Source organism: Pseudomonas sp. FW306-02-D09B, assembly GCF_058782685.1.
Window position 1 is genome coordinate 57,672 of the sequence record NZ_JBYSXY010000017.1, and the last position, 86,598, is coordinate 144,269.

An 86,598-nucleotide genomic window follows, 5' to 3' on the forward strand; every position below is an offset into this window, starting at 1 on the left:
GCGCTCAGGCACCGCCGGCAAGGTGAAACCAGACACCGAACGCCGCAGCTGGCTGGCCATCTTCGCCAGGTTGCCGATGCTCTCGGCGGTGGCCGTGGAGCCCGACGAGGTCTGCGTGGTGATCTGCTGGATCACGTTCATCGTCAAGGATATCTGACCCGCCGAAGACGTCTGTTGCTGCGCCGCGTTGGAAATACTCTGGATCAACGCTGCGAGCGTTTTCGATACGCCTTCGATTTCTTCCAGGGCCACCCCCGCATCCTGCGCCAGTCGCGCGCCGCGCACCACTTCGGTGGTGGTCTGCTCCATGGAAATCACCGCTTCATTGGTGTCAGTCTGGATCGCCCGCACCAGAGTTTCAATTTGTCGGGTGGCCGCCGACGAGCGCTCCGCCAGCCGCTGGACTTCATCGGCAACCACCGCAAAACCACGCCCGGCGTCACCGGCCATGGAGGCCTGGATGGCGGCGTTCAGCGCGAGAATGTTGGTCTGGTCGGCAATGTCGTCGATCAGGCTGACGATGTCGCCGATTTCCTGGGACGACTCGCCCAGACGCTTGATCCGCTTGGCCGTGTCCTGAATCTGCTCACGGATATTGTCCATGCCGTGAATGGTGTTGTGCACCACCTCGTTGCCCTTGTTGGCGATCTCCACCGAGCGCTCGGCAACGGCGGACGACTCGGCGGCATTGGCCGAGACCTGATCGATGGACTGGGCCATTTCGTTGATCGCTGTCGAAGCTTCGGAAATCTGCTGGGCCTGATGCTCCGAGGCCTGGGCCAGGTGCATCGCGGTCGCCTGGGTTTCCTGCACTGCGGCAGCGACCTGGCCGGCGGTCAGGTTGATGGTCGCGACCAGATCGCGCAGCTGATCGACCGAGTAATTGATCGAGTCGGCGATGGTCCCGGTGAAGTCTTCGGTGACCGATGCCGTGACCGTCAGGTCGCCATCGGCGAGGTCTTCGATCTCGTCGAGCAAGCGCATGATCGCGTTCTGGTTACGTTCGTTCTTCTCGGCGGTTTCCCGCAACTGGCGATTGGTTTCACGAACCATCACCAGGCCGATCAGGATGATTGACATCAGCGCCAGCAAGCCCAGCACGTAACCGCCGATGGTGTCGGTCGAACGCCCGCCCACCATGTTTTCGAAGCCGTTGGCCAGGTGCGAGGCTTCATCGAGCAAGGTCTGCGACAAGTTGAAGATGTTGCCCGCCGACTCGCGGACCTTGAACAGTTCAGGCGAGGTTTCGAGGATCTCGTCGACCGAGCCCGAAACGAACTCGAACAGCTCGGAAATCTCGGTCAGCCGGGCACGCGCGTCATGGTCTTCGACCTCGCTGATCTTCAGGGACGGATTGCCCTGGAGCATGCCGTTGAGCACCTGACCGAAGCGCGCCGCATCACGGCCAAAGGCGTCGGCCGCCTGTTGGGCATTTTCGTCGCCGACGAGCACCGTGTTGACCGCGCCCAGGATCCGTTCGGCCAGCAACGACTGGCGCTGAGCCATGGCGACCTGAGCAGCAGGTGCGCCGCGCTGGAGCAGGATTTCGACGACTTTTTCGTACTCGACCTGCAGCTGCGGCACGGTCTCGGCCAGGGTCGCGGCGACCTGATGCAGCGACAACACAGTCTGTTCGCTGGAAAGGATCGCGTCGGTATTTTTCAGCAGGCGCTCCCAGTCCTGCTGCACCGCGCGCATTTCGGCGTGCACCGCGTGGGGTGCTGGTGGCAGACCGGTGGTCGGGTCACCTTTTTTCAAGTAACCCCAGCGTTGGGCGAAGTCGTTACGCGAATCACTCAGCAGCTTGAACGCCGCCGCTTTGCCGGCCGCCGCTTCAGTGGCGTTTTTGGCAATGCGCTGGGACAGCACGCGCAGCTCTCCGGCGTGACCGATGTACTGCTTGTCGTAGGAGGCCTGGGTATTGAGGTAAGCGAAGTTGGCGAACAGCAACACGATGAACACGATCAGCGCCATGAACAGCACAATGATCTGTGCACGACTGCGCGACCCTTCCGTAGCCTTGCCTGTATTTGCTTTTATCATCGATCCTCGCCTAAAAGATCGCGATCCGTAGCAGCTGGCGAAGCCTGCGTCCGGCCGCGAAGCGGTCGTAAATCCTGCCAACCTTTTCAACCTGACACTCTGCGGTGCCTGGTTTTGCGAGTGCTCCGCACTCGAACGCAGCCTTCGGCAGCTGCTACAGGGATAGTGCCAACCCGTCCGTCGTGTTTACAGGGCTACATCCATGAACCGTGGGGACTGCACCAGGGCAAACGGGCTGAAGACCTGCCACCGTTGCTCGCGTTCGAACTGTCCCTTTATGAAAAGTCCCGCCGCACCACCCTGAGCGTCCAGTGATGCCGGCTCGAAACTGGCCTGATTGAAGTGCTGCATGCCGAGCACCTCATCGACCATCAACCCGACGAACAGCTCTTTATACTCAACGACCAGTACGCGCCGCTGTTTGCGCAGCGCAGACAACTCAATCCCGAGGAAACCGCACAGGTCCATGACCGGCAACAGTCGTCCGCGCAGGTTACCCACGCCCCTGACCCACGACTTGACCCCCGGCAACTGAGTCAGACGCGGCTCGTGCAACACCTCGCTCACCTCGCCCATCGGCGCCACGTACCAGCGCTCGCCGAGGCGAAAGCCGATCCCGCTCCAGCCGTGATTGCGGGTTTGCTGCGAAGGCAGGTCCGCCGCCAGCAGGCGGCAGCGCTGATCGATCTGCAGCAGCAGCTCGAAGGCGGTCAGCGACTCGGCCATGGGTCGGCCGTCAGCCTGCCAGCACGTTGTTCAGGGTCTTGATCAGGGTGTCTTCTTCCACCGGCTTGGTGAGGTAGTCCCTGGCGCCCTGGCGGGTGCCCCAGACCTTGTCGGTTTCCTGATCCTTGGTGGTGATGATGATCACCGGGATGTGCCCGGTTTCCGGGTCTTTGGTCAGCTGGCGGGTGGCCTGGAAACCGTTGAGGCCGGGCATGACGATGTCCATCAGCACCGCGTCGGGTTTTTCCTGGCGGGCCAGTGCCACACCGTCTGCGCCGTTTTCGGCTTTCAACACTTCGTGACCGTGCTTTTCCAGCATGCCGGTCAGTTTGTACATTTCGGTCGGCGAATCATCGACGATCAGAATACGTGCCATGGTCTTCCCCATTCTTGTAGACGCCGGGCCCGCTGGCCGAGCGTCACTGTGCGTGTCTTACTGCGGCGAAACAACGGCAAAGCCCGGTACATGGGCCTGGATCGCACTCAGCAGTTCTTCCTTGCTGAAAGGCTTGGTCAAAAACTGGTCGGAGCCGACGATGCGCCCCTTGGCCTTGTCGAACAACCCGTCCTTGGACGACAGCATAATCACTGGCGTGGACTTGAACGCGCTGTTGTTCTTGATCAACGCGCAGGTCTGATAGCCATCCAGACGCGGCATCATGATGTCGACAAAGATGATGCCGGGATGATTGTCGGCAATCTTGGCCAGGGCATCGAAACCATCGATGGCCGTGATGACCTCACAGCCTACGTTTTTCAACAACGTTTCGGCGGTACGGCGAATCGTTTTCGAATCGTCGATCACCATGACCTTCAAGGCGCTGGAATGCTGTTCCATATCTGCTCTACCGTCGCCTTTGCGAATCAAATTGTCGTTTGCGGCTTACCGAGGGCCCGAAACCCTTGATGCTCAAGGGCCAGAACGATATGGCAGCCTTTTTAGCACAGTCTCCAAATCCAATCTATCGAGCAACCTTCGAGGTGGTTTTTCCTTGACCGGGAACACACTGGGCGCCACTCTGACGCCACTTTTTCATGTCGCTTCGACCACCCAAATTTCGAGGAAAAACCCATGAGCGTTCGCGTCGGGATTGTCATGGACCCTATCGCCAGCATTTCCTATAAAAAGGATAGCTCGCTGGCCATGCTGTTGGCCGCCCAGGCGCGCGGCTGGACGCTGTTCTATATGGAACAGCGCGATCTGTACCAGGCCGAAGGTGAAGCCCGGGCGCGGATGCGTCCTTTGAAAGTCTTCGCCAATCCGGAAAAATGGTTCGAACTGGAAGCCGAAACCGACGCGCTGCTGAGCGATCTGGACGTGATCCTGATGCGCAAGGATCCGCCGTTCGACATGGAGTTCGTTTACTCCACCTACTTGCTGGAGCAAGCCGAGCGCGCGGGCGTGCTGGTGGTCAACAAGCCGCAGAGCCTGCGCGACTGCAATGAAAAACTGTTCGCCACACTGTTCCCGCAGTGCACGCCGCCGACCGTGGTCAGCCGCCGTCCCGATGTACTGCGCGATTTCGCCGATCATCATGGTGATGTGATTCTCAAGCCGCTGGACGGCATGGGGGGTGCGTCGATCTTCCGTCACACCAAGGGCCATCCGAACCTGTCGGTGATCCTCGAAACCCTGACTCAGCACGGCAAACAGCAGATCATGGCGCAGGGTTACCTGCCGGCGATCAAGGACGGCGACAAGCGCATCCTGATGATCGATGGCGAACCGGTGGATTACTGCCTGGCGCGGATTCCGGCCGCTGGCGAAACCCGTGGCAACCTGGCCGCCGGCGGTCGTGGCGAAGCACGCCCGCTGACCGACAAGGACCGCTGGATCGCCGCACAGGTCGGCCCGACCCTGCGTGAAAAGGGCTTGCTGTTCGTCGGCCTCGACGTAATCGGCGAGCACCTGACCGAAATCAACGTCACCAGTCCGACCTGTATTCGCGAGATCGACAACGCTTTTGGCACGAACATCGGCGAAATGCTGATGGCTGCCATCGATCAGAAGCTTAAAGCGCGTTGATATAGAACACCCAAGTTACGACCAACATTGCGTTATCATGCCCGGCCTGTGAAAAACGCGATGTTGGTTTTCTTGTTATGACACTTCCGTCCGATCTGCCTCCCGAACTCGCCCACCGTGGCGTGCGCCCGGCCGATCGCCTCGGTTTTACCCTGTTTCTTGCGGCGCTGATTCACCTGGCCTTGCTGTTGGGCATCGGGTTCACCTTTGTCGAACCCAAGCAGATCAGCAGAACCCTGGAAATCACCCTCGCCACCTTCAAAAGCGAAAAGAAGCCGGCAAAAGCCGATTTCCTCGCCCAGGAAAACCAGCAAGGCAGCGGCACCCTGGATAAAAAAGCGATCCCCAAGACCACCGAGATCGCACCATTCCAGGACAACAAGGTACAAAAAATCTCGCCCCCGCCATCGGTCAAACCCCAGGTAGAGGAAGCCGCGCCGAAAGCCGCCGTGACCACTATCGCACCCGCGCCAAAGAAAGCCGTGGCCAAGAAACAAGAGGTCAAGGCCGAGCCGACGCCCAAGGCCGTGACACCGACATTCGACAGCTCACAGCTGTCCAGCGACATCGCCAGCCTGGAAGCGGAGCTGGCCAACGAACAACAGTTGTATGCCAAGCGCCCGCGCATCCACCGCCTGAGCGCCGCCTCGACCATGCGCGACAAGGGCGCCTGGTATAAGGACGAATGGCGCAAGAAGGTCGAGCGTATCGGTAATTTGAATTACCCCGAAGAAGCCCGGCGCAAGCAGATCTATGGCAACTTACGACTGATGGTCTCGATCAACCACGACGGCTCGCTGTATGAAGTGCTGGTGCTGGAATCCTCCGGCCAGCCGCTGCTGGATCAAGCCGCACAGCGCATCGTCCGCCTGGCCGCACCGTTTGCGCCGTTTACCGGCGACCTGTCGGATATCGACCGGCTGGAAATCATTCGTACGTGGAAATTTGCGCGCGGAGACAAGCTCTCCAGCAACTGACACTGGCGCTCATCTGTGGCGAGGGAGCTTGCTCCCGCTGGGCTGCAAAGCGGCCCCAAAAGCAGCAACCCCATTCAATCGGGCACAACGCGCCAGCTGGATTGCGACTGCTACGCCCGAGCTCGGACCGACCGAGCGGGAGCAAGCTCCCTCGCCACAGGGGCCTGCGGTGAATCCAATCAGCATTTCCTGCGCATCCCCAGCTTGTCAGTTTGCCCCTCCAACGCCACACTAGCGCCTATGAAGAACGTCAGCCCGAGCTACCTCAAGCATCACTTCCTGATCGCCATGCCTCACATGGCCGACCCGAACTTTGCGCACACCTTGACCTACATCGTCGAGCACACGGCCAATGGTGCCATGGGGTTGATCATCAACCGCCCACAAGACCTGAGCCTGGCGGACATTCTCGAGCAATTGCGCCCAGACATCGAACCCTCGCCACTGTGCCAGCACGTGCCGATTTTCACTGGCGGCCCGGTACAGACCGATCGCGGTTTTGTCCTGCACCCGATCGGCTCGACGTATCAGGCAACGGTCGAACTGGATGGCTTGGCGCTGTCCACTTCCCAGGACGTGCTGTTTGCCATCGCCGATGGCGTTGGCCCGAGCAAAAGCCTGATCGCCCTCGGCTACGCCGGTTGGGAACCCGGGCAACTGGAAACCGAGCTGGCCGACAATGCCTGGCTGACCTGCCCGTTCGATGCCGACATCCTGTTCAACACCAGCAGCGAATTGCGCCTGGAAGCAGCCGCCAAGCGCCTGGGCATCAACCTCAGCCTGCTGACCAGCCAGGCAGGACACGCCTGATGGCCCTGCGTCTGATTCTGGGTTTTGACTACGGCACCAAACAGATCGGCGTTGCGGTCGGCCAGGTGATTACCGGCCAGGCCCGCGAGCTCTGCACCTTGAAGGCGCAAAACGGCATTCCTGACTGGAATCAGGTCGAAGCCCTGATCAAGGAATGGAAACCCGACGCCGTGGTGGTCGGCCTCCCGCTGAACATGGACGGCACGCCCAGTGACATGTGCTTGCGCGCCGAGAAGTTCGCCCGCCGCCTGAATGGCCGCTACAACCTGCCCTTCTATACCCACGATGAACGTCTGACCACCTTTGAGGCCAAAGGTGAACGGCGGGCACAGGGCGGGCAGAAAGGCAGTTACCGCGACAACCCGGTCGACGCCATCGCTGCCGCCCTGCTGCTGCAAGGCTGGCTCGACGAAAACACTGCACTGTTCGAATCCTGAAAGCCGAATCCTGAAGAGGCGCCACAGTGCCTCTCTTCGCTACAACCCGAGCCGCACTGTGCACGCAGCGTGCTCGGGCCCATGAAGGAGCAACCATGAGCCTGCCCAATCCCGCCGAACTGATCAGCCAAATGGCGGTCCGCCTCAAGGCCCATCTTGAACACCGTGGCATCAGCGAACCGCGCTACATCGGCATTCGCACCGGTGGCGTGTGGGTCGCCCAGGCCTTGCTCGAAGAGCTGGGCAGCGACGCGCCACTGGGCACCCTGGACGTTTCCTTCTACCGCGACGACTTCAGCCAGAGCGGCTTGCACCCACAGGTGCGCCCTTCGGCACTGCCGTTCGAAATCGAAGGCCAGCACCTGGTGCTGATCGACGACGTACTGATGAGCGGTCGGACAATCCGCGCCGCCATGAACGAACTCTTCGACTACGGCCGTCCGGCCAGCATCACCCTGGTGTGCTTGCTCGACCTGGATGCCGGCGAGCTGCCAATCCGCCCGGACGTGGTGGGCGCCACCCTGTCGCTGGCGGCCCACGAACGGGTCAAGCTGACCGGCCCTGACCCGCTGCAGCTCGAACTGCAAGACCTCGCCCTTTAATTCGCCCTTTTAAAGAGTCCATTGCGATGACGCCTTTAGACACCAAGCGCCCGCTGCAGCTCAATGATCAGGGCCAGCTGCGCCACTTCCTCTCGCTCGACGGTCTGCGCCGCGAGCTGCTGACGGAAATCCTCGACACCGCCGACTCATTCCTTGAAGTCGGCGCACGGGCGGTCAAGAAAGTCCCGCTGCTGCGCGGCAAGACCGTGTGCAACGTGTTCTTCGAAAACTCCACCCGCACCCGTACCACCTTCGAACTGGCAGCCCAGCGGCTGTCGGCAGACGTAATCACCCTGAACGTGTCGACGTCGTCGGCGAGCAAGGGCGAAACCCTGCTCGACACCCTGCGCAACCTTGAAGCCATGGCCGCCGACATGTTCGTGGTGCGCCACGGCGACTCTGGCGCCGCGCACTTCATCGCCGAACATGTTTGCCCACAGGTGGCGATCATCAACGGTGGCGACGGCCGTCACGCCCACCCGACCCAGGGCATGCTCGACATGCTGACCATCCGGCGGCACAAAGGCAGCTTTGAAAACCTCTCGGTGGCCATCGTCGGCGACATCCTGCACTCGCGGGTTGCACGCTCGAACATGCTCGCGCTGAAAACCCTCGGCTGCCCGGACATCCGCGTGATCGCGCCGAAAACCCTGCTGCCGATCGGTATCGAGCAGTACGGCGTGAAGGTCTACACCGACATGACCGAAGGCCTGAAGGACGTCGACGTGGTGATCATGCTGCGCCTGCAGCGTGAACGCATGACCGGCGGCCTGCTGCCAAGCGAGGGCGAGTTCTATCGCCTGTTCGGCCTGACCACTGCACGCTTGGCCGGTGCCAAACCGGATGCCATCGTCATGCACCCGGGCCCGATCAACCGGGGCGTGGAGATCGAATCGGCGGTGGCCGACGGTCCGCACTCGGTGATCCTCAATCAGGTGACCTACGGGATTGCCATTCGTATGGCCGTGTTGTCCATGGCCATGAGCGGGCAGACTGCCCAGCGCCAATTCGAGCAGGAGAAGGCCCAGTGAAGCTCAGCATTCTCGGCGCCCGCGTCATCGATCCAAGCAGCGGCCTGGATCAAGTCACCGATATTCACATTGAAGCCTGCAAGATAGTCGCCATTGGCGCCGCTCCAGCCGGTTTCGTCGCTGTCGAGACCATTGAGGCCAAAGGCCTGGTGGTCGCCCCCGGCCTCGTCGACCTGAACGTCGCCCTGCGCGAACCGGGTTACAGCCGCAAAGGCACGATTGCCAGTGAAACCCGCGCCGCTGCGGCCGGCGGCGTCACCAGCCTGTGCTGCCCGCCACGGACCAAACCGGTGCTGGACACCTCCGCCGTGGCTGAGCTGATCCTCGACCGCGCCCGCGAAGCCGGTAATGCCAAAGTGTTCCCGATTGGCGCCCTGAGCAAAGGGCTGGACGGCGAACAGCTGGCGGAACTGATTGCCCTGCGCGATGCTGGCTGCATTGCATTCGGCAATGGCCTCGAGAGTTTCCGCAACACCCGGACCCTGTGCCGGGCACTGGAATACGCGGCGACGTTCGACCTGACGGTGATCTTCCATTCGCAGGATCATGACCTCGCCGAAGGTGGCCTGGCTCACGAAGGCCCGACCGCGAGTTTCCTCGGCTTGCCGGGGATTCCCGAAACCGCTGAAACCGTGGCCCTGGCCCGCGATCTGCTGCTGGTCGAACAAACCGGCGTACGTGCGCACTTCAGCCAGCTCACCAGCGCCCGTGGCGTGGCATTGATTGCTCAGGCTCAGGCCCGTGGCATGAAAGTGACGGCCGATGTGGCGTTGTATCAGCTGATCCTCACTGACGAGGCGCTGATCGACTTCAACAGCCTGTACCACGTCCAGCCGCCGCTACGCACCCGTGCTGACCGTGATGGCCTGCGCGCTGCCGTGAAGTCGGGGGTGGTTCAAGCCATCTCCAGCCATCACCAGCCGCACGAGCGCGACGCCAAGCTGGCACCGTTCGGCGCGACCGAGCCGGGCATCAGCAGCGTTGAACTACTACTGCCGCTGGCCCTGACGCTGGTAGAAGACGGTTTGCTCGACCTGCCGACGCTGCTGGCACGCTTGAGTGCCGGTCCGGCCGATGCCCTGCGCCTGCCGGTAGGCAAGCTGGTGGTGGGCGCTCCGGCGGATCTGGTGGTGTTCGATCCAGCCGCCTCCACCGTAGCCGGTGAGCACTGGCTGTCGAAAGGCGAAAACTGCCCGTTCCTCGGCCATAGCCTGCCAGGCGTGGTGCGCTACACCCTGGTGGACGGACGGATCAGCCACCAGGCGTAAAACGCGTCACCTGTGGTGAGGGGGGCTTGCCCCCTCACCACATATTCAGCGGCTCTGCGCGTTACGCACCGAGATCTGGTCATTCAATGTCCAGAAGTCATACAACACCCCCAGAAAGAACAACCCGCCGGTCACCAGGTACAGCAGGCCCGTCAGCCACTTGCCTTGGTACATGCGGTGCAGACCGAACACGCCCAGGAAGGTCAGCAGGATCCAGGCAACGTTGTACTCGATAGGACCAGCGGTAAAACGCAGGTCCGCTTCACGGTCCATCGCCGGGATCAGGAACAGGTCGATCAGCCAGCCAATGCCCAGCAACCCGAAGGTGAAAAACCAGATCGTACCTGTCACCGGCTTGCCGTAATAGAAACGGTGAGAGCCGGTAAAACCGAAAATCCACAGCAGGTAACCGATCACCTTGCTGTGGGTGTCCTGGTGTGAAACATCCTGACGATAGGTGTTCATGGGTTCCCTCATTTGCCTCGATAGATAAATATTCTTGAATTCTTTGTGACTTTTTTACAGGCGACCGACGTGTGGCAAATGCTACCTTGTCTCCCGTCAAAGCCTTGTAACACCTGACTTCTGTCCGACAATTGAGTCCGTTTGCCGCTTCTTTGCTGCAGTTGACCCCCGGGTTGAATCGACCAACGGCCTCGGAAAGGACAAAAAAGCTGTTATAAAGTTGCGCGCTTACCTACATAGAGCCTTGCCTAATGCGTCCATTTTTCAAGACATGGCTAACCATTTGCCTATTAATGCCACTGGCCGCCCACGCCACCAATCGTGAGCAACGTCTTCCAAACGTTAATGGTTACACCCCAAAATCTCATGTTTCTGCCGTCACCAGCAAAAACAAACACGCTGTAAAAGGTCTGACTCACCTGAGCAAGGCCGACAGCAAACCGGTCCCGCCAATGGGAGCCAAACAAAGCAGCAATGTACTGAGCCGTGCAGTAAACGTGCTTGGCACTCCTTATCGTTGGGGCGGCAGTAGCCCAAGTAAAGGCTTCGATTGCAGCGGGCTGGTGAAATACGCCTTCAATGGCGTGGGTGCGGCTGATCTGCCACGCACATCCAACGCCATGGCCGCCGGTCACGGACAGAAAGTCGATCGCAAGGACTTGAAGCCGGGCGACCTGATTTTCTTCAATATCAAGAGCCGAAAGGTCAACCACGTCGCCATTTACCTGGGCAACGACCGCTTCATCCACGCACCGCGTCGTGGCAAGTCGGTGACCATCGACACCCTGAAGAAACCGTACTGGGAAAGCCATTACGTGGTTGCCAAGCGGGTTGAAACGAAAGAATCGAAAACCCTGCGCCTCGCTCAGCGCTGATTCGAAGCAAGATCATTGTGGTGAGGGGGCAAGCCCCCTCACCACAGACCTGCAATCCCCTCTCAGAAATTATCCGGTGACCGCGCCCTCTCCCGCGCATGCTCGCGAGTGATCAGGCCTTTGTTCACCAGTTCCTTCAAGCTCATATCCAGCGTCTGCATCCCCAACGAACCCCCGGTCTGAATCGACGAGTACATCTGCGCAATCTTGTCTTCGCGGATCAGGTTACGAATTGCCGAGGTGCCCAGCATGATTTCGTGGGCCGCTACCCGGCCACCGCCGATTTTCTTGATGAGGCTCTGGGATATCACTGCCTGCAGTGACTCCGAGAGCATCGAACGCACCATCGACTTCTCGTCACCCGGAAAGACGTCCACCACCCGATCAATGGTTTTCGCCGCCGAGTTGGTGTGCAGGGTGCCAAAGACCAGATGCCCGGTCTCGGCCGCCGTCAGCGCCAGGCGGATAGTCTCCAGATCACGCATTTCCCCTACCAGAATCACATCCGGGTCCTCGCGCAATGCCGAACGCAACGCCGTAGCGAAACTGCGCGTATCGCGGTGCACTTCACGCTGATTGATCAGGCATTTGCGTGATTCATGGAGGAACTCGATAGGGTCTTCGATGGTGAGGATATGGTGATGCCGGTGGTTATTCAGGTAATCGATCATTGCCGCCTGGGTGGTCGACTTACCGGAACCTGTCGGCCCGGTGACCAGCACCAGCCCGCGCGAGACCTCGGCAATACGGCGAAACACATTCCCCATGCCCAGATCTTCCATGCTCTGGATTTTCGAGGGGATGGTCCGGAACACCGCGCCCGGGCCGCGGTACTGATTGAACGCATTGACCCGAAAGCGCGCCACACCCGGCGCCTCGAAGGAAAAGTCGGTCTCCAGCGCCTGCTCGAACTCCACCCGCTGCTTGTCGTTCATGATCGCGTAGATCAGTTCGCGCACCTGCTTGTCATCCAGCGCCGGCAGGTTGATCCGCCGCACATCGCCATCCACCCGGATCATCGGCGGCAGCCCCGCCGACAGGTGCAAGTCGGAAGCCCCTTGTTTGGCGCTGAACGCCAGCAGTTCAGTGATATCCATAGCACTCCCCAATTCCAGTAGAATGCCGCGAACCTCAGACTGCCGGCGTCCCTTGAATGTCCACGATAGCAGACAACATAGCGCAGGTAGCTGCGCGTATCCGCGCAGCGGAGCAAGCCGCGCAACGTGCCGAGCACAGCGTCCGCCTGCTGGCCGTGAGCAAGACCAAGCCCAGCGATGCCGTGCGTGAAGCCTATGCCGCCGGCGTGCACGACTTTGGCGAGAACTATCTGCAGGAGGCCCTGGGCAAACAGCTCGAGTTGGCCGACCTGCCCTTGATCTGGCACTTCATCGGCCCCATTCAATCGAACAAGACGCGTGCTATCGCCGAGAACTTCGCCTGGGTGCATTCCGTGGATCGCTTGAAAATCGCACAACGCCTGTCCGAACAGCGTCCGGCCGAGCTGCCACCCTTGAACATCTGCATTCAGGTCAATGTCAGCGGTGAAGCCAGTAAATCCGGTTGCACCCCGGCCGATCTGCCGGCACTGGCCAGCGCTATCAGCGCGCTGCCGCGGTTGAAACTGCGCGGTTTGATGGCAATTCCCGAGCCGACTGAAGATCGCGCAGCTCAGGACGCAGCCTTTGCAGCCGTACGTGACTTGAACAAAAGCCTGCAAGCCAGCCTGAATCTGCCACTCGACACACTTTCCATGGGCATGAGCCACGACCTGGAGTCGGCCATTGCCATGGGCGCCACCTGGGTTCGTATCGGTACGGCCCTGTTTGGTGCCCGCGACTACGGTCAGCCGTAACGTGGCTGACTTACCTCTCTAATAAGGACCTGACATGAGCAAGACACGAATTGCCTTTATCGGTGCCGGAAACATGGCCGCCAGCCTGATCGGCGGCCTGCGTGCCAAAGGCCTGGACGCTGCACAGATCCGCGCCAGCGACCCGGGCGCTGAAACTCGCGCACGGGTAACCGCCGAACACGGCATCGAAACGTTCGCCAACAACGCCGACGCCATTCAAGGCGCAGACGTGGTCGTGCTGGCGGTCAAACCCCAGGCCATGAAAGCCGTGTGTGAAGCACTGCGCCCAAGCCTGGCGCCGAATCAACTGGTGGTGTCGATTGCCGCCGGGATCACCTGCGCCAGCATGAACAACTGGCTCGGTGCTCAGCCAATCGTGCGTTGCATGCCCAACACCCCGGCGCTGCTGCGTCAGGGCGTGAGCGGTTTGTACGCCACAGCCCAAGTGACTGCCGAACAGCGTCAGCAGGCCCAGGAGCTGCTGTCTGCCGTTGGCATCGCCCTGTGGCTGAACGAAGAGCAACAACTTGATGCGGTCACCGCCGTTTCCGGTTCGGGCCCTGCGTACTTCTTCCTGCTGATCGAAGCCATGACCGCTGCGGGCGAGAAACTTGGCCTGCCACGGGACATCGCCGCCCAGCTGACCCTGCAAACCGCGTTGGGCGCTGCGCACATGGCCGTCGCCAGTGACGTCGACGCCGCTGAACTACGCCGTCGCGTGACCTCGCCAGCAGGCACCACCGAAGCCGCGATCAAGACCTTCCAGGCCGGTGGCTTTGAAACCCTGGTCGAAAAAGCACTCGGCGCCGCAGCCCACCGTTCAGCCGAGATGGCCGAGCAACTGGGTCGCTAATCAGCTCTTACAAAGGAATCCATAATGCTCGGACTCAATGACGCTGCCATTTTCATCATCAAAACCTTGGGCAGCCTGTACCTGCTGATCGTGCTGCTGCGTTTTATCCTGCAACTGGTTCGGGCGAATTTTTACAACCCGCTCTGCCAGTTCATCGTGAAAGCCACTCAACCGCTGCTCAAGCCTCTGCGCCGGGTAATCCCAAGCATGTTCGGGCTCGACATGTCGTCTCTTGTACTGGCGCTGATCGTGCAGATGCTGCTGATAGCCGTCATCCTGGCGCTCAAAGGCTTCCTGGTCGACTTCCTGCTTTTGGTGCCTTGGGCACTGATCGCGATCTTCTCGCTGTTTTTGAATATTCTGTTCTACGCGATGATCATCAGCGTGATTCTGTCCTGGGTCGCCCCCGGGAGCCACAATCCGGGCGCAGAGCTGGTCGCTCAGATTACTGAACCGGTACTCGCCCCATTCCGCCGTATAGTGCCGAACCTGGGTGGCCTCGATATCTCGCCGATCTTTGCGTTTATCGTGATCCAGTTGCTGCAAAGCTGGCTGATCCCACGCCTTGCGTACTTTGCCCTCATGCCGCAGGGGCTGCTCGGGCTCATCTGATGAGCTACTTTCGCTGGGACGGGGATGACCTGATCCTCGACTGTCACCTGCAACCGGCGGCCCGCAGCGATGATTTCTGCGGGCTGCACGGCGATCGGCTGAAGATCCGCCTGACCGCCCCGCCGGTCGAAGGCAAGGCCAATGCCTACCTGATGGCGTTTCTGGCCAAGGCGTTTGGCGTGTCCAAGAGCCAGGTAAGCCTGATCAGCGGCGAGCTGAACCGGCAGAAGCGGGTTCGGATCAGCTCGCCGAAGAAACTGCCGGAGTTGCCGGGGTTGGTGCGCCCGGCAGGCTGACCGCGTTATCGTTCATCGCGAGCAAGCTTTGCTCCTACGGGTCACGGGTTGTGCGCAAATCCGCGACCGACACAAACGCTGTAGGAGCAAGGCTTGCCCGCGATGGCAGCACCTCGGTAGAACTGAATGAAATCAGGCCCGGCCTTTGCTTGCCGCTGGGGGCCCTGCTCATTAGACTTACGCCTCATTTCAACGAGAGCAGGGTCGATGCCAACTGCCTTTCCCGCCGATTCTGTTGGTCTGGTGACGCCGCAAGTGGCGCACTTCAGCGAGCCCCTGGCCCTTGCCTGCGGCCGCTCCTTGCCAGCCTATGACCTGATTTATGAAACCTACGGCACGCTGAACGCCACGGCGAGCAACGCCGTGCTGATTTGCCATGCCTTGTCGGGTCACCATCACGCTGCCGGTTATCACAGTACCGAAGACCGTAAACCCGGTTGGTGGGACAGTTGTATCGGCCCGGGCAAACCGATCGACACCAACAAGTTCTTCGTGGTCAGCCTGAACAACCTCGGCGGCTGCAACGGCTCAACCGGCCCGAGCAGCACCAACCCGGACACCGGCAAACCGTTCGGTGCCGACTTCCCGGTGCTGACCGTGGAAGACTGGGTTCACAGTCAGGCGCGTCTGGCGGACCGGATCGGCATCAACCAGTGGGCCGCGGTGATCGGCGGCAGTCTGGGCGGCATGCAGGCGATGCAGTGGAGCATCACTTACCCTGATCGCATCCGTCACTGCCTGGCCATTGCCTCGGCGCCGAAACTCTCGGCGCAGAACATCGCCTTCAACGAAGTGGCGCGCCAGGCGATCCTCACCGACCCGGATTTCCATGGCGGTTCGTTCCAGGAAGCGGGCGTGATCCCCAAGCGCGGGCTGATGCTGGCGCGGATGGTCGGGCACATCACCTACCTGTCGGACGATTCCATGGGCGAGAAATTCGGCCGTGGCCTGAAGAGCGAAAAGCTCAACTACGACTTCCACAGCGTCGAGTTCCAGGTCGAAAGCTACCTGCGTTATCAGGGCGAGGAGTTCTCGGGGCGTTTTGATGCCAACACCTACCTGCTGATGACCAAGGCGCTGGACTACTTCGATCCGGCAGCGAACTTCGACGATAACCTGGCGAAAACCTTCGAGGCAGCCCAGGCCAAGTTCTGCGTGATGTCCTTCACCACCGACTGGCGCTTCTCCCCGGCCCGCTCGCGGGAACTGGTGGACGCGCTGATGGCGGCCAAGAAAGACGTTTGCTACCTGGAGATCGATGCTCCGCAAGGCCACGACGCCTTCCTGATTCCGATCCCGCGCTACTTGCAGGCGTTTCGCAATTACATGAACCGAATTTCGCTTTGAGGAAGACATGAGAGCCGATCTGGAAATCATCCAGGAATGGATCCCCGCCGGCAGCCGCGTGCTCGACCTCGGTTGCGGCGACGGCGAGCTGCTGACCTGGCTGCGCGATAACAAGCAAGTGACCGGCTATGGGCTGGAAAACGACGCGGACAACATCGCCGAATGCGTGGCCAAGGGCATCAACGTCATCGAGCAGGACCTGGACAAGGGCCTGGGCAACTTTGCCAGCAACAGTTTCGACATCGTGGTGATGACCCAGGCCCTGCAAGCCGTGCATTACCCCGACAAGATCCTCGACGAAATGCTGCGGGTCGGTCGCCAGTGCATCATCACCTTCCCCAACTTCGGTCACTGGCGCTGCCGCTGGTACCTGGCGAGCAAGGGCCGGATGCCGGTTTCGGAGTTTTTGCCGTACACCTGGTACAACACGCCAAACATCCACTTCTGCACCTTTGCAGACTTTGAGGCGCTGTGCCGCGAACGTGAAGCCAAGGTCATCGACCGACTTGCTGTCGATCAACAACACCGACACGGGTGGGCCAGTAAGCTATGGCCTAATCTATTAGGTGAGATTGGCATCTACCGCGTCAGCAGTCCTGGCCTGCAGGATCACCAGGTAGCGGTTTAACGAGGTTTTTCGAGGAGAGCGATCATGGGTCGTCTAGCCCTGTTTCTGTTAACAGCCTGCCTGAGCGCCAGCGCCATGGCCGCCGAACCGATCAAAGGCGAACGTCAGGAAACTTTCGGTGACGTGACGGTGCACTACAACACCTTCAATTCCACCTACCTGACGCCGGATATCGCCAAAAACGCCGAACTGGTCCGCAGCAAGAATCAGGGTGTGATCAATGTGTCGGTGATCAAGGCCAACAAACCGGTCATCGCCCAGGTCAGTGGTACGGTGAAAGACCTGACCAGCAAAAGCATCCCGCTGAAGTTCAAACAGATCACCGAAACCGGGGCCGTCTACTACATCGCCCAGTTCCCGGTAGATCAGCAGGAAGTGCGCACCTTCGAAATCAACGTGCAAACCGGCGACAAGATCAACACCATCAATTTCAACCAAGAGCTCTTCCCCGGCGAATGATCAATTTCACGCAACTCGTATTGGCCAGCCATAACGCCGGCAAACTCAAAGAACTCCAGGCCATGCTCGGCGAATCGGTGCGCCTGCGCTCAATTGGCGAATTCAGCAGCGTCGAGCCTGAAGAAACCGGCCTGTCGTTCGTCGAAAACGCCATCCTCAAGGCCCGCAATGCCTCGCGCATTTCCGGTTTGCCGGCACTGGCCGATGATTCGGGGCTGGCGGTGGACTTCCTCGGCGGTGCGCCGGGCATCTACTCGGCGCGCTATGCCGACGGCCAGGGCGACGCGGCGAACAACGCCAAGCTGCTCGACGTCCTGAAAGACGTCCCCGAAGCCGAACGCAGTGCGCAGTTTGTCTGCGTGCTGGCGCTGGTGCGCCATGCCGATGATCCGCTGCCGATTCTCTGCGAAGGCCTGTGGCACGGGCGCATCCTGACCGAAGCCAGCGGCGAACACGGTTTTGGCTACGATCCGCTGTTCTGGGTACCGGAGCGTGATTGCTCCAGTGCAGAATTGAGCCCGGCCGAGAAAAACCAGCTCAGCCACCGCGCCCGTGCAATGGATTTGCTGCGCCAACGCCTGAGCCTGAAATGACCCACGACTCGTCCGCGTCGCCGCTGATTTACGGCGGCGCGCAATCGCCTCGGGCGGCCCTGCCAGTGCTGCCGCCCCTGGCGCTGTACATCCACATTCCGTGGTGTGTCCGCAAATGCCCTTATTGCGACTTCAACTCCCACACCGCAAGCCCGGTGCTGCCGGAAGAAGAGTACGTGGACGCCCTGCTGGCCGACCTCGATCAAGACTTGCATGCGGTTTATGGGCGCGAGCTGAGCTCGATCTTCTTCGGCGGCGGCACACCGAGCCTGTTCAGCGCGCAAGCGTTGGGCCGCTTGCTCAAAGGTGTGGAACAGCGAATCCCGTTTGCCAGCGATATCGAAATCACCCTGGAAGCCAACCCCGGGACCTTCGAACAGGAAAAGTTCGTCGCTTACCGCGCCTTGGGTATCAATCGCCTGTCGATCGGTATCCAGAGCTTCCAGCAAGAGAAACTCAAGGCCCTGGGCCGGATCCACAACGGCGATGAAGCGATTCGCGCGGCGGGCATGGCCCGACAGGCCGGGTTCGACAACTTCAACCTGGACCTGATGCACGGCTTGCCCGATCAGTCCCTGGACGACGCGCTGGACGATCTGCGTCAGGCCATCGCGCTGAAGCCGACTCATCTGTCCTGGTATCAGCTGACGCTGGAGCCGAACACGGTGTTCTGGAACCAGCCGCCAACCCTGCCGGAAGATGACACCCTGTGGGACATTCAAGAGGCCGGTCAGGCGCTGTTGGCCGAACACGGTTACGCCCAATACGAAGTGTCGGCGTATGCCCAACCCGGTCGTCCGGCGCGGCATAACCTCAATTACTGGAGTTTTGGCGACTTCATCGGCATCGGCGCCGGGGCTCACGGCAAGCTCAGCCATCCGGACGGACGCATTGTCCGCACCTGGAAGACTCGCCTGCCGAAGGACTACCTCAACCCGGCAAAAAGCTTTCAAGCGGGTGAGAAGGCCCTGACCAACGAAGAACTGCCGTTCGAGTTCCTGATGAATGCCCTGCGTCTGACCGAAGGTGTCGAGGCGCGCCTATATCCGGAGCGCACCGGCCTGACGCTGGAAAGCCTTGCGCAAGGCCGACGCGAGGCCGAACAAAGTGGCTTGTTGCAGGTCGAACCGTCACGTCTGGCGGCGACGATGCGCGGACAGCTGTTCCTCAATGACTTGCTGCAGAATTTTCTGACTTAAGGAAATCGAATGGATTTGGTACTCGATCTGCTTGCCACCGTGTCCCGCTGGAGCCGTAGCAACCTGTCGGAAATCGCTCTGGCGCTGGTGGGCTGCCTGCTGGTGCTGTTTGGCGCCGATATCAAAGGCTGGATCGATCAACGCCTGGGCAGCATTGCCGGCGCCTTGCGTGTCCCGCTGATGGCCCTGGTGTGCATGATCGGCAGCGGCGCCGCCCTGATCTACGCCACGCCGTGGATTGTTCGCGGCCTGAGCCAGTTCAACAACTACAGCCTCGCGCCGGTGTTGTTGGTGGTGCTGGTGTTGATCGGCGTCGTCGCCGACCGCCGCTGAGCCCGAACCCGCCACAAAACAACTGTGGGAGCAAGCTCGCTCCCACATTGGATTGAGATCGATGCTTTTTTTGCCGGTAGTCAGGGAAGATCATGAGTAAGAAACTGCTGGACGATACAAGCAAATTTCTCAGCTACGTGTTGCGTCACGAGCCGCAGACCATTGGCCTGGTACTGGATACCGACGGCTGGGCGGCCATCGACGCGCTGATAAGCGGCGCGGCACGCGACGGTAGAACCCTGGATCGGCAATTGATCCAGCAGGTTGTCGAGAGCAACGATAAGAAACGCTTTTCGATCTCCGCAGACGGCCAACGCATCCGCGCCGTGCAGGGTCATTCGACAAAGACCGTCGACCTGCAATTCGAAGAAAAGCGCCCCCCCGCGACGCTGTACCACGGCACCGCGACCCGGTTCATGGCGTCAATCAACGAACAGGGACTGATTCCGGGCTCACGGCGTCACGTGCACCTGTCCCAGGAGGTAGAAACCGCCAGCGCCGTGGGCCAACGCTATGGGACAGTGGTGATTCTGGAGGTTGCTGCCCAACAAATGCAGGATCAAGGCTTCAAGTTCTACCAAGCCGAGAATGGAGTCTGGCTGACAGAGCTTGTGCCTGTGAAATTCATCTCCCACCTATAGTCACCGACCGCCGCCAACTCATCTGCCAGCTATTTATTGTCGGACACCTTGCCTGCATTTCGAATCATCGTGTTGAGCCCGTTGTAGTCATTGCAGCCCAACGCTTCAGCCTTATCCAGATAGGCAATATTCTGACTGTCAGGTCGGTCATTCTCGCTTACACGCGTCAGTGCCAGAATGTAGTTGGCCTCGGCCCGATATTGGTCTTCTGTCAGGGTTAGCGCGACGGCGCGGGCCCGTATGGCCGCCAGTACACCGTGCTGCGGCAACGGTGCCCCTTCATCCAAAAAACATAGGGAATGCTTGGCCGGTAACGGATAGGCGTCACCATAGGCGTCGGACTTCTGCAGCAACTGCTCCAGCGACTGCAAGTACTTCAGGTGATCTGCGTTGTGCAGATCAAACCGTTCGTATGCCTTATCGCACAAGTGGTAATAGCCAACCGCAGCCGCCAACAAGCCTTGGTCCATAGCTTTTTGGTAAAGGCTACAAGTCTCTTTGCGCGACCGCTCAGAGAACTTCGGATTGTCCTGCAGGTTAGCCAGAAAGTACGTTGCAACTGTGTGTCCGCCATCAGACGCCCGTTTCAGACTGTCTACGAGCGCTTCAAAATCACCCTCTGCATTGCGCAGCTGCTCTGGGCTGTACTTGATATCAGGCTCCCCGGCGTCTTCCCGCCTGACCCTTTCATCGGCCTCACGCCTGATCTTATCGGCCACTCTCTGAGCGCGTTGAAAGTATTGATCGGGGGTTACAACAGGTTCGCATGCTACAGAGCACAGCAGACTTAAAAACAGCATGCAGGCGAAGATGAGTTTCAAAACTTGTCTTCCTTTACAAGTGGGGACGTAGAGCTTTCGGCGGATAAATGCAGATCTTGAACACCACACAAAACAACTGTGGGAGCGAGCTTGCTCGCGATGGCGGCCTGACAGTCAACTTGGATGTTGAATGTTATGGCCTCATCGCGAGCAAGCTCGCTCCCACATTGTGTATTGCGTAGGGCTTAGGACTGTTTCTCGAACTTCAAATCCCACACGCCGTGTCCAAGACGTTCGCCGCGGCGTTCGAATTTGGTGATCGGGCGCTCGGCCGGGCGCGGTACGCACTTGCCGTCTTCGGCAAGGTTGCGGTAGCCCGGCGCGACGTTCATCACTTCCAGCATGTATTCGGCATACGGTTCCCAGTCGGTGGCCATGTGCAGCACACCGCCGACTTTCAACTTGCTGCGTACCAGCTCCGCGAACGACGCCTGAACTATACGACGCTTGTGGTGACGGCTCTTGTGCCACGGGTCCGGGAAAAACAGCATCAGGCGATCGAGGCTGTTATCGGCCACGCAACGGTTGAGCACTTCGATCGCATCGCAATCGTAGACCCGCAGGTTGGTCAGGCCTTGAGTCAACACGCCATTGAGCAACGCGCCGACACCTGGGCGGTGTACTTCAACGCCAATGAAGTCCTGATCAGGCGAAGCCGCGGCCATTTCCAGCAGCGAATGGCCCATGCCGAAACCGATTTCCAGCGAGCGCGGTGCCGAGCGACCGAACACCTGGTCAAAATCCACCGGCGCGTCGGCCAACGGCAGGACGAACAGCGGCGTGCCTTGGTCCAGGCCGCGCTGCTGGCCTTCAGTCATGCGCCCGGCGCGCATCACGAAACTCTTGATGCGGCGGTGTTGGCGCTCTTCGCCCTGTTCCGTCTGGATAGGCGTGTCGTTCGATTCAGTCATCAATGGCTCTTACTTGATCAGACCATCCAGCGGCGAGGAAGCGCTGGCATAGAGTTTTTTTGGCATGCGCCCGGCGAGGTACGCCAGACGACCTGCAACAATGGCGTGTTTCATCGCTTCAGCCATCATGATCGGCTGCTGGGCGTGGGCGATGGCCGAGTTCATCAGCACCGCTTCGCAACCCAGTTCCATGGCAATGGTCGCGTCGGATGCCGTACCGACACCAGCATCCACCAACACCGGGATCTTGGCTTCTTCGAGGATGATCTGCAGGTTGTACGGGTTGCAGATCCCCAGGCCCGTGCCGATCAGACCGGCCAGAGGCATGACGGCAATGCAGCCGATTTCCGCCAGTTGACGGGCAATGATCGGGTCATCGCTGGTGTAGACCATCACGTCGAAACCTTCCTTGACCAGCACTTCGGCGGCCTTGAGGGTTTCGATCACGTTAGGGAACAGGGTTTTCTGGTCCGCCAGCACTTCCAGCTTCACCAGGTTGTGGCCGCCGAGCAGCTCACGGGCCAGGCGGCAGGTGCGCACAGCCTCGGTAGCGTCGAAGCACCCAGCGGTGTTCGGCAGGAAGGTGTAGCGATCCGGCGACAGGACTTCGAGCAGGTTCGGTTCGCCGGGGTTCTGGCCGAGGTTGGTGCGGCGCACGGCGAAGGTGACGATCTCGGCACCCGAGGCTTCGATGGCCAAGCGGGTTTCTTCCATGTCACGGTACTTGCCGGTACCTACCAGCAAACGCGACTGGTAAGTACGACCGGCCAGGACGAAAGGCTTGTCGCTGCGTACGTTGCTCATCGGAAATCCTCTGTTGGGGTGAGGTTCTTGCAGAATGCTGTGGATGCTCGGAAATCCGAAAGGTCTAGCCGCCGCCGATGGCGTGTACGACCTCTACGGAATCGCCTTCCTTGAGAGCAGTTTCCGTGTGCTGGCTGCGCGGAACGATATCCAGGTTGAGTTCGACCGCCACCCGGCGTCCGGTCAGTTCCAGACGGGTCAGCAGGGCCGCAACGGTTTCGCCGTCGGGCAGTTCAAGGGATTCGCCGTTCAACTGAATGCGCATGCCGGATGCCGCCATCATTTTTAGGGGCCAGCATTCTAGCCCGATCAGTCAGGTCGACCCAAGCCATTCGTCTTGAAACGGACTCTTAAGTCAGCTCAAGCGCCAGGCGGCAATCCCCAGGCACAGCCAGCCCACAAGGAACGCCAGACCGCCGAACGGCGTCACGATGCCCAGCTTGCTGACACCGGTCAGGGTCAGCAAGTACAGGCTGCCGGAAAACAATAGGATGCCGATGGCAAATGATACGCCGGCCCAGGTGATCAAGCGCCCGGGAATCTGCACGGCCAGCAGTGCTACGCCCAACAGCGCCAGGGTGTGCACCAGTTGGTAGGTGACGCCGGTGTGGAAAATCGCCAGGTATTCGGCACTCAGGCGGGCTTTCAGGCCATGGGCGGCAAATGCGCCCAGGCCCACGCCGGTGAAACCGAAAAAAGCGGCCAGCATCAGAAAGCCACGCAGCATGAGGAACTCCAGTCAGAATCATCGGGCAGGGTCTGTATAATGGCCCGCTCGACGGGTTCGGCCAAGCCATCTCTATGCTGCGTTTATTGTTCCGCCGTTTCACAAAAGCCCTGCTCTGGTTCGCCGGTGGCAGCGTGTTGCTGGTGCTGTTATTTCGCGTCGTTCCGCCTCCAGGGACGGCGCTGATGGTCGAGCGCAAGATCGAATCCTGGGTCGATGGCGAGCCTATCGACGTGCAGCGCAACTGGCAGCCGTGGGAAAACATTTCCGATGACCTGAAGGTCGCGGTGATGGCTGGCGAAGACCAGAAATTCCCCGAGCACTGGGGTTTTGACTTCGGCGCGATCCAGGCCGCGCTGGCCCACAACGAACTCGGCGGCTCAATCCGCGGCGCCAGCACCTTGAGCCAGCAAGTCTCGAAGAACCTGTTCCTGTGGTCCGGCCGCAGCTGGCTGCGCAAAGGGCTGGAAGCTTGGTTTACCGGGCTGATCGAAGTGTTCTGGCCCAAGCAGCGGATTCTTGAGGTATACCTCAACAGCGTGGAATGGGATGACGGCGTGTTTGGCGCCGAAGCAGCTGCAAGGCATCACTTTGGCGCGAGCGCCCGGTCGCTGAGCCGTCAACAAGCCAGTTTGCTGGCCGCGGTACTGCCAAACCCGCGAGCCTGGAGCGCCGGCCATCCGAGCCCTTATGTATTGCGACGCGCGAGCTGGATTCGGCAGCAGATGAGCCAGTTGGGCGGGGATAGCTACCTGACCGGACTCAACGATTCGCGCCGGGCGCCTTGGAACCAGTAGTAGATCACAACTCCAGCAGCATTGAAGATCTACTGTGGGAGCGGGCTTGCTCGCGAAAGCGATTGATCATTCAACATAGATGTCGACAGACCCAACGCTTTCGCGAGCAAGCCCGCTCCCACATTGGTTTTGTGTTGTTCCGGGATTATTGGGCACAAACAAAAACGCCCCGATCATTGATCGGGGCGTTTTTTATTGCGTTACCGCTTAAGCAGCAATCGACAGCTTGAGCTTGTTCATCGCGCTCTTCTCGAGCTGACGAATACGCTCGGCCGACACGTTGTACTTCTGCGCCAGGTCGTGCAGCGTGGCTTTTTCTTCTGCCAGCCAGCGCTGATAGAGGATGTCGCGGCTGCGGTCGTCCAGCACTTCCAGCGCTTCGTGCAGGTTGTGGGTGGAGTTGTCGGTCCAGTCGGCATCTTCCAGTTGACGGGCCGGGTCGTACCGGTGGTCTTCCAGATAGTTGGCCGGCGACTGGAAAGCGCTGTCGTCGTCCGCTTCGGCGGCCGGGTCGAAGGCCATGTCATGGCCGGTCAGGCGGCTTTCCATCTCGCGAACTTCCCGCGGCTCTACGCCGAGGCTTTCAGCTACGCGATGGACTTCCTCGTTGTTCAGCCATGCCAGACGCTTCTTCTGGCTGCGCAGGTTGAAGAACAGTTTGCGCTGGGCCTTGGTCGTGGCGACCTTGACGATGCGCCAGTTGCGCAGGATGAATTCGTGGATTTCAGCCTTGATCCAGTGCACCGCAAAGGACACCAGACGCACGCCCATTTCCGGGTTGAAACGCTTGACCGCTTTCATCAGGCCAACGTTGCCTTCCTGAATCAGGTCAGCCTGGGCCAGGCCGTAGCCGGAATAGCTACGGGCAATATGTACAACAAAGCGCAGGTGGGCGAGCACCATCTGCCGAGCCGCCCCCAAATCCTGCTCATAGTAGAGACTCTCGGCCAGTTCACGCTCCTGCTCCGGTGTCAGCAATGGAATGCTGTTCACCGTATGCACATAAGCCTCCAGGTTCGCGCCTGGGACCAGAGCATAAGCAGGTTGCAAAGAAGTGGTCATACGAAAAAACCTCCGACTCACATAACTCGTGCAGTTCAGCACTGCGAAAAGTTGACCGGGAACCGAAGGACAAGTTCCCCTATACGCTGAAAGGTCATACAAGCAATAAGACTCTACTTCGGTGCGAGCTCTCTCAAATGGCGCGCTACCGCAATCCATGCACCGATATACCCCAACAGCACTGCGCCTAGCAAGAGTGAAAGACCATCGGCAACCGGCACCCCGGCCAACGCGAAATTACTGCCATACAAGCCGGCCAGCCCAACCACTGCGTCGTTCAGCCAATTCAGGCCAAACGCCAGAACACCCCAGGAAAGAATCCCCGCACCGAAGCCATATAGCGCACCCATGTACAGAAAGGGCCTACGCACATAGCTGTCAGTGCCGCCGACGAGTTTAATCACTTCTATCTCTGTGCGGCGGTTTTCAATATGAAGACGAATGGTATTGCCTATCACCAAAAGTAATGCAGAAACCAGCAACACGGTCAGGCCGAAGACAAACCGCTCGCCCAGCTTGAGGATGGCCGCCAAACGCTCGACCCAGACTAGATCAAGTTGCGCCTGTTGTACCTTCGGCAACTCGGAAAGTTTTTGTCTTAATGCTTCAAGAGTCGTCTTGTCGACTTCATTCGGAGTAACCAGCACCACGCCAGGCAACGGGTTCTGCGGCAGCTCCTTGAGTGCCTCGCCCAGACCGGACTGCTGCTGGAACTCTTCCAGCGCCTGCTCGCGACTGATGTATTCGGCATCGGCTACGCCCGGCATGCCCTTGATCTGCTCGCGCAGTTGCTCGCCTTCGTTGGCGCTGGCATCGATCTGCAGGTAAAGCGAGATCTGCGCCGCACGCTGCCAGGAGCCTCCCAGACGTTCGACATTGTTCAGCAGCAACGACAAGCCCATCGGCAAACTCAGGGCAACCGCCATCACCAGACAGGTGAAGAAGCTGCCGATGGGCTGCTTGCCCAGACGCCGCAAGCTGTCCAGCAAACTGGCGCGGTGACTTTCGATCCAGGCGCGCAACAAGGTGCTGAAGTCCGGACCATCGTCTTCATCGCGCTTTTTCTTCTGTGGTTGCGGATCGGCGGCCTTCGGGGCCACGCGCTCGGAAACCTTCGGACTGCGTGTTGCACTCATACCCCGGCCTCCCCGTCGCCGATCAATCGGCCACGCTGCAAGGTCAACATGCGATGACGCATGCGGGCGATCAGCGCCAGATCGTGACTGGCGATCAGCACGCTGGTACCCAGACGGTTGATGTCTTCGAAGACGCCCATGATTTCTGCCGCCAGACGCGGATCGAGGTTGCCAGTCGGTTCGTCCGCCAGCAGCAAGGCCGGGCGATGGACGATGGCGCGGGCAATGCCGACACGCTGTTGCTGACCGGTGGACAGATCACCCGGATAGAGGTCGGTCTTGTCCGAGAGTGCAACGCGCTCCAGGGCCGAATCCACGCGCTTGGCGATTTCAGCCTTGGACAAGCCAAGAATCTGCAACGGCAAGGCGACGTTGTTGAACACCGTACGGTCGAACAACAACTGGTGGTTCTGGAACACCACGCCGATCTGCCGGCGCAGGTACGGGATCTGCGCGTTGCTGATGGTCGCCAGGTCCTGCCCGGCCAGCAGCAGTTTGCCAGTGGTCGGACGCTCCATCGCGAGCAACAGCCGCAGCAGGGTACTTTTACCGGCGCCGGAGTGGCCGGTGACAAACAAGAACTCGCCCCGACGGACTCGAAAGCTCAGCTCATGCAAGCCGACGTGACCGTTCGGATAGCGCTTACCGACCTGTTCGAAACGAATCATGAACGCTCCCGCTCGGCAAATAGTGCCTGGACAAAGGGTTCTGCTTCAAAGGTACGCAAGTCATCGATGCCTTCGCCGACACCGATGTAGCGAATCGGCAGGCCAAACTGCTTGGCCAGGGCGAAAATCACCCCGCCCTTGGCCGTGCCATCGAGTTTGGTCAAGGCCAGGCCGGTCAGTTCGACTGTCTGGTTGAATTGTTTGGCCTGGCTAATGGCGTTCTGGCCAGTACCAGCGTCGAGCACCAGCAGCACCTCATGCGGCGCATCGGCGTCGAGTTTACTGATCACCCGGCGAACCTTTTTCAGTTCCTCCATCAGGTTGTCTTTGGTGTGCAGGCGACCGGCGGTATCGGCGATCAGCACATCAATGCCACGGGCCTTGGCGGCCTGTACCGCATCGAAGATAACCGAAGCCGAGTCGGCGCCGGTGTGCTGGGCGATCACCGGGATCTTGTTGCGTTCGCCCCAAACCTGCAATTGCTCGACCGCCGCGGCACGGAAGGTATCACCGGCTGCGAGCATGACTTTCTTGCCTTCAAGCTGCAGCTTCTTCGCCAACTTACCGATGGTGGTGGTTTTGCCGGCACCGTTGACGCCGACCACCAGAATCACGAACGGCTTGTTCTGCGAGGTAATTTTCAGCGGCTGCTCGACCGGCTTGAGCATGTTGGCAAGCTCGGCCTGCAAGGATTTGTACAGTGCATCGGCATCGGCCAGCTGCTTGCGCGCGACCTTCTGGGTCAGGCTCTGAATGATCACCGATGTCGCTTCGACACCCACGTCAGCGGTCAGCAGGCGGGTTTCGATGTCTTCGAGCAGTTCGTCATCGATGATCTTCTTGCCGAGGAACAGGCTGGCCATGCCCTCGCCAATGCTGGCGCTGGTTTTCGACAGGCCTTGCTTGAGGCGGGCAAAGAAGCCGGCTTTGGTTTCTTCGGTGCGAACCGGTTCGGCTGCAACCGGAGCCGTAACCGGAACGACCGGCGCTGGCGCTGTTACCGGAGCCGCAACGACGGGCGCTGGTGCAGGCACAGGTTCTGGAGCCACAAATGCCGCAATCACTGGCTGAGGCAGATCAGGTTCATCAACCATCAACTGTTCAGCCGCCGGATCAATGACCGGGACCGGTTCGACCACCAGCAGCTCTACCGCTTGCTGAACCACTGTCGGCGCAGGAATCGGTGGCGTGACATGCGGCGCCAGCTCGTTTTCGACCAGGGCGACCGGTTCTTCAGCCACCGGCAGCGTCAACCACGGTTTGTGTATGACTTCTGGTGCGCGCGGCACTTCAGCCAGGGGCACAGGCGCTGGCTCGACAACCGGCTGCACTACCGGCTCGGCTATCGGCAATACGGCAGCAGCCGGTGCTTGCGCAACGGGCGCTGCTTCTATTACCGGCTCAGGCGCAACCTCTGGAAGTGGCTGTGGCTGTTCGACGGCGGGTGCCTGCGGCTTTTTGCGCAGCCATCCGAACAGGCTTTTCTTCTCGCCAGCCGCAGCTGGGGTCTTCTTGTCGTCGTTGGAACCAAACATGGAGGACGGCTATCTCACGGTAGCGACGCGCCAATGGCGCCTCGGCAAATAAATATTCGATGCAGAACAGACTGCGTTTCACCCAGCTTGTTCACGCGCAACATTTTGTCGAAGTGCTCAACAGCACCTCAAGGATCGATTTTACGAAGGACTGAACTGGCAAAATCGGCGAAAAAGCGGAGTTTAGCTGATAAACAGAGGCTTTCCGCCGTGAACCCATACAGCCTGATCAAGCACAAAAGCCTGATAGGCGTGGCCGCCAGTAAAACGGATCAGTATCCTAGCACCCTCTAGCCCGCTGACGCTAAGACCTAGCGGGCAGCCCAACAGGTTTAAAAACGAATGAATGCTCTAGCCCGCCGCGCTGCAGGCCTGCTGCTCAGCACAGTTTGTCTGCCCCTTTCAGCTTTGGCTGCCGCCCCCCAACCGACCCACGAATTCACCCTCGACAACGGCCTCAAGGTCGTCGTGCGCGAGGATCATCGTGCCCCCGTCGTCGTTTCCCAGATCTGGTACAAGGTTGGCTCCAGCTACGAAACCCCGGGCCAGACCGGTTTGTCCCACGCCCTGGAACACATGATGTTCAAGGGCAGCGAGAAAGTCGGCCCTGGCGAAGCGTCGTTGATCCTGCGCGACCTCGGTGCCGAAGAGAACGCCTTCACCAGCGACGACTACACCGCGTATTACCAGGTGCTGGCGCGTGATCGCCTGGGCGTGGCCTTTGAACTGGAAGCCGACCGCATGGCCAACCTGCGCCTGCCGGCCGACGAGTTCAGCCGCGAGATCGAAGTGATCAAGGAAGAGCGCCGCATGCGCACCGACGACAAGCCGATGGCCAAGGCTTACGAGCGCTTCAAGGCCATGGCCTACCCGGCCAGCGGCTACCACACGCCGACCATCGGCTGGATGGCTGACCTGGATCGCATGAAGGTCGAAGAACTGCGCCACTGGTATAAATCCTGGTACGTGCCGAACAACGCCACGCTGGTGGTGGTCGGTGACGTAACCCCGGACGAAGTCAAAGCCCTGGCCCAGCGCTACTTCGGACCGATCCCGAAGCGCGACGTGCCGCCAGCGAAGATTCCGCTGGAACTGGCCGAGCCCGGCGAGCGCCAGATCACCCTGCACGTACAGACACAATTGCCGAGCCTGATGCTGGCCTTCAACGTGCCGAGCATCGCCACTGCGCAAGACAAGCGCTCGGTCAATGCCCTGCGGTTGATCGCGGCATTGCTTGATGGCGGCTACAGCGCGCGCATCTCGGCGCAACTGGAGCGCGGCGAAGAACTGGTCTCCGGTGGTTCATCGAGCTACGACGCCTACACCCGCGGTGACAGCCTGTTTACTTTGTCAGCCACGCCGAACACCCAGAAACACAAAACCATGGCCCAAGTCGAAGCCGGCCTGTGGAAACTGCTCGAACAGCTGAAAACCACCGCGCCTTCAGTTGATGAAGTTGAACGTGTACGCGCACAAGTGATCGCCGGCCTGGTCTACGAGCGTGACTCGATCACCAGCCAGGCCACTGCCATTGGTCAGCTGGAAACCGTCGGTCTGTCGTGGAAGTTGATGGACACCGAACTCGCCGAGCTGCAAAGCGTGACACCGGAAGACATCCAGAAAGCCGCCCGCACCTATTTCACTCGCGAACGTCTCAGCGTTGCGCATGTACTGCCACTGCCCGAGGAAACCGCTCATGAGTGAGAGTAAAAAGCCACGTCTGGCCCTGATCGGCCTGTTACTCGTCGCACTGGTCGCCGCGTTCGGTTTCTACCTCAGCCGTTCGACCGAGACCAACGCCAGCGAAGCCCTCGACCAGGCCAAGGCCAGCAAAAAGCTGCAATCACTGGCCGAACTCGACAGTAAAGCGCCGAGCCACCGCACGCTGGACGTGCAAACCTGGAAAACCGCTGAAGGCTCCAAGGTGCTGTTCGTTGCAGCCCCGGAACTGCCGATGTTCGACATGCGCCTGATCTTCGCCGCCGGCAGCAGTCAGGACGGTGATAAACCGGGTCTGGCGGTGCTGACCAATGCCATGCTCAACGAAGGTATCGCCGGTAAAGATGTCGGCAAGATCGCTGAAGGCTTCGAAGGCCTTGGCGCAAACTTCGGCAACGGCGCCTACAAAGACATGGCCGTCGCCACATTACGCAGCCTGAGCGCTGTGGATAAACGCGAACCGGCGCTGAAGCTGTTCGCTGAAGTGGTCGGCAAACCGACGTTCCCGACCGACTCATTGGCGCGCATCAAGAACCAGTTGCTCGCCGGCTTCGAATACCAGAAGCAGAGCCCCGGCAAACTGGCGAGCCTTGAGCTGATGAAGCGCTTGTATGGCAACCACCCATACGCGCACTCAAGCGACGGCAATGCGCAAAGTGTGCCGCCGATTACCGTGGCGCAATTGCGGGCCTTCCACGAGAAAGCCTATGCCGCAGGCAACGTGGTGATTGCACTGGTGGGCGACTTGTCGCGCAGCGAAGCCGAAGCGATTGCCGAACAGATTTCCGTCGCACTGCCAAAAGGCCCGGCGCTGGCGAAAATCGAACAACCGGCTGAACCAAAAGCCAGCATCGGGCACATCGAGTTTCCGTCCAAGCAAACCAACCTGATGCTCGCGCAACTGGGCATCGACCGTGACGATCCGGACTACGCGGCCGTCTCCTTGGGCAACCAGATTCTCGGCGGCGGTGGCTTCGGCACCCGACTGATGAGCGAAGTACGTGAAAAACGCGGCCTGACCTACGGCGTTTATTCCGGTTTCACCCCGATGCAGGTCCGAGGCCCGTTCATGATCAACCTGCAAACCCGCGCCGAAATGAGCGAAGGCACACTCAAACTGGTGCAGGACGTGCTCGCCGACTACTTGAAAACCGGCCCGACCCAGAAAGAACTCGACGACGCCAAACGTGAACTGGCCGGCAGCTTCCCGCTGTCCAACGCCAGCAACGCCGATATCGTCGGCCAACTGGGCGCCATGGGCTTTTATAACTTGCCGCTGAGTTACCTTGAAGACTTCATGCGGCAGTCGCAAAGCCTGACGGTCGAGCAGGTCACCGCGGCAATGAACAAACACCTGAGCACGGACAAAATGGTCATCGTTTCTGCTGGTCCGACCGTGCCGCAAAAGCCGTTACCGGCCCCAACTGACAAACCATCCGAGCAGCCGCTCGGGGTTCCGGAGCATTAATGGCCAGTCCATCGCGTCCTAAAAAACCTGTTCATAACGTGCATAACGGCGTGAACCAATTGCGCATCATCGGCGGCGAGTGGCGCAGCCGTCGCCTGAGTTTCCCGGACGCTCCGGGCCTGCGTCCGACGCCCGACCGCGTGCGTGAAACCCTGTTCAACTGGCTCGCACCGTACGTTGCCGGGGCCAAGGTTCTCGATCCGTTTGCCGGCAGCGGCGCGCTGTTTCTCGAAGCGCTGTCCCGTGGCGCCGCCATGGGCCAGGCGCTGGACGCCAGCAGCCTGGCGGTTTCCAGCCTGAAAGAACATTTGGGAACGCTGCGTTGCACCGTCGGCCAGGTGCAAACCGCCGATGCCTTGCGTTACCTGGAAACCCAGCCAGCGATCGCCTACGACCTGGTGTTCCTCGACCCACCGTTCAACCAGAACCTGTTGCCCGCCGTTTGCACATTACTTGAAGAACGCCAATGGCTCGCCGACGACGCGTGGATCTACACTGAAAGTGAGACCGCGCCATCGACCCTCGGTCTGCCAGGGGGCTGGCGTCTGCACCGGGAGCAAAAGTCCGGGCGGGTCTACTACGCGTTGTGGCACCGTATGGCAGAGATCGCCGGTTAATCCACCGGCCTGAACAAGGCGCGTGCCTGGGGTTAACAATCTCTGGCACGCGCCGCTGCATCGAGAACAACCGTGCCTACACCGCCTGATCGTTTCATCCCGGCCTTCGGCCTCGGCAACCCGCATCTGCAAACCTTGTGGGGACCGCTGTGGCGCAAAACCACTCATCTGGATCGACAACGCGAACGTCTGTGGCTCGACGACGGCGACTTCCTCGATCTCGACTGGCACGGGCCGCACAGCGCCAATGCGCCTCTGGTGCTGGTGTTGCACGGATTGACCGGCTCTTCGAACTCGCCGTATGTAGCCGGCCTGCAAAAAGCCCTGTTCGCCCAAGGCTGGGCCAGCGTGGCGCTGAACTGGCGCGGCTGTTCGGGCGAACCGAATCTGTTGCCGCGCAGCTATCATTCCGGCGCCAGCGAAGACCTCGCGGCGGCTATCAACCACCTGCGAGCCACCCGCCCATCGGCGCCGCTGTACGCGGTCGGCTATTCGCTGGGCGGCAACGTGCTGCTCAAGCACCTGGGTGAAACCGGCAGTGGCAGTCAGTTGCAGGGCGCGGTGGCGGTCTCGGTCCCCTTTCGCCTGGACCAATGCGCCGACCGCATCGGCCAGGGACTTTCCAAGATCTATCAAGCGCACTTCATGCGCGAAATGGTCGCCTACATCAAGAACAAGCAACAGAAGTTCCTCCACGACGGCCACCACGAGGGCCTGGAGACCCTGGCCAGACTCGGCTCACTGGAGAACCTGCGCACGTTCTGGGATTTCGATGGGCGGGTGACTGCGCCACTGAACGGTTTCAAGGACGCGCATGACTATTATCGCCGCGCCTCCAGCCGGTATTTTCTCGGTGAGATCCGCACGCCGACCTTGATCATTCAAGCGGCCGACGACCCTTTCGTGTTTCTCCACAGCTTGCCGCACGCCAGCGAGTTATCGGGCTGCACGCAGTTCGAGTTGCAGGCCAAGGGCGGGCATGTCGGCTTTGTCGACGGCACGTTCCGCAACCCCGGTTACTACCTGGAACGGCGCATCCCGCGCTGGCTCGCCAACACGGGTCGCGAGTAAGGCCATGGAGGCCACTCCGAGCGAGTCGATCCACTTCTGGCAAACGGCACCGTTGGCCGGCGTCGAGCTGTTGTCCGCGCGCTACATCGAACAGCGCTTCGTCCCTCACGTACACGACGGTTTCGTCATCGGCATCATCATGGCCGGCGCTCAACGCTACCGCTATCGTGGTGCCGAGCATCTGGCCGGCAGCGGGACGCTGGTGGTGATCAATCCGGACGAACTGCACACGGGCCACAAAGGCACGGACAACGGTTGGCTGTACCGGGCGTTCTATCCCGACAATCAGCAAATTCTTTCGTTGCTCGGCGAACTTGAGCTGCCTGACCACGACTTACCGGCCTTTGGTGCGACGCTGTATCGCGACCCGGATCTGGTGAGTGGCCTTTGCCAACTGCACCGTTTGCTGGAGAGCCCTGCCAGTGCGCTGCAACAGCAGACCGCATGGCGGGAAATGATGCTGTCGTTGCTGCAACGTCACGCCGCAGTAGCAACGCCCGGTCAACCTGGACAGGAACATCGGGCCATCGCCCGGGCCAAGGAACTGCTGCACGCGCAGCTCGCTGCACCGCCCTCCCTGGAAGAACTGGCCGCTGCGGTGAACCTTTCGCCCTTCCACTTCGCCCGAGTGTTTCGCTACGCCACCGGCATGCCGCCGCACGCCTGGCTGATGCAGCAGCGTATCGCCCAGGCCCGTGCGTTATTGCAGGAAGGTTGCCTGCCGCTGGAAGTCGCCACCCAATTGGGTTTTGCCGATCAAAGTCATCTGAGCCGACAGTTCAAGAAGGTTTACGGCGTTGGGCCGGGGGCGTATCGCAGTGCCCGACAATCGTCCAGGAAATAAGCATTACTGTGGGAGCGGGCTTGCTCGCGAAAAGGCCATGTCAGCAGATATCAACGTCGACTGACACACCGCTTTCGCGAGCAAGCCCGCTCCCACATTGGATTGGCGATTAGTCGCCGGTAGCGACGCCCCGCGCCGGATCGGTGATCCATTCGCTCCACGACCCGGCATACAGCGAGCCCAATGGATAACCCGCCAGGCACAACGCAAACAGGTTGTGGCACGCGGTCACGCCAGAGCCGCAATACGCCACCAGTTCGGTCGGCGAACGATCACCCAGTTTCGCCGCAAAGCGCTGCTTGAGCTGATCGGCGGGAAGGAAACGCCCGTCGGCATCCAGGTTGTCGGTAAAGGCCGCGCATTGCGCGCCGGGAATGTGCCCGGCGACCGGATCAATCGGCTCGACCTCGCCACGAAAACGCGGCAGGCCCCGGGCATCGAGCAAGGTCAGGGTCGGCTGACCGAGGCGCTGTTGCAGTTTTTCGGCACTCACTAACAAGGTGTGGTCCGGCGCGCCGGTGAAGGAGCCACGGCTGATTGCCGGAGGATCCAGGCTCAGCGGTAAACCCGCCGCGTGCCAGGCCTTGAGGCCACCGTCGAGAATGAACACACCGTCGCGCTTGCCCAGCCACGCCAGCAACCACCAGGCCCGCGCGGCATACATGCCGGGGCCGTCGTCATACAAAACGATTTCGCTGTCGTTACTGATGCCCCAATCCTGCAAACGCTGAATCAAGTGGTGCGGCGTCGGCAATGGATGGCGACCGGTGACACCCTTGACTACGGGTCCGCTGAAGTCACGTTCGAGGTCCGCAAACGAGGCACCCTCGATATGCCCCAGGGCATAGCTGCGCTGGCCGTAATCCGGGTCTTCGAGGGCAAAACGACAATCCAGAATCACCAACCCGGCCTGAGCCTTTTTCTGGTCCAGGGCATTCGGGCTGATCAGTTGCGCAATGGGCATAGCGGGCTCCTGTGATTAAGTCTTTGATCGATCCTACTGCACTTCTTCCAGAGCCTGGGCCAACGGCACGTAAAACTCCTCGAACAAGGTAGTGACCGCCTCGCGCGCTTGTTCCGTGACAAATCCGGCTTCCAGCACCAGCACCTGATACACGCCACGTTTAATGGCTTGCTCGCTGAGGTGGTTGGAATTTTCCCGTGTGGTGCACAGAAAACGCACCCAGGACGTGAGGATGATCCAGGCATTGAGCGTCAGGGATTCGATCTGGACCTTGTCCATGCACAGGATGCCGGCGTCGACGAAGCCTGCGTAAATCGCCGTGCCCTGGATCAGGCAACGCTGGGAAAAACGCCGGTAGCGGGCAGCCAGTTCCACATCGTTGTCGAGCAAGTGCTCGAGATCGCGGTGCAAAAACCGGTAGCGCCACATGGCGGACAGCAGTTCCTGCAAGTAGAAGCGCTTGTCTTCAACGGTCGCGGCGCGGCCCTGGGGTGGGCGCAGGAAGCTCTCTACCAGGGCTTCGTACTCACTGAACAACACGGCGATGATCGCCTGCTTGTTGGGGAAGTGGTAGTACAGGTTGCCCGGAGAAATCTCCATGTGCGCAGCGATATGGTTGGTACTGATGCTGCGTTCACCCTGTTGATTGAACAGCTCCAGGCTGTTCTGCACGATGCGCTCGCTGGTTTTTATTCGTGGGGCCATGGCTTGAGCTTTAATTCTTCAGTGCGTTGCCGGGCATCTTACGACCTATCCGCTGGCGGATAAATCATCGCTTCCGGAGGATGTCATTTGACTTTCTAGAGCATAGACTCTAAAAACTTCCTCATTCTAAAAAAAACCGGAGCTACGATGCCCGCCGACATTGCCTACCTGCAAAACTCTCAACAGCCATTGAGTGAGCTACACGCTCTGTTTGCCGCCCAGCGCCAGGCCTACGCGGCCCACCCGATGCCGCCGGCCGCGCAACGCCAGCAATGGCTCAAGGCATTGCGTGATCTGTTGAGTGACGAGCGTCAGGCCTTGATCGACGCGATCAGCCAGGATTTCAGCAACCGTAGCGCCGATGAAACCCTGCTCGCCGAGCTGATGCCGAGCCTGCACGGCATTCAATACGCCAGCAAACACCTCAAAGGCTGGATGAAAGCGTCCCCGCGTAAAGTAGGAATCGCCTTTCAGCCGGCGGCGGCCAAGGTGGTTTATCAGCCGCTGGGTGTGGTCGGGGTCATCGTGCCGTGGAACTACCCGCTGTACTTGGCCATCGGCCCATTGGTCGGCGCGTTGTCGGCGGGCAACCGAGTGATGCTCAAACTCAGCGAGTCCACCCCGGCCACCGGGCAACTGCTGAAAACCTTGCTGGCCAAAGTGTTCCCCGAAGACCTGGTGTGCGTGGTGTTGGGCGAAGCCGAAGTCGGCATGGCCTTCTCCAAGCTGCCTTTCGATCACCTGCTGTTCACTGGCGCCACCAGCATCGGCAAACATGTCATGCGTGCGGCGGCAGAGAACCTGACGCCGGTGACACTGGAATTGGGTGGCAAGTCTCCGGCAATCGTTTCCCACGACGTACCGCTCAAGGACGCCGCAGAACGTATTGCCTTCGGTAAAACCCTGAATGCCGGACAAACCTGTGTCGCGCCGGACTACGTGCTGGTGCCGGAAGAGCGGGTCGGCTCCTTCGTCGAAGCCTATCGTCAGGCGGTTCGCGGGTTTTACCCGACACTCGCGGACAACCCGGACTACACCGCGATCATCAATGAGCGTCAATTGGCCCGGCTGCGCAGCTACCTCAGCGACGCCACCAGCAAGGGCGCGCTGCTGATTCCGATGTTCGAGCAGGATCAGGAGCGACGCATGAGCCACAGCCTGCTGCTGAATGTCAGCGACGAGATGATCGTGATGCAGGACGAAATCTTCGGCCCGGTGCTGCCGATCGTGCCTTACAAGAATCTGGACCAGGCGTTTGCCTACATCAACCAGCGGCCACGTCCGCTGGCGCTGTACTTCTTCGGCTACAACAAGGCCGAACAAAATCGCGTCCTCAACGAAACCCATTCCGGTGGTGTGTGCCTGAACGACACCTTGCTGCACGTCGCGCAAGACGACATGCCGTTTGGCGGTATCGGCGCTTCAGGCATGGGCCATTACCACGGACATGAAGGCTTCCTGACGTTCAGCAAAGCCAAAGGCGTGCTGATCAAGCAGCGCTTCAACGCGGCAAAGCTGATTTATCCGCCTTACGGCAAGTCGATCCAGAAACTGATCCAGAAGCTGTTCATCCGCTGACGCCTCGGGTCTGTACGAAAACTCGCCGAGCGGTGATCAGGCAAGGCAAAAACAGGCGAGGAACGGCTGGGGTCGCACCCGACTTTAGGGACCTAAATGAGCATTCCGAGCCTGTTTTTAACGCAGCCTGGTCGACGCGCAGGCAGTTTTCGTACAGAGCCTCATGACCGGGTAATAACAATAATGCATCCAAGCCTTTCCGAATCCCCCGCGCTGACACGGCGCGGCCTGCTTAAATTCAGTCTCTGCGCTAGTGCCTTCCTGACCACGGCGGGTCTCGGCGCCAGCCTCAGCGGATGCTCGGCCAGCAGCCCGGCCAGCGGTTTCGTCATGTTGCGCAGCAGTGATCTGCCGTTCTTGCGCGCACTGATCCCGGTGATGCTCGACGGCGCCGTGGCCGTCGAAAAACTCCCGGCCGCCGTCGAAAGCACCCTCCAAGCGCTGGACCATGACCTCAATCACCTGTCGCCGGAAATGCTCAAGCTGACCCAGCAACTGTTCGACGTGCTCGGCATGACTATCACTCGCGGGCCACTGACCGGCATCTGGGGCCACTGGGAAAACGCCAGCAGCGACGACATCCGCCAATTCCTGCAGCGCTGGCAAAACAGCTCGCTGAGCCTGTTGCGAATGGGCCACAGCTCGATCCTGCAACTGGTGATGATGGCCTGGTACAAGCGCGCCGAGTCCTGGGCACATTGCGGATATCCGGGGCCGCCCGCCGTTTGAGGCCGAGGTGTCCCTATCGCGAGCCGCATCACCACCGAATCCAGAACAATAAGAGAGCCCAAAGATGCCCGTACCCGATCCGTTCCGCGAAGGCCTGGCCCGTGGCTGGAAAACCTACAACGGCTCGCAACTGGCCAATGATCTGACGCTGGAAGCCGACATTGCGATCATCGGCAGCGGCGCTGGCGGCGGCACCACCGCCGAAATCCTCAGCGCTGCCGGCTACAAAGTGCTGCTGATCGAAGAAGGCCCGCTCAAGACCAGCAGCGACTTCAAGATGCTCGAAGACCAGGCCTATTCCAGCCTTTATCAGGAAGGTATCGGCCGCATGAGCAAGGACGGCGCGATCACCATTTTGCAAGGCCGCGCAGTCGGTGGCACGACGCTGGTCAACTGGACCTCAAGCTTTCGCACCCCCGAACCGACCCTCGAACACTGGGCAACAGAACACGACGTCAAGGGCCACAGCCCGGCCGAAATGGCGCCCTGGTTCGAAAAAATGGAGCAGCGCCTCGGTGTCGCCCCATGGCTGGTGCCGCCGAATGCCAACAACAACGTGATCAAAAAAGGTTGTGAACAGCTCGGCTACAGCTGGCACGTGATCCCGCGAAATGTGCGCGGTTGCTGGAACCTCGGCTATTGCGGCATGGGCTGCCCGACCAACGCCAAGCAATCGATGATGGTCACCACCATCCCCGCAACCCTGGAAAAAGGTGGCGAGCTGCTCTATCTCGCCCGCGCCGAACACCTGCTGATCAAGGATGACAAAGTCACCGGCCTGCACTGCGCGGCAATGGATGAACGCTGCGTGGCGCCGACCGGGCGTAGCATCACCGTCAAGGCGCGGCACTACGTACTGGCCGGTGGCGGCATCAACAGCCCGGCATTGTTGCTGCGCTCAAAAGCCCCGGATCCCCATGAGCGCCTTGGCAAGCGGACTTTTCTGCACCTGGTGAACATGTCTGCCGGGCTGTTCGACGAGGTGATCAACCCGTTTTACGGCGCGCCGCAGTCGATTTACTCCGACCACTTTCAATGGCAGGACGGCACCACCGGCAAAATGTCCTACAAGCTGGAAGTGCCGCCGCTACACCCCGCGTTGGCGGCGACCTTGCTCGGTGGCTTTGGCGAAGAGAACGCTCGACACATGCAGCAATTGCCGCACACCCACGCGATGCTGGCCCTGCTGCGTGACGGTTTTCACCCGGACAGCCCGGGTGGCAGCGTCGAGTTACGCGGCGATGGCTCACCGGTGCTCGACTATCAGGTCTCAGCCTATGCCTGGGAGGGTATACGTCGAGCGTTCCACAGCATGGCCGAGATCCAGTTTGCCGGCGGTGCCAACGCGGTCATGCCGATGCACGCCGATGCGCGCTACGTGAAAACCCTCGCCGAGGCACGTGCTCTGATCGACGGCCTGAGCCTTGAGCTGTACCGCACACGACTGGGCAGCGCTCATGTGATGGGCGGATGTGCCATGGGTGAAGACCCGAAAAATGCCGTCACCGACAGTCTCGGTCGTCATCATCAACTGAGTAATCTGTCGATCCATGATGGCTCGCTGTTCCCCACCAGCATTGGCGCCAACCCGCAATTGTCGGTCTATGGACTGACCGCGCAACTGGCGACAGCGCTGGCCATGCGTTTAAAAAACCCATGAAAAAACCCATAATTCGCATCGTCTATAGTGCTTTCTTACCCCAAAGGCGACTTGGCCGACCGGGAAGGCTGCGATACCATCCGACTCCCCAACGGACTCCCGCCAGGACGACGCGATGAACCGAGTGTTGTACCCAGGTACCTTCGACCCTATTACCAAGGGCCATGGCGATCTGGTCGAACGCGCCTCGCGCCTGTTCGATCACGTGATCATCGCCGTCGCCGCCAGCCCGAAGAAAAACCCGCTATTTCCCCTGGAACAGCGTGTGGAGCTGGCCCGCGAGGTCACTAAACATCTGCCGAACGTCGAAGTCGTCGGCTTTTCGACGCTGCTGGCGCACTTTGCCAAAGAGCAGAACGCCAACGTGTTCCTGCGTGGCCTGCGCGCGGTATCGGACTTCGAATACGAATTCCAGCTGGCTAACATGAACCGCCAATTGGCCCCGGACGTGGAAAGCCTGTTTCTTACCCCGTCCGAGCGTTATTCGTTCATTTCTTCGACGCTGGTCCGTGAAATTGCTGCCTTGGGCGGCGATATCACCAAGTTCGTCCACCCTGTCGTGGCCGACGCGCTGACCCTGCGCTTCAAGAAGTAGGCGCTGCCACAGACTGCTATCTATTGCAGTCCATCGCGCCTGCGTGCACTGCGGGCGCCGATGCGGCACAATTGTACGCATCAGTTTTCAGATGCCTGGGCAGAACACCCCGGCAGGAGTCCCAATGTCCCTGATCATCACCGACGATTGCATCAACTGCGACGTCTGCGAACCCGAGTGCCCGAACGCCGCCATCTCCCAGGGCGAAGAGATCTATGTGATCGACCCGAACCTCTGCACCCAGTGCGTCGGCCACTACGACGAACCACAGTGCCAGCAGGTTTGCCCGGTGGATTGCATTCCGCTGGACGAAGCGCATCCAGAAACTCAAGAGCAGTTGATGGAGAAGTACCGCAAGCTTACCGGCAAGGCTTGAGTATTTTGGTGTCAGTTCCGACGCCATCGCGGGCAAGCCTTGCTCCTACAGGTCGGTGAAATCCCGTAGGAGCAAGGCTTGCCCGCGATGCTTTTAAAGCTACTGCTGCTGCTCAAACCCCTCCCCGATACACCCCAGGCAACGGACGAACGCCGCTTTCGCCGGATCGACCACCAGCGCCTGGCCCGCATCGCCTACCCCGCCGCCCAGCGCGGTAAACGGCAAGGACACAATAAACACCCCGGCACCGATCACCGTCGCCGCGACCAGCAACGGGCGAGCGATCAGCAGATCGCCGATCATCGCGTAGGCCGGTGGGTTGTGGATGCTGTAACTGGGGTCGCCGCTGCCGCCGTCGGACGCCTGGGCAGATAAGCCGATGCTCAACAGCAACGCGGCAGCAAGGGTTCGAATCGATCTCATGGCACGGTCCTTCGGCTAGGCAGTCAGACCACTAACTATAGACCGTAGGAATTCTCAGCTCTGACAACGCGGGCAAAAGACGCTGGCGCGCTGCCCGAGGCGAACTTCCCGCAATTCGCTACCACAGACCTTGCACTGCTCACCGCCACGGCCGTACACGAACAACTCTTGCTGGAAATACCCAGGCTGGCCGTCACCGCCAATGAAGTCGCGCAGCGTGGTGCCGCCGCGTTCGATAGCGGCGGCCAGAATGCGTTTGATCTCGATCGCCAGCTTCAGATAGCGCGCCCGGGAAATCCCCTTGGCCTCACGACGCGGGTCGATCCCGGCAGCAAACAGTGCTTCGGTCGCATAAATGTTGCCAACCCCGACCACCACGGCGTTGTCCATGATGAACGGCTTGACCGCCATCGAACGCCCGCGTGACAGCTGGAATAGCCGCTCGCCATCGAACAGATCCGTCAGCGGCTCCGGCCCCAGACGAACCAGCAATTCGTGATTCAGCGGATCGAGGCTCCAGAGCATCGCGCCAAAACGTCGCGGGTCGGTGTAGCGCAGCGCCAGGCCGGATTCGAGTTCGATGTCCACATGCTCGTGCTTGAGCGCCGGCAAGCCGACTTCCACCAGACGCAAATTCCCCGACATGCCCAAATGGCTGATCAACGTGCCGACTTCGGCGTTGATCAGCAAATACTTGGCACGTCGCTCCACCAACACGATGCGCTGCCCGGACAGCCGCACATCGAGGTCCTCGGGGATCGGCCAGCGCAGACGCCGATCACGCACGATCACGCGACTGACGCGCTGCCCTTCAAGGAACGGGGCAATACCGCGACGGGTGGTTTCGACTTCTGGCAGTTCAGGCATGGTGTTCCCGGATCAGCTGAAAACCGACACTCAATGATGAGCGCCGAGCTCGCGAATCGTCTGTTTGAGGTTTTCGAAGTCGTAGTCCGAGAGGCCGACATAATCGAGCACCAGGTGCCCGATGCTATCCCACTCGTGGTCTTCGGTCTGATTGCCCAACACCCGATACGACGCGCAAATGTGTTCCGCCATCTTCAGGATCGCCAGCAAGTTTTTCAACTGGCTGTTACGGGATGATTCGTCGCTGAAAATCGCCAGCGCATTGTGGTGATTGGCGATAGCGTCGGTCACATGCTCCGGCAGGCGCCAGGACTTCGCGGTGTAGTAACCGACCACGGCGTGGTTGGTGTTGAGTACGCGGTTCTCGGTATCAACCACGCGACACTCGGCGTTGGCACTGGCGTAGGCTTCTTCCAGCACCGACATATAGTCGGGGAAGCGCTTGAGCATCAACGGCACACCGCAATCGTGGAACAGGCCTAACGCATAAGCCTCGTCCACAGCCTGCGAACCAATGCGCTTGGCCAGGCTCAGGCTGGTCATCGCCACGTCCTGGGCGGTGTCCCAGAACCGGTTCAAGGTGACGATGGTGTCGTCATTCATCTCGCCCTTGATCGACTGTGCATTGATCAGATTGATGACCGAGCGACTGCCCAGCAGGTTCACCGCGCGCTGGATCGAGGCGATCTTGTTGCTCAGCCCGTAATACGGCGAATTGACGATCTTCAACAAAGCGCCAGAGAGGCCCGGGTCTTGGGAGATCAACTTCGCGATCACTTCCAGGTCCGGGTCCGGCATGTACTGCTCCATCTGCAAATCCACCATGATTTGCGGCTGAGGCGGCACGCTGATGCCTTGCAGGGCCTGTTGAATCTGTTCGGAAGATAGCTCTTGGGACATACGTACTCACTCTGGGCCAAGGGGCGATTCTAGCGGAAAAAATCCGCCACATGGGCGATCTGTCCGACGCAACGCCCAGAAACAACCGCGCCGCGCCTCCCATCTAGCGCTATAATCCCGCTCTTTTTTTTCACCTGGAGCGACGTCATGTCCCTGCCAAGCTTGCGCCTCAAAGCCAACGCCGACCGTCGCCTGCGCGCCGGCCACCTGTGGGTCTACAGTAACGAAATCGACGTAGCCGCCACCCCGCTGCACGGCTTCAAGGCTGGCGATCAAGCGATTCTCGAAGCTGCCGGCGGCAAGCCGCTGGGCATCGTCGCCATGAGCCCGAACAACCTGATCTGCGCTCGCCTGCTGTCGCGCGACATCAAGTTGCCGCTCGACAAGTCGCTGCTGGTGCACCGCCTCAACGTTGCGCTGTCCCTGCGCGAGCGCCTGTTCGACAAGCCGTTCTACCGCCTGGTCTACGGCGACTCCGACCTGCTGCCGGGCCTGGTAGTCGACCGTTTCGGCGACATCCTGGTGGTGCAGATCGCTTCGGCGACCATGGAAGCTCATAAAGAAGACGTGATCGCGGCACTGACCCAAGTGCTCAAGCCCAGCGGCATCCTGTTCAAGAATGACTCCGCGGCCCGTGACGCCGAAGGCCTCAACCGCTACGTCGAAACCGTGTTCGGCCTGGTGCCGGAGTGGGTTGCCCTGGAAGAAAACGGCGTGAAGTTCGAAGCACCGGTCATCCAGGGACAGAAAACCGGCTGGTTCTACGACCACCGCATGAACCGCGCGCGCCTGGCACCTTATGCCAAAGGTAAACGCGTGCTGGACCTGTACAGCTACATCGGCGGCTGGGGCGTGCAAGCTGCCGCTTTCGGTGCCAGTGAAGTGTTCTGCGTCGACGCTTCGGCCTTCGCCCTCGACGGTGTCGAGCGTAACGCCGCACTGAACGGTTTCGCCGACAAAATGACCTGCATCGAAGGCGACGTGTTCGAAGCCCTGAAAGAGCTGAAAGCCAGCGAAGAACGATTCGACGTCATCGTGGCCGACCCGCCAGCGTTCATCAAACGCAAGAAAGACATGAAGAACGGCGAAGGCGCCTACCGTCGCCTGAACGAGCAAGCCATGCGTCTGCTCAACAAGGACGGCATCCTGGTCAGCGCTTCGTGCTCGATGCACCTGCCCGAAGACGATCTGCAGAACATCCTGCTGACCAGCGCCCGTCACCTGGACCGCAACATCCAGCTGCTGGAACGTGGCGGTCAGGGTCCTGATCACCCGGTGCACCCGGCGATTGCTGAAACCCGCTACATCAAGAGCATCACCTGCCGCCTGCTACCAAACAGCTGATCGCTCCCTGCTTGTAGGAGCGAGCCCGCTCGCTCCTACAACAGACCCAGAAAGGTCCCGCGCCCGCCTGCATTGACTTTTCTCTTCATCAAATCAACCCTCGGCCACTCCTCACGGACCGAAAGCCAGTTGAGGACAAACACTTTCAGCCGATCATCTACGACTGCGAGTCTGCCGCGATTCCAGCTCCACGCCGTCGACCTGCAGGGTCTTGTAGCGTTGGCGCACCGCTTTGATCTTGCCCTCGCGAATCTGCGTGATCAGCCCTGACGCATCGGTGATGCCAGAGAGCAAGCCCTCCTTCTGCCATGCACCCTTGCCCTGGCCTTCACGGGCATACAGCATTGCCGAAGATGCCCAGCTCTGCTTTTCGATCAGCAGCACTTCATCGATGCCATCCTCGTCCAGGTCCACCGCCCAGGCCGCGCAGCCGGGAGGGCTGCACTCGTCCCTGGTGGTCAGCAACTCGATCAGTTGCTTGCTGTTATCGGGGACCGGGCCCAGCCAGTACAGCTTCGGCGTCCGATAATCGACCGGCTGGTCCTTGATCGAAACCGCCTCCAGCATTTCCAGCAGCTGCACCCTGCCCGGCTCATCCAGAATCTGCTCCTGACGCACCTGCGCAAGCAACCCCTCGAACTGCTCCCGACCGGGGGCGCCCAGGCGCTGGCGCAGGCTCCGGGCATCGAACTCGGCCACCGGCGTACGCCCGCTCAATAGGCGCTGCACCTGGTTGTGGGCACTGAAGGCCTGCGGGTCGAGCAGCGGGCTGAACATCAACAACAGCACCACAAAGCTCAACAGGGCGACCCAAGGGTTGCTGCGGCTCAGGCTGGCAAGCCACACCGACTGCCTGGCAAATACCGCCCACAACGCCGCGAAGCTGTGCACCAGGGCCACAACCACCAGCAGCATCGCCAGAAAGCGCGATGGGGTCAGGCCGTATTGATCAATCCGTAGCCAGCTCGAATAGCCCCCCATCACCACCAGCAACGGCAGGCAGCACAGGCTGGCGTTGATCAGGATTTTCAGCGGCTTGGCGTAGCCAGCATCGTGCTGGCCGTCCTGGAACACACCATTGAGTAAAAACAGATTGCTCGCCGCCAGGCACAGCAAAATATGCGTCGAGTAACCGGTGCTCCAGATCGGCTGCAGGCCGGTAATCGCAAGGGCCAGAGTGAAGAGCACGGTGATCAGCGCACAAAGGGGCAGCAGGTAGCGGCACACCGTCAGCAGCACGCCGCACAGCAGGCCAATGACCTTTTCGTTTTCGCGGCCCATGCGCATTCCCAGCGAGAAAAACAGCGGCAGGCTGAAGCAGAGGAAGTACGACGAGGTGAACAGCTCAGCCAGCTGGGGCATGCCGAGAATACTGAACAGACGGCCACACAACCACAGCAACAGGCTGAAGGCCAGGGTCACCAGCAGCGCCAGCAGCACGATAAAAGCGTTGTTCCAAGCGTGCCGGAACAGGTCCGGATAACGCGGGCGGTTGCCTTCGCGGGTTGGCCAACTGAGGACGAACGCGGTGCCGATATAGGCCAGCACCATCGCCGTAAAAGACCAGAACATCCACAGCCAGCCGTTGGCATCGCGGATAAATACCCAGCTGGAGAACCCGGCCATCAGCACACTGAAACCCGTCACCAAGACCCAGGTACCACGCTCGCGCACGGCACTGCCGAGCAGTTGCAGGTTGATCCCGGCCACCAGGGCCAAGGTACAGGCGAATGTGGAAAACTCAGGCTGGCGATAGAACAGGCTGCCGCTGAACAACAGCCCCTGGACCAAGGCGATGGCAATATGGAACAACAAGGAGCGGTTCAGCGCAGGCATTGCAAATCCTTTTGTGGGGTCGGTCAGCACTAGTAGACGGTCGTCATGGTGTTACGGCGCAGCAGAGTCGCCAGGCACAGGCCGATCAGAAACAGGCCGAGGGAGAACGCCAGGGTCGGTCCGGCAAAAAACACCATGGCATCCCAACCGCCCTTGAGCGGGTCATGGTAGGTGGTCCAGACTTTTAACAGGGCCTGGGCGATCCAGGGCAATGGCAAGGCCAACGCCACCCACAGCGCATAATCGAAAAAGCGTCGCCGAAAGTGGGCAAGCCCCGGTAACGCGGCCGCGCTGAGCACGGTCAGCAGCGTCAACCCCGCCGCCACACTGCCCAGTACCAGCAAGGTCAACGGCAGCCCGCGACAGGCCAGGACCAGACCCGCCACCACCAAAGCCAGGGCAGCGGACGCCAACCAGGTGCGCCATTGGCCTCGATGCTCAGGCAGCAGTTGCAACAGAGTGCCGCCCATCAGCAGGCCCGCGCAGATCTCGGCCATTGCCCCAGACAAACGATTGGAGAGCACAACACTCATCAGCAGCAGGCCCTGGACCAGCCCCACGACCAGATAAAACCTCAAGGTTCGAAGCAGTGCAGACATTCCAGTTCCATTGGAGAGTGATCGAAGGGCGCGCAGTCTACCCCAGCACCCCGTCGCCCAGCAGCAGGCAATCGCACGCCGCGAGCGGCTACAACGTTCCTTCCTGACGCCAGCGGTGTAGAATCGAACGATTCATCGCCAGTCATCCCCCGGCGGGTTTATGAGCTCAGGCTGAGGCGCGCGGCGATCCCGCAAAGTCATCGGCAACTTTCGGACACACGGCCATTTCTGAGTGTTCCCAAGGTCAATAGAAGCTCACTCCCCTTTTGATACCTGCTTAGCCGCCCGGAGTGCTCCATGCCTGATTACCGTTCGAAAACATCCACCCACGGCCGCAACATGGCCGGCGCCCGCGCACTGTGGCGCGCCACGGGGATGAAAGATGACGACTTCAAAAAGCCGATCATCGCCATTGCCAACTCGTTCACCCAATTCGTACCGGGCCACGTCCACCTCAAGGACCTCGGCCAACTGGTCGCCCGCGAGATCGAACGTGCCGGCGGCGTCGCCAAGGAATTCAACACCATCGCGGTCGATGACGGCATCGCCATGGGCCATGACGGCATGCTGTATTCGCTGCCGAGCCGCGAGATCATCGCCGACTCCGTCGAGTACATGGTCAACGCCCACTGCGCCGACGCCATCGTGTGCATCTCCAACTGCGACAAGATCACCCCTGGCATGCTGATGGCCGCCCTGCGCCTGAACATCCCGGTGATCTTCGTCTCCGGCGGCCCGATGGAAGCCGGCAAGACCAAACTCGCCAGCCACGGCCTCGACCTGGTCGACGCCATGGTCATCGCCGCCGACTCCAGCGCCTCTGACGAGAAAGTCGCCGAGTACGAGCGCAGCGCCTGCCCGACCTGCGGTTCGTGCTCCGGCATGTTCACCGCCAACTCGATGAACTGCCTGACCGAAGCCCTCGGCCTGGCACTGCCGGGTAACGGTTCGACACTGGCCACCCACAGCGACCGTGAACAACTGTTCCTGCAAGCCGGCCGCACCATCGTCGAACTGTGCAAGCGCTACTACGGCGAGAACGATGAGTCGGTGTTGCCACGCAACATCGCCAACTTCAAGGCGTTCGAAAACGCCATGACGCTGGACATCGCCATGGGCGGCTCGACCAACACCATCCTGCACCTGCTGGCCGCCGCCCAGGAAGCCGAGATCGATTTCGACCTGCGCGACATCGACCGTCTTTCCCGCCACGTTCCGCAACTGTGCAAAGTCGCGCCAAACATCCAGAAGTACCACATGGAAGACGTGCACCGCGCCGGCGGGATCTTCAGCATCCTCGGATCCCTCGCCCGTGGCGGCTTGCTGCACACCGACCTGCCGACCGTGCACAGCAAGACCATGGCGGAAGGTATTGCCAAGTGGGACATTACCCAAACCACTGACGAAGCGGTGCACCACTTCTTCAAGGCCGGGCCTGCGGGTATCCCGACCCAGACCGCGTTCAGCCAGTCGACCCGTTGGGAAACCCTCGACGACGACCGTGAAAACGGCTGCATCCGCAGTGTCGAACACGCCTATTCGCAAGAAGGCGGCCTGGCCGTGCTTTACGGCAACATCGCCCTCGACGGTTGCGTGGTGAAAACCGCTGGCGTCGACGAGTCGATCCACGTCTTCGAAGGCAACGCGAAGATCTTCGAAAGCCAGGACAGCGCCGTGCGCGGCATCCTCGCCGATGAAGTGAAAGAAGGCGATATCGTCATCATTCGCTACGAAGGTCCGAAAGGCGGCCCGGGCATGCAGGAAATGCTCTACCCGACGTCCTACCTGAAATCCAAGGGCCTCGGCAAAGCCTGCGCCTTGCTCACCGACGGCCGCTTCTCCGGCGGCACCTCGGGCCTGTCCATCGGTCACGCTTCCCCAGAAGCCGCTGCCGGCGGTGCAATTGGCCTGGTACGGGACGGCGACAAGGTACTGATCGACATTCCGAACCGCTCGATCAACCTGTTGGTCAGCGACGAAGAGTTGGCTGCGCGCCGCGTGGAGCAAGACAAGAAAGGCTGGAAACCGGTTGAAGTGCGTCCACGTAAGGTGACCACCGCACTGAAAGCCTACGCCTTGCTGGCGACCAGCGCCGACAAGGGCGCTGTACGTAACAAAGCGATGCTCGACGGGCTGTAATGCTTAACCGTTGAACACAAAAATGCCCCGCCAAGTGCGGGGCATTTTTTTGCGTTTCAGAAGCCTCTGTGGGCGCCTAAAGCTGTGCAGCCGCAGCAAGGCTCACGGCATGCGCTCGCCCAACTGCTCCCGCAGGAAGCGATACAGTCCCTCGGCGCTCTTGCGATAACCATCCGCGGTCAGGTGCACCAGATCATTGCGGGCCAGCTCATTGGCCTGCCACCGGCTGATAGAGCAATCACCGCCCATGAAGGCCTGCCAGTCCCAGAACAGCACGCGATTGCGCTGCGCCACGGCTTTCTGGATCTGGATAAGCTGTCGCAAGGGCTGCGGCTGCGCGGAAGCGCAGGCACTCGCGCCACGGTGTTTGATGGAGTCCGGCGCACCGACCAGCAGAATCACGGCCTTGGGCAAGGTTTTACGCAACAGGGTGATTTTGTCCTGCAACTGGCTCCGGTATTTATCCAGATCCAGGTCGTCGTCAAAGGCCTCGTTGGTGCCGTAGGCCAGGATAACCATGTCCGGGCGCAACGCCTTGAGGGTGTCCGGCCAATCGGCCTGCCACTTGTCCAGCACGTCCAGCCGGGCACCGTTGATGCCCAGCGCCGAATAAATCACTCCGGAGCTCTTCTGCCCGAGGATATTCCAACCACCCAGGGCCAGTCCCTCGGTATGGGTGACACTCATTTCCACTGGCAGCGTCACGTTGTTGAACGGCGGGCTGAAGCGCCACTGCCCGCCCGTGGCCGCAAGCATGCGAGTGGCCTGAGTGAGATTGGTCTGGGCCTTGAGGCTGCTGTTGGCAGACGCCTGATAGAGCGCTGAAATCCGGTACTGCTGGAGACTGCCTTCGCGCTCGGCGATCTGCACCTTGGCCCCCGGGGTCATCGGTAACGACAAGTAACCGCCCAGTGGGAACTGAGTACTTTGTTGATTGCGCGCCGAGACCAGCGACCACTGACGATTGGCGGCAGTGAGGATGACGCGTTCATAGCGCGTGCCAGGCACAGGCGTTGCGGCGACAAACCCTATCCCGCCATCGCCGTACTGGGCCTGCAACAATCGCCGCACCTCACCACTGAACAGATCGGCCGCTGTGTGGGAGTCGCCCAACTGCACAATGCTGATCGGTGTGCGATCCGCCGTATTGAACTTGCGCGCCAGTGCCGCCAGGTTCGGATCGCCGCCCCCCACCGGCACGACGTTCTTCGAGGTGTAGCCAGGTTTTTTCGGCGCAGACGCCGGTGTGGCCTGGACCTCGGTCGTGGGGCTGCAACTGCTCAGCAGAGTAATGCTCAACAACAGCGCAATGCCGTGCAGTCGCCGCATATCAGTGCTCCGTCAATTGTTGGCTGGGAAAGTTGATCAGCGACAACACGCGTTCGGCGATCAGCCTTTGCCCGGTCGGTGTGAAATGGATACCGTCATCGACCCGGGTCTTGACCTTCCGACTACCGTCGACCGTCAGGTAATAGGAGAACTCATCGGTTTGATAGCCCAGAATCTCGTTGGCCGACACAAAGTGCTGATGGTAGGCCGCAAGCTGGCTTTTGTAGAGCCCGTTCAGGTAGGCCATGGCCGTCGACAGCTTGGCCTTCTCCATGTTTGGCGGGCCGACCCAGATCACCTGTACCTGGTGTGCGCGGGCAGAGTCGAGAATGGAGTCGATACGCTGACGATAGGCCACTTCCCATTCGGGGGTCTTGAAGCGCAAGAACGGTTTGTGCTTGCCGTCGGGCATGTCCCAGGGATCGTTGGGGCCGAGGAACATCACCATCAGGCGAATCTTCGGGTGGCCCTGCAAGGTGCTTTCGACGGTCTTCGGCCAGTTGAAAAAGCTCGGGTAGGCCAGCCCGGTACTCTGCCGGCTCAGGTTGATGCTCTTGACCTTGTAACGCTTGAGCAGGGTGTTCGCCATATGCGGGGCGACTCCTTGCATCAGCGAGTCACCGACAAAAAGCACCTCGTCACCGAGCGCCAGCGTCGCCATCAGCGGAGTGACCGGCGCGCCGTCAACGGGCGGCGCAGGCTTCACCGCAGGATCAGTCACGACCTGGGGCGGAACTTCTACCGATTTCGCTGCCTGTTCGAGTGTCGGCAATGGCGCGAGCGTCTCGCCAAGCGGTTCCTCTTCATTTACTGCCGCTTGAGCCTGATCGATCAGTTTGACGTCATCCAGGCCCTCAAGCCGGGCGATGAAACCTGACCGCACATCCGCCAGCGTCTGGTTCAACTGAGCTCCGAAACGCCACTGCGGATTCTGCGCCAGGCCGGGAATCTCGCAGCCATCGTGATACTTCTGCTGACAGTACAGACGAATCGAGTCCTGGTTGAACCAAAACAGCAGCGCGCTGATGACGAGGATCGCATACAACACTTTGAGTGCGCCGCTCAGGTTCGTGGGCAGTGGCGATGCGTTAGAAACTGGCATAGATAAACCCCGGTACGCCCGATGGAGAAGCAAAGATAACCACGCAAATAAACAGCCCCAACGGCACTGGATACAGCAGCCATGGCAACCGGACAGTGGCGTCGAACAACCGACGCGTCAGCGCCACAATCTGTGGATAGATCGCCACGAACAGCAGGCAACCCAACAATGAAAGACCATTGCTGAGCAGCCCCGCCCGCGACATCCCGCCCAGACCGCCGAGCATCTCGATGGCATCCCCAAGGGATGCACAACGGAAGAAGATCCAGGCAAAAGCCACATAGTGGAAGGTCAACAACCGCGCCAGCAGATCGGCCCCCAGCCAGGTCGGACGCTCCGGCAGCCAGTGACTGAAGAGTTTGTACAGCGCCAGTCCCACGCCATGCAGTGCACCCCAGATGATGAAATTCACACTGGCGCCGTGCCACAGCCCGGAAATCAGCATGGCCAGCAGCATGTTCAGATTGCCGCGCCAGACCCCACGGCGATTGCCGCCGAGCGGGATGTACACGTAGTCACGGATAAACGTCGACAGACTGATGTGCCAGCGCCCCCAGAATTCCTTGAGGTTACGCGCGGTGTACGGGAAGTTGAAGTTCAGCGGCAAACGGAAACCCAGCAACAAGGCAATGCCCGTCACCAGGTCGGTGTAGCCGCTGAAGTTGAAGTAAATCAGGAACGAATAACCGTAAACGCTGCGCAAGATCCGCTCGGCCGAAAAGCTGACGGACGACTCGAACACCGGGTCGACCCATTCGTTGGCCAGCCAGGAGCTGAGGAAGAACAGCTTGACCACCGCCAGCGCAATCAGCCCCAACGCCCGCTGCGGTTCCAGCACCTGCCGGGCTTGCGTTGGGCGAATCTGCGGCAGCATGTCGGTGGCCCGGTTCACGGGACCGGCGATCAGGCTCGGGAAAAACGCCAGGTACAACGCCAGGTCAAAAGGTGAACCTGGTTTTAGCTCGCCACGGTTGATCGACACCAGGTAGCTGACCGAGTGAAAGGTGTAAAACGACAGTCCGACCGGCAGCAACACTTCCAGCAGCGGCAGCGAGACTTCAAGCCCTAGCTGAGCGAAGGCGCTTTGCACCGTACTGGTAAAGAAGTCCTGGTACTTGAACAGGTAAAAGCAGCCGAGCACCAGTAACAACATCAACCCGTTGACGAATGAGCGCCCCGGAAAACGTTCACTCAGCAACCCGAGCAGGTACACCAGTGCGGTGTAGCCCAGCAGGATGTAGAGGAAGTCCAGACTGAAACTGGCGAGGATCGCGTAACTGGCGGCCAGCAGCAGTACGTTCTGTAGACGCGTACTCCAGCACACAGACCAGTAGACGAGGAAAAAAAGGATGAAACACAAGCCGAATTCAATCGAGAGATAGCTCACAACGTAGTCCATTACGTACAGCAGAAATCCAGGCCCGGCACTGAAAACAGGCCGGGGCGCAAACGGCCGCGAGTATGGCAGAACGCCTTTAGCCGTCACAAGTTGAAACACTATTACGAATGAACAAAACCCGGTGTTACTGAATATCCTCCGGTCAGCCTGGCCGGTTTCGCCACAGCGCCATCGGCTTATTCCAAAAACCACAGTAACCATGCGTTTTAGATATTAATTCATTAGATATCAAGCTGTTAGGCTTCCCGGTTCGCAATCGCCCCGGAACGCGATTGGCACAAGTCTTTTTGGAGCCTCAATGAATCTGCCGCTGATCCTCAATCTGCTGGTGTTCCTCGCCTTGCTGTTCGGCCTGGCGCAAACCCGTCACACCACCTGGAGCCTGGCGAAAAAAGTCCTGGTCGCTCTAGTACTTGGCGTGGTGTTCGGTGTTGCCCTACACACGGTTTATGGTGCCGGCAGCCCGGTGCTGAAGGCCTCGATCGGCTGGTTCGATCTGGTCGGCAACGGTTATGTGCAGTTGCTGCAAATGATCGTGATCCCGCTGGTGTTCGCCTCGATCCTCAGCGCCGTCGCCCGTCTGCACAATGCCTCTTCGCTGGGCAAGATCAGCTTCCTGACCATCGGCACTCTGCTGTTCACCACCGCCATTGCGGCGCTGATCGGCATCGGCCTGACCAACCTGTTCGGCCTGACGGCTGAAGGCCTGGTCGCCGGCACCCAGGAAATGGCTCGCCTGCAAACCATTCAAACCGACTACGCGGGCAAGGTCGCCGACCTGAATGTCCCGCAGTTGCTGTTGTCGTTCATCCCGCAGAACCCGTTTGCCGATCTGGCCCGGGCCAAGCCGACCTCGATCATCAGCGTGGTGATCTTCGCTGCATTCCTTGGGGTCGCGGCGCTGCAACTGCTCAAGGATGACGTCGAAAAAGGTCAGAAAGTGCTCAACGCCATCGACACCCTGCAAGCCTGGGTGATGCGTCTGGTGCGTCTGGTGATGAAACTGACCCCGTACGGCGTACTGGCGCTGATGACCAAAGTGGTCGCCGGTTCCAACCTGCAAGACATCATCAAGCTTGGCAGTTTCGTCGTGGTGTCGTACATCGGCCTGGGCCTGATGTTCGTGGTTCACGGTCTGCTGGTGTCGCTGGCCGGGATCAACCCGTTGCGCTTCTTCCGCAAAGTCTGGCCGGTGCTGACCTTCGCCTTCACCAGCCGCTCCAGCGCCGCGAGTATTCCGCTGAGCATCGAAGCGCAAACCCGCCGTCTGGGTATTCCACAATCGATCGCCAGCTTCGCCGCTTCGTTCGGCGCGACTATTGGTCAGAACGGTTGTGCCGGTCTTTACCCTGCGATGTTGGCGGTCATGGTGGCGCCGACGGTGGGCATCAACCCGCTGGACCCGTTGTGGATCGCGACACTGGTAGCGATTGTGACCTTGAGTTCGGCAGGGGTTGCCGGTGTCGGCGGCGGCGCAACCTTCGCTGCGCTGATCGTGCTGCCGGCCATGGGCTTGCCGGTGTCACTGGTGGCGCTGCTGATCTCGGTTGAACCGCTGATCGACATGGGCCGCACGGCATTGAACGTCAGTGGTTCGATGACTGCCGGTGCGATTACCAGCCAGATCATGCAGCAGACCGACAAAGAACTGCTGGATGCGGATGAGCATGAGGAACTGGCCCAGGCTTAAACCACCTACCGCCTGATAGATCGCTATCGCAGGCAAGCCTTGCTCCTACGGAACCGATGTCGATCACCTGATGTGATTCGCCACAACCCTGTAGGAGCAAGGCTTGCCCGCGATGCTTTTAGGCCCGCTCCCAGACTTCGAAGCTGTACGCCGGCTTGTCATCTATGGCTGGATTCTGGGCAATGGACACTCGCTCCCAATGGACTGGACCAAATTCCGGAAACCACGCATCACCTTCCGGTCTCAGCGCCACACGAGTCAAATACAGGCGATCGGCCTGCTCCATAGCTTGCGCATACAACTGCGCTCCGCCGATCAGCATCAGCTCATCGACACCCTGCTCTAGCGCCCATTCTTCAGCTCGAACCACCGCCGCCTCCAGCGACGGATAAACCTCCGCGCCTCCCAGTTGCAGGCCTGCCTGACGACTGACCACGATGTTCAACCGGCCCGGCAGCGGGCGACCGAGAGAATCCCACGTCTTGCGACCCATGATGATCGGCTTGCCGAAGGTCTTCTCCTTGAAATACTTGAAGTCCCCCGGCAAGTGCCAGGGCATGCTGTTATTGATGCCGATCACACGGTTTTCACCGAGAGCTGCGATCAGACTGAGAGGAAGAGTTTTTTTCATGCGGGCGAGGATACCAGAGGCTCACTATCTCGCAACGTACCCCGACCAGCGTAACAGCGGTTATGCTCAGCGTTCATTTGAGCGACGGGATGCCGCGTGACTGAACTGACCACACTGCAAACACTTTGGCTGACCGAAACCATCCGCCTGCGCGAGGAACACGCAGGCCCGCTGGAAGATCAGGAAGCCAACCGTCTGGCCCGAAGCGCGGGCGGCGATCTGCCGACCCGCATCGAGGCCCGCGCCCTGTGGCTGGCCGAACGCGATGGCTTGACCGGCGCGCTGCGCCATTGGCTGCAAGGGGCGCGACTGGCGCTGATCATTCTGGCCGTATTGGCGATCGTCAGCGGTGCCGGGTTGGCATTTGCCGCGTTGAACGACGGCCAGACACCGGTCAACGTGTTCTGGGCCCTCGGCAGTCTGCTGGGGTTGAACCTGATTCTGCTGCTGAGCTGGGCTTGCGGCCTGATATTCGCTGGCGATTACAGCGCCACGCTCGGACGCTTATGGTTGTGGCTCAGCGAAAAACTCGCCCGCGACGCCAAAGCCGCACAACTGGCGCCGGCCCTGCTGATATTGCTGCAACGGCAGAAGCTCAATCGCTGGGCGCTCGGCGTGCTGGTCAACGGTTTGTGGCTGCTGGCAATGCTCAGCGCTCTGGCGATTCTGCTGACGCTGATGGCCACCCGGCGCTACGGTTTCGTCTGGGAAACCACGATTCTCAGCGGCGACACGTTCGTGGTCATGACCCAGGCACTTGGCGCTCTTCCGGCACTGCTCGGCTTCAACGTGCCGACCGTGGAGATGATTCGCGCCAGCGGCGACACCGCATTGAACATCGAAAGCGCCCGGCAAGCCTGGGCCGCATGGCTGGTGGGCGTGTTGCTGGTGTACGGCGTATTGCCACGCCTGCTGCTCGCGCTGTTCTGCCTGTGGCGCTGGACAACCGGCCGCGCGGCGTTGCATCTGGACCTGAACCTGCCCGGCTACGCGCCGTTGCGTGAACAACTGATGCCGAGCAGCGAACGCCTCGGCGTCAACGATCTCGCGCCTGAGCGCCTGCATCAGGTCGAAGGCGGCACCAGCGCGCTGGACAGCGACGGCGCGTTGCTGGTGGCCATCGAACTCGACGACCAGCGCCCATGGCCGCCGCAACTGCCGAAGAACGTCAAGAACGCAGGCATCCTCGACAGCCGCGAGTCTCGACAAAAGTTGCTGGAACAGCTGACCCGTTTCCCGCCGGAACGCCTGGCCATTGCCTGCGACCCTCGACGCTCGCCGGATCGCGGTAGCCTGGCGCTGATCGCCGAACTCGCCCGCAGCGCCAGCGCGACCCGGATTTGGCTGCTGCAAGCGCCGCCCGGTCAGGCACTCGACGCCGAGCGCCTCGGCGACTGGCACACCGCGCTGCAACAGTTGGCGTTGCCGTTCGCTGACTGCGCGCCGATGAACTGGCTGGAGTCGGGTCATGACTGATTCAAAAAAGACGCCGCTGAAGCTCGCCGTGGTCGGCCACACCAACGTCGGTAAAACCTCATTGCTGCGCACCCTGACCCGTGACGTCGGTTTCGGCGAAGTCTCCCATCGCCCGAGCACCACCCGGCATGTCGAGGGCGCTCGGTTGTCAGTGGACGGCGAGGCCTTGCTTGAGCTTTACGACACGCCGGGGCTGGAAGACGCCATCGCCCTGCTCGATTACCTGGAGCGGCTGGAACGCCCCGGCGAACGCCTCGACGGTCCGGCGCGGCTGGCGCGTTTCCTCGACGGCAGCGAGGCGCGCCAGCGCTTCGAACAGGAAGCCAAAGTACTGCGGCAACTGCTGGCGTCCGACGCCGGCCTCTATGTGATCGACGCCCGCGAGCCGGTGTTGGCCAAGTATCGCGATGAACTGGAAGTGCTGGCCAGTTGCGGAAAACCGCTGCTGCCGGTGCTGAATTTCGTCAGCAGCGCCAACCACCGCGAGCCGGATTGGCGCGACGCCCTGGCCCGTTTGGGCCTGCATGCGCTGGTGCGTTTCGACAGCGTGGCGCCGCCCGAAGATGGCGAGCGCCGGCTCTATGAAAGCCTCGCGCTGCTGATGGAAAGCGCACGCGCTCAGCTTGAGCGATTGATCATCGACCAACAGGCGCAACGCGCAGCGCGCCAGCAAAGCGCGGCACGCTTGATTGCCGAACTGCTGATCGATTGCGCCGCCTGTCGGCGCAGCGTGGTCAGCGATGCCGCACAGGAACAGCAGGCCATCGGCGAACTGCGCAAAGCCGTTCGCCAGCGTGAACAACGTTGCGTCGACGCGCTGCTCAAGCTCTACGCCTTCCGCCCACAGGACGCCGCCACCAACGACTTGCCGCTGCTGGACGGCCGCTGGGGCGATGATTTGTTCAACCCTGAAACCCTCAAGCAATTGGGCGTACGCGTCGGCGGCGGGATCGCCGCTGGCGCGGCGGCCGGTGCCGGCGTGGATTTGCTGGTAGGCGGCCTGACCCTCGGCGCCGCAGCACTGGCCGGGGCGATCGCCGGGGGCGCCCTGCAAACGGCGCGCGGTTACGGCAGCCGCTTGCTGGGCAAAATCAAAGGCCAGCGTGAGCTGACCGTTGACGACAGCGTGCTGCGTTTGTTGGCATTGCGTCAGCGGCAACTGGTGCAGGCCATGAACCTGCGCGGACACGCGGCGATGGACAGCATCCAGGTCGCCACACCGCAGGACAAGAGCTGGCGCGAAGGCAAACTGCCGGAGGCACTGACCAAGGCGCGCGCGCATCCGCAATGGTCTTCGCTCAATCCTCATGCACGGTTGAGCCAGGCGGAACGCCAGGAGCAGGTAGAGGTGTTGGCGGGCAAAGTGCTGGAATGATCTATTTCCAGCCAAACTTCAAAAACTCCTTGGCCAATAACCTGACAAGCCCTCGATCCTTTCTGTCTGCCCGCCCGTCATTGTTCACATCCGAACTCAAGATCAACTCAAGAATCCCGTCGTTATCAAGGTCACGCGCAACGGCTTTGTAGACTGTTATCGCCCCTTCGCGAAAGTACATCCACACCGACTCAGGCGTGCCGTCACCGGTGAGGTTACTAGCGAGGATGTGCAGGTCGCGCTCTGCCGCATCCGTCTTGTGCCAGCCGAGCTTTAAAAAAGCCTGGGCGAACTTGCGAAGCGGTAGAAGATCAGTCCCAGCGTCACGGATTGTCTCTTCCCGATACAGCACCGCATCCGCATAAAACTGAAAATGAACGGTGTCCACCGCTCCCCTTTCGCTACTGTCCCAAGCAATCACGTTCACATAACGCATCCATGCGCTTCCTTCTCAAACGACCAACCTAAATCCTTGCATCAAGGCGGTCCATGCCTCGTTTCGCTATTGGTCGTGAGATAGCTCAGCACACGTCGAGCGCCACAACGCTGGTGCTGCGCAATAACCTGTAGGCTTTCGCCTTCAAGACCTCAAGATCAATCACCGGCCCCCACATCTCCTTCGCCTGCTCATCCCACTGGCGCATCCGCAAGCTGATCGCACACAACGGATCGCGCTCAAACGCCTGTGCCTCTTCAGCCGTCATTACCCCGCCCTGATAGTCCAGCGTGCGCCGACTGGCCTCGCTCAGGCGTTCGTAATAGCCCGGCTCTTTGAACGTCAGGTAACGCTTGGCCTGAACGTGGTATTCCACCAGCCGCGCCATACGTTCGCCAAAGCCCAGTCGGCGCAAGTAATCGGCGCCGAGGCGTTCATGGCTGACCACGCCAAAGCCGCCCATGCTCTGAGCGTTCTCGGTGCACAGATGCCCGATGTCGTGGAAGAACGCGGCCAGCACCACTTCATCGTCGAAGCCTTCGGCCATGGCCAATTCGGCAGCCTGGGACATGTGCTCGATCTGCGACACTGGCTCGCCGATGTAGTCGCTGTCACCGAAGCGCTCGTACCAGCCGAATACTTCAGCGATCACCTGCTCGTTGCGGCCCATCAGCGTTCTCCCAACAAGGTCCTGATATTGCGCTCAGCCATCGCCGGTCCGACGCTCATGCCGACGCCCGTATGCATCAACGCGGCATGCACGCCCGGTGCGGCCTGCAGGAATGAAAATGGCTGCGCGCCACGAGCGCCATAGACACCCTGCCACCGCTCGACCACCTGCACCTTGCAGCCCAGTGTTTGCTCGGCCAGTTCGATCAACCAGTTATCGACCTGTTCCGCGTTGAACGGTGAAGGGTCGCTGCCGTAGTCGTGGGAGTCGCCAATGATCAGCTCACCGTGCGGCGTCGGGCTGATCAGCAAGTGAATACCGTGTTCGTGCAAGTGCGGCACCTCACGCAGAATCTGCGCCTGCACTGCCGCCGCTTCCGGCAAATCGGCGAAGGCGCCGTAATGCACACAGCTCAAACCGGTAAGCAGCGCATGTTGCAGATTGAGGTTGATTTGCGGCCGCGCGCGGAGCATTTGCAGACGGCAGATCTGCGGCTTGAGCGCAGCGATCGGCTCGGCCAGCAGGGTCTGATAATCGTGGCCGGAGCAGACGATGATCTGCTCTCCCGTGAAGCTGCCGTCGGTGCTGTGCACACGACCGGGTTCGATGTCGCGCACCTGGGTGGAAAAGTGAAACTCCACGCCGAGGTCGCGGCGCAGGTAGTCGATCAACGCTGGAATCGCTTCGCGCGAATACAGTTGCTGGTCATCCAGACCGTGCAATGCCGCACGGTGATGACGGAACTGGCCGTCGTACACATCGCCCAATGCGGCGCCGCGCAGCAGCTCGACGCGGTAACCGTGTTCGATCGCGCGGCCGGCACAGAAGGCTTCCAACAGTTGCTCCTCAGCTTCGCTGCGAGCAAACAGATACGAGCCGTTGCGCTTGAGCTGCAAGCCCGCGAGTTGCGCCCATTGGCCCCAGATTTCGCGGCTGGCCTTGGCCAGTTCGAGCATCTGCCCCGGCGGCTGGCCAGTGACCAGTGCCTGGCCAAAGTTGCGCACTGACGCCCCCAAAGGTGTGGCGCTGCGCTCGAAGACCTTGACCTTGAGCCCGCGCCTGGCCGCGGCATAGGCGTGGGAAAGGCCGAGAATCCCGGCACCGACGATCAGCATGTCGCTGTGGTGAGTCATGTTTCATTTCCTGAACATTTCGTGCGAACGGAAGCGATCCCCTGTGGTGAGGGGGCTTGCCCCCGTCGACCGGTCCGCGCTCGGGCGCAGCAGTCGCAAACCCGGCTCACGCATTCCGTCTGAAAAAAACGCGTGGGCGGGTTTGGGGCCGCTTCGCAGCCCAGCGCGGGCAAGCCCGCTCGCCACAGGGGGTGCGTCAGCTACTTGGCAACCACCTTCTCGGACTTGCCGTCATAACGCTTGCGCCATTCACTGAGGATCTCGTCGCGGTTTTTCGAGGCCCAGGCGAAGTCGTTCTTGATCAGGCGTTGTTCGTAGTCGGCCGGCAGTTCGGTCTGCGGCTTGGCGATACCCGGCTGGGCGAGTACCGCGAAGTTTTCCTTGTACAGCTCCATCGCCGCCGGGCTGGCGGAGAAGTCGGCGAGTTTCTTCGCCGCGTCTTCATGCGGTGTGCCTTTGATCACAGCGGTGGCTTCGATTTCCCAGCCCAGGCCTTCCTTCGGCAGGATGATGTCCAGCGGCGCGCCCTGGCGCTTCAACTGCACGGCCGGATATTCAAACGAGATACCAATCGGGAATTCGCCGGCAGCCGCCAGCTTGCATGGCTTGGAACCGGAGTGAACGTACTGGCCGATGTTCTGGTGCAGCGCGTCCATGTACTGCCAGCCCTGCTGCTCGCCGAAGGTTTGCAGCCAGGCGCTGACGTCGAGGAAACCGGTGCCGGACGACGCCGGGTTCGGCATGACAATCTTGCCCTTGTATTCAGGCTTGGTCAGGTCCTGCCAGCTCACCGGTTTGCTCAGGCCCTGTTTCTCGGCTTCGACGGTGTTGAAGCAAATGGTTGCCGCCCACACGTCCATGCCGACCCAGGCTGGCGGGTTGGCAGCGTCGCGGTAATTGCCGCCGATCTTGCCGAGGTCCTTCGGTGCGTAGCTTTGCAGCATGCCTTGCTGATCGAGAATCGCCAGGCTGGACGCTGCCAGACCCCAGACCGCGTCAGCCTGCGGGCGGGCTTTTTCGGCCAGCAGTTTGGCGGTGATGATCCCGGTGGAATCGCGCACCCACTTGATCTCGACGTCCGGGTTGGCCTTTTCAAATGCTTCTTTGTAGGTCTTCAGTTGTTCGGCTTCGAGGGCGGTGTAGACCGTCAACTCGGTTTTCGCCGCGAAGGCGTTCAGGCTGAAAGCGGTGAGGACAGCAGCGGCCAGGGCCATAGGCTTGAACATGATCTTTTCCTGTCAGAGTTGAGGTTTGCGGGATTGGAAATCAGCAACCGGGCGCGGTTTGCCGCCAGGCCTGGGAGCGGCGCAGCAAGCCGCGCGAGGCCCAGGCCAGGAGCAGGGAAACGCCCGCCGAGGTGAACAGAATCAGGGTCGACATGGCCGCTGCGCCGCCGACGTTGCCGGCGTCGTCCATGTTCAGCACCGCCACCGCCGCGAGGATGGTGTCGGGGCTGTAGAGGAAAATCGCCGCCGACACCGTGGTCATCGCCGAGACGAACAGGTAGCGCACGATGTCCAGCAGCGCCGGCAGGCAGATCGGCACGGTGACGCGCAGGTAATGGCGGTACAGCGGCGCCTTGAGCGACAGCGCAGCGGCTTCGAACTCGGCGTCGAGCTGGCGCAATGCGGTGGTGGCGGTCATTTGTGCGGTGGTCAGATAGTGCGCAATGGTGCACACCACCAGCAGGGTCATGGTCCCGTAGAACACATGCAGCGGGTTGCCGGTGAGGTTGAAGAAGAACACGTAGCCCAGGCCCAGCACCAAACCCGGCACCGCCATCGGCACGAAACTGAGCATCCGTAGCGCCAGGTTCAGGCCACGCTGGCCACGGGTTTTCTCCATCAGATAGGCACCGGTAAAAATCAACCCGCTGCCGATCAACGCCGTGCACAAGGCCATCTTTACGCTGTTGCCGTAAGCCAGCCAGCCGCCACCGGCAGTGTCGCCGAACTGATAGTGGTTGAGCGACAGCGACAGGTTGTACGGCCAGAACTTCACCAGCGACGAGTACACCGCCATGCCGAACACCAGCAGCAGCGCGGCGCAGATCAGCAACACGATGCTCAGGTAGCAACCATCACGCAGCCGCGACGGCGCCGGTTGAAAGACTTGCGCCCGCCCGCTCATGGCGTCGCCGTGACGACGGCGCAACCACGCGTCGACGCCGAAGCTAAACAGTGCCGGCAGCAGCAACACCATGCCGATCAACGCACCGCGACCGAATTGCTGCTGGCCGACCACGGCTTTGTAGGCTTCCAATGCCAGCACCTGATAATCGCCACCGACCACCACCGGCACACCGAAATCGGTGATGGTCAGGGTGAACACCAGGCAGAACGCGGCGAACACCGCTTGCCGGGTCGCCGGCCAGGTGATGCTGCGAAACGCCTTGACCGGACTGGCGCCCATGCTCGACGCGGCGTCGAACAAACGCGCATCCGCCAAGGACAACGCCGAGAGCAGAATCATCAAGGCGTGGGGAAAGGTGTAAATCACTTCGCCGAGGACAATGCCCCAGAAGCCGTAAATGTTGTCCGGCAGCAGCCCGCGCAACAGGCCCTGATTGCCGAACAGGTACACGAGCGCAATACCGGGCAGCATCGACGGTGCCATCAATGGCAACAGCGACATGCCGCGCCAGATCGCCTTGCCGGGAATCAGTGTGCGTTGCAGCGCGTAGGCAAACAGGTAGGCCAGCGGTACGACAACGGCCGCCACGCTGAGGGAGACTTTCAGGCTGTTGCCCAGCAACCAGTGGAAGTTGGCGCTGGTCAGCAGTTCGCGGGCAGCAACCAGACCACCGCCCTGCCCGGCGTCGTTGCTGAAGCCGCGCCAGAAGATCGCCAACAACGGCATCAACACCGCGACGCTGAGCAGGCACAGCAGCAAGACCTTGCCACCCACCACGAACAGCCGGTCACCGATTTCAGCCCGGGAAGCCTGTCGAACCGGCTTGTGCGGTATCGGCAGGGCGATCGGCGTGCTCATCAGGCAAATACCTGCAAGCTGCGCGGCGGCAAGGCAACCATGATGTCCTGCGCGCCGAGGCGTGGCATGGCTTCAGGCGCCAGTTCGGCGAGCAGCGCATGGCCCGGCAGTTGGTTCAACTCGAAACTCATCCGGCAGCGATTGCCGAGAAAGGTGATCTCGCGGACCTTGGCTGGGAACAGGTTTTCTTCATGCGCTGGCGGGTTGACGTTGATCGCTTCCGGGCGACAGAACAGCCGGCCCGACGCAGCTTTGCCGGAGTTGTCGGCCAGCCGCACATTCATCCCGCCGACTTGCGCGTGGCTGTCACTGCTGCGCTGGAACGGCAGCCAGTTGCCCTGCCCGACGAACTCGGCAACAAACGGCGTGGCCGGACGATTGTAGATTTCCTGCGGCGTGGCGTACTGCTCGACCTTGCCGTTGTTCATCACGGCGATGCGGTCGGCCATCAGCATGGCCTCGTCCTGATTGTGGGTGACCATCAAGGTGGTGATGCCGAGGTTGCGCTGCAATTGACGCAACTCGGTGCACAGGTGCTCGCGAACCCGGGCGTCGAGGGCCGACATCGGTTCGTCCAGCAGCAACAGCGACGGTGCTGGCGCCAGGGCCCGGGCCAGCGCCACGCGCTGTTGCTGACCACCGGACAATTGGCCGGGGTACTTCTTTTCACTGCCGATCAGGCCCACCAGTTCGAGCATTTGCGCGACACGCTTGCGCACTTCCTCGCGGCCGCTGCCGGCCAGGCCGTAGGCAATGTTGGCTTCGACGGTGAGGTTGGGGAACAGCGCGTAGGACTGAAACAGGATGCCGTAGTCCCGAGCCTGCGGTGCCAGTAGGGAAACGTTCCGATCACCCAGGTACAACTCGCCGCGATCCTGGCGTTCGAGGCCGGCGATGCAACGCAGCAAGGTGGTCTTACCGCAACCGGAAGGCCCGAGCAGGCACACCAGTTCACCCGCGGCGACATCCAGCGAAACGTTATCCAGCGCAGTGAACGCGCCGAAGCGTTTCTCGATACCGCGCACCTTCATCGGCGCGCCGGGGAAGACCTGGGCAGTTGCGTTCGGGTGGTTCATGGTCGGACCTCATCAAGCAGATGAAGGCCATCCTAGGTGGGTAATGCGTCCGTCCTGTGGCAGCGAGGCAAAAACGGCCGATAGTGGTATTCGGGGATTTGGGTTGTTCGAGACTTCAGGATCTACCGACGGGAACATTGTGGCGAGGGAGCTTGCTCCCGCTGGACCGCGCAGCGGTCCCAAAATCAGAGCAGAGCACTGTCAGGTAAAACGCATTCTCCGGGTTTACGACTGCTGCGCAGCCGAGCGGGAGCAAGCTCCCTCGCCACAGGGTGGGAACGATCATTACGCCGGGGCCATTTCCTGCGCCAGGCCGAGAAACGCCGCCGGCAGGCGTGCGCCTTTGCGCTCTTTGAGGCAGTACAGGTATTCGGGGATCTGCGGCGCGTTTTCGATCGTCAGCACCCGCAGTTGCGGATCATGGGGCACTTCCTGGCGGGCGATGATGCTGATGCCGATGTTGCGCAGCACCGCTTCACGAATCGACTCCCGGCTGCCGATCTCCAGCAACGGGCCGAAACTCACTCCAGCGGTTGCCAGCAACGCTTCTGTCAGACGCCGGGTGGTCGAGCCGCTTTCACGCATCAACAAGGTGTGTCCGACCAAGGCGCTCAGCGGCACATGATCATGCACCGCCAGTGGATGGTTGCGATGCACCGCCAACACCAGCGGATCGCTGCCCAATACGCGACGGATCAACCGCGAATCTTCGAGCAATTGCGATGACGCAGCGATGTCGACCCGGTATTCCTCAAGGGACTCGAGCACCTGTTGGGAGTTGCCGATTTCCACCGAGACTTCCACTTGCGGCAGGCGCTCGCGGAAGGTCTTCACCAGATCGAGAATGTAATACGGCGCAGTGGCGGCGATGCGCAACGCGCCCTGGACCTGGCCGCTGTTGCGCAGGAAAAACTCGATGTCGGCTTCCTGCTGCAACAGCGCTTTGACCATCGGCAGCAGCCGCGCGCCATCCTCGCTGACCGTCAGCCGACGACCGCCGCGATAGAACAATTCAACCGAGTACTGGCTTTCCAGATGACGAATCTGAGTGGTCACCGTGGGTTGGCTCAGGCCGAGCTTTTTCGCCGCGAGCGTAATGCTGCCCAATCGCGCGACCATGTAAAAAGCCTTCAGCTCGGCACTCAGCACTTAACCCTCGTCTTGATTATTTGCGCAACAGGCGCAGACCGTTGAACACCACCAGCAGGGCCACGCCCATGTCGGCAAATACCGCCATCCACATGGTGGCGAGACCGACGAAGGTTACCCCAAGAAAGATCGCCTTGATGATCAATGCCAGGGCGATATTTTGCGTGAGGATATTCGAGGTCTGTCGTGACAGCCGGATAAATGCCGGAATCTTGCGCAGATCATCGTCCATCAGGGCAACATCGGCGGTTTCAATCGCGGTATCGGTGCCGGCTGCAGCCATGGCAAAGCCGATCTGCGCACGGGCCAGCGCCGGTGCATCGTTGATGCCGTCGCCGACCATCCCGACCCGATGCCCCTTAGCGTACAAGCCTTCGATAGCCTTGAGCTTGTCGGTCGGCAGCAGGTCACCTCGCGCCTCATCAATACCCACCTGGGCGGCAATTGCCCGAGCGGTGTGCGGGTTGTCGCCGGTCAGCATCAAGGTCTTGATGCCCAGTTCATGCAACTGCCGGATCGCTTCGCGGCTGGAGGCCTTGACCGTATCGGCCACCGCGAACAACGCCAACGGACCCGAGGTGTCGAGCAACAACACCACGGTCTTGCCCTGCTCTTCGAGGGCAAACAGTTTCTCTTCCAGCGCTGGCGAGCACAGGCCCAGCTCTTCGACCAAGCGGTGATTGCCCAAGTGGTAAACCTGACCATCAATCTCACCGCGCACGCCACGGCCGGTCAGCGCCTCAAAGTTATCCACAGCGAGCAACGTCAGCTGTTTATCCACAGCCGCGTTGGCGATGGCCAGCGATACCGGGTGATCGGAACGTCCGGCGAGGCTGGCGGCCAAAATCTGCGCGGTGTCTTCGACTGTCGGGTCCAGGGACAGATAATCGGTCTGCACCGGTTTGCCATGGGTGATCGTGCCGGTCTTGTCCAGCGCCAGGTAATCCAGTTCGTGACCACCCTCCAGGTACACGCCGCCCTTGATCAGGATGCCTTTACGGGCCGCCGCTGCCAAACCGCTGACGATGGTCACCGGAGTGGAAATCACCAGTGCGCAAGGGCACGCAACCACCAGCAGCACCAGCGCGCGGTAGACCCAGTCGAACCAGGCCGCGCCCATGAACAGCGGCGGGATGAGTGCCACGGCCAAGGCGAAGACGAACACCACCGGCGTGTAAATTTTCGAGAAGCGGTCGACGAACCGCTGGGTCGGCGCCCGTGCGCCCTGGGCGGCTTCTACGGCATGAATGATCCGCGCCAAAGTCGAGTTATTGGCCGCAGCGGTCACTTTGAACTCCAGCGAACCGGACTGGTTGATGGTCCCGGCGAAGACTTTGTCACCGACGGTTTTCTCGACAGGCAGGCTCTCACCAGTGATCGGCGCCTGATCGATGGTCGAGCTGCCAGACACTACTTCGCCATCCAGGCCAATCCGCTCGCCGGGGCGAACCCGCACCCGCGCACCGAGATCGATACTTTTAGCTTCACGCTCGACCCAGCTGCCATCTTCTTGCTGCACGGTGACCTTTTCCGGGGTCATCTGCATCAGCCCGCTGATTGCATTGCGCGCGCGGTCCAGGGATTTGGCTTCGATCAGCTCGGCCACGGTGAACAGGAACATCACCATCGCCGCTTCCGGCCACTGGCCGATCAACACTGCACCGGTCACCGCGATGCTCATCAGCGCGTTGATGTTCAGGTTGAGGTTCTTCAGGGCAATCCAGCCCTTCTTGTAGGTGCCCAAACCGCCGCTGAGGATCGAGATCAGCGCAACAATCGCTACCACCCAGGTCGGCGCGGCGCTGGTGAAGTGAATCACTTCGGCCGCCAAGGCACCGACACCTGATACTGCCAACGGCCACCAGGGCTTTTTCACTGGCGCCGGACTGGCTTGAGCATCCGCACCCTGCTCAATGGGTTCGGCCAACATGCCAATCGACTTGATGGCGTCGATGATCGGTGCAGTCGTCGGCAGGTCATGGGTGACGCCGAGTACGCGGTTAATCAGGTTGAATTCCAGTTGCTGCACACCCGCAAGCTTGCCGAGTTTGTTCTGGATCAGCGTCTGTTCGGTCGGGCAGTCCATGGCGTCGATGCGAAAACGGCTCAGGCGCGCGCCGTCGGTCGGCGTTTCACTGAGTTTGATCAATGAAGGCGCCGCCGCACTGGAACAGCAAGAACCGCCACCACTTGCGTGATCGTGTTTCTGAACTGGCTGAAGCTTTTGCCCGTGGCTGTGATCGTGATCGTGATCGTGATCGTGATCGTGATCGTGATCAGCGTGGGGTTTGTGGGTGTGCTGGGAATCGCTCATAAGGTCGCGTCCGAAAAGGTGCCTGTTGCCAAGTGAACACCCTGTAGCCACTATAGGGTCAAGCAGCCAATCGGAGATGATTGAAATGAAGATCGGTGAACTGGCGAAACTGACCGACTGCCAAGTCGAAACCATCCGTTATTACGAGCGCGAAGGCCTGTTACCGGAACCAGCCCGCAGTGAAGGCAATTACCGTTTGTACACTCAGGCCCACACCGAGCGCCTGACCTTCATCCGCAACTGCCGCACCCTCGACATGACCCTCGAAGAAATCCGCAGCCTGCTCAGCCTGCGCGACAGCCCGCAGGATCAATGCGAAAGCGTCAACGCGCTGATCGATGAGCACATCCACCACGTCAAGGCGCGGATCGACGGCTTGCTGGCTTTGCAGACACAGCTGCTGGAACTGCGCCAGAGCTGCAGCGAACGGCCGGATATCGAGCAGTGCGGGATTTTGCAGCAGCTGGAAGTCAGCGGTGGCGTGACGGCAAGCGAAGCCGAGCATTCCCATGTCGGCCGAAGCCACGGGCATTAAGCCGCCCGGCGTAGCAGCAGCAAAAGCATGGCTAACGCGGCCAGCACCGCACCGGTGAGGAACGTACTTTGCGCCCCGACGGTTTGCCACAGCCAGCCGGCGAGAACACTGGCAATCAACAGGCAAACACCGCTGAGCAAATTGAAAATGCCGAAGGCCGTGCCCTTCAGTTCGTCGGGGGCCGTATCAGCCACCAGTGTGGCGAGGATGCCTTGGCTGAATCCCATGTGCAGTCCCCACAGGGCTACGCCCAGCATCATTGTCAGGGGCGAATGGCTTTGTGCGAGCACCAGGTCCGCCAGCACCAACAGCGCCATACCGAGGCAAAGCAGTTTAGTGCGACTGATGCGGTCGGACAGCCAACCGGCCGGGTACGCGGACAGCGCATAGAACACCGACATAACCACCATCACCAGCGGCACCCAGGTGGCAGACAAACCGGTCTGCTGCGCCCGCAACACCAGAAACGCTTCGCTGAAACGCGCCAGTGTAAACACCCCGCCCACGACAACCACCCACCAATATCCGGACGAAAAGTCGTGAAGGACTCGCCAATGAATGGGCGATCGAAAGGTGTGCTTGCCAACAGCGTGCTCAGGCTCTTTTACACCGGCGACAATCAGCGCCACTGCGATGACCGCCGGGATCACCGCGAACCAGAGCACCAGCTGGATATCGGCGAGCCAGAGCATCAGCACGATGGCCAGCGCAGGGCCGACAAAGGCGCCGACAGTGTCCATCGACTGGCGTAAACCGAAACAGGCACCGCGAATTTCCAGCGGAGCGACATCCGCCACCAAGGCATCGCGCGGCGAGCCGCGAATGCCTTTGCCGATACGATCAAGAAAGCGCGCGGTGAACACCACATCCACCGAGTGAGCCAGCGGGAATAACGGTTTGGTCAACGCGGCCAAACCGTATCCGAGTAACAGCAAGCCTTTGCGTCGACCGATAAAGTCGCTGATCGCACCCGAGAAGACTTTGACGACCATCGCCGTCGCCTCGGCAATGCCCTCGATCACCCCGACGGTCAGTGCGCTCGCGCCCAAGGTCGTGACCAGAAACACCGGCAGCAGGCTGTGCACCAGTTCGGACGAAACATCCATGAACAGGCTGACAAAGCCCAAGGCCCAAATGGTTCGCGGGATACGCAGAGACTCCGATCTGACCTGATTCACGTGTTCATCCTGTCGTGCTCCAAGGCCCTATCGAAGGCGATGACCGGACCCCATCAGTGCATAGTGCGCCGAGCGAGTGCCGGAAAAATTCGTTGGTACAGACGCTCAACTACGTCGAGCAGACGCTCGCCCTGCTGTCTCCAGTCCAGCACCTGTTTCACCAGCCAGGCGCTGATCAGCGAAACCAGGAACGAGCCGGCGATATCGAATGGAAAGTGCACGCCCAGGTAGACACGCGCCCAGCCAACCAACGCCCCCAGCAACAATACCAGCAGGCCCAGATTGCGCAACGAGGCCAGTATCAACCCAAAGGCTAGCGCAAACATCACCGTGGCGTGGTCGCTGGGAAAAGATGATTCAGCGGCATGCTCCAGGAAATTTTGCCCCAACCCCAGCATGAAGGGACGTGGGTGAAACCAAAGGCTGCTGATCAGCAGATTGCAGCCCAGCGCGAAGACGATACTCAGCGTCGCAGTGAGCGCTACCGCCCGCTGCCGACGTGTTCCTCGCAACCACAGCCCAGCCAGCAAAAGCGGCACACAGTAGATTAGCCACTGCGCCAGGAACATCGCCAAAGACCGCATTGGCGCGGAGGCATCCGCGCTGGCGTTGATCGCCAGGAACAGGCTGCGATTGAGTTCTTCCACAAAGAGACGCCATTCAGATCATCAGAAAACCCCACACTGCGATCACACGCTGAGCGGTCCCCATCTTACTAATTGCAATCGCCCGGACAGTCGGAGTACCCCACCATCCGGGCTTCAGGCGTTTGACACCTGTTGTGCCACAAGTTCTGCTGCCACACGGCATGTCAGCAACTTGGTAAAACCCACCGTCAATTCGAGCGTTCGACAGTGTCGGACTGGGCTTTCTGACTGCTCGCTACAGCCTGCGCATGTTCAGATTGCTGATAGTGAACCATCGCCACATCACGTGCGGCGTCCATTCGGGCCTGAACCTTGTCGCCGCCGCCTTCAGCCATCGCAGCCACAGAAGCGCACATCAGGGAAACGACCAAAAAAGCTTTCAGGGATTTCATCGGGAACTCTCCAGTAGTTGGGTTCTGCCAGACCGTGTATTGGCCTGACTGGAGCTCATCCTATAGGGCGCTGTTTATCGGCCCTTTCCCCGGGAGATGAATTTTCTGACATGTAGGTTTTTAGATTTGCCGCGCTGGCGATTGATCGTTCCCACGCGTGGGAACGATCAGGGCTGGAGGTATTCAGACCGCCATTGGCGCGGTCATTGGGGCGTGGTGCTCATAACCTTCCAGCGAAAAGTCGCTCGGCTCGATCTGTTCCAGCCACTCCGGCTGATACACGCCGGTCTTGGCGAACTCCGGCACACGGTCGGAAATCACCAGTTTGGGCATCGGGAACGGCTCGCGCTTGAGCTGTTCGTTGAGCATGTCCAGGTGGTTTTCGTAGACGTGGGCGTCACCAATGAAATAGGTGAACCAGCGCGGCGTGTAACCGGTCAGACGACCAATCAGGCTCAGCAGCGCGGCACCTTCGGTGAGGTTGAACGGCGTGCCCAGGCCCAGGTCGTTGGAGCGGATGTAGAGCGTCAGGGAGATCTCTTTGGTCTCGACGTTCGGGTGGAACTGATACAGCAGATGGCACGGCGGCAGGGCCATTTCATCGAGCTGGGCGCAGTTCCAGCCGTGGAACAGGATACGCCGGCTGCCCGGATCCTTGATGATGGTGTCGACGCACTGGCGAATCTGGTCGATTGCCTTGTACAGCACCACATAGGCCTGGCCGTCTTCTTCACCTTCAGCGATCTGCCGATAACCCTGGCTCAGCGTCTGCTCGATAGCCGCCTGATTGCTGACCGGGATCTGCTTGTACGCCGGCCATTTGCGCCATTGCACGCCGTAGATCTCGCCCAGGTCGTCTTCGCCCTGACGGAACGGGTTGGCCAGCCACTGGGCGTTTTCATTGGCATTCTGGTCCCAGACCTTGCAACCCAATGCCCGGAACTCAGCCGCGTTGTTCACGCCCCGCAGGAAACCGACCATCTCGCCGATGGCCGATTTGAACGCCATCTTGCGGGTAGTGATCGCCGGGAAACCTTCTTTCAGGTCATAACGCAGCATCGCGCCGGGAAAGCTGATGGTGTTCACGCCGGTACGGTTGGCTTGCTTGGTGCCGTTCTTGATGACGTGGGCGACCAGATCGAGATATTGCTTCATGAGTTACCTGTGTCCTTGAACCCGGGACCAAAGCCCCGGGATTCGAATGTAGAGCGCGACGGCTTAAGCAGTCGGGGCAACCGGAGCCGCCGGAGCACGGTGATAAGCCAGCCAGATCAGGAACAGACCGGCAAGGATCATCGGTACGCACAGAACCTGGCCCATGGTCAGCCAGTTCCAGGCCAGATAGCCCAGTTGCGCGTCCGGCACGCGGACGAATTCGACGATGAAACGGAAAATACCGTAGAACAGCGTGAACATCCCGGACACGGCCATGGTCGGCCGCGGCTTGCGCGAGAACAACCAGAGGATCAGGAACAGCGCCACACCTTCCAGCGCGAACTGATACAGCTGCGACGGATGACGCGGCAGCTGTGCCGGGTCGCTGAACGGCGGGAAGATCATGGCCCACGGCAGGTCAGTCGGCTTGCCCCACAACTCGGCGTTGATGAAGTTACCGATACGCCCGGCCCCCAGGCCGATCGGCACCATCGGTGCGACGAAGTCCATCAGCTGGAAGAACGACTTGCCATTCTTCCTGCCGAACCACAGGGCCGCCAGCATCACGCCGATGAACCCGCCATGGAACGACATGCCGCCCTTCCACACTTCAAAAATCAGCGTCGGGTTGGCCAGGTAGGCATTCAGATCGTAAAACAGCACATAACCCAACCGGCCGCCGACAATCACACCCATCGACATCCAGAAGATCATGTCGGAGAGCTTCTCCTTGGTCCAGGTCGGGTCGAAGCGGTTCAGCCGACGCGATGCCAGCATCCAGGCGCCGCCGATGCCGATCAGGTACATCAGGCCGTACCAGTGGATTTTCAGCGGGCCGATGGCCAGGGCCACCGGGTCAATCTGCGGGTAAGGCAGCATTGCGACTCCTCGTTAGAGTTGAAACGTAAAATTCCTGGCGCGACCGTGCCACGCCTGGATTAAGCCAGGATTGCGTCGCTGTTCCCGGCAAAAGAGCTCAAAGCAAAAAGCTCAAACCCACGCAAAACAGCAACGCGGCAAACAGTCTTTTCAGCAACCGCGGTGACAGCTTGTGGGCCAGTCGCGCACCAATGCGGGCAAAGACCATGCTGGTCAGGGCAATGCCCAACAGCGCCGGTAAATAAATGAACCCGAGACTATGAGCCGGCAGGCGTGGATCGTGCCAGCCCAAAATCATGAAACTTAATGCACTGACGAGCGCAATCGGCAGACCGCAGGCCGAAGAGGTGGCCACGGCTTGCTGCATCGGCACGCTGCGCCAGGTCAGAAACGGCACTGTCAGCGAGCCTCCGCCGACCCCGAAAATCGCCGAAGCCCAGCCGATCACACTGCCGGCCAGGGTCAGGCCGAATTTACCAGGCACCGTTCGGCTGGCCTTGGGCTTGACCTCCAGCGCCAGCTGCAAGGCAATGACCAACGCGAACACGCCGATGATCTTCTGCAAATGCGGTCCCGAGATGGCTTCGGCCGTCAGCGCGCCAAAACCCGCGCCGATCAGAATCCCGACAGTCATCCAGACAAAAATCGGCCAGCGCACCGCGCCTTTCAGATGATGTTCGCGCACTGCATTGACCGACGTGAAGATGATCGTCGCCAACGACGTGCCGACGGCCAGGTGAGTCAGCACCGACACATCAAAACCCTGCAAGGTGAAACTGAACACCAGTACCGGGACGATGATGATCCCGCCGCCCACCCCAAACAGCCCGGCCAGCACACCGGCACAGGCACCCAGCAGCAGATAGAGCGGAAATTCCATGACTGCCCCCCCAAATAAGTGCGGCATGGTAACGGATGCATGGCCTCAAGCTCCACTGGATGGCGATGGATACCCGCCAGTTCTATGCGTAAAGTGGGCAAAAAGCCAAGAGGGATAACCCCATGTGCTTGATCGTCTTCGCCTGGCGGCCGGGTCACGCAACGCCGCTAATCGTTGCGGCCAACCGCGACGAGTTTTATGCACGCCCCAGCCTGCCGCTGGCGCAATGGCCCGAAACGCCGCAGGTGTACGCCGGACGTGACCTGGAAGCGGGTGGCACCTGGCTGGGCATTGGCGCCGACGGGCGCTTTGCCGCACTGACCAACATCCGCGACCCGCACCAGCCGCCGGCGCGCAAATCACGAGGCGAGCTTGTGGCACGGTTTCTCACCGGCGACTTGCCGATTGATCAGTATTTGGCCGACGCTGTCGACAGATCACCGGAATATGCCGGGTTTAATCTGCTGATCGGCAATCGTCATGAGCTGTGGCATTACAACGCGCGCACCCCTGGGCCAGGCAAACTGCAATCAGGCATCTATGGATTGTCGAATGCCGGGCTTGATACGCCGTGGCCGAAAGTGCTCAAGGCCAAGGCGGCGTTGAGTGAAGTCCTGGCAGACCCGCAGCCGCAGGCTTTATTGGCGCTTTTAGGCGATCCGCAAACGGCGCCGTTCGGCGACTTGCCGGATACCGGGGTTGGTCTTGCGACCGAGAGTTTATTGTCGAGCGTGTTTATTGCCAGCCCCATGTATGGCACGCGAGCGAGTACCGCGTTGATAGTGCGGGCGGACGGGACGCGGCATATGGTTGAACGAAGTTTCGGTCCGTACGGCGGGCATCTTGGGGAAGTGGAGATCAGGATTTAGCCCTGGCGCGATACTCTGTGGCGAGGGAGCTTGCTCCCGCTCGGCTGCGAAGCAGCCGTTAAACAGTCATCGCGCACAGACTGATAGAACACGCTGGCCGATTCAGGAGCACTTCGCACTCCAGCGGGAGCAAGCTCCCTTGCCACAAAAGCCCACTGCCACAGAGTCAGAGAGGCTTGATCGCCGCCGGATTGATCATCCGCGCCAACCCGAGGTTCTTCAGCGCCAGTTGCAGCGAGCTGTGGATAACCTGCGGGTTGTCGATGGTCATCAGTTCGGCGAGCAGATCCCTGGCCCAGCTCAGGTTGATCTGGCGCAGCATCCACTTCACTTTCGGCAAGTTGGTGGCGTTCATCGACAAGCTGTCGAAACCCATCGCCATCAACAGCACCGCCGCCGCCGGATCACCGGCCATCTCGCCGCAGATACTCACGGGTTTGCCTTCGGCATGCGCGTCGCGCACCACGTTTTGCAGCGCTTGCAGCACCGCCGGGTGCAGGTAGTCATAAAGGTCGGCCACCCGCGGGTTGTTACGGTCGACGGCCAGCAGGTATTGGGTCAGGTCGTTGGAGCCGACCGACAGGAAGTCCACTTGCCGCGCCAGTTCCCTGGTCTGGTACACCGCTGCCGGAACCTCGATCATCACGCCAACCGGCGGCATCGGCACGTCGCAGCCTTCATCGCGAACTTCACCCCAGGCCCGGTGAATAAGGTGCTGTGCTTCTTCCACTTCATGCGTGCCAGAGATCATCGGCAGCAAAATGCGCAGGTTGTTCAGGCCTTCGCTGGCCTTGAGCATGGCGCGGGTCTGTACCAGGAAGATTTCCGGGTGGTCGAGGGTCACGCGAATCCCGCGCCAGCCGAGGAACGGGTTGTCTTCCTTGATCGGGAAGTACGACAGTGACTTGTCGCCGCCGATGTCCAGGCTGCGCATGGTCACCGGTTGCGGGTGGAAGGCCGCGAGTTGCTCGCGATAAATCGCCAGCTGCTCCTTTTCGCTCGGGAAGCGCTGATTGATCATGAACGGCACTTCGGTGCGGTACAGACCCACGCCTTCGGCACCGCGCTTCTGCGCCCGCGCCACATCCGCCAGCAGGCCGGTGTTGACCCACAGCGGCATGCGGTGGCCGTCGATCGTCACGCACGGCAAGTCGCGCAGTGCATCCAGCCCCAGGGCCAGTTGCTTCTCTTCCTCGACCACGTCGGCGAACTGCTTGCGCAGCACGTCGCTCGGGTTGGTGTAGACCTCGCCGTGGTAGCCGTCGACGATCATCTGGATGCCGTCGACCTTGGAATACGGCAGGTCGACCAGACCCATCACCGTCGGGATACCCATGGCTCGCGCCAGGATCGCCACGTGGGAGTTGCCGGAACCGAGTACCGACACCAAACCCACCAGTTTGCCTTCCGGCACCTCGCCGAGCATCGCCGGCGTCAGTTCTTCGCTGATCAGAATGGTGTTGTCGGGATAGACCAGCGTCTGCTGACGCTCTTCCTGCAGGTAAGCCAGCAGGCGCCGGCCAAGGTCCTTGACGTCCGAGGCGCGCTCACGCAGGTAGGCGTCGTCCATCAATTCGAAACGGTTGACGTGATCGGTGACCACCTGGCGCAGTGCACCCTGGGCCCATTGGCCGGTCTTGATCACGGTGGTCACTTCGCTGCCCAGCGAAGCGTCGTCGAGCATCATCAGGTAGACGTCGAACAGCGCCCGCTCTTCCGGCCGCAATTGCGTGGCGAGCTTGGCGGACAGCGCGCGCATGTCGGCGCGCACGCCTTCGATGGCGGTCTTGAACAGCCCCAGCTCCGCTTCGATGTCAGCGATGGTCTTGTCAGGCACCACGTCCAGATCGGCCGGAGGCAGCATGACCACCGCAGTACCGACCGCCGCACCGGGCGAGCCGGGTACGCCGACAAACTTTGCTTCCTGAATGCCCTTGCCTTGACGCCCCAGGCCACGGATCGAACCGGTGGCCTCGGCGTGGGCGATAACGCCCGCAAGCTGGGCGCTCATGGTCACCAGGAAGGCTTCTTCACCTTCATCGAACTGGCGACGTTCTTTTTGCTGGATGACCAACACGCCGACAACGCGGCGGTGGTGAATGATCGGGGCTCCGAGGAACGAGGCATAACGCTCTTCACCGGTTTCGGCGAAGTAGCGATAACGCGGGTGATCCGCGGCGTTTTCGAGGTTGAGGGGTTCTTCACGCGTGCCGACCAGGCCAACCAGACCTTCGTTGGGCGCCATGCTGACCTTGCCGATCGAGCGCTTGTTCAAGCCCTCGGTGGCCATCAGCACGAAGCGGTTGGTTTCGGGGTCGAGCAGGTAGACCGAGCAGACCTGGCTGCCCATGGCCTCTTTGACGCGCAACACAATAATCCCCAACGCCGCCTTGAGATCCTTGGCGGAGTTAACTTCCTGGACGATCTTGCGCAGCGTATTGAGCATGGCTCGGGGTCGAACTCCGTCGTCAGTCGCGCGCTAAAAGGCGCGGGGCAAGCTCTTTGAGAGCGCGGCGATAAACCTCGCGCTTGAATGTCACCACCTGGCCCAACGGATACCAATAACTGACCCAGCGCCAGCCATCGAACTCCGGTTTACCGGTCAAATCCATCCGCACCCGCTGCTCGTTAGAGATCAGGCGCAGGAGAAACCACTTCTGTTTCTGGCCGATGCACAGCGGTTGGCTGTGCGTTCTGACCAGGCGTTGCGGCAAACGATAGCGCAACCAGCCCCGGGTGCAGGCGAGAATTTCAACATCTTCGCGCTCCAGCCCCACTTCTTCGTTCAACTCGCGGTACAAGGCGTCTTCGGGCGTCTCCTGAGGGTTGATACCACCTTGAGGAAACTGCCAGGCATCTTGATTGATACGGCGAGCCCATAGCACCTGGCCGGCATCATTCGTGAGAATGATCCCGACATTGGGGCGGAAACCATCGGGGTCGATCACGGCAACAACCTCGCAAACGCATGTCGTCGCATTGTTCCACAAAGGTTGTGAAGGCGGCAACGAAGCTTCCTACGTTATGTGCACTCTTGTGAAAAGACCGTATTCTGGAGGCCTTTTTACAGACTTTTCAGCGAGTAACTGCAAATGCGTCTGGCTTTATTCGACTTGGACAACACACTTTTGGGCGGCGACAGCGATCACGCGTGGGGCGATTACCTGTGCGAACGCGGTTTGCTCGATGCCGTCGCCTACAAAACGCGCAACGATGAGTTCTACCAGGACTACCTGGCCGGCAAGCTGGACCAGGCCGAGTACCTGAACTTTTGCCTGGAAATCCTCGGTCGGACCGAGATGACCCTGCTGGACGAATGGCACCGCGACTACATGCGCGACTGCATCGAACCGCTCGTGTTGCCCAAAGGCCTCGAGTTGCTGGCCAGGCACCGGGCGGCCGGTGACAAACTGGTGATCATCACCGCCACCAACCGCTTCGTCACGGGGCCGATTGCCCAGCGTCTGGGCGTCGAAACCCTGATTGCCACCGAATGCGAAATGGTCGACGGCCGCTACACCGGACGCAGCACCGACGTACCGTGCTACCGTGAAGGCAAGGTGACGCGCCTGAATCGTTGGCTGGAAGAGACCGGCATGTCGCTCGAAGACAGCTATTTCTATAGCGATTCGATGAATGACCTGGCGTTGCTGGAGGAAGTGGCAAACCCGGTGGCCGTGGACCCGGACCCGAACTTGCGCGCCGAGGCACAGAAACGCGGCTGGCCGATCATGTCGTTGCGCGACTAAGTACGCCCTCGCGGGCAAGCCTTGCTCCTACAGGTCTGCGCCGATTCCAATAATGGGAACGATACAAAACCGTAGGAGCAAGGCTTGCCCGCGATGGGGCCAACTCGGTTCAAGCCTTAAACCGGCTTCGCGCCCATCAACCCGGCAATCGCGATAAAGCAAACGAAGCTGAACAACGCCAAGGCAAACGTAAACTTGCCGTTTCCACCCGCTGCAGTGCGCAGCTTGTTAAGCCGCACCAGCAGCCAGAACATCGCCAGCGCACCGACGGTGTAGATCACGCTGGACGCCAGAATCCACATCTGCCCCAGCGGCCAGCCCACCAGGTGCACCATCCACCATCCGGTGAACGGCATGCTCAGCAACGCCAGGCCCATCACCAGCCAGACAAACACCCACGGCCGCTGCAACGTGCGCGCGTGCGCCGTCACATCGCCGTTACGCCGCGTGCGCCAGACCCAGATCGCCAGGCCCAGTGCACCGATCAGCAACAACACCGTTGCCAGGACGTGCGCAACTTTCAGGGCGGTTAACGTTTCCATTGTTCGATTTCCTTATGGACTGGCCATCAGCGTAGACGCTCAGCCGAGGAACAGCTGATACGCCGGGTTGTCGCTCTCATCCCAATACGGATAACCGATTTCTGCCAGCGCCGCCGGCACCAGATGACGCTCTTCATGCGGCACTTGCAGACCTGCAACCACCCGACCATCGGCCGCGCCGTGGTTGCGGTAGTGGAACATCGAGATGTTCCAGCGCCCGCCGAGCTTGTTGAGGAAGTTGAACAACGCTCCCGGACGCTCCGGGAACTCGAAGCGCAGCACCACCTCATCGACGACCTGCGCCGCGCGTCCACCGACCATGTGGCGAATGTGCAACTTGGCCAGTTCGTTGTCGGTCAGGTCGAGCACCGGGAAGCCCTGCTCGGTCAAACTGGCGAGCAGCGCACTGCGTGGATCGTTTTCCGGGTGCGTCTGCACACCAACAAAGATGTGCGCTTCGCTGCCGGTGTTGTAGCGGTAGTTGAATTCGGTGATCTGGCGTTTGCCAATGGCTTCGCAGAACGCCTTGAAGCTGCCCGGTTTCTCCGGGATCGTCACGGCGATGATCGCTTCACGCCCCTCACCCAGCTCGGCGCGCTCGGCGACGTGGCGCAGGCGGTCGAAGTTGACGTTGGCGCCGGAGTCGATGGCCACCAGGGTCTGCCCGGTCACGCCATACAGCTCGACATACTTCTTGATCCCCGCTACACCCAAGGCGCCGGCAGGCTCGGTGATCGAGCGGGTATCGTCGTAGATATCCTTGATTGCCGCACAGATCTCGTCAGTGCTGACGGTGATCACTTCATCGACGTAATCCTTGCAGATGTCGAAGGTGTGCTGGCCAATCTGCGCCACTGCCACACCATCGGCAAAGAGCCCGACGGTCGGCAGTACCACGCGCTCACCGGCCGCCATGGCCGCTTGCAGGCAGTTGGAGTCGTCCGGCTCGACGCCGATGATCTTGATCTCGGGCCGCAGGTACTTCACGTACGCGGCGATCCCGGCGATCAGGCCGCCACCGCCCACCGGGACGAAAATCGCATCAATCGGGCCAGGGTGCTGGCGCAGAATCTCCATCGCCACGGTGCCCTGCCCGGCAATCGTGTGCGGATCATCGTAGGGGTGGATGTAGACGTAGCCCTTTTCGTCGACCAGTTTCAGCGAATAGGCCAGGGCTTCCGGGAAGGAATCCCCGTGCAGCACTACTTTGCCGCCGCGCGAACGCACGCCTTCGACTTTGATCTCGGGGGTGGTCTTGGGCATGACAATGGTCGCTTTCACGCCCAACACCTTGGCCGCGAGCGCCAGGCCCTGCGCATGGTTACCCGCCGAGGCGGTGACCACGCCACGGGCGCGCTCTTCATCGCTCAATTGGGTCAGCTTGTTGTAAGCGCCGCGAATCTTGAACGAGAACACCGGCTGCAAGTCTTCGCGCTTGAGCCAAATCTTGTTGCCCAGCCGCTCGGAGAGCTGGCGAGCAGTCTGCAATGGGGTTTCTACGGCAACGTCATAAACGCGCGAGGTGAGGATCTTTTTGACGTACTGTTCGAGCATCGGAAAGCATCACTGAGCGGGTTGGGCAGGACCGAGGAGTCTAACCCGGCTTTTGCTCGTGCGACCACACTAAACAGGTGGTTTTAAAGGCCTGATGCATACCATTGTGGCGAGGGGGCTTGCCCCCGCTCGGCTGCGCAGCAGTCGTAAAACCTGCTTGTGCGGTGTACCTGAAGGAATATGGAGGCATTATTTGGGAGCGCTTCGCGCTCCAACGGGGGCAAGCCCCCTCGCCACAGGTCAGCCGCCAGCCTTCAGGAGTGTTTCCCCCTGCCCCACCGCGGAGCCTATAATGCGGGCCTTTCGTTCCCCTTTGGCACCTCGGAGCCCGCATGACCCAGGATCAACTCAAACAGGCAGTGGCCCAGGCCGCCGTCGACTTCATCCTTCCAAAACTCGACGACAAGAGCATCGTCGGGGTCGGCACCGGCTCCACCGCCAACTGCTTCATCGACGCACTGGCCCTGCACAAGGGCGCGTTCGACGGCGCAGTTGCCAGCTCCGAAGCCACCGCCGCGCGCCTCAAGGGTCACGGGATTCCGGTGTATGAACTCAACACCGTCAGCGACCTGGAGTTCTACGTCGACGGCGCCGATGAAAGCGACGAGCACCTGAACCTGATCAAGGGCGGTGGCGCAGCCCTGACCCGCGAAAAGATCGTTGCAGCCGTAGCCAAGACGTTCATCTGCATCGCCGACGCCAGCAAACTGGTGCCGGTCCTGGGCACTTTCCCACTACCGGTCGAAGTGATCCCGATGGCCCGCAGCCACGTGGCCCGCGAGCTGGTGAAGCTGGGTGGTGATCCGGTTTACCGTGAAGGCGTGCTGACCGACAACGGCAACATCATCCTCGACGTCTACAACATGCAGATCACCAACCCGGTCGAACTCGAAACCCAAATCAATGCGATCGTTGGCGTGGTCACCAACGGCCTGTTCGCCGCCCGTCCGGCAGACGTGCTGCTGCTGGGAACGAGCGAAGGCGTGAAGACCCTGCGCGCCAAGTAAGGCGAACACAAAACCTGTGGGGCGAGCTCTTGTGGCGAGGGGGCTTGCCCCCGCCGGGCCGCGAAGTGGCCCCAAAACCTGCTATCGCATTGCATCATGCACACCGCGTTCGCAGGATTTACGACTGCTCCGCCCGAGCGGGGACCGGACGACGGGGGCAAGCCCCCTCGCCACAATGAAAACGGCGCCTTCCAGAGTTATGGCAGCGAGGGCTTCTTGAAGATGTAAAACAGGTTGGGCTCGCTGACCAGGTACAGCGTGCCGCTGTCGTCCATGGCGATCCCTTCTGCTTGCGGCACTGTCTTTTGCAAACCCTGACGCCCTTTGTTCAGCGACATCGTGCTTAACGGCCGACCGTCGATATCCAGCTCCAGCACCAGATGCGACTCATCCGACAGCGCCAGTAAATGGCCGCTGCGCTTGTCATATTGCAGGCTCGACAGGTCGCGCACGAACAGCCCGGCATCGCGCTTGGGGTTGTTGACCACGTGCACCGCGTAGGATTTCTCCGGGTTGTAATGCGGAAAGCCCTGCACTTCGTAGATCAGCATCGGGTCGCGTTCCTTGGCGACGAACAACCGCTTGCCCACCGAATCATAGGCCAGGCCTTCAAAGCCCTTATTGCTGTTCATGTGCACGCCAAGGGGCATCTGCTCGGAATCTGCCGCGTCGAGAAACTCCGTTTCATCCGTCAGGTGAATCTTGATCAGGCGCTGCTGATATTCATCGGCAATCACATAGGTATCAGCACTGATGAACTCCACCGCTTCCGGGTCGCCAAACCCGATCAGCGTCACGCGACGCAGGATTCGCCCGTCGAGGGACAGCTCGATCAGCTCGGGCTTTTTATTGGTCACGGTGAACAAGCTGTGGCGCACCGGATCAAACGTCAGCGCCGAAGCGTCAGCACTCAGCCCGTCAATGACCTTCGCCTCGACAACCACCTGGTAATCGTTGAGTGCCATGGACTGGCCGTCGGCCGGGTGCAACCAGGCTTGCAGGTTGAACCAGCCGCGCTCGAACAAACGATAATGCTGCCCGGCCGCGCCCAACGCCACGACTGCAGCGAAGAGCACGATCAGGACTCGGCTTTGCAGTTTAGCGAACACTGCTCTTGAAGCTGCCGGCGCCCGGCAATTCCAGCACCAGTTCATCGCCAACGCTCAACGGACCGACGCCAGCCGGAGTGCCGGTCATGATCACGTCACCGGCTTGCAGCGAGAAGCAGCCTGCCATGTGCTGGATCATTGGCACGATCGGGTTGAGCATCAAGCTGCTGTTGCCGTCCTGGCGAACTTCACCGTTGATGGTCAAGCGGATACCGATGTCGGTCAGGTCCGGGAAGGTGCTGCTGACCACGAACGGTGCCAGCACGCAGGCGCCGTCGAACGACTTGGAGATTTCCCATGGCAGGCCTTTGGATTTCAGCTCGGCCTGCTTGTCGCGCAAGGTCAGGTCCAGCCCCGGCGCAAACCCGGAGATCGCGTCCAGCACTTCTTCGCGGCTTGGCTTGGTCGACAACGGTTTGCCGATCAACACGGCGATTTCCGCTTCGTAGTGGACCGAGCCACGCTCGGTCGGAATCGCAAAACCACCTTCCAGCGGCACCACGCAACTGCCCGGCTTGATGAACAACAGTGGCTCGGTCGGCACCGGATTATCCAGTTCCTTGGCGTGTTCGGCGTAGTTACGCCCGATGCACACCACTTTCCCGACCGGGAAATGAATACGTGTACCGTCGACATACTGGTGCTGATAGCTCATTACCGACTCCTGCCTTATGGATTCATCAGGGACAGCGGCTTCAAACAGCGAAGATTTTGCCCGGATTCATGATGCCGTTCGGGTCGAACACCGCCTTGACCGCTTTCATGTACTCGATCTCAACCGGCGAACGGCTGTAGGTCAAGTAATCACGCTTGGTCATGCCCACGCCGTGCTCGGCCGAGATCGAGCCGTTGTATTTCTCGACGGTTTCGAACACCCACTTGTTGACGGTTGCGCACTTGGCGAAGAACTCGTCCTTGCTGAGGTTTTCTGGCTTGAGGATGTTCAAGTGCAGGTTGCCGTCGCCGATGTGGCCGAACCAGACGATTTCGAAATCCGGGTAGTGTTCACCGACGATCGCGTCGATTTCCTTCAGGAATGCCGGCACTTTCGACACAGTGACCGAAATGTCGTTCTTGTACGGCGTCCAGTGGGAAATGGTCTCGGAGATGTATTCGCGCAGCTTCCAGAGGTTTTGCAGTTGCGATTCGCTCTGGCTCATCACGCCATCCAGCACCCAGCCTTCTTCAACGCAGTGCTCAAAGGTTTCCAGCGCATGATTGGCCACCTCTTCGGTGGTCGCTTCGAATTCCAGCAGCGCGTAGAACGGGCAATCGGATTCGAACGGCGCCGGCACGTCGCCGCGCGCGAGGACTTTGGCCAGGGCCTTGTCGGAGAAGAATTCGAACGCAGTGAGGTCGAGCTTGCTCTGGAACGCGTGCAGCACCGGCATGATCGAGTCGAAATCGGCGGTGCCGAGGACCATCGCGGTGAGGTTTTTCGGGGCACGATCCAGACGCATGGTCGCTTCGACCACGAAACCCAAAGTACCTTCGGCGCCGATGAACAGCTGACGCATGTCGTAGCCGGTGGCGTTCTTGATCAGGTCACGGTTCAGTTCCAGCAGGTCGCCCTTGCCGGTCACGACTTTCATGCCGGCAACCCAGTTACGGGTCATACCGTAGCGAATAACCTTGATCCCGCCGGCATTGGTGCCGATATTGCCGCCAATCTGGCTGGAACCTGCAGAAGCAAAGTCCACCGGATAGTACAAACCATGCTCTTCGGCGCGGTTTTGCAGTTGTTCAGTGACGACACCTGGCTGGCAAGTCGCAGTGCGGTCGGTCAGGTTCACGTCGAGGATCTGGTTCATATAGTCGAACGAAACCACCACTTCGCCATTGGCTGCCACGGCAGCAGCGGACAGCCCGGTGCGTCCGCCAGACGGTACCAACGCAATCTTGTGCTCATTCGCCCAACGGACGATGGCCTGGACCTGCTCGGTGGTCTTGGGGAATACGATGGCCGTCGGGGCCGGGGCGAAATGCTTGGTCCAATCCTTACCGTAAGCATTCAGGGAGTCGGCATCGGTCAGCACCTTGCCAGGCTCAACCAGGGTCTTCAGCTCTTCAATCAGGGCGGGATTGGTCATCGACAGAACTCTCGAACAATTCATGGTCATCCTGAGCACGCTTCACGTCGCAGGAATGAGTGTTTGCGGGGTGCATATGCTAGCATACCGCCCCCGCAGGATAGTGCCCAAAGGCTGTTCTGCGGCGACGGCGTTCCTGCCGTCCGGGTCAGCTCACGCTGTCCGATTCCCTGCCATTTTTCTCCGGGACACAGGTTTACGCAGATGAGCAAGACTTCTCTCGATAAGAGCAAGATCAAGTTCCTTCTTCTCGAAGGCGTCCACCAATCGGCTGTCGACGTCCTCAAGGCGGCGGGCTACACCAGCATCGAGTACCTGACAGGTTCTCTGCCGGAAGCCCAGCTGAAGGAAAAGATCGCTGATGCGCACTTCATCGGCATTCGCTCCCGCACTCAACTGACCGAAGAAATCTTCGATCACGCGAAGAAACTGGTAGCTGTTGGCTGTTTCTGCATCGGCACCAACCAGGTCGACCTCAACGCTGCTCGCGAACGCGGCATCGCTGTCTTCAACGCACCGTACTCCAACACCCGTTCGGTGGCCGAGCTGGTGCTGGCTGAAGCGATCCTGTTGCTGCGCGGCATCCCTGAGAAGAACGCTTCCTGCCACCGTGGCGGCTGGATCAAAAGCGCGGCCAACTCCTTCGAAATCCGTGGCAAAAAGCTGGGTATCGTCGGTTACGGCTCGATCGGTACTCAACTGTCGGTCCTGGCTGAAGGCCTGGGCATGCAGGTGTACTTCTATGACACCATCACCAAGCTGCCACTGGGTAACGCCACTCAGGTTGGCAACCTGCACGAGCTGCTGGCGATGTCCGACATCGTGACCCTGCACGTTCCGGAAACGGCTGCTACCCAGTGGATGATCGGCGAGAAGGAAATCCGCGCCATCAAGAAAGGCGGCATCCTGATCAACGCCGCTCGCGGCACCGTGGTCGAGCTGGACGCCCTGGCGGACGCGATCAAGGACAAGCACCTGATCGGCGCGGCCATCGACGTCTTCCCGGTGGAGCCACGCTCCAACGACGAAGAGTTCGAAAGCCCGCTGCGTGGCCTGGACAACGTGATCCTGACCCCGCACATCGGCGGCTCCACCGCTGAAGCGCAAGCCAACATCGGCCTGGAAGTCGCTGAGAAACTGGTCAAGTACAGCGACAACGGTACGTCGGTGTCCTCGGTCAACTTCCCGGAAGTGGCCCTGCCGGCTCACCCTGGCAAGCACCGTCTGCTGCACATTCACCAGAACATTCCGGGTGTACTCAGCGAGATCAACAAGGTCTTCGCCGAAAACGGTATCAACATTTCCGGTCAGTTCCTGCAGACCAACGAGAAAGTCGGCTACGTCGTGATCGACGTCGACGCCGAATACTCGGACCTGGCGCAAGAGAAGCTGCAACACATCAACGGCACCATCCGTTGCCGCGTGTTGTTCTAACGTTCAAGCGTGTCTAGTCCTGAAATAGGTTTACACCTGTTTCAGCCTCAAAACGCCCGATGCACCGCATCGGGCGTTTTGTATTTCAGCGACAGATGAGGCCGCTCGTTGTTATAGATCTGCACCGACTCGTCCACCATCCGGATGGCCTCTGCAAAATTTTTGGGGCGATGCAGCAATAACTCGTTTTTCAAAATCCCGTTCACACGCTCAGCCAACGCGTTTTGGTAGCAGTCGTAGCCATCGGTCATTGAGCAGGTGATGCCGTATTTGGCATGCAGCCGCTGATAAAGCTCGGAGCAGTATTGGACGCCTCTATCCGAGTGATGCACCAAACATTGCTTCGTTGTCCGCTGCTTGAGGGCTTTGTTGAACGCCTGGATCACCGATTCGGTGTGCAAGCTTTCATGGACATGGTGCCCCACGATTTTTCGGGAGTACGCATCGGTGATCAAACTCAGATAAGCCACACCCGTTTGCGTCGGTAAGTAGGTGATGTCCGCAACCCATACTTGTTCTGGCGCCTTGGCAACTACCTGAATCGGCCCATCTTTGAGCAGGTTTGGATGCCGGCGAAAGCGATGATGGCTGTCTGTCGTTTTGTGATAGGCCCGTCTGCGGGGAACCAGCTCGCGCCGATCTCGCAAGATATCGAATAACCGGTCTCGACCGACCTTTACGGACACTTCTGGCTCAGTGCGCATCAGATTGTGAAGTTTTCGGGTGCCAAGGCGCGGTTGCCTAAGTCGTTTTTCCCTTACGAATCCCATCACTTCCTGGGCATGACGGGCCCGGGCATCACACGCCCGGTTGCGCTTGTAATAAGCCTGACGGGAAAT

The 86,598-nt window shown here is 60.4% G+C and carries 89 protein-coding genes (1 of these 89 cut by a window edge); 41 read left to right on the top strand and 48 right to left on the bottom strand.

Annotation, left to right across the window (positions count from 1 at the left end; genetic code table 11):
- The 4 genes from AC3WK5_RS23950 to pilG all read right to left on the bottom strand — a co-directional run.
- Positions 1–2,043, bottom strand: the 5' portion of a protein-coding gene (locus AC3WK5_RS23950; protein WP_103316753.1) for a methyl-accepting chemotaxis protein. 18 nt of this gene lie to the left of the window's left edge; 2,043 of the gene's 2,061 nt are visible here — the first part of the coding sequence; its start codon is at positions 2,041–2,043; its stop codon lies off the left edge, out of view.
- Positions 2,044–2,229: 186 nt separating this feature from the next.
- Positions 2,230–2,769 (bottom strand): chemotaxis protein CheW, encoded by a 540-nt coding sequence (locus AC3WK5_RS23955; RefSeq protein ID WP_054594450.1) that lies wholly within the window; start codon positions 2,767–2,769, stop codon positions 2,230–2,232.
- Between the two features lie 10 nt (positions 2,770–2,779).
- Complete coding sequence (gene pilH, locus AC3WK5_RS23960; RefSeq protein WP_019694067.1) at positions 2,780–3,145, bottom strand: twitching motility response regulator PilH; 366 nt, start codon at positions 3,143–3,145, stop codon at positions 2,780–2,782.
- 57 nt (positions 3,146–3,202) lie between these two features.
- Positions 3,203–3,607, bottom strand: a complete 405-nt coding sequence (pilG, locus tag AC3WK5_RS23965) for a twitching motility response regulator PilG (protein WP_103316754.1) — start codon at positions 3,605–3,607, stop codon at positions 3,203–3,205.
- A 234-nt stretch (positions 3,608–3,841) separates the two neighbouring features.
- Here pilG and gshB point away from each other — a divergent pair, with 234 nt between their 5' ends.
- The 7 genes from gshB (at position 3,842) to AC3WK5_RS24000 (ending at position 9,920) form a co-directional block, all read left to right on the top strand.
- Positions 3,842–4,795, top strand: a complete 954-nt coding sequence (gene gshB, locus AC3WK5_RS23970; RefSeq protein ID WP_103316756.1) for a glutathione synthase — start codon at positions 3,842–3,844, stop codon at positions 4,793–4,795.
- 77 nt (positions 4,796–4,872) lie between these two features.
- Positions 4,873–5,772, top strand: a complete 900-nt coding sequence (locus tag AC3WK5_RS23975) for an energy transducer TonB (protein ID WP_103316759.1) — start codon at positions 4,873–4,875, stop codon at positions 5,770–5,772.
- 240 nt (positions 5,773–6,012) lie between these two features.
- Positions 6,013–6,582 carry a YqgE/AlgH family protein gene (locus tag AC3WK5_RS23980; RefSeq protein ID WP_103316761.1) on the top strand — a complete coding sequence of 190 codons (570 nt, stop codon included), beginning with the start codon at positions 6,013–6,015 and terminating at the stop codon, positions 6,580–6,582.
- Positions 6,582–7,019: a Holliday junction resolvase RuvX gene (gene ruvX, locus AC3WK5_RS23985; protein ID WP_054594455.1), complete on the top strand. Its 438-nt coding sequence runs from the start codon at positions 6,582–6,584 to the stop codon at positions 7,017–7,019. Before AC3WK5_RS23980 ends, ruvX begins: the two co-directional genes overlap by 1 nt.
- Before the next feature lie 95 nt (positions 7,020–7,114).
- Positions 7,115–7,621 (top strand): bifunctional pyr operon transcriptional regulator/uracil phosphoribosyltransferase PyrR, encoded by a 507-nt coding sequence (gene pyrR / locus AC3WK5_RS23990; protein ID WP_054594456.1) that lies wholly within the window; start codon positions 7,115–7,117, stop codon positions 7,619–7,621.
- 26 nt (positions 7,622–7,647) lie between these two features.
- Positions 7,648–8,652, top strand: coding sequence for an aspartate carbamoyltransferase catalytic subunit (locus AC3WK5_RS23995; protein ID WP_019694074.1), 1,005 nt, complete (start codon positions 7,648–7,650; stop codon positions 8,650–8,652).
- Complete coding sequence (locus AC3WK5_RS24000) at positions 8,649–9,920, top strand: dihydroorotase (RefSeq protein WP_103316763.1); 1,272 nt, start codon at positions 8,649–8,651, stop codon at positions 9,918–9,920. Before AC3WK5_RS23995 ends, AC3WK5_RS24000 begins: the two co-directional genes overlap by 4 nt.
- A gap of 45 nt (positions 9,921–9,965) precedes the next feature.
- Here the strand turns inward: AC3WK5_RS24000 and AC3WK5_RS24005 are convergent, their stop codons facing one another.
- Positions 9,966–10,385 carry an NINE protein gene (locus AC3WK5_RS24005; RefSeq protein ID WP_019694078.1) on the bottom strand — a complete coding sequence of 140 codons (420 nt, stop codon included), beginning with the start codon at positions 10,383–10,385 and terminating at the stop codon, positions 9,966–9,968.
- A gap of 251 nt (positions 10,386–10,636) precedes the next feature.
- Between AC3WK5_RS24005 and AC3WK5_RS24010 the strand changes: the two genes are divergently transcribed.
- A complete protein-coding gene (locus AC3WK5_RS24010; protein WP_054594458.1) occupies positions 10,637–11,260 on the top strand; it encodes a C40 family peptidase in 624 nt (207 codons plus the stop codon).
- A 62-nt stretch (positions 11,261–11,322) separates the two neighbouring features.
- On the opposite strand, the gene AC3WK5_RS24015 is transcribed toward AC3WK5_RS24010, so the two are convergent.
- The gene (locus tag AC3WK5_RS24015) at positions 11,323–12,357 is read right to left on the bottom strand and encodes a type IV pilus twitching motility protein PilT (protein WP_103316766.1); all 1,035 of its coding nucleotides are present in this window, start codon (positions 12,355–12,357) and stop codon (positions 11,323–11,325) included.
- A gap of 56 nt (positions 12,358–12,413) precedes the next feature.
- On the opposite strand from AC3WK5_RS24015, the gene AC3WK5_RS24020 reads away from it, so the two are divergent.
- The 11 genes from AC3WK5_RS24020 (at position 12,414) to AC3WK5_RS24070 (ending at position 20,073) form a co-directional block, all read left to right on the top strand.
- Positions 12,414–13,112 carry a YggS family pyridoxal phosphate-dependent enzyme gene (locus AC3WK5_RS24020; protein ID WP_054594460.1) on the top strand — a complete coding sequence of 233 codons (699 nt, stop codon included), beginning with the start codon at positions 12,414–12,416 and terminating at the stop codon, positions 13,110–13,112.
- 34 nt (positions 13,113–13,146) lie between these two features.
- The gene (gene proC, locus AC3WK5_RS24025; RefSeq protein ID WP_103316768.1) at positions 13,147–13,965 is read left to right on the top strand and encodes a pyrroline-5-carboxylate reductase; all 819 of its coding nucleotides are present in this window, start codon (positions 13,147–13,149) and stop codon (positions 13,963–13,965) included.
- Positions 13,966–13,989: 24 nt separating this feature from the next.
- The gene (locus AC3WK5_RS24030; RefSeq protein WP_103316770.1) at positions 13,990–14,577 is read left to right on the top strand and encodes a YggT family protein; all 588 of its coding nucleotides are present in this window, start codon (positions 13,990–13,992) and stop codon (positions 14,575–14,577) included.
- A complete protein-coding gene (locus tag AC3WK5_RS24035) occupies positions 14,577–14,873 on the top strand; it encodes a DUF167 domain-containing protein (protein WP_103316772.1) in 297 nt (98 codons plus the stop codon). Before AC3WK5_RS24030 ends, AC3WK5_RS24035 begins: the two co-directional genes overlap by 1 nt.
- Positions 14,874–15,080: 207 nt before the next feature.
- Entirely contained in the window at positions 15,081–16,220 is a 1,140-nt protein-coding gene (gene metX, locus AC3WK5_RS24040) for a homoserine O-succinyltransferase MetX (protein ID WP_103316774.1), read from the top strand.
- 7 nt (positions 16,221–16,227) lie between these two features.
- Positions 16,228–16,848: a methionine biosynthesis protein MetW gene (gene metW, locus AC3WK5_RS24045; protein WP_054594465.1), complete on the top strand. Its 621-nt coding sequence runs from the start codon at positions 16,228–16,230 to the stop codon at positions 16,846–16,848.
- Positions 16,849–16,872: 24 nt separating this feature from the next.
- Entirely contained in the window at positions 16,873–17,307 is a 435-nt protein-coding gene (locus AC3WK5_RS24050; protein WP_103316775.1) for a DUF4426 domain-containing protein, read from the top strand.
- Positions 17,304–17,900, top strand: a complete 597-nt coding sequence (rdgB, locus tag AC3WK5_RS24055; RefSeq protein ID WP_103316777.1) for an RdgB/HAM1 family non-canonical purine NTP pyrophosphatase — start codon at positions 17,304–17,306, stop codon at positions 17,898–17,900. Before AC3WK5_RS24050 ends, rdgB begins: the two co-directional genes overlap by 4 nt.
- Complete coding sequence (gene hemW, locus AC3WK5_RS24060) at positions 17,897–19,099, top strand: radical SAM family heme chaperone HemW (protein ID WP_103316779.1); 1,203 nt, start codon at positions 17,897–17,899, stop codon at positions 19,097–19,099. Before rdgB ends, hemW begins: the two co-directional genes overlap by 4 nt.
- A gap of 9 nt (positions 19,100–19,108) precedes the next feature.
- On the top strand, positions 19,109–19,432 hold the full coding sequence (locus tag AC3WK5_RS24065; RefSeq protein ID WP_054594469.1) for a DUF3392 domain-containing protein: 324 nt from the start codon (positions 19,109–19,111) through the stop codon (positions 19,430–19,432).
- 92 nt (positions 19,433–19,524) lie between these two features.
- Complete coding sequence (locus AC3WK5_RS24070) at positions 19,525–20,073, top strand: RNA 2'-phosphotransferase (RefSeq protein ID WP_103316781.1); 549 nt, start codon at positions 19,525–19,527, stop codon at positions 20,071–20,073.
- 29 nt (positions 20,074–20,102) lie between these two features.
- Here the strand turns inward: AC3WK5_RS24070 and AC3WK5_RS24075 are convergent, their stop codons facing one another.
- From AC3WK5_RS24075 to AC3WK5_RS24095, 5 genes are all read right to left on the bottom strand, one after another.
- The gene (locus tag AC3WK5_RS24075; protein ID WP_103316784.1) at positions 20,103–20,894 is read right to left on the bottom strand and encodes a hypothetical protein; all 792 of its coding nucleotides are present in this window, start codon (positions 20,892–20,894) and stop codon (positions 20,103–20,105) included.
- Positions 20,895–21,079: 185 nt separating this feature from the next.
- Positions 21,080–21,805, bottom strand: coding sequence for a tRNA (guanosine(46)-N7)-methyltransferase TrmB (gene trmB, locus AC3WK5_RS24080; RefSeq protein WP_103316786.1), 726 nt, complete (start codon positions 21,803–21,805; stop codon positions 21,080–21,082).
- A 9-nt stretch (positions 21,806–21,814) separates the two neighbouring features.
- A complete protein-coding gene (locus AC3WK5_RS24085) occupies positions 21,815–22,609 on the bottom strand; it encodes a thiazole synthase (protein WP_019694092.1) in 795 nt (264 codons plus the stop codon).
- Positions 22,610–22,673: 64 nt separating this feature from the next.
- Positions 22,674–22,874 carry a sulfur carrier protein ThiS gene (gene thiS, locus AC3WK5_RS24090; RefSeq protein WP_177474842.1) on the bottom strand — a complete coding sequence of 67 codons (201 nt, stop codon included), beginning with the start codon at positions 22,872–22,874 and terminating at the stop codon, positions 22,674–22,676.
- Between the two features lie 90 nt (positions 22,875–22,964).
- Complete coding sequence (locus AC3WK5_RS24095; RefSeq protein WP_103316788.1) at positions 22,965–23,336, bottom strand: DUF423 domain-containing protein; 372 nt, start codon at positions 23,334–23,336, stop codon at positions 22,965–22,967.
- Positions 23,337–23,410: 74 nt separating this feature from the next.
- Between AC3WK5_RS24095 and mtgA the strand changes: the two genes are divergently transcribed.
- Positions 23,411–24,133, top strand: a complete 723-nt coding sequence (gene mtgA / locus AC3WK5_RS24100) for a monofunctional biosynthetic peptidoglycan transglycosylase (protein WP_103316791.1) — start codon at positions 23,411–23,413, stop codon at positions 24,131–24,133.
- A 207-nt stretch (positions 24,134–24,340) separates the two neighbouring features.
- Here the strand turns inward: mtgA and rpoH are convergent, their stop codons facing one another.
- From rpoH to ftsY, 4 genes are all read right to left on the bottom strand, one after another.
- Positions 24,341–25,195 carry an RNA polymerase sigma factor RpoH gene (gene rpoH, locus AC3WK5_RS24105; protein ID WP_019694095.1) on the bottom strand — a complete coding sequence of 285 codons (855 nt, stop codon included), beginning with the start codon at positions 25,193–25,195 and terminating at the stop codon, positions 24,341–24,343.
- A gap of 113 nt (positions 25,196–25,308) precedes the next feature.
- The gene (gene ftsX, locus AC3WK5_RS24110; RefSeq protein ID WP_103316795.1) at positions 25,309–26,331 is read right to left on the bottom strand and encodes a permease-like cell division protein FtsX; all 1,023 of its coding nucleotides are present in this window, start codon (positions 26,329–26,331) and stop codon (positions 25,309–25,311) included.
- Positions 26,328–26,999, bottom strand: coding sequence for a cell division ATP-binding protein FtsE (gene ftsE / locus AC3WK5_RS24115; RefSeq protein WP_019694097.1), 672 nt, complete (start codon positions 26,997–26,999; stop codon positions 26,328–26,330). The genes ftsX and ftsE overlap by 4 nt, the downstream gene beginning before the upstream one ends.
- Complete coding sequence (gene ftsY, locus AC3WK5_RS24120; RefSeq protein ID WP_103316797.1) at positions 26,996–28,534, bottom strand: signal recognition particle-docking protein FtsY; 1,539 nt, start codon at positions 28,532–28,534, stop codon at positions 26,996–26,998. Before ftsY ends, ftsE begins: the two co-directional genes overlap by 4 nt.
- A 342-nt stretch (positions 28,535–28,876) precedes the next feature.
- On the opposite strand from ftsY, the gene AC3WK5_RS24125 reads away from it, so the two are divergent.
- The 5 genes from AC3WK5_RS24125 (at position 28,877) to AC3WK5_RS24145 (ending at position 34,253) form a co-directional block, all read left to right on the top strand.
- The gene (locus AC3WK5_RS24125) at positions 28,877–30,238 is read left to right on the top strand and encodes a M16 family metallopeptidase (protein ID WP_054594475.1); all 1,362 of its coding nucleotides are present in this window, start codon (positions 28,877–28,879) and stop codon (positions 30,236–30,238) included.
- Complete coding sequence (locus AC3WK5_RS24130; protein WP_103316799.1) at positions 30,231–31,721, top strand: M16 family metallopeptidase; 1,491 nt, start codon at positions 30,231–30,233, stop codon at positions 31,719–31,721. The genes AC3WK5_RS24125 and AC3WK5_RS24130 overlap by 8 nt, the downstream gene beginning before the upstream one ends.
- Positions 31,721–32,338: a 16S rRNA (guanine(966)-N(2))-methyltransferase RsmD gene (gene rsmD, locus AC3WK5_RS24135; protein ID WP_054594477.1), complete on the top strand. Its 618-nt coding sequence runs from the start codon at positions 31,721–31,723 to the stop codon at positions 32,336–32,338. Before AC3WK5_RS24130 ends, rsmD begins: the two co-directional genes overlap by 1 nt.
- Positions 32,339–32,410: 72 nt before the next feature.
- Entirely contained in the window at positions 32,411–33,409 is a 999-nt protein-coding gene (locus tag AC3WK5_RS24140; RefSeq protein ID WP_103316801.1) for a hydrolase, read from the top strand.
- A 4-nt stretch (positions 33,410–33,413) separates the two neighbouring features.
- Positions 33,414–34,253 carry an AraC family transcriptional regulator gene (locus AC3WK5_RS24145; protein ID WP_103316803.1) on the top strand — a complete coding sequence of 280 codons (840 nt, stop codon included), beginning with the start codon at positions 33,414–33,416 and terminating at the stop codon, positions 34,251–34,253.
- 109 nt (positions 34,254–34,362) lie between these two features.
- Here the strand turns inward: AC3WK5_RS24145 and AC3WK5_RS24150 are convergent, their stop codons facing one another.
- Positions 34,363–35,217 carry a sulfurtransferase gene (locus AC3WK5_RS24150; RefSeq protein ID WP_103316804.1) on the bottom strand — a complete coding sequence of 285 codons (855 nt, stop codon included), beginning with the start codon at positions 35,215–35,217 and terminating at the stop codon, positions 34,363–34,365.
- 33 nt (positions 35,218–35,250) lie between these two features.
- Complete coding sequence (locus tag AC3WK5_RS24155; protein WP_103316806.1) at positions 35,251–35,922, bottom strand: TetR/AcrR family transcriptional regulator; 672 nt, start codon at positions 35,920–35,922, stop codon at positions 35,251–35,253.
- Between the two features lie 147 nt (positions 35,923–36,069).
- Here AC3WK5_RS24155 and AC3WK5_RS24160 point away from each other — a divergent pair, with 147 nt between their 5' ends.
- The 5 genes from AC3WK5_RS24160 to AC3WK5_RS24180 all read left to right on the top strand — a co-directional run bounded on the left by AC3WK5_RS24160 (position 36,070) and on the right by AC3WK5_RS24180 (position 40,860).
- Positions 36,070–37,500: a coniferyl aldehyde dehydrogenase gene (locus AC3WK5_RS24160; protein ID WP_103316807.1), complete on the top strand. Its 1,431-nt coding sequence runs from the start codon at positions 36,070–36,072 to the stop codon at positions 37,498–37,500.
- A 183-nt stretch (positions 37,501–37,683) separates the two neighbouring features.
- Positions 37,684–38,229, top strand: a complete 546-nt coding sequence (locus tag AC3WK5_RS24165) for a twin-arginine translocation pathway signal protein (protein ID WP_103316809.1) — start codon at positions 37,684–37,686, stop codon at positions 38,227–38,229.
- A gap of 64 nt (positions 38,230–38,293) precedes the next feature.
- Positions 38,294–39,889, top strand: a complete 1,596-nt coding sequence (locus tag AC3WK5_RS24170; protein WP_103316811.1) for a GMC family oxidoreductase — start codon at positions 38,294–38,296, stop codon at positions 39,887–39,889.
- A gap of 115 nt (positions 39,890–40,004) precedes the next feature.
- Positions 40,005–40,484 (top strand): pantetheine-phosphate adenylyltransferase, encoded by a 480-nt coding sequence (coaD, locus tag AC3WK5_RS24175; RefSeq protein WP_008019993.1) that lies wholly within the window; start codon positions 40,005–40,007, stop codon positions 40,482–40,484.
- A gap of 124 nt (positions 40,485–40,608) precedes the next feature.
- Positions 40,609–40,860 carry a YfhL family 4Fe-4S dicluster ferredoxin gene (locus AC3WK5_RS24180; protein WP_019694109.1) on the top strand — a complete coding sequence of 84 codons (252 nt, stop codon included), beginning with the start codon at positions 40,609–40,611 and terminating at the stop codon, positions 40,858–40,860.
- A 99-nt stretch (positions 40,861–40,959) separates the two neighbouring features.
- Here the strand turns inward: AC3WK5_RS24180 and AC3WK5_RS24185 are convergent, their stop codons facing one another.
- Genes AC3WK5_RS24185 through AC3WK5_RS24195 form a run of 3 tightly spaced genes read right to left on the bottom strand, consistent with a single transcriptional unit; the run spans position 40,960 to position 42,996 of the window.
- Positions 40,960–41,283, bottom strand: coding sequence for a multidrug transporter (locus tag AC3WK5_RS24185; RefSeq protein ID WP_103316813.1), 324 nt, complete (start codon positions 41,281–41,283; stop codon positions 40,960–40,962).
- A gap of 54 nt (positions 41,284–41,337) precedes the next feature.
- On the bottom strand, positions 41,338–42,150 hold the full coding sequence (gene mutM, locus AC3WK5_RS24190) for a bifunctional DNA-formamidopyrimidine glycosylase/DNA-(apurinic or apyrimidinic site) lyase (RefSeq protein ID WP_054594486.1): 813 nt from the start codon (positions 42,148–42,150) through the stop codon (positions 41,338–41,340).
- A gap of 30 nt (positions 42,151–42,180) precedes the next feature.
- Entirely contained in the window at positions 42,181–42,996 is an 816-nt protein-coding gene (locus AC3WK5_RS24195; protein ID WP_173859943.1) for an HDOD domain-containing protein, read from the bottom strand.
- Between the two features lie 201 nt (positions 42,997–43,197).
- Here AC3WK5_RS24195 and AC3WK5_RS24200 point away from each other — a divergent pair, with 201 nt between their 5' ends.
- Positions 43,198–44,394 (top strand): class I SAM-dependent rRNA methyltransferase, encoded by a 1,197-nt coding sequence (locus AC3WK5_RS24200; RefSeq protein WP_054594488.1) that lies wholly within the window; start codon positions 43,198–43,200, stop codon positions 44,392–44,394.
- Positions 44,395–44,547: 153 nt separating this feature from the next.
- On the opposite strand, the gene AC3WK5_RS24205 is transcribed toward AC3WK5_RS24200, so the two are convergent.
- Positions 44,548–46,230 carry a DUF4153 domain-containing protein gene (locus tag AC3WK5_RS24205; protein WP_103316815.1) on the bottom strand — a complete coding sequence of 561 codons (1,683 nt, stop codon included), beginning with the start codon at positions 46,228–46,230 and terminating at the stop codon, positions 44,548–44,550.
- Between the two features lie 29 nt (positions 46,231–46,259).
- Positions 46,260–46,829 carry a hypothetical protein gene (locus AC3WK5_RS24210; RefSeq protein ID WP_103316817.1) on the bottom strand — a complete coding sequence of 190 codons (570 nt, stop codon included), beginning with the start codon at positions 46,827–46,829 and terminating at the stop codon, positions 46,260–46,262.
- Positions 46,830–47,126: 297 nt separating this feature from the next.
- On the opposite strand from AC3WK5_RS24210, the gene ilvD reads away from it, so the two are divergent.
- On the top strand, positions 47,127–48,968 hold the full coding sequence (gene ilvD, locus AC3WK5_RS24215; protein ID WP_054594491.1) for a dihydroxy-acid dehydratase: 1,842 nt from the start codon (positions 47,127–47,129) through the stop codon (positions 48,966–48,968).
- Between the two features lie 102 nt (positions 48,969–49,070).
- On the opposite strand, the gene AC3WK5_RS24220 is transcribed toward ilvD, so the two are convergent.
- Genes AC3WK5_RS24220 through AC3WK5_RS24230 form a run of 3 tightly spaced genes read right to left on the bottom strand, consistent with a single transcriptional unit; the run spans position 49,071 to position 52,786 of the window.
- A complete protein-coding gene (locus tag AC3WK5_RS24220; RefSeq protein WP_103316819.1) occupies positions 49,071–50,297 on the bottom strand; it encodes an SGNH/GDSL hydrolase family protein in 1,227 nt (408 codons plus the stop codon).
- Position 50,298: 1 nt separating this feature from the next.
- Positions 50,299–51,399, bottom strand: coding sequence for an SGNH/GDSL hydrolase family protein (locus AC3WK5_RS24225; protein ID WP_103316821.1), 1,101 nt, complete (start codon positions 51,397–51,399; stop codon positions 50,299–50,301).
- Entirely contained in the window at positions 51,386–52,786 is a 1,401-nt protein-coding gene (locus tag AC3WK5_RS24230) for an MBOAT family O-acyltransferase (protein ID WP_256585196.1), read from the bottom strand. Before AC3WK5_RS24230 ends, AC3WK5_RS24225 begins: the two co-directional genes overlap by 14 nt.
- Before the next feature lie 310 nt (positions 52,787–53,096).
- On the opposite strand from AC3WK5_RS24230, the gene AC3WK5_RS24235 reads away from it, so the two are divergent.
- On the top strand, positions 53,097–54,488 hold the full coding sequence (locus tag AC3WK5_RS24235) for an L-cystine transporter (RefSeq protein ID WP_103316825.1): 1,392 nt from the start codon (positions 53,097–53,099) through the stop codon (positions 54,486–54,488).
- A gap of 118 nt (positions 54,489–54,606) precedes the next feature.
- Here AC3WK5_RS24235 and AC3WK5_RS24240 read toward each other — a convergent pair whose 3' ends face one another.
- On the bottom strand, positions 54,607–55,119 hold the full coding sequence (locus tag AC3WK5_RS24240; RefSeq protein ID WP_103316827.1) for a dihydrofolate reductase: 513 nt from the start codon (positions 55,117–55,119) through the stop codon (positions 54,607–54,609).
- A gap of 96 nt (positions 55,120–55,215) precedes the next feature.
- On the opposite strand from AC3WK5_RS24240, the gene AC3WK5_RS24245 reads away from it, so the two are divergent.
- Both AC3WK5_RS24245 and AC3WK5_RS24250 read left to right on the top strand, forming a co-directional pair.
- Positions 55,216–56,595: a DUF2868 domain-containing protein gene (locus AC3WK5_RS24245; RefSeq protein WP_103316829.1), complete on the top strand. Its 1,380-nt coding sequence runs from the start codon at positions 55,216–55,218 to the stop codon at positions 56,593–56,595.
- Positions 56,588–57,970, top strand: a complete 1,383-nt coding sequence (locus AC3WK5_RS24250) for a GTPase/DUF3482 domain-containing protein (protein ID WP_054594498.1) — start codon at positions 56,588–56,590, stop codon at positions 57,968–57,970. The genes AC3WK5_RS24245 and AC3WK5_RS24250 overlap by 8 nt, the downstream gene beginning before the upstream one ends.
- Before the next feature lies 1 nt (position 57,971).
- Here the strand turns inward: AC3WK5_RS24250 and AC3WK5_RS24255 are convergent, their stop codons facing one another.
- The 8 genes from AC3WK5_RS24255 to AC3WK5_RS24290 form a co-directional block, all read right to left on the bottom strand.
- Positions 57,972–58,406, bottom strand: coding sequence for a hypothetical protein (locus tag AC3WK5_RS24255; protein ID WP_103316831.1), 435 nt, complete (start codon positions 58,404–58,406; stop codon positions 57,972–57,974).
- An 85-nt stretch (positions 58,407–58,491) separates the two neighbouring features.
- Positions 58,492–59,076 carry a phosphonate degradation HD-domain oxygenase gene (locus AC3WK5_RS24260; RefSeq protein WP_103316833.1) on the bottom strand — a complete coding sequence of 195 codons (585 nt, stop codon included), beginning with the start codon at positions 59,074–59,076 and terminating at the stop codon, positions 58,492–58,494.
- Positions 59,076–60,209, bottom strand: a complete 1,134-nt coding sequence (locus AC3WK5_RS24265) for a TIGR03364 family FAD-dependent oxidoreductase (protein ID WP_103316835.1) — start codon at positions 60,207–60,209, stop codon at positions 59,076–59,078. Before AC3WK5_RS24265 ends, AC3WK5_RS24260 begins: the two co-directional genes overlap by 1 nt.
- Before the next feature lie 200 nt (positions 60,210–60,409).
- A complete protein-coding gene (locus AC3WK5_RS24270; protein ID WP_103316837.1) occupies positions 60,410–61,435 on the bottom strand; it encodes a putative 2-aminoethylphosphonate ABC transporter substrate-binding protein in 1,026 nt (341 codons plus the stop codon).
- A 40-nt stretch (positions 61,436–61,475) separates the two neighbouring features.
- Positions 61,476–63,200 carry a putative 2-aminoethylphosphonate ABC transporter permease subunit gene (locus AC3WK5_RS24275; protein WP_103316839.1) on the bottom strand — a complete coding sequence of 575 codons (1,725 nt, stop codon included), beginning with the start codon at positions 63,198–63,200 and terminating at the stop codon, positions 61,476–61,478.
- Positions 63,200–64,276 (bottom strand): putative 2-aminoethylphosphonate ABC transporter ATP-binding protein, encoded by a 1,077-nt coding sequence (locus AC3WK5_RS24280; protein ID WP_103316841.1) that lies wholly within the window; start codon positions 64,274–64,276, stop codon positions 63,200–63,202. Before AC3WK5_RS24280 ends, AC3WK5_RS24275 begins: the two co-directional genes overlap by 1 nt.
- Positions 64,277–64,561: 285 nt before the next feature.
- On the bottom strand, positions 64,562–65,425 hold the full coding sequence (locus AC3WK5_RS24285) for a LysR family transcriptional regulator (RefSeq protein ID WP_103316843.1): 864 nt from the start codon (positions 65,423–65,425) through the stop codon (positions 64,562–64,564).
- 16 nt (positions 65,426–65,441) lie between these two features.
- Positions 65,442–67,574 carry a heavy metal translocating P-type ATPase gene (locus tag AC3WK5_RS24290; protein WP_256585200.1) on the bottom strand — a complete coding sequence of 711 codons (2,133 nt, stop codon included), beginning with the start codon at positions 67,572–67,574 and terminating at the stop codon, positions 65,442–65,444.
- A 45-nt stretch (positions 67,575–67,619) separates the two neighbouring features.
- Here AC3WK5_RS24290 and AC3WK5_RS24295 point away from each other — a divergent pair, with 45 nt between their 5' ends.
- Entirely contained in the window at positions 67,620–67,775 is a 156-nt protein-coding gene (locus AC3WK5_RS24295; protein WP_256585201.1) for a hypothetical protein, read from the top strand.
- A 49-nt stretch (positions 67,776–67,824) separates the two neighbouring features.
- Positions 67,825–68,274, top strand: a complete 450-nt coding sequence (gene cadR / locus AC3WK5_RS24300) for a Cd(II)/Pb(II)-responsive transcriptional regulator (RefSeq protein WP_103316847.1) — start codon at positions 67,825–67,827, stop codon at positions 68,272–68,274.
- On the opposite strand, the gene AC3WK5_RS24305 is transcribed toward cadR, so the two are convergent.
- The 6 genes from AC3WK5_RS24305 to AC3WK5_RS24330 form a co-directional block, all read right to left on the bottom strand.
- Entirely contained in the window at positions 68,271–69,452 is a 1,182-nt protein-coding gene (locus tag AC3WK5_RS24305) for an MFS transporter (RefSeq protein WP_103316849.1), read from the bottom strand. The two genes, cadR and AC3WK5_RS24305, sit on opposite strands and share 4 nt — an antisense overlap.
- Positions 69,453–69,505: 53 nt before the next feature.
- The gene (locus AC3WK5_RS24310) at positions 69,506–70,099 is read right to left on the bottom strand and encodes an undecaprenyl-diphosphatase (RefSeq protein WP_103316851.1); all 594 of its coding nucleotides are present in this window, start codon (positions 70,097–70,099) and stop codon (positions 69,506–69,508) included.
- A gap of 188 nt (positions 70,100–70,287) precedes the next feature.
- Entirely contained in the window at positions 70,288–70,491 is a 204-nt protein-coding gene (locus AC3WK5_RS24315) for a co-regulatory protein PtrA N-terminal domain-containing protein (RefSeq protein ID WP_019694124.1), read from the bottom strand.
- Positions 70,492–70,674: 183 nt separating this feature from the next.
- Positions 70,675–71,646 carry a thymidylate synthase gene (locus AC3WK5_RS24320; RefSeq protein ID WP_054594510.1) on the bottom strand — a complete coding sequence of 324 codons (972 nt, stop codon included), beginning with the start codon at positions 71,644–71,646 and terminating at the stop codon, positions 70,675–70,677.
- A gap of 63 nt (positions 71,647–71,709) precedes the next feature.
- Positions 71,710–72,525 (bottom strand): prolipoprotein diacylglyceryl transferase, encoded by an 816-nt coding sequence (lgt, locus tag AC3WK5_RS24325; protein ID WP_103316853.1) that lies wholly within the window; start codon positions 72,523–72,525, stop codon positions 71,710–71,712.
- Between the two features lie 97 nt (positions 72,526–72,622).
- Positions 72,623–73,405: a sulfite exporter TauE/SafE family protein gene (locus tag AC3WK5_RS24330; RefSeq protein ID WP_054594512.1), complete on the bottom strand. Its 783-nt coding sequence runs from the start codon at positions 73,403–73,405 to the stop codon at positions 72,623–72,625.
- A 122-nt stretch (positions 73,406–73,527) separates the two neighbouring features.
- Between AC3WK5_RS24330 and AC3WK5_RS24335 the strand changes: the two genes are divergently transcribed.
- On the top strand, positions 73,528–74,274 hold the full coding sequence (locus tag AC3WK5_RS24335) for an NRDE family protein (RefSeq protein ID WP_103316855.1): 747 nt from the start codon (positions 73,528–73,530) through the stop codon (positions 74,272–74,274).
- 166 nt (positions 74,275–74,440) lie between these two features.
- On the opposite strand, the gene ptsP is transcribed toward AC3WK5_RS24335, so the two are convergent.
- Together ptsP and AC3WK5_RS24345 are read right to left on the bottom strand one after the other, a co-directional pair.
- The gene (gene ptsP / locus AC3WK5_RS24340; protein ID WP_103316857.1) at positions 74,441–76,720 is read right to left on the bottom strand and encodes a phosphoenolpyruvate--protein phosphotransferase; all 2,280 of its coding nucleotides are present in this window, start codon (positions 76,718–76,720) and stop codon (positions 74,441–74,443) included.
- A gap of 22 nt (positions 76,721–76,742) precedes the next feature.
- Complete coding sequence (locus AC3WK5_RS24345) at positions 76,743–77,222, bottom strand: RNA pyrophosphohydrolase (protein ID WP_007897732.1); 480 nt, start codon at positions 77,220–77,222, stop codon at positions 76,743–76,745.
- 144 nt (positions 77,223–77,366) lie between these two features.
- Between AC3WK5_RS24345 and AC3WK5_RS24350 the strand changes: the two genes are divergently transcribed.
- On the top strand, positions 77,367–78,023 hold the full coding sequence (locus tag AC3WK5_RS24350) for a histidinol-phosphatase (RefSeq protein WP_103316859.1): 657 nt from the start codon (positions 77,367–77,369) through the stop codon (positions 78,021–78,023).
- A gap of 116 nt (positions 78,024–78,139) precedes the next feature.
- On the opposite strand, the gene AC3WK5_RS24355 is transcribed toward AC3WK5_RS24350, so the two are convergent.
- Positions 78,140–78,565, bottom strand: a complete 426-nt coding sequence (locus AC3WK5_RS24355) for a DUF2269 family protein (RefSeq protein WP_103316861.1) — start codon at positions 78,563–78,565, stop codon at positions 78,140–78,142.
- 39 nt (positions 78,566–78,604) lie between these two features.
- Positions 78,605–80,119, bottom strand: coding sequence for a threonine ammonia-lyase, biosynthetic (ilvA, locus tag AC3WK5_RS24360; protein WP_054594517.1), 1,515 nt, complete (start codon positions 80,117–80,119; stop codon positions 78,605–78,607).
- Positions 80,120–80,451: 332 nt separating this feature from the next.
- On the opposite strand from ilvA, the gene rpiA reads away from it, so the two are divergent.
- Positions 80,452–81,126, top strand: a complete 675-nt coding sequence (gene rpiA / locus AC3WK5_RS24365; RefSeq protein WP_054594518.1) for a ribose-5-phosphate isomerase RpiA — start codon at positions 80,452–80,454, stop codon at positions 81,124–81,126.
- Between the two features lie 197 nt (positions 81,127–81,323).
- On the opposite strand, the gene AC3WK5_RS24370 is transcribed toward rpiA, so the two are convergent.
- Genes AC3WK5_RS24370 through AC3WK5_RS24380 form a run of 3 tightly spaced genes read right to left on the bottom strand, consistent with a single transcriptional unit; the run spans position 81,324 to position 84,325 of the window.
- On the bottom strand, positions 81,324–82,235 hold the full coding sequence (locus AC3WK5_RS24370) for an SdiA-regulated domain-containing protein (RefSeq protein WP_103316863.1): 912 nt from the start codon (positions 82,233–82,235) through the stop codon (positions 81,324–81,326).
- A complete protein-coding gene (locus AC3WK5_RS24375) occupies positions 82,225–82,890 on the bottom strand; it encodes a fumarylacetoacetate hydrolase family protein (RefSeq protein ID WP_103316865.1) in 666 nt (221 codons plus the stop codon). Before AC3WK5_RS24375 ends, AC3WK5_RS24370 begins: the two co-directional genes overlap by 11 nt.
- 40 nt (positions 82,891–82,930) lie before the next feature.
- Complete coding sequence (locus tag AC3WK5_RS24380; RefSeq protein WP_103316866.1) at positions 82,931–84,325, bottom strand: FAD-binding oxidoreductase; 1,395 nt, start codon at positions 84,323–84,325, stop codon at positions 82,931–82,933.
- A 204-nt stretch (positions 84,326–84,529) separates the two neighbouring features.
- Between AC3WK5_RS24380 and serA the strand changes: the two genes are divergently transcribed.
- Positions 84,530–85,759, top strand: a complete 1,230-nt coding sequence (gene serA / locus AC3WK5_RS24385) for a phosphoglycerate dehydrogenase (RefSeq protein ID WP_054594522.1) — start codon at positions 84,530–84,532, stop codon at positions 85,757–85,759.
- Positions 85,760–85,806: 47 nt separating this feature from the next.
- On the opposite strand, the gene AC3WK5_RS24390 is transcribed toward serA, so the two are convergent.
- Positions 85,807–86,598: IS3 family transposase (locus AC3WK5_RS24390; protein ID WP_492574155.1), on the bottom strand; the 792-nt coding region annotated here is incomplete at its 5' end.

What these genes read in the sequence shown, in the direction of transcription:
- AC3WK5_RS24240 (WP_103316827.1), bottom strand. Translation starts at nt 55,119, where the DNA reads ATGAAAAAAACTCTTCCTCTCAGTCTGATCGCAGCTCTCGGTGAAAAC.
- ftsE (WP_019694097.1), bottom strand. Translation starts at nt 26,999, where the DNA reads ATGATTCGTTTCGAACAGGTCGGTAAGCGCTATCCGAACGGTCACGTC.
- gshB (WP_103316756.1), top strand. Translation starts at nt 3,842, where the DNA reads ATGAGCGTTCGCGTCGGGATTGTCATGGACCCTATCGCCAGCATTTCC.
- rdgB (WP_103316777.1), top strand. Translation starts at nt 17,304, where the DNA reads ATGATCAATTTCACGCAACTCGTATTGGCCAGCCATAACGCCGGCAAA.
- AC3WK5_RS24235 (WP_103316825.1), top strand. Translation starts at nt 53,097, where the DNA reads ATGAATCTGCCGCTGATCCTCAATCTGCTGGTGTTCCTCGCCTTGCTG.
- ftsX (WP_103316795.1), bottom strand. Translation starts at nt 26,331, where the DNA reads ATGAGTGCAACACGCAGTCCGAAGGTTTCCGAGCGCGTGGCCCCGAAG.
- AC3WK5_RS24085 (WP_019694092.1), bottom strand. Translation starts at nt 22,609, where the DNA reads ATGAGCAACGTACGCAGCGACAAGCCTTTCGTCCTGGCCGGTCGTACT.
- thiS (WP_177474842.1), bottom strand. Translation starts at nt 22,874, where the DNA reads ATGCGCATTCAGTTGAACGGCGAATCCCTTGAACTGCCCGACGGCGAA.
- AC3WK5_RS24035 (WP_103316772.1), top strand. Translation starts at nt 14,577, where the DNA reads ATGAGCTACTTTCGCTGGGACGGGGATGACCTGATCCTCGACTGTCAC.
- mutM (WP_054594486.1), bottom strand. Translation starts at nt 42,150, where the DNA reads ATGCCTGAACTGCCAGAAGTCGAAACCACCCGTCGCGGTATTGCCCCG.
- AC3WK5_RS24020 (WP_054594460.1), top strand. Translation starts at nt 12,414, where the DNA reads ATGTCCACGATAGCAGACAACATAGCGCAGGTAGCTGCGCGTATCCGC.
- AC3WK5_RS23975 (WP_103316759.1), top strand. Translation starts at nt 4,873, where the DNA reads ATGACACTTCCGTCCGATCTGCCTCCCGAACTCGCCCACCGTGGCGTG.
- coaD (WP_008019993.1), top strand. Translation starts at nt 40,005, where the DNA reads ATGAACCGAGTGTTGTACCCAGGTACCTTCGACCCTATTACCAAGGGC.
- AC3WK5_RS24050 (WP_103316775.1), top strand. Translation starts at nt 16,873, where the DNA reads ATGGGTCGTCTAGCCCTGTTTCTGTTAACAGCCTGCCTGAGCGCCAGC.
- AC3WK5_RS24185 (WP_103316813.1), bottom strand. Translation starts at nt 41,283, where the DNA reads ATGAGATCGATTCGAACCCTTGCTGCCGCGTTGCTGTTGAGCATCGGC.
- AC3WK5_RS24375 (WP_103316865.1), bottom strand. Translation starts at nt 82,890, where the DNA reads ATGAGCTATCAGCACCAGTATGTCGACGGTACACGTATTCATTTCCCG.
- AC3WK5_RS24255 (WP_103316831.1), bottom strand. Translation starts at nt 58,406, where the DNA reads ATGCGTTATGTGAACGTGATTGCTTGGGACAGTAGCGAAAGGGGAGCG.
- AC3WK5_RS24130 (WP_103316799.1), top strand. Translation starts at nt 30,231, where the DNA reads ATGAGTGAGAGTAAAAAGCCACGTCTGGCCCTGATCGGCCTGTTACTC.
- metW (WP_054594465.1), top strand. Translation starts at nt 16,228, where the DNA reads ATGAGAGCCGATCTGGAAATCATCCAGGAATGGATCCCCGCCGGCAGC.
- AC3WK5_RS24220 (WP_103316819.1), bottom strand. Translation starts at nt 50,297, where the DNA reads ATGCGGCGACTGCACGGCATTGCGCTGTTGTTGAGCATTACTCTGCTG.
- AC3WK5_RS24145 (WP_103316803.1), top strand. Translation starts at nt 33,414, where the DNA reads ATGGAGGCCACTCCGAGCGAGTCGATCCACTTCTGGCAAACGGCACCG.
- AC3WK5_RS24280 (WP_103316841.1), bottom strand. Translation starts at nt 64,276, where the DNA reads ATGAACCACCCGAACGCAACTGCCCAGGTCTTCCCCGGCGCGCCGATG.
- AC3WK5_RS24380 (WP_103316866.1), bottom strand. Translation starts at nt 84,325, where the DNA reads ATGACCAATCCCGCCCTGATTGAAGAGCTGAAGACCCTGGTTGAGCCT.
- AC3WK5_RS24355 (WP_103316861.1), bottom strand. Translation starts at nt 78,565, where the DNA reads ATGGAAACGTTAACCGCCCTGAAAGTTGCGCACGTCCTGGCAACGGTG.
- pyrR (WP_054594456.1), top strand. Translation starts at nt 7,115, where the DNA reads ATGAGCCTGCCCAATCCCGCCGAACTGATCAGCCAAATGGCGGTCCGC.
- AC3WK5_RS24015 (WP_103316766.1), bottom strand. Translation starts at nt 12,357, where the DNA reads ATGGATATCACTGAACTGCTGGCGTTCAGCGCCAAACAAGGGGCTTCC.
- AC3WK5_RS24350 (WP_103316859.1), top strand. Translation starts at nt 77,367, where the DNA reads ATGCGTCTGGCTTTATTCGACTTGGACAACACACTTTTGGGCGGCGAC.
- AC3WK5_RS24205 (WP_103316815.1), bottom strand. Translation starts at nt 46,230, where the DNA reads ATGCCTGCGCTGAACCGCTCCTTGTTGTTCCATATTGCCATCGCCTTG.
- AC3WK5_RS24320 (WP_054594510.1), bottom strand. Translation starts at nt 71,646, where the DNA reads ATGAAGCAATATCTCGATCTGGTCGCCCACGTCATCAAGAACGGCACC.
- ilvD (WP_054594491.1), top strand. Translation starts at nt 47,127, where the DNA reads ATGCCTGATTACCGTTCGAAAACATCCACCCACGGCCGCAACATGGCC.
- AC3WK5_RS24250 (WP_054594498.1), top strand. Translation starts at nt 56,588, where the DNA reads ATGACTGATTCAAAAAAGACGCCGCTGAAGCTCGCCGTGGTCGGCCAC.
- mtgA (WP_103316791.1), top strand. Translation starts at nt 23,411, where the DNA reads ATGCTGCGTTTATTGTTCCGCCGTTTCACAAAAGCCCTGCTCTGGTTC.
- rpiA (WP_054594518.1), top strand. Translation starts at nt 80,452, where the DNA reads ATGACCCAGGATCAACTCAAACAGGCAGTGGCCCAGGCCGCCGTCGAC.
- AC3WK5_RS24150 (WP_103316804.1), bottom strand. Translation starts at nt 35,217, where the DNA reads ATGCCCATTGCGCAACTGATCAGCCCGAATGCCCTGGACCAGAAAAAG.
- AC3WK5_RS24260 (WP_103316833.1), bottom strand. Translation starts at nt 59,076, where the DNA reads ATGGGCCGCAACGAGCAGGTGATCGCTGAAGTATTCGGCTGGTACGAG.
- AC3WK5_RS24330 (WP_054594512.1), bottom strand. Translation starts at nt 73,405, where the DNA reads ATGGAATTTCCGCTCTATCTGCTGCTGGGTGCCTGTGCCGGTGTGCTG.
- AC3WK5_RS24315 (WP_019694124.1), bottom strand. Translation starts at nt 70,491, where the DNA reads ATGAAATCCCTGAAAGCTTTTTTGGTCGTTTCCCTGATGTGCGCTTCT.
- AC3WK5_RS23980 (WP_103316761.1), top strand. Translation starts at nt 6,013, where the DNA reads ATGAAGAACGTCAGCCCGAGCTACCTCAAGCATCACTTCCTGATCGCC.
- AC3WK5_RS24160 (WP_103316807.1), top strand. Translation starts at nt 36,070, where the DNA reads ATGCCCGCCGACATTGCCTACCTGCAAAACTCTCAACAGCCATTGAGT.
- pilG (WP_103316754.1), bottom strand. Translation starts at nt 3,607, where the DNA reads ATGGAACAGCATTCCAGCGCCTTGAAGGTCATGGTGATCGACGATTCG.
- AC3WK5_RS24065 (WP_054594469.1), top strand. Translation starts at nt 19,109, where the DNA reads ATGGATTTGGTACTCGATCTGCTTGCCACCGTGTCCCGCTGGAGCCGT.
- AC3WK5_RS24225 (WP_103316821.1), bottom strand. Translation starts at nt 51,399, where the DNA reads ATGCCAGTTTCTAACGCATCGCCACTGCCCACGAACCTGAGCGGCGCA.
- metX (WP_103316774.1), top strand. Translation starts at nt 15,081, where the DNA reads ATGCCAACTGCCTTTCCCGCCGATTCTGTTGGTCTGGTGACGCCGCAA.
- pilH (WP_019694067.1), bottom strand. Translation starts at nt 3,145, where the DNA reads ATGGCACGTATTCTGATCGTCGATGATTCGCCGACCGAAATGTACAAA.
- AC3WK5_RS24265 (WP_103316835.1), bottom strand. Translation starts at nt 60,209, where the DNA reads ATGACTCACCACAGCGACATGCTGATCGTCGGTGCCGGGATTCTCGGC.
- rpoH (WP_019694095.1), bottom strand. Translation starts at nt 25,195, where the DNA reads ATGACCACTTCTTTGCAACCTGCTTATGCTCTGGTCCCAGGCGCGAAC.
- AC3WK5_RS24095 (WP_103316788.1), bottom strand. Translation starts at nt 23,336, where the DNA reads ATGCTGCGTGGCTTTCTGATGCTGGCCGCTTTTTTCGGTTTCACCGGC.
- serA (WP_054594522.1), top strand. Translation starts at nt 84,530, where the DNA reads ATGAGCAAGACTTCTCTCGATAAGAGCAAGATCAAGTTCCTTCTTCTC.
- ruvX (WP_054594455.1), top strand. Translation starts at nt 6,582, where the DNA reads ATGGCCCTGCGTCTGATTCTGGGTTTTGACTACGGCACCAAACAGATC.
- AC3WK5_RS24155 (WP_103316806.1), bottom strand. Translation starts at nt 35,922, where the DNA reads ATGGCCCCACGAATAAAAACCAGCGAGCGCATCGTGCAGAACAGCCTG.
- rsmD (WP_054594477.1), top strand. Translation starts at nt 31,721, where the DNA reads ATGGCCAGTCCATCGCGTCCTAAAAAACCTGTTCATAACGTGCATAAC.
- AC3WK5_RS24335 (WP_103316855.1), top strand. Translation starts at nt 73,528, where the DNA reads ATGTGCTTGATCGTCTTCGCCTGGCGGCCGGGTCACGCAACGCCGCTA.
- AC3WK5_RS24170 (WP_103316811.1), top strand. Translation starts at nt 38,294, where the DNA reads ATGCCCGTACCCGATCCGTTCCGCGAAGGCCTGGCCCGTGGCTGGAAA.
- ptsP (WP_103316857.1), bottom strand. Translation starts at nt 76,720, where the DNA reads ATGCTCAATACGCTGCGCAAGATCGTCCAGGAAGTTAACTCCGCCAAG.
- proC (WP_103316768.1), top strand. Translation starts at nt 13,147, where the DNA reads ATGAGCAAGACACGAATTGCCTTTATCGGTGCCGGAAACATGGCCGCC.
- trmB (WP_103316786.1), bottom strand. Translation starts at nt 21,805, where the DNA reads ATGACTGAATCGAACGACACGCCTATCCAGACGGAACAGGGCGAAGAG.
- AC3WK5_RS24125 (WP_054594475.1), top strand. Translation starts at nt 28,877, where the DNA reads ATGAATGCTCTAGCCCGCCGCGCTGCAGGCCTGCTGCTCAGCACAGTT.
- ilvA (WP_054594517.1), bottom strand. Translation starts at nt 80,119, where the DNA reads ATGCTCGAACAGTACGTCAAAAAGATCCTCACCTCGCGCGTTTATGAC.
- AC3WK5_RS23995 (WP_019694074.1), top strand. Translation starts at nt 7,648, where the DNA reads ATGACGCCTTTAGACACCAAGCGCCCGCTGCAGCTCAATGATCAGGGC.
- AC3WK5_RS24200 (WP_054594488.1), top strand. Translation starts at nt 43,198, where the DNA reads ATGTCCCTGCCAAGCTTGCGCCTCAAAGCCAACGCCGACCGTCGCCTG.
- ftsY (WP_103316797.1), bottom strand. Translation starts at nt 28,534, where the DNA reads ATGTTTGGTTCCAACGACGACAAGAAGACCCCAGCTGCGGCTGGCGAG.
- AC3WK5_RS24070 (WP_103316781.1), top strand. Translation starts at nt 19,525, where the DNA reads ATGAGTAAGAAACTGCTGGACGATACAAGCAAATTTCTCAGCTACGTG.
- AC3WK5_RS24270 (WP_103316837.1), bottom strand. Translation starts at nt 61,435, where the DNA reads ATGTTCAAGCCTATGGCCCTGGCCGCTGCTGTCCTCACCGCTTTCAGC.
- lgt (WP_103316853.1), bottom strand. Translation starts at nt 72,525, where the DNA reads ATGCTGCCTTACCCGCAGATTGACCCGGTGGCCCTGGCCATCGGCCCG.
- AC3WK5_RS24275 (WP_103316839.1), bottom strand. Translation starts at nt 63,200, where the DNA reads ATGAGCACGCCGATCGCCCTGCCGATACCGCACAAGCCGGTTCGACAG.
- AC3WK5_RS24005 (WP_019694078.1), bottom strand. Translation starts at nt 10,385, where the DNA reads ATGAACACCTATCGTCAGGATGTTTCACACCAGGACACCCACAGCAAG.
- AC3WK5_RS23955 (WP_054594450.1), bottom strand. Translation starts at nt 2,769, where the DNA reads ATGGCCGAGTCGCTGACCGCCTTCGAGCTGCTGCTGCAGATCGATCAG.
- hemW (WP_103316779.1), top strand. Translation starts at nt 17,897, where the DNA reads ATGACCCACGACTCGTCCGCGTCGCCGCTGATTTACGGCGGCGCGCAA.
- AC3WK5_RS24165 (WP_103316809.1), top strand. Translation starts at nt 37,684, where the DNA reads ATGCATCCAAGCCTTTCCGAATCCCCCGCGCTGACACGGCGCGGCCTG.
- AC3WK5_RS24210 (WP_103316817.1), bottom strand. Translation starts at nt 46,829, where the DNA reads ATGTCTGCACTGCTTCGAACCTTGAGGTTTTATCTGGTCGTGGGGCTG.
- AC3WK5_RS24030 (WP_103316770.1), top strand. Translation starts at nt 13,990, where the DNA reads ATGCTCGGACTCAATGACGCTGCCATTTTCATCATCAAAACCTTGGGC.
- AC3WK5_RS24010 (WP_054594458.1), top strand. Translation starts at nt 10,637, where the DNA reads ATGCGTCCATTTTTCAAGACATGGCTAACCATTTGCCTATTAATGCCA.
- cadR (WP_103316847.1), top strand. Translation starts at nt 67,825, where the DNA reads ATGAAGATCGGTGAACTGGCGAAACTGACCGACTGCCAAGTCGAAACC.
- AC3WK5_RS24180 (WP_019694109.1), top strand. Translation starts at nt 40,609, where the DNA reads ATGTCCCTGATCATCACCGACGATTGCATCAACTGCGACGTCTGCGAA.